This window comes from Ruegeria sp. HKCCA5763, from assembly GCF_013034545.1.
GTDB lineage: Bacteria > Pseudomonadota > Alphaproteobacteria > Rhodobacterales > Rhodobacteraceae > Ruegeria.
This window is the reverse complement of sequence record NZ_WQGF01000004.1, coordinates 229,658-345,000: the sequence shown is the minus strand read 5'-3', so window position 1 is coordinate 345,000 and position 115,343 is coordinate 229,658. Positions and strand designations below refer to the sequence as shown.

Here is a 115,343-nt window from a genome sequence, read left to right as displayed (position 1 = left end):
GTGACCGTTACATAAAGGTCAACCACACCCCTAGGCAGTTCATCGATGAGTTCCTTCAATTCCCACCACGTATCCGCGTAATGCACATGAGCGCAAATGGCATACTTTGCCTCCGTAGTTTCAGGAATCTCAGGTCGCAAGAAAGGTGCCGCGATAGGGTCATAGTTAGCTAGTACTTTCCGAGTGGCATCCAGATATCCGTACCCGTAGCGTTGGTCAGGCTCCAGGTGAGTTCCTTCTGACCAATTATTCCATGCGTTTATGAAAACGATACGTTCATCGTCCGTCAGGTCAGGATTTTTGACAGTGTTTTCAACATTCGCAGATAGCCACTGGCTGTATCTGGTCAGGCTGAAATCAGTGAATATCGATGCCTTCAAACCCCACCGTGCAGTGCTGTCCCAGGACAACATGGCTGTTCGAAAGGTCTTTTTCGCCGAGGGTTTCTTTCGGACCTCCTTGGACACAATATCACCATAGTCATATATACCGCCTTGAAATCCCTCTTCAAGATTGTCGACGAGTTTGGTTACACTCTTTGCGTCAACAGCGTGGGGCGGGAATTGTATGGCCGCATCTAGTCCAAGCTCTTCCGGCGTCCCGCTATCGACAGTTAGCGGGGAAACGACGTACAAGTCTTTAAGGCCCATCTCTTTTGCCTGTTCCCGCCACATCTGAATTGTTTTCTTGAAGTCGGGGATTAGGTGTGCCCGGCAAACGATGAACAGGGGTCTCCCATTGACACGGATGTATCGTGGGTCCTTCATGAAGCTCTCAAGATACTCAAGCATCGCATGTGAGTCTTCCAGCGAATGGTCCTTATCGATTTGAATTTCCTGATCCAATCCGTCCCAGCGGCTGGTCCAGTTTTCGTTGGCCCAGATCATGCAATACGGCATATCTACGTTGGGGTTGTTGCGCATTGCTTCTAGCGGCTTTTCCATAAGCGGCTTGCCCCCAAACCAATATAAATAATATGCGAACCCGGACACGCCATAATTGCGCGCCAACCTCGCCTGCTCCTCCATTACCTCAGAAAAGCTTAGATCATAGTATCCCAAATGGATCGGGTATTGTGGCTGATGGTGTCCTGCAAAAAGGGCATATGCTTTACTTACATTGGCCCACTTATTGGAACGTTTGCCCGACAATTTATCATACTCGGGAAAAGGATGAAATTCCGGGAGATAAAAGGCAATGGCTTTTACAACGGTTTCGAGCGTCTCGTTAGGCATATAGTCGATAAAGTCTTCCCGCACCTGAGAATATTGAACAACGGGCAGATCTGGTCCTTTTCCGTAGCGACCGAAAGGTGGGATAACCCCTTGCGCCGAACTAGCGCGCCGATCTTGCAGGACTAAATTTACATTGGTGTCACCGGCCAGAATACGCTCAACAAGTTTGGGTGTTTCAAATTTTTCCGGCCAGATTTTCCTGGGTCGTCCCCGGCGTTCACGCAAGCTATTTGACAGACGACGACTTAAGCTGGTGTTACGCCAAAATTTGCTTTGCAAAACCTCATTTGCACGACTCGTTGTGCTCAGAAGATTTTCCATGAGATTGGAAATGATCTCATCGCGCTCTGCCAAGGCTCCCTTGAGCTTGCTGAGAGTATCTTCCTCGACTGATCTTTGTTCTTGCTTGCCTGTTGCATGGATCAGCTTTTCATTGGGGTCTGTCGCGCGAATTTGTGCCTCCTCGGCGAAATAGTGCTCCCGCGGAACATCGGAAATCTCAAAGATCGAGTTCGGCAGCTCTGGCAGTTCACCGTCAGAGGCAATAACAAGATCATAACGAGTATTCGAAACGCCATCCTGGGTATGGCCTTGGGCTAATACGCGAAATGGTGCGCTCTGGTCGTTCGCAATGAGCGAGGCCATGCTCAGACGTTGGCCATAGTGGCGTGTGGTTGGAAAGTAGCGGCCTACAAGTTCTACGAATTCGTCTTTAGAAAGCTCTTTTAAATGGAGCAGCCTATCATTCCCGGATTTGTCCGAGTGCTCTAGCATATTTGGGCTTGATATCAGCAACAACCCATCGGGCCGAAGTACACGACGCAATTCTTGCATAATACGGTCGTGCGGTCCTATATGTTCAGAGGTCGCGAAATAAGTGACCATATCTACAGAAGAATCTGAAAGCGGAATATCCGTGGCGCTGCCGACGCGAAAGAACAGACGAGGATCACGGTAAATTGACTTTGCGTGGTAAACAGCCGACGCACTTATGTCGAGCCCGATGGCAGACTTAGCATTTTCGGCAATAGAAAAAGTTCCATGGCCCTCGCCACAGGCTATGTCCAGAACGTCCAATTCATTGGCTAGACTGCGGGCTATTTGATACCGATGCATATGTTCTAGTTCTATAGTACCTTGCAATTCAGGAAGATAACACCTGCCATCAGTTGGTGGCTTCCTAGGTTTATCCTTACCGCCCTTAGTCATTGAAATTCTGTCCTAGCAATTCTTCGTCGTGAAAGTCGCAAGTATTCCACAAAATGTGCCGTACACAGCAGTGCCTGCCGGGGTAACAGCCTCTTGCTACCAGTACTGCGAGCCACTGATTAGGCTTTTGCAGACTGAGTCTCGGCGACCGACATATTTATTTTACTGGAATTCCAAGCGCAGAAAAGGTGCGATTCATTTATTGTACGTATGCCCCGCGCCCCTTTGGCAGAAAGTGTCCTCGCGGGAAAATGGTTTTAAGCTAAATTCATAGAGTGGCGACGACGTGGGAATAATACCGTCTCAGCTCCTGAAGCTATAGCCGTTTGCGCATGACCTAGAAACTGTAAGAACTGAAACTGCACATAGACCACCTCCGAGCCGGAAGAATGTGCGTGAAAGCAGCACTCGAGGCGAAAGGTGAACACCTCAAAAAACTTTGGGTGCAAATGACGTTTCAACGGAACCGCCAGACCGTGGTGACCTCTGCAGTAGTCGACCGGATCACTGGGCTAAAAGAATCCGAACCTTGCGCAACCGCGAAGTAACCTCGAAAGAGCCCGCATAATCTCAACGATCTGGGCGGCAGTAGCATCAGCCTCCAAGCTGATCACAACATCACAATGCGTTGTCTCAACTGCTGCTCTCGATGGAAACTACCCCACCCACTAGGTCAACGACAAAAATATTGGCGCGAGCAAAAGTCCTTTCACTGGCTCAATATCAATCACCCTGGTCGGCAGCAGCAACCTCCTTCCCGGCGTCAAACGTTTTTTGCAGATCAAGATTTCTGTTACGTCCATTCTACATCGCCCAGAAAGATGTAACCAGCGCCGTAAATCGTTTTTATAAGGCGAGGATTCTTTGGGTCTTCGCCAAGTTTGGTACGAAGCCTGGAAATTCGCACGTCCATGGCCCGGTCAAAACTGTCTCCTGCTGCACCGCCCAACGATTCTTGCATTTGCGCTCTGCTGATAAGACGCTTGGGGCTTTCGAGGAATAGCCTCAGAACCTCTCCTTCTGCATGGCTGAAAGGCGTTTCGGCACCGGCGCCATCCTCAAGAACGTAGCGGTCAAAATGTGCAATCCAGCCGTTGAAAATAGCGGTGTCCGAATGCGAAGTCTGACTGCGTGGGTTACGCAACCTGGCCCGGATCCTGGCCACCACTTCCGCCGGATCGAACGGTTTGGTTATGTAGTCATCAGCCCCAAGTTCCAGCCCAGTCACGCGATCCTGCACCTGTGCCCGACCAGATATGATGATCACCGCAGCACCCTGTTCCAAAGCAAGACGATGAACCAGCGCCAACCCATCGGTATCCGGCAGGGAAAGATCCACAAGACAGACATCCGGCGTCACGCGGTTCAGTGCCGCCTCGAACTCTCGGGCGCGAGAGAAACTCTGTGTTCGGAACCCGGCATCCTCCAAGACGTCGGTCAGGATACGTCGTATCTCGGGTTCGTCATCGAGAATGGTCACCAAAGGTTGGGTCATCAGGCGGCCTTAGCTTGAATCAGTGCGGACAATTGAGCCTGTGAAAACGGTTTACGCAACACCGGCGCCAACGCAAGCGCCTGTTGGTACAGCGGATCAGAATTCGGTAGAGAGGTCATAAGGATGCACGGCACTCCAGAGCCTATTTGCCGCAGAAGATCCAGGCCCGAGCCCCCTCCCTCCAAGCGGATGTCGGACAACACCATCGCGATATCCTCTACATTCGAAAGCAGCGTTAGGGCTTCATCCACCGAATTGGCTTCTATGACTGAAAAACCAAGCTCAACCAGCATGTCTCGGAACTGACCTCGCAACTCGTCGCTGTCTTCCACCAACAACACAAGGCCATCCTGAGAGGGTGGAGCGGAACGATATGGCAATCGCAACACGACCGATGCGCCGGATGGAGTGTTTCTGAGGTTCAGATCACCACCGGCAAGTTTCACCGTGTCATAAACCATGGGCAAGCCCAAACCAGACCCGTCACTGCCTTTAGTCGTGAAAAAGGGGTTCAATGCCTTCTCCAACGCCTCGGACGAAAATCCTGGGCCGGTGTCGGACACTGTGATTTCGACCCATATCTTGCCAATCGCATGTGCGCTGATGGTGATCTGACCCGTGCTTCCGCACGCATCTCGCGCGTTCAGGACAAGGTTCAGCAACGCGTCCTGGACCATCCCTGGATCCAACACTAGTGCCTGATCGGGAAGAGTGTTCACAACAGAAAGCCCCATGTCACGCGGCAGGGATGGGGTGGCCAGAATACGCAGATCTTCCAACAAACCGCGCATGTCTGTGGCCTGCGGCTGGGGCGTACGGTTGCCAGTCATATCTGCGATACGATTCAGCAACTGCCCACCCCGACGCGCTGTTTGTTGAGTGGCTGCAACCAGTTCTTGCGCTTCATCCGGCAGGTCCATCTTGTCCAATCTGGACTGCATCCCAAGGATAATCGTTAGCAAGTTGGAAAAGTCATGCGCCAGGCCGCTGGTCATCTGGGCTGCCATCGCCCGGCGACGAGTCTGCTGCAAGGCGACCCGTGCCTGCGTTTCTTCGGTAATGTCCACGGACATCACATAGACACCCCCTGCCCCATCCGGCGTGAACGAAACTCGGATGCGACGAGCATCCTGATCTTCGGTAAACTCAAAAACTGAAGGCGCGCCATCATAAGCCTTTTGCAAATGGCTTTCCACGCGCTCAAAAGCGACCTCACCCAGCGCCTCGGAAATATGCAGGCCAAGAATATCGGACGGACGCCCCGGCATGACCGCACTCAGACGTCGGTTGGAGTAGTCATAAAGCCCGTCACTGTCCAAATGCGCGATATGCGCAGGCATCATTTCGGTCACAAGGCGCGTTCGGGCTTCAATTTCGGTTAGTTCCCTTTTCGCTTCTTCCAAGGCCGCGATCGTGGCTGCAAGCTTGCGGTTGGTCGCTGATAGTTCCTCGGCGTGCCCGAGCAACTGTTCCGACAGTTCCTCTGATCGCGCCCGCAACAGGTTTTCGGCGCGCCGCGTGCCCGTGATGTCAGTATAGACCGCGACCCATCCTCCTTGAGGCAACGGAGCGCCCTCGATTGAGACAACCTGCCCGTTGGGCCGCACCCGCTCCATGTAATGCGGTTCAAACGCCAGGGCCTGCTTGACCCGCAGATTGACCATGTCCTCGACACTCTCGTCATGTCCATATTCTCCACGGCTGGCGAGGAAATGAATTGTATCCCGAAACGGAGCCCCGGGTTGAACCAACTCGTCCGGTAAATCGAACATTTCCTGAAACCGGCGATTGCTGAGCACAAGCTGCAACTTGCTGTCATAAATGGAAAGCGCCTGACCGATAAGGTTCAGCCCTGCCGTGGTCATCGCCTTTATGCGCTTTTCCGTTATGTCCAAGTTTGCCTTTTCCACAGCACCTGCGTAGCACCTGATTACAGGTACGAATAGTGGGTTTCATTCTTGCGGCAATGCTAATTTATGACCCGCCATGCAGCGGCATTTTATTGGCGGCACGATAAGCTTCGACATAACCTCTGGCTACGGACCGTACGGCGCGGCCGATCTGGGCATAGGCTTCGTCCGGCAGGTTGGCAAAAGACACGCGCGCAGACCAACCCGGCGCATCGAAGCCGCTGCCGTTCAATAGAACAATCCCGTGATCTTCGGCCAGTTTGAACGCAATGTCCAGCGGGTGCACGTTCTTCTTGATCCACGCAACAACATCCTCACCGACATATTTTCGCAACCAATACTCGAAATCGATAATCCCGTAATAGGCATCGTAGTTTTCGCCCCCGTCAACCTGGATCCCCATCGCTTCGGTCAACAGCTTGAACCGTCGATGCACAAGCTCCATGCAAGCGGTTTGATAGTCTTTCTTGGTGTCTACAAGTTCAACAAGCGAAAACAGGGTCATCATGACCTGTTGCGGCAAGGAAAGACCAGCGGTGTGGTTCAGGGCAACATCCCGGCTGTCTGCAACCAGACGGTCTATGAACCTGATCTCACGCGGTGTCAGGCTGAGCGTGCCATAGCGCTTGTCCAGCGCCTGTTTGATCTCTTCACTGTGCTCAGCCAGTTTGAGGTCAAAGATATTGTCCTGCGCCACTGCGATGACACCCAAACGCCAGCCGGTGCAGCCGAAATACTTCGAATACGAATACACGCCGATCGTGTTGCGCGGCATGTACCCCATGACCGATGTGAAATCATGCACGAAGGTTCCATAGACATCATCTGTCAGAACGATGAGATCGGGGCGATGGTTCTCGACCACATCTGCCAGCTTCTCCAAAGATGCCTTGTTCAGCGCAACTGACGAAGGATTGCCCGGATTGACCAGAAAGAAGGCTTTTACTTTGGGGTCTTTCAACGTCTCGACCGCTGCATCGGTCAGCTGGAACGCGTCTTCTTCGTCCGTTTCCACATGCACGGATTCGAGGCTGTAATCCTCAAGTTCAGGCATCTCGAGATACGGCGTGAAGATCGGAGTACACAACGCAATCGTATCACCTGGGTTCAGTAATCGGTTGGCTTTGAGCGACTTGAAGATGTAACACATCGCCGCCGTGCCGCCCTCGACTGCAAACAGATCAAATCGCGCATCCGGCTGTCGACCAGAACACATGGCCCACATCAAGTATTCGTGCGCTATGATCTGATTGTGATGCAGAATACGGTCCGGCACCGGGTAATTGTCGCCAATAATCGAGTCCGTCAGTTCGTGAACAAACGCATCTGCATTGAAATCAAACGCAAAAATGGCGTGTTTGACAACGGTAAGCAAAGTGTCCGTGCCGGGCATGTCCGCATTGACCTCAGCCCATTTCAGAAGCCTGTCATGGCATCCCTTGACGGCTGGCATGCCACCCAGACCCGCCGGATGATCCATGACGCGTTTGGCTTCGGTGACGGCAAACTGACCGAGTGCAAAGAACGCTTCACGCGGACGGGTTGCGATCCAGTTGGGATTTCCTCGTCCCGCATTCAGAAACGCGCTGTTGGATTTTCTGGCCTCATCCGAGGCTAGTTTGATCAGCTCATCTTTGATCTGAAAAGGGCTGAGCGCTTCGTAATCGTGCAGTTTCAGACGGTCCATAACACATACCTTTCCAAATCAACTAAGGATCAAAACAACAACCATGCCAAAGATCGTCAACAAAGTGTTCCCAATCGCATAGGGCATCCCATACCCCAGCGCGGGTATTCGACTTTGCGCGGCCTCCTGGATCATCCCAAGCGCAGCGGTTGTTGTTCTCGCGCCAGCGCAGGCGCCAAACAGAATGGCCGGGTGAAACTTGAACACATAGTGGCCAACGTAAACCGAGAAGATCATCGGCAGAGAGGTGGCGACTATTCCCCAAAGCAGCAGCGCAACGCCGGCCTGTTGCAGGCCCGCCACAAAACCGGGACCGGCGCTTATGCCAATCACAGCTATGAAAACGTTTAGGCCAAGGGTGTTCATCAACCACAAAGACGGGCCGGGAATACGCCCGAATGTCGGATGCACAGTTCGCAACCAGCCCAGTAATAAGCCGGCCAAAAGGGCCCCGCCTGTTGTGGATAGGCTAATTGGGAAACCACCCATGGTAATTGCCAGTGTTCCGACCAGACCACCAATGAATATTCCCCAGCCGACAAAAGCCAAGTCTGTTGTCTCGACCGGGCGGTCGGCATACCCAACCCGGGCAATGGCGGCCTCTACATGACGCTTTGATCCAAGAACCGTCAAGATATCGCCGCGATGCACAACAGTTCCCGGCAAAAGTGGCAGTTCGACCATGTTTCGCATTAGTTTCGAAACATAGACACCGCGCGCCAGCGAAAGCTTGCTTAGTTCTTCCAGAGTTTTCCCGTGAACCTCTTTGCTGGTGATCAGCACATCCAGCTTCTCGGTCGGCGTGTTCAGCAATTCAGGGGCATCAGCCTCTTTCAGGTGCCCTTCCAAAAGGCCAACCAAATCCGCGCGTCGCCCAGAGAACATGACGAGGTCGCCCGCCTGAAGTACCGTGCTGTCTTCAACCTCGATCACAGCGTCACCGCGCTTGATCCGTTCGGCATAAATACGCACACCAGGCATCAAATCCTTCACCGGCTGGCCCAGCAAATCGCTGTCATCGGGGATTTCGAACGCCCGAGCTTCGATCATGCGATAGGCCGAAACGATACCTTCGCCAGTCTCAACAGAAGCGCTACCACCAAGCTTGGCCTCATATTCTTTGCAAGCGACAACCAGATTCACACCGATCAGACGTGGCCCGAGTTTGGCCAGAATGATGGCCGACCCAATCGTGCCGTAAATATATGTGACTGCGTAGGCAATCGGTATCTGATTGGCATAGGTCTGCGCCTGTTCTGACGACAGACCCAGTTGACTGATCTGGTCGGTCGCCACACCAATTGCGGCAGAAATGGTCTGTGATCCTGCATACAAGCCAGCCGCGAAGCCCAGTTCCAGCCCTGCGACTTTGGCAGATAAGACTGGCACAATCAGGCACAAAGCCAAAACACTGAGTGCGAACAACACCTCTCGTGCGCCGTCTGCCTTGAGACCGCGGATAAACTGCGGGCCGACACCGTATCCAACTGCGAAGATGAACATGATGAAAAAGGTCGATTTGACCGCCGAGTCGATTTGAATATGCGTTTGCCCGATGATCACAGCCGCAAGCAAAGTTGCTGTAACGGTCCCGAGGCTGAAACCAAAAAATTTCTTGGGACCGATCCAGAACCCTATCCCGATCGACAGAAAAACCGCCAGTTCGGGATAGCTGCGCAGCACATTCACAAACCAATCGCCCATTCCTGTCCTCCCCGGAACCCCTTGTGTGCATAAAGGTGTGTTTGGAACTTTGAAATCGCTGACAAGCCGATCTGCACAAATAATTCAGAACCGAAAAACCGCAGCACAATTACCGCTGGCCGTCAGAGCGTAAAACGATGCGTATTTCACAAGGACGATATCGTAAGATATAAATTTGTCTACAATTTTTCAGGGAAAGTTCTAAGCCACACACAGGGCGATCAGTATCGAGAACGGGATTTTGCACCTTCAGATGTAATCGAATGCAGCGAAAGTGTATGGTCCATGTTCTTCATCCGGTGCCGCAGCATCTGACGGCTTAATCGGGCCAAGTCCGGCGCCAGTTCAGGCTTGTCCGCCACATTCTCAAATTCGCCTTTGCTCTGATGGTCAAACAGGATCGGCGGCAGGTCCGCGGCAAACTCGATCAGAGTAAATCGGTCGTCTCGCAGAATTCCCAGGCACGAGTCGCTGTTGCCCGTTTCAAGTTGCTGTTGCCACAGAGTCGAGTTTTCAGGTTCCGAGAAATCCAGCTCGCTGAACGAATAGCTGCGCCAGTCCTCTGGAACTTCACCGCGCAACAGCGGCATCAAGGATCGACCATCCATCGTGTTCGGAGCCGGTTGCCCAATCCAGTCCAGGATCGTTGGCGCGACATCGACCGATTCAGTTGGAACACTCACTCGTGCACCCGCCTGATCATTGTTCCCGGGCAAACGGATCATCAAAGGGGTATGATAGGCTGCGTCATAGACGGTCATCTTACCCCAGCTGTGGCGATCCCCCAGCATTTCGCCATGATCAGCTGTGATCACAAGAATCGTGTCGTCATATTGCCCGCTGTCCTTGAGGTATTTCACCACACGACCGATGTGGTGATCTACTTCTGTTGCCAGACCAAGGTAGACAGCGCGCAGAGTGCGAATGTTCTCGTCCGTCGGCTCGACTTCATCAAAGCCGTGCACAAAGTCTTTGGCTGTATAGGAATCCTGCGTGGGCCCAAAGAACGGGTGCAGGTTCTTCTCAGCTTCCGTGCTGTGCAACCGTTGTGGCAGAGGGATTTCTGCCGGATTGTACATGTCGTTGTACGGCGCGGGTGCGACCAGAGGCGGATGCGGGCGGATATAGGTCAAATGAGCAAACCAACCCTCGCCACAATGAGGCGCGATGCCTTCAAGAAAAGCATCCGTCAGAAACGCAGTGTCACTGTCTTCGGCCCGATAGAGCGCCGGGTCATTCAATTTGGGGGACTGACCGTCTTTCGAGGTGGGTTTGTAAACATCCCAGTGCTGATCGAACTTATATCCCTTTTTCATCAGATGTGCTTGCCAGGGATATGACTCTTCAAGGCGCATTTCGACCACCTCAAGAAACCCGGTCATGGACTGCTCATATGATTTGAGAACCGGATCATTGGCGTCATGGACACGCGGATCGGCAGATGTATCTGTATAGCCGAACAGCAACGGCATGTATCCCGCTTTGCGCATTTCCGTGGCGATATTGGGGGTATCGTGACGCAGTGGCGTTCCATTTCGCACCGAACGGTGGTTCATCGCATATTGCCCGGTCAAAAGCGAAGCCCGCGAAGGCCCGCAGGGGTTGGTGACCGAGTAATGCCGCGTAAAGGTCACAGCCTCTTGCATGAATGCCCGCAAATTCGGAAGATCCACATAATCTGCCAAAGCGCCGCTCAGGCAATCAGCCCGAAGTTGATCAATGATGATGAACAAGACGTTTTTGGCCTGAGACATCTGAACACTCCGCTTCAACCTCGACTCCCACGCGGACTGTGTCTCGCATTCTGGGCTCAAGCAACTGATTAAATAAGTAGCCAACACTTTCTTGTATACCCGAGCCCGAAAACCTGGCCGCACCAAACAAGGCGTGACGCGAGGGCCATCCTGCACCGCAAAAACCCGATCTTTCAGAACAAAGACTTGAAGGCTCAGAGCGTTTTACTTCACATGGCTTTATGACGAAGGCAATGATCTCATCCGAGCGCGACACCGAAGGCACTCATGTCCGTATTTCGGGTGAATTGCTCACGCAATCTTTGGCATCAGTGGAGCATGATTTTGCAGCTATACAACCCTCGGCTGACAAGGTCGTTTTTGATTTGTCCCAGATCGAGGCCCTCGACACCGGAGGTGCATGGTTGATCGCGGACCTTGGTAAGCGTTTCACCTCGAACGGTGGGGCAGTGGAAATTCTGGGGGCAAAGCCTGCACATGCGACGCTTATTGATACCGTAACCCGCTCGATCCCGGGCAAACCCGGCAAGCTCGAAGATCCCCGCAGTTTCATGGATTGGGTGGCAGATGTGGGTCGCGGCACCTTCGGGGCTTGGAAGGACACGCTTTCAATCCTTGAATTTTTGGGACTTACGCTACACCGGCTGTTCCGCACCATGGTCATGCCATGGCGGCTGCGCAAGGCGGCCCTCGTCACGCATATGGAGGAAACCGGTGTCAAAGCCCTTCCCATCGTGGCTCTGATGGGGTTTCTGATCGGTGTTGTTTTGGCTTTTCAAGGCGCGACGCAGCTCAAGCAGTTTGGCGCAGAGATATTTGTAGTGGAGTTGATCTCAATCTCGGTCTTACGAGAGCTTGGGATTTTGTTGACAGCGATCATTGTTGCGGGTCGCTCAGGCTCGGCGTTCACAGCCTCGATCGGTTCGATGAAAGTGCAGGAAGAGATTGATGCCATGCGAACCTTGGGGCTGGACCCGATTGAAGTGCTGGTAATTCCCCGTGTCCTCGCCCTTTTGATCATGTTGCCCATTCTGGGGTTTATCGCGGACATAGCGGGTTTATTCGGTGGCGCCTTGATGAGCTGGATTGATCTGGGCGTAAGCCCCGGCATGTTTCTGACGCGATTGAAGGAGAATACGGATGTCTGGCAACTAGCCGTTGGTCTGATCAAAGCGCCCTTTTTTGCGTTGGTTATTGGAGTAATCTCCTGTTGGCAGGCCATGCAGGTCAGAGGATCTGCACAAAGCGTGGGTCAGCGGACAACCGCATCGGTTGTGCAATCCATCTTCATGGTCATAGTAATTGACGCCCTGTTTTCGATTTTCTTCTCAGAGGTCGGAATCTGACATGAACAGCAGAATACAAGAGGCAACGAGTTCAACGGCGTCACAACGTGACGCTGTGATCCGTGTGCGCGGCCTCAGAAACCAGTTCGGATCGCAGGTGGTGCATGATAATCTGGACCTCGATGTCTGGCGCGGCGAAGTTCTGGGAATTGTCGGCGGGTCCGGCACTGGTAAATCGGTATTGCTCAGAACAATTGTAGGGCTGAACACGCCGGCGGCGGGCAGAATCGAAGTTCTGGGTGTTGATGTCTTGAACGGCCCCGAGGAAGATCGGCGCAGCATCGAACGCCATTGGGGTGTGGCCTTCCAGGACGGCGCTCTGTTTTCGTCATTGACCGTCCTGCAAAACGTAATGGCCCCGCTGCGCGAGCACACGGGTCTGAGCGAAAAGCTGATGGAGTCGCTGGGCTCGCTGAAGATCAGCCTGGTTGGGTTGCCTCAGCTGAGCTGCGGCAAGTTTCCGTCCGAGCTTTCCGGCGGTATGCGCAAGCGCGCGGCGCTGGCCCGGGCATTGGCCTTGGACCCCGAAATCGTGTTTCTGGATGAACCAACCGCCGGATTGGACCCTATTGGGGCGGCGGCTTATGATGAGTTGATTGGCGAATTGCAGCAGGCTCTTGGGTTGACAGTGTTCATGGTCACCCATGATCTGGATAGCCTTTATGCCATCTGCGACCGGATTGCTGTGCTTGCAGAACAGCGCGTACTGGTCGAAGGTCCGATCGAAGACATGGCCAAGGTCGATCATCCTTGGGTGCAGGAATACTTCACAGGCCCCCGCGCCCGCGCAGCACAACAAAAGGGCCAGGACAGGTAGAGGCAATGGAAACCCGAGCGAATTATATCCTGATCGGCGCGTTTACCCTTGCAGGGCTTCTGGGCGCGTTTGGTTTTTTCCTTTGGCTTGCGAAATTTGAGGTCACACGCCAATACGCTTATTACGACGTCTTGTTCGACAATGTCTCAGGGCTTTCCGCTGCGGGAGGTGTGAGCTTCAACGGCCTTCCTGTTGGCCAGGTTATTTCGTTGAATTTGGATGAAGACGACCCCTCGAAAGTCAGAGTTCGCATCGAAGTGGATGCAGATATTCCAATCACCGAGGAAACGATTGCCCAGTTGCAGTCCCTAGGTGTGACCGGGGTTGGCTATGTCGAGTTGACCGGTGGGTCGGCGAGCGCACAACGACTGGCACAAAACAGCGTGATCAAAAGCAAACGCAGCACAATCCAGTCACTGTTTGAAGGCGCACCGAAAGTGTTGGATGAGGCCGTCACACTTTTGGAAAGCCTCAACAAGGTCGTTGACGACAAGAACAGGGAAGCCGTGAGCGGTATACTAGACAATCTTGCGTCGGCTACAGGACGGTTGGACAACACTTTGACAAGCTTTGAGTCTGTCGCCAGCGATATTGGTAATGCCGCCAAGGACATTGGCGAATTCTCTAAGCGTCTGGATCCATTGATCGAAACAGCTCAGACAACGCTTGAGACAGGAACGGATACGCTGGACTCGGTCAAAACCGCATCAGAATCCGCCAAGGCCGCGTTGGACGAAGCAAAAACAACGATCCAAACGGCGGACCAGATCCTGCAAGAGGACATTCGACCTTTCATTGAACGCGGCGCGCAACTGGCTGAACGTTTGACGTTGTTGTCGGACGAAGGCAGCGTCACCTTGGAAATTGTCAACGAAACCGTTCTGAACGCCAACACGACATTGGGGTCGATTACGTCGGCGATGGACACGGCGAAGGGGGCGCTGTCTTCGGCAGAGACGGCGTTCAACTCAGCCAATCGGGTGATGGAAGAAGAAGTCGCGCCTGTGGCTGCTGACATCCGCAAAGCGGCTAATCAAGTGACCGAGACGGTCTCGAACGTGACCGAAAAGATCGATCAAATCTCGGACGACGTTCTAAGCGCATCGAATTCTGCGTCTGAACTGATGGGCACTATCGACGGCATCGTTCAGAACAATCGTCGCCAAGTTTCGGATTTCCTGCGCGTCGGCCTTCCGCAATTTATCCGCTTCATCGAAGAATCCCAACGACTTGTTATCAGTCTCGACCGACTGGTGGATAAGATTGAACGGGATCCCGCACGATTCCTGTTGGGCACTCAAGCATCGGAGTTCCGCCAATGATCAAGCCTGTTTTCGCATTGCTGGCATTTGCCCTGATCGGCGGCTGCGCTGGCCTGGGTACGTTGCAACAGGCGGCCAAGCCCAACGACCTTTATTTATTGACGCCCAAAAGCACCTTTTCGTCCGCACTGCCCCGAATTCAAAAGCAGATCGTTGTCGAGGAACCAACAGCAACTGCGGCAGTGAACACAGATCAGATCGCTATTCAGCCGACGCCCTTGCAGGTGCAGTACCTTCCGCGCGCGCGTTGGGTAGATCGTGCTCCTTTGATCGTTCAAACGCTGTTGGTGGAAAGCTACGAGAATTCGGGAAAAGTTGCGGCGGTTGGTCGATCTACCGTTGGCCTGCGCGCAGACTATGTGATTGCACCTGACCTGCGCGAATTTCAGGGCATTGTGGTCCAAGAAACAGAGACCAGTAAATCGGTCCGCATTGAAGTGCGTATGAATATTAAGGTCATTGACGAGTACGAAGACAAGATTATTGCATCCAGCTCGTTCCAGGAAAATGTCGTGGCCGCCAGTGAACAAACACCTGATCTGATCGAAGCCTTTGACAAGGCCTTGGGCCGCGCGATGCGAGATGCGGTCGAATGGAGCATTCGCAGGATCAACACACATGTGGTGAATAACCCGAGGTCAATCCCTAACTGATCTGTGACTGTCACTTCACTTGAAATCGTGGGGAAACCTTGTTCCCGATCTGGTACAGTCGGGGAAAAGGTATTTATTGAAGCTTCCGTGGATCAATGCACGTGGACAGCCGTTTGGGTTCCCGGCTTTGGCGCACGACAGAAAAACAATAGCGGAATTGTCGCCAGGGCCAGCAGGCCAAGATTGTTGAAAACGGTCAGGTAAGAGATCAGTTCTGCCTGCTTCGCGATTTCCTGACCCAGGATCGCAGCGCCCTGTGGACTGTCAGGTGTCAAGCCAAGCGGGTTCAGGTAAGCTTGCGCCGCAGGGTTATAGGGCGTCACATTCTGGCTTAGGACAGCTGTGTTGGTCTGAAGTCCACGTACGATCCATGTGCCGACCAGAGAGATGCCAACCGATGAGCCCAACTGGCGAGTGACGTTGAACAGGCCAGAGGCTTCGTCTTGCCGGTTTTGGCTGATGCTTTCGAACGCGAGAATAGACATAGGCACAAAGACCAAACCCATCCCTAACCCACTGATGGCTCCGGGCCACGCCAGCTCCCAAAACCCGGCATTGAGGTTGATGGCACCCATCATGAAGTTCCCAATCGCAGTCAGCAACAATCCGGCGCCCGCCAATAAGCGTGGATCGAAACGATGAACCAGTACGGCGCCGGTCAGAACCATCGACAATCCTGCTGTCAAACCGCGCGGAATAAAAAGGTGGCCTGAAGCGATAACGGGGAAATCCAGAAGGTTTTGTACGAGCGTTGGCAGGACTGCAATACCACCAAACAATGAGACCGCAAATCCGGCGATGATCAGATTGCACAGGGCAAAATTGCGGTCCGCAAACAAACGCAGATCCACGACCGCGTTACGCGCGGTCAATGCGTGAACAATAAATCCGATCGCGCCCAGTACCGACGCGACCACAGCCACTTGAATGACGCGAGACGACATCCAATCCATGGTTTCGCCCTGATCCAGGACAAATTGCAGACACCCGATGCCAAGTGCCAACAAGGCCAGACCCTTCCAGTCGATCTGTACATCCTCGGTCTTGTCTTCGGGCAATTCCCCGGCCAGCAACAGAAGGGCAAGGGTGGCCACAGGCAAGTTGACGAAAAACACCATCCGCCACGAGAAATACTCGGTCAGGATCGCACCAACCGTCGGCCCAAGAACGGGTGCCACTACGACCCCCAAGCCGAAAACCGCCATCGCCTTCCCACGCTCTTCTCTGGGGAAGGCGTCGAACAGGATCGATTGCGATAATGGGATCAGGAAAGCTCCAAACATGCCTTGGGCCAGCCGAAAGGCAACAATGACTTCGAGGCTCCAGGACAGGCCACACATCATCGACATAACTGCAAAGCCAGTCACTGCTGTCAGGATCAACCGTCGCCGCCCAACACGGCGGGCCACAAAGCCGGTCAGTGGCATTATGACCACCGCCGATACGATATAGCTGGTCAGAATCCATGTCGCTTGGTCGGTTGTCGCCCCAAACGCGGCCTGAATATGCGGCAAGGCAACGTTGACAATCGTGCTGTCCAGCACTTCCAATATGGCGCTGAGAACAACAGCAACCACGATCACCCGGTTTACAGGGCCGGACGCCGCCGAAGTCATTTTCCGTCCGCCGGGCCCGTTGTGTCCACGACAACTTTGCTGCTGCCGCCGACCCGCAAGGGGGCATCGGTTGGGTCAAGTGCGATCCGAACCGGAAAACGCCGTGTGACCTTGACCCAGTTTCCACTGGCATTCTCGGACGGCAGCAACGAGAATGTGTCCCCTGAACCGCGTCCGATTGAGGCCACCTTGCCGGTAAGCTTCACCCCCGGCAGCATGTCGACCTGAACTGTTACAGGCTGCCCGGGCCGGATACGAGGCAACGACGTTTCCTTGAAATTGGCGTCTACCCACCAATCCGAGGACTCAACAATCGAGAATTGAGGCGCGTTGGCAGAGACCGAAGATCCGGGGCGCAACGTCAGATTGGCGATCCAGCCATCTGCGACCGCATAGACCTTGGTCCAAGCCAGGTTTGTTTCGGCGATCTCAAGCTGCGCCTGAGATGACAAGATGTCGTCCTGTTTTGCTTCCAACCCGCTTTGCAGCGCCAACAAGCTGGATTGGCTGGTCGTCAGCCGTGCCGAGGCCTGCGCGAATTCTGATGTCGTCTGGTCCAATGAGGCCTGCGCGACATCACCTGCAGCAAACAGGGCTTTCGCGCGCTCTAGGCTCTTATTTGCAGTGTCATAAGCAGATTGGGCGCTTTGAACGGACGCTTCAGCGGCCGTAATTTGTGTCGAGTACGACTTGGCCTGTTGAATGGCACTGTCCAGATCAGCTTTGGCCGCGTCGACGGAGGCTTTGAACTGAGTGTCGTCAATAGTGAACAGGAGATCGCCATTCTTAACCGATTGGTTATCGGAAATCTGGACTTCCGCCACTTGCCCGGTCACCTGGGCTGCCACATAAATGATGTTGGCGCCGATATAAGCATCCTGGGTGGATGGGTACCGTTCCTCGTGCCGCCAAAACAACAGCAAACCCACACCGATTACTGCCAACATAACAGCAATGGCTATGGTTTTGAGAGGTCTCATGCCGTTTACCTTTGTTGTGCGCTGCCTATTACATCACATGCATATGCATTCGGATCGCCAGGTTGCCCAACACCCAAACCGTACCCAGAATCATAATCAACAAAACCATCGTGGAAAACAGCACAAGGTGCAGGTCTTCCCGGCTGCTGCGACGACGGTCGATATGCAGGAAATAAACTAGCTGCAAAACAAGCTGTGCCAGACCAAGCAATCCAATTGTCAGATACACGCCAGTGGTTTCGATCCCGAATAGATGCGCCACGCCAAACATGGCCAGTGTAAGCAACAGCGACCCGCCATATCCGATCACATAACGTCGCCGCTCACGACGGTGCATTTCAGAGCGCTTATCCATAGGTCAGACCTCCGAAATAAACGATGGTGATTATTCCGATCCAGATCAGGTCAAGGAAGTGCCAGAACAACGCCAGACGCACCACGCGTAAGATAATCAGGTCTGTCATTCCTTTCGCGCGCAATTGAATGCCCAGAACGATCAGCCACAGACATCCCGCCGCAACGTGCAAACCATGCAGCGGGACCAGACCGAAGAATGCCGATAGGAAGCCGCTGCGTTGTGGAACACCGCCTTTTTCCGCCATGGCCATGAAGTCACGCAGTTCAAGAACCAGAAAGCTGAGTCCCAACAAAAGCGTAACCCCAAACCAAAGAATGATGCGCCCGCGCGGCAAGTTGTACTTTAAGGCCAGCATGGCAAGACCGACAGTCAGGCTGCTGGTCAACAGGATCAGGGTTTGAGCAAAGACACTTTTCAGATCGAACAGTTCGTGCGGACCGGGTCCACCCACCTGCGCATCAATCATTGTGATGTAGATTGCAAACATCAGGCCGAAATAGACCAGATCGCTCATCAGGAAGACCCAGAAACCAAAGGTGACAACTTCTGTCGCCTTGTCGGCACTCGCGTGGCGTTCCCCAAGGTTGATGCCCGGATAACTATGCGTTGGTGTGCGTTTCATGTGACTGCCTCCAGATCTGGGCGGGCGAGGCCGCGGTTTTCTGGGGAGGTTTCGTAGTCACGATCCACAGCCTTTTCACTGTGAACTAGGGACAACCAGGCTTCATGATCTCTGCGCACTTCTTCAGCAGCGATGGTGAATTCGGTACTGTCGTCAAAGGTCCAGATGATCACGGCCAGGATCATCAGCACAGTCATCAGGGCCGCCAACCACCAGATCCACCACACCAAAGCAAACATCCAGACTCCGCTGAAAACACAGAGGATAAAGCCGATACCGGTATTGCGCGGCAATTCGATATCTTCATATGCGTCCGGCGTTGGATACGCGATGCCTCGTTCTTTGGCGGCAGCGAAGTCATCACGATCCTTTACCTGTGGGATGATTGCAAAATTGTACGGCGGCGGTGGCGATGGAATCGACCACTCCAATGTACGGCCATCCCATGGATCCCCCACCGGGACACGGGTCTTTTCGCTATCCCGGACACTGACCCACAATTGGATGAGAACCGAAAACAAGGCGCACGTAATCACCAGCGCCCCAACGATGGCGACGATCATGAAAGGGTGGAAGGACGGATCGTCATAGCTGAATGAGCGGCGCGGCATTCCCATCAGCCCGACGAAATAGAGCGGCATGAAGGTCAACAAAAACCCTATGGTCCAAAGAGCGACTGTAACGCGGCCCCAGAACTCGTTCAGGCGGAAACCGAACGCCTTGGGGAACCAATAGTTATAAGCTGCCAACAGACCAAACAGCACACCCGGCAACAGCACGTTGTGGAAATGCGCCACCAGAAACAGCGTGTTGTGCACCTGATAGTCGACCGTTGGATTGGCCAGGATCACTCCGCTAAGGCCACCAATCACAAACAGCATCAGAAATGCCAGCCCATACAGCATCGGAACCGAAAACCGGATCCGCCCTCGCCACAAGGTTGCCATCCAGTCATAGACTTTCACACCGGTCGGAATAGCGATCAGCATGGTTGCAATACCAAAAACGGCGTTGATCAATGCGCTCTGACCCATGGTGAAAAAGTGATGCAGCCAGACCGTGAAGGACAGCACCGCAATCGACATTGTCGCAATAACAAGCGAGTTGTAGCCATATAGCCGCTTGGCCGAGAAAGTCGCGAACACTTCGGAATAGATACCATAGGCAGGCAGAACCAGCAGATAGACCTCGGGGTGACCGAACAGCCAGAACAGGTTGGCGTAGTTCATCATGTTGCCGCCGAGGTCGTTGGTGAAAAAGTGGAAATCCAGATAACGGTCTGCGGCCAGCATCAACGCGGCAACCCCCAAGGGCGGCATCGCAAAAACGATCAGGATCGAACTGCAGATAATCGTCCAGCAATACATCGGCAACCGCATGAAGGTCATTCCCGGCGCCCGCATTTTGTAGATCGTTACGGCAAAGTTGATGCCTGTGAGCGTGGTCCCAATACCCGATACAACGATGGCCCATATCCAATAATCCGGTCCCACTCCCGGATTAAACGCGGCGCCCGTATATGGCGGGTAAGCTGTCCAGCCGCCTGTTGAGAACCTCCCCACCACCAGTGAGACCATCAACATCATGCCAGCGGACACAGTCAAACCCAAACTGATCTGGTTCAATCGGGGAAACGCGACATCGCGCGCCCCGATCATCAGCGGCACAACATAATTGGCAATACCAAAGACGAAGGGCACGGCAACAAAGAAAATCATGATCGTGCCGTGGGTGCTGAAAAGCTCGGCAAAGTGCTCGGCCTCAAGAAATCCATCACCCGGCCCTGCGGCTTGCTGAGCGCGCATGACAACGCCCTCCAACACGCCGCGCGCAAGCATTACGATGGCAAAGACGACATACATGATGCCTATCTTCTTGTGATCGACGCTAGTCAGCCAATCGCGCCACAGCGGTGTCCACAGCCGAAACCAGCTGAGCAGGCCCACCACGGCAATAACGCCAACGATCACGACTCCCGCAGCCGCATTTGCCACGATCTCATTGGCGCTGGGGTCTTGAAGCAACCCGGCAATCGGAAGCGCATCCCAACTGAGGCGGCCCAAAAAGCCAGTTTCGGTTGACGTCATTTTTGCGCCTCCTGCCCGAAGGATGCCGTGCCCGGTTGTTGATCGGCAGGCAAGCCCTCGCCGGTGTGATACCGGTGCAGAATGCTTTGGAACACATCCTCTTCTAGCGTGAAATACAGTGCATCATCAGGCATCTGTGCTGTCCCCAAAGCTGCTTGAACCTCATCCCTGTCAGTTCGCATCGCAAGCGTCTGATAGGTGGCCGCATTCAGCGGGATGCCGCCGGTGCGCACTTTGTCGACCCACGTATCAAAGGCATCTTGCTCCATCGCAACAGTGCGGAACTTCTGTTTTGTGAACCCACGTCCGTTATACTGCGTGTTTTCGCCCTGCATGACCTCTGGAGTATCTGCGACCAGATGCAATTGCGTTGTCATGCCCGGCATCGCGTAAATCTGACCGGCCAGAGAGGGGATCATGAAAGACTGCATCACAGTATCGGTGGTTAATGTCATGGCCACCTGTCGTTTGGTTGGGATTCCAAACTCGCCGACGCTGGCAATGCCCAGATCGGGATAGAGAAACAACCACTTCCAATCCAGACCAACCACCTGAACCTGCACGGCCGGTTCCTCACCAAAACTTGCTGAATACGGGTCGAGCCGGTGCGTCGCCTTCCAAAGATAGAAAGACAGGAGCGCTACGATCAAAACAGGCACGCCCCACATGATAATTTCCAGTTTGGCTGAAAAATCCCAGTCCGGCCTATAGGCAGCGGTTCCACCCCTTCGACGCCGGTATCGAAATGCGATCCAGGGGACCAGAACGAGGACGGGTATGACCGCCACCATGATCAGGGCGGTCGCCCGTAACAGATGAGTTTTCTGAATGGCTGCAATCGGGCCTTGCGGATCCAAAAAACTGTCGCTGGCAACAGCCATTTGCGCAGTTACAGCCAAAATGAACACGGCAGCCACCACGAGCGAGGATAGGGTGGACAATCTGCCTGCGGCCATAACACACAACCCTCTCGTGATCCAAATTCCACCCAACTATCAGCAAATGCGAAAGTTTTCTCAAGACCTTTCCATACTGCAGATTGCCAGGTAAGACTTTCATTCAACCTTGGGCATCAATGGAAAACCGCATCAGTCGAGCCCCGGCCAAAACAGGGACGCAACTTGGTTTTGATACACAAAATACTTGCAATCATAGGTCTTATTTTGACTTCGCAAGCTGCGCTGGCTCAGGATCGCGCTGAAGTTGAACGTCAATTCCAAACCTGGTTGCAAGAGGTGGTCTGGCCAAAAGCGCGTTCCAAAGGGGTTTCACGGGATACGATGCAACAGGCGTTTTCTGGCGTGACCCTGAACTGGAAACTGCCAGATCTGGTCCCGCCCGGACGAAAGGCCAAGACACCAAAAAATCAGAAACAGGCCGAATTCGGCTCGCCTGGGCGGTACTTCAACTCAGGATCCGTTCAGGGTGCCACCTCGGTTGGGCGCAAGATGGCAAAACAGCATTCCGCAATACTTGCCTCGGTCGAGCGCGAAACCGGTGTGCCCGGCCGCATAATCCTGGCAATCTGGGGCAGAGAGAGCGGGTACGGACAGGTGCCCATCCGCCACGACGCGTTTCGCGTTCTATCGACCAAAGCATTCATGAGCACGCGTGCCGAGTATTTTACAAACGAGTTGATTGCGGCCCTTCAAATAGCCGAGGCTGGTTATTTACTTGCCCAAGACATGAAAAGTAGCTGGGCGGGTGCATTGGGTCAGCCACAATTCATGCCATCCAATTATTTGACCTATGCAAGAGACGGCGACGGGGACGGCCGGGCTGACATCTGGGGATCGCCCGCTGACACAATTGCGTCCATCGGCCATTATTTAGACCAACATGGATGGCTAAGCAGTCGAGACTGGGGTTTCGAAGTTTCCGTTCCCGCGAATGTGTCCTGCGCTTTGGAAGGGCCCGATCAGGGCCGACCCATTCACGAATGGGAAAAAATGGGGATACGCCGGATTTCAGGCAGGCCCTTTCCGGACCATGAGCGTGACGGCCTCGGCTATCTGATGATGCCAGCTGGACGCCATGGACCGGCCTTTCTGGTTACACCAAATTTCTATGTGCTCAAAGAATACAACAAAAGCGATCTTTACGCTCTGTTCGTTGGCCATGTTGGAGACCGCATTCAATTCGGTGTCGACGATTTTGTGGGGCAATGGGGTCCGGTCGGTGGGCTGTACCGTTCTGACATCGCCGCAATGCAGCGGACCCTCGAGAAAATGGGCCATGACGTTGGCGGTGCCGATGGTTTGCCGGGGTTCAAAACACGCCGCTCGATTGGCCGGTGGCAAATGACTTCAGGCTTTGCGCCAACTTGCTTTCCGGAACCTGCGATGAAGGCACAACTGACCCCCTGAGGGTGTTCTCAAATCTTGAGTTGTCGCTTGGGCCAACACCAAACCTGCCACGCCGGTCAGCCTGCGAAACCCCAGCGCGCACAGGTTTCATACCCGGGTCACGTCCATTGGAGGTCTTTTGAGTGAATTGTTGCTGATTTCAGAACAGAAGTGTGGGAACAGGCGTCCGCTCCTTATAAAAACACTTTTCCTCAAGAACAGTCTCAAAACCCTACCCTTGATTTGTCTTGACCCCTTTTCATCATCCCCGGATGCGTCGGAAAGATGTGGCTCACACAATTTTTATCACCGCATGAACAAACCGGAAAACGTGCACAAAAAAGCATATATTTTTAAATAAGATACACCCCAGTGAGCCTAGCTTTTTCGGATGGCTGAAGCGATACCCAACTGTTGCCAGATAGCCCAAACTCGGGCTTGGACCGGCTGAACTTCAACCGTAACCACTTCACAGCATGCGAATCCGGATCACTGTTATAATTCTTTAAAAGGCGTCAACTATCATGCGGGTACACAGCCAAGATTGCAGAGCGTGCTTTTGACAGCAGCCGGACAAGGTGGCACGATTTGACCAATTGCCACCCAGGCCATCGGGTATAATTGATTGATCGGGTTACGCAGCCTATGAGAACATGTCGGATTAAATCCGTTTTTCCGGCTGAATATTGAAATTGAGAGGCACCATGACACGCAAGGTCACCAAAGCGATTTTTCCAGTTGCAGGTATGGGAACGCGGTTTTTGCCTGCAACCAAGTCGGTCCCAAAAGAGATCATGACTTTGGTGGATCGCCCATTGGTGCAGTACGCAATCGATGAAGCACGTGCGGCAGGCATTAAGGAGTTTATTTTTGTCACCTCGCGCGGCAAATCTGCGCTCGAAGACTATTTCGACCACAACCTGGTGTTGGAGCAGGAACTTAGGGCCAAGAAAAAAGACAAGTTGCTTGAAATCCTGGACAAGACGAACATGGAAAGCGGCGCGATTGCCTATATACGTCAGCACAAGGCCTTGGGTCTTGGGCACGCCGTTTGGTGCGCCCGCCGCCTGATTGGGGATGAACCCTTTGCCGTCATGCTGCCTGACGATGTAATCGCTGCAGACAAGCCGTGCCTTCAACAAATGATTGAAGCCTACGAGGAAACCGGTGGCAACATGGTCGCGGCTATGGAAGTTTCGCCGGAAAAAACCAGCTCTTACGGGGTTTTGGATGTTGGCGACAGCATCGGTCCTGTCATCCCGGCCAGAGGTATGGTCGAAAAACCCGAGCTGAACGAAGCCCCCTCTAACCTGGCAGTTATAGGCCGCTACGTTCTGCGCCCATCTGTGCTGAACAACCTGAATGCGATGAAGACCGGAAGTGGCGGCGAAATCCAGTTGACTGACGCCATAGCCGAGGACATTGCAGATGGGGTCCCTGTATTTGGTTACAAATTTGACGGACAGCGCTTTGATTGCGGTTCAAAATCGGGCTTTTTGCAAGCCACGGTAGCCTTTGCGCTTGCCCGTGCCGATTTGCGCGATGACCTGAGTCAATATCTGAATGATATTGTCGCCACCGGAAAAGCAGCCCAATAGTTAAGAGCTATTTCATTGCGTAAAACTAAAGAAATACCTTCTGTGATTACCAGTTCAAAGGCATACGCATGACGAATACAGTTCATCCTGTCATTCTTTGCGGAGGATCAGGGACACGTTTATGGCCTCTGTCGCGCAAGAGTTATCCCAAGCAGTTTGTTCCGTTGGTGGGAGAAACCACACTTCTACAAGATTGCGCAGAACGCATGCTTGGGCCATCAGAAGCGCCATATGCAAAGCCGCTGGTTCTGACGAATGAAGCCTTCCGCTTTATCGTCCCGGAACAACTGGCCGAAGTTGGCATTGACCCCGGACCAATTCTGATTGAACCAGAAGGGCGCAACACAGCCCCTGCTATTCTGGCTGCTGCCCTCTATCTTTCGTCGCGCAATCCGGACGCGATCATGCTTGTGGCTCCGTCCGATCATGTGATTCCAGACAAGACCGCGTTCCACAAGGCGGTCGCCGAAGGCGCGCGCGCCGTCAGCGAACGTGGTGATCTGGTGACGTTTGGCATTACGCCCACACGTCCGGAAACGGGGTACGGGTACCTCAAACTCAGTCACGCACCGGATTCGAGTGAACGCGCGGTTCCGCTGGATTGTTTTGTCGAAAAACCAGACGCTGACACCGCACGGTCGATATTGGAAGACGGCAGCTATTTGTGGAATTCGGGTATTTTTCTGTTTGCGGTGCGCGACATCGTGGCTGCATTCGAACAAAATGCAGGAAGTTTGATCGCACCTGTGCAAAAAGCCGTTGTCGAGGCAAAAACCGACTTGGGCTTCCTGAGATTAGACCCTGCCGCTTGGGCCGAAAGCGCAGACATCTCAATCGACTACGCGGTCATGGAAAAAGCGGAAAATCTGAGTGTGGTCCCATTCTCCGCCGGATGGTCTGATGTCGGAAGCTGGACCGCTGTACAAGAACTGTCGGATGTGAATAAAGATGGCGTGGTGACAAACGGTGACGTCACCGCGATCGAATGCCGAAACGTTCTGATACGATCAGAATCGCCCACACAGGAAGTGGTGGCGATGGGGCTTGAGAACGTGATAGCGGTTGCGATGCCCGATGCGGTTCTTGTTGCCAGTATGGACAAGGCACAGGATGTAAAACAAGCCGTAACCGTGTTGAAGGAAAAAGGGGCGAAACAGGCAGAGACGCTGCCGGTAGATCACCGCCCGTGGGGATGGTTCGAAAGCCTGGTGGTCGGTGACAGGTTTCAGGTCAAGCGGATCCATGTCCATCCGGGTGCCGCATTGAGCCTTCAGTCCCATCACCATCGATCCGAGCATTGGATTGTGGTCAAAGGCACCGCCAAAGTCACTATCGACGACAAAGAGCAACTGGTGAGTGAAAACCAATCCGTCTACATCCCATTGGGCGCCACACATCGGATGGAAAACCCAGGCAAAGTTCCTATGGTCCTGATCGAAGTGCAGACGGGCGCTTATTTGGGAGAAGACGACATCATTCGCTACGAAGACATTTATTCCCGCGAGTAATTGGCGAAAGCTCCTGATCTAATCTGGCTGGGCTCTCCTGGCTTGACGATCAAAAGTAAACAACAGGTTTTCCGGGCGGTCGGCCCGGTCACAAAGGTTTGACGCGCTTCGCGGCAGTGTAGCGCGCAACCGATGTTTCGGGCCGACAGCTACAGGAGGCCCCTCGTGTCACAAACCTCACCCCGACTGAACCTTCCCTTTCTGCAACCCTCATAAGCGCAAAAACACGTCACTCACAACGAGGCTCTGCGAGGACTTGATCTGATCGTGCAACTAACGGTCCGCTCAACGAACGCAAATACACCGCCAGTGGTGCCCGAACAGGGCGAGGTTCATGCGGTTGGGGCCGCACCAATAGGTGACTGGGTGGGGCACGCCGGGGACCTTGCCGCCTGGTTGGACAATGCGTGGCATTTCGTGACCCCGTCTTCAGGTTGGCGCGCCTGGGACGAAAACACCGGCGAATTTCAGCTTTGGGATAGCACAGCCTGGGCCCCTGTGCCCGTTAACATGCAAAATCTGGATGGCGTCGGCGTATCGGCATCTTCGGACACAACAAACCGCCTCACAGTGCGAAGCCCCGCCACCTTGCTGACCCACGAGGGCAGTGGGCACCAGCTAAAAATTAACAAGGCCAGCTCTGGTGATACTGCATCACTTCTGTTTCAGTCGAACTGGACAAGTCATGCCGAAATGGGTCTGTCCGGCAGCACTGGATTTTCCATCAAGGTGTCCCCCGACGGTGCGAGCTGGACAGATGCGTTGAGCTTTGATCCCAACACCGGAGCAGCCACAGGTGCAGCCGTCCAAAGTGACGCGTCCGAAACCACCGCTGGCCGCCTTATGCGAGCAGATTTCGGTTACGGCCCCGGTAACCTTTTGGGCTCGGTCTCTGAGAACACTGGCACACCTACCGGAGCCGTCATCCAACGTGGCCATAACGCAAACGGAGAGTACGTGCGGTTCGCCGATGGGACCCAGATCTGCACGTTCACACTGCCCGCGGTTGATTGCACCAATACTGAAGGTGCTCTGTTCGCCAGTTCAGCACTGACCTGGGATTTTCCCATGGCCTTTGCTGCGACACCCTGTGTGAGTGGAAGTGGAGGCGCAGTTGATCGGTTTATCGGTTTGGATACTCCCGACACAACACAGGTTAACTGCAAAGTGCTGTCGGTCCTTTCAGATTCCTCGGCACTGTCTGCGACCGTAATCGCGGTCGGGCGTTGGTACTGACTGAATCGGCCGCCCGCCTCTGGTATCGGGCGGCTGTTTTTCGCATCGGTCTAAGTTGGTCTGTTCCCGAAATCACGTGGGAGCCCACGAAGTCCATCTTTGCGCCCCTGGTATTTAACTGAACCGTCGCCTTTCAACGAAACGTCACTTTTGACCTTATTGGTTCGAAAGCGGCCGATTTTCGGAACCATTTCCCGATTGTCAAAGGACCGTCGCAAAACCAAAGGCTTCATAGCTTTTGATAGCTCCGGCAGTGTCATGCTAACCTTGGTTCGGCTCGGCGACTTTGTGGCCAAGATCTTGAGGATTGGAAACCCTAGCGCACGTCTGATCCCATGTAATAAATATTCTTTGTTCGATGAGATCTCAGTGAAATCAGTTCTGTCTGACCCGAATATCCGCGACCACAGGCATATTTGTCTTTGACGCACACTTAAATAATTCAATGCCTTATTGCCTCAAAAACAGCGAGACTCTATGGGATGCAGCCTGAGGCCTCTTTGAACCATTGAATTTGGCGTCCATTTCTTCGATTGTTCACACATTGTCGGCAGATATTGGTAAAAAAGGATTAAATGATGCGTATTGCGATGATCGGAACCGGTTACGTTGGCCTTGTGTCCGGCGTGTGCTTTTCGGATTTCGGTCACGATGTGATTTGCGTCGATAAGGCAAACCAAAAGATCGACATGCTCAAAGCCGGACGGGTTCCAATTTACGAGCCGGGCCTGGATGTTTTGATGGCCAAAAACGTGGCCGCTGGTCGACTGAGTTTTACCACTAATCTGGCAGATGCGGTGGATGGAGCAGATGCCGTCTTTATTGCGGTGGGCACACCAACCCGGCGCGGTGATGGCCATGCAGACCTGACCTATGTCATGGCCGCCGCAGAGGAAATCGCAAATGCCGTCACTGGCTATACAGTGATCGTCACAAAATCGACTGTACCCGTTGGCACCAACAGACAGGTACAAGAGGTGGTTGCCGCAGCCAACCCAAAGGCGGATTTTGATGTTGCGTCCAATCCAGAGTTTCTGCGCGAAGGTGCCGCAATTGACGATTTTATGCGCCCCGACCGCGTTGTCGTGGGCGTTGAAAACGACCGCGCCGCCGAAGTGATGGCCGAAATCTACCGCCCTCTCTATCTACGAGATTTTCCGATCCTGACAACCGATCTGGAAAGTGCCGAGATGATCAAATATGCCGCAAACGCGTTCTTGGCGACCAAGATCACCTTTATCAACGAAATCGCGGGCCTGTGCGAAAAAGTTGGCGCAGATGTCAAAGAGGTATCCCGAGGCATGGGTCTGGACGGGCGGATTGGCAACAAGTTCCTGCACGCCGGACCCGGCTATGGCGGGTCGTGCTTCCCCAAAGACACTGCGGCACTGGCGCGGATTGGCCAGGATCACGCGTATCCGATGCAGATTACGGAAACCGTCATTCGCGTGAATGACGAAGTCAAAAAGCGCATGATCGAGAAGATCCGCGAAGCTTGTGATGATCGCTTCAACGGCAAAATCATTGCAGTTCTGGGTGTTACGTTCAAACCCAACACGGATGACATGCGCGACGCGCCGTCATTGTCCATTGTCCCCGCCCTGATCGGCGGAGGAGCAAAAGTACGCGTTGTAGATCCACAAGGTAAATCTGAGGGTGAAGCCTTGTTGCCTGGTGTTGACTGGTGCGATGACCCTTATGCGGCAGCAAAAGGAGCTGATGTGCTGGTTCTGCTGACCGAATGGAACGAATTCAGGGCTTTGAACCTTAGCGATTTGGCGGCGGCCATGAGCACCCCCAGAATGGTGGATCTGCGCAATATCTACTCAGAAAGCAAAACCCTGAAGGCAGGTTTCGAAACCTATGTCGGGGTCGGGCGCTGAGCTTACCCGATCTTGTCGTAGAACTTTTTGCGACGCCCCTACCAGCTTGGCCAACTTACCCTGATGCTTCGCAGTAGAATGAGCGGTTACGTCTGGATGTAAATCCCAGTCCTTTGCCGGGTCGTTTCGGGCTCGGCAAAGGACTGGTGCGGCTTTACTCGCCCGCCCAGATCTTGCGCCTGCGTTCTTTAACCATTTCGTTGCCCTCGTCCGTGCCGTCGTGGAACGTGTTGAACCACTCATCCCAAGGCGTTTCCCAGGTGCCGTAGTTGCAATCGAAGAACCTGTGGTGCAGCTGGTGAAAGAAATCCCCGACTTGAAACTTGGCTTTGTTACCAAGTTTCACGTGCTCGAATCCGGCATGAGAGGTCGGCGCGCCAATGCCGTGATGAAACAGCAGGAAGATGGCGTGGACCGGATGCGACGGCAGAAGGAAAAAGATCGTCGTGTCGAACATCAAAAAGAAGCTTTCGACGGGGTGCATAGCAAGGCCGGACCACGGGCCAGTATTGATGTTGCGGTGATGCCAAGCGTGCACTTTGGTGTAAAGCTGGCCGACATGCAGCAGACGGTGTAGCCAATAAAAATGAAAACCTGCCCAGATCGGTACAAAGATTATAACCGCGATGAACCATGTCGGATTGCTGTCGAATGTGATCATGGTGATCCAGCCGTTGGCGTAGGAATACAGGATCAGGCATTCCCAGAACGTCCAGAAGGTCAGCGCCGGGCCTAAGGTCCAAAACATATTGTCCCAGACCTGGTTCTTGAAGGTAAAGACCTTTGCGCCCTTCATCATCGGACGCATGTCATAGCGGTATTCGTCCTGTTGCGTACGGAATTTCCACAGTGCCAGGTGCAAGCCACCGGCAACCACCATCAAGATACAAAAATTGCGAAACCAGATTTCGGCCACCCAATCCCAGCTGAAGGTTTCAATCCGGCCCAGCGATGGGGTCAGGTAAGTCCAGGTGATGATGGCAAAGACCAGCAGAAGCGCGCGCAGCGCCAATGGGTTCCAGCTTTGCAGGAGGTAGCGCAGCGCAGCCAAGGGTTTCATCGGCCAATCCCAGTACGGAGACGTCTGAATTGGCAATTGTGGTGTAAAGTTCCAGATTTTGCGCTTGGGACGCGGAGGCAAGGCTGGTTTTGTCATGGTGTGGCTCGTTCATGCTGTTCGCTGCCAGCACGCTAGAGCAACTTGGGCAAGGCTCAGCACGGTTTGTCTTGCAGGTCAGGGCAAGTTTTGCTTAGCCTTTCAAAATGTCGTCACGTATCCCCTCTCTCAACTGGTTACGCGTCTTTGAGGCGGCCGCGCGTACCGAAAGCTTTGCCCGGGCGGCGGTGCAGCTGAACATGTCCGCCGCAGCCGTCAGCCAACAAGTCAAGGCGCTGGAAACCCAGTTGGGCACCCCTCTGTTCCACCGCCACGCCCATGCCGTCACCCTGACCGAGTCCGGGCGGGCCTACTTGCCGTCGGTGCAACAGTCACTGTTGATGCTGGAAACCGCCACCACCGGCCTGTTTGGCGAAACGCGGGGGCAGCGACTTTATGTGCAGTCTGTGTTGCTTTTCGCCCATGGAATCCTGGCCAAGGGCCTTTCAACATTTCAAGCCGGGCATCCTGATATCAACTTGTCACTGGCCACCGGAAACATCGTTTCGGATTTTGCCAATCGATTTACTGATTTGCAGATTGTGTTTGGCAACCCTGCTCTGTTTGGCACCGAAGGTGATGAGCTGGTTCGAGAAGTTCTTTACCCTGTTGCACCACCAGCAATCGCTGCACAGATCAAAACCCCACAAGACTTGCTGGAGCACACATTGATCGAGGTCTCAACGCACCGCGCAAGTTGGCCGCATTGGTTCGAAAGTCTACGCTTGCCTGCAGGACAGGCTCGGTACTTTTTCGCTGACAATTCGATCATGGCAGCAGAATTATCAGCCAGTGGGATGGGTATCGCCCTTGCCCGCGCGCCTGCTTCAGATCGGATCACAGAAAGGACGGGTCTAGTGCCATGCCTACCGGAGGCTTCAGTTGCCGGACAAGAAGCATACCACCTGATCTACCCATCGCTTGCAACCATGCGCAAACCCGCCCGCACCTTTCGTGACTGGCTGCTGGACTACAGCGCCGCAGTCCAGACTCGATAACGCCCTTGCCCCGTGACCTCTCGCACCAAACCTCGGCGGCTAAACAGATCGAAATTGCGCTGAACCGCCGCGCGGGACGCTTCGGTCAAGTCTTCGGCCAACGGAGCGGAGACCATCGGCCACGATGCCAGAACCTCGATCAGACGCGGTGGCGTGCGCCCGCTCAGATCTTGCGTGACGTCCCGGGCTTTGTTCTCCCACGCACTGATCCGGTCGAGATGCAAGAGACCCGCAAGGGCCGCCTGCCCTGCCCCTCGTATCCAGGATCCCAACTTTTCCGTCGGTTCGCCTGCCCCACGCAAGGCACCAGGGCCAGACAAGGCAAGCGGCATAAACAGGGCACCACCACGTCCCATGGACGCAGCGTGCCGCGCCGCAATCACGGCGGCCTCTGTGTCTTGTCCAATACCCTGCGCGATCGCGCGCCATGCATGAAACGCAATTGCCGATTGCGTCACCGGATGCAAACCTTCAGCGCTTTGCATAACTTCCGCCAAATCCACAACAGCCTCGGGCGCGGCATCAGAACCCTTTGCCAGACGGTCCAGAAACGCGGTCAGCCCGCTTTCCCATCCCCCTTCTGCAGGAGCAGCGCCCGAGCTTAATCGGCGCACAGCCCAACCCGCACGGAACAAAGCTTGCACATCGTCGTGGGTCGCGCCAATGCGCAGACCAGTCCACAAGGCCAATCGGTCCACACTGACCCGATCGCCGGTCCACCAGCCCAGATCAGACGTCTCCATCAAAGCCAGACGATGGGTCCATCCTTTAGGTCCAGCACGTAACCGTTCGTCCAGCGCCCCAAAAGTCAGCGCCAGATCCGCAAGCTCTGCCGACAAGTCTGACTGCGCCGCCCGCCAATCACGCGGGTCAAACAACAAACGCCGATCAGATCGGGGGCCGGGCGGGAAATAATCCTCCTCCGCCACCTCATCGGGTGGCAAAAACCACAAATCCTCTTCTTCGGTCGGATCACCGTCAAAAATACTGGCCGGGCCGAGATCTTCGGCCTCATCCTCCGGAAGCGGCATGGGTTTCTTCGAATTCATACCGGTATTCTTCGGGCATTTGCACCGGTTCACAAGAGGCTTTCCAAAAGATTACGATCAGCCTGCAAAGGTCCGGGTCAGAACGTCCAACTCATTCTGCAAATCGGTCTGCGGCGAACTGCCCAACAGCATGTAACCATAACCATCTTGCGTCCACGTGGCCGTCGCCAACCCGCTCAGCACCGCTTGCTTTATCTCAGCTGGTGGGGCATCTGGCCCCTGACGAAGAACACAAAACGCAAAGGGTTGGCCTTGTTCATCCGCAAAAACAACCTGGATCAGAGGCTTACCTTTGAAGGAAAGAACTTGCGCCCGTTTCAGCTCTAACCCCGGCAAGGATTCCAGCGTTTCACGGTTCAAAGACCGCCCAAGCTGTGCCTCAGCCATCTCAAATTGTTTGTCTAGCGATTTGGTTGAACTGTCTAGCCAGGCTATGGTCTCGGGCACGTAAAGCGACTGATAGATCGCAGCTTGCTGTGCCCAGCCCAGGTCTGCCGGTCGAGTGGCCCAAAAGGTCACGGCAATGGCAGCAATCGCCGCACTCGCTGCGACTGCAACAAGGCGCAGACCACTGCCGCGCGCTGCTGGCATCACCGGATCGGGCATCTCGATAGCTGGCGCCTCAGCCGGAAGTTTCTCAAAAACATCACGAACAATTGGCGCAAATGGATCCAGCGCCATCAGTCGTTGTTCCAGCGTGGTGTCGGTCTCGACCGCAGCCTCAATAGCGCGGCTCTGAGCCTCATCCAAGGTGCCTTCCAGATACGCCACCAGCGTTTCGTCGGAAAACGTCATTTACCACTCCGTCGCGCGGTGTCCGCCGCATCAGGCTGCATCACCGCTTTCAGTTTCTGCCGGGCATTCGAAAGCCGGCTCATAATCGTACCGATGGGAACTTCCAGTAAGGCAGCGGCTTCGCGGTAACTGTACCCTTCGACGAACACAAGCAAAACCGTTTCCCGCTGCGCTTCTGGAAGCTGCATCACTTGTGTAAACACTTCAGTGGCGAAAATATTCGTTTCTGTGTCCGACCCTGTCGCCACAAGGTCTGCTTCGGGCGTTACCGACAATGCCTGCGCCCGACGGACCGAGCGTGATCGCACTTCGTTCAGCCAGATTGACCGGCAGATTGTCATCAGCCAGCTGTCCAGACGATTATGCGACGTGACCTGATGATGACGCTCCAAAGCTCGAAGACATGTCGCCTGCAAAAGGTCATCGGCCACGTCAGACGCCCCAGACAATGCCAGCGCAAACCGCCATACGCGTTTCGAGTGCGTCTGCACCGCATCGCGGACGGCCTGTTCGGAAGTCATTTCAGCATTCATCGAATAAATTGCGACCTATGTGTGTTTGGTTTTCACGGACCGGGCCCGCTCGGCAAAATTGTCATAAACCTTGGAGGAATGAAATGAAACTTCTGTTGAAAGCAGTCACGATTGCGTCGGCGATTGTTGCAACACCTGTTCTTGTCGGCACGTGGACTTTGGACAGCGACAACTCGCACTTGGCTTATGGCACCATAAAGAAAAACGCTGTGGGTGAAGTCAACAGCTTTAGCAAACTCAGCGGGCATGTGACCCAAGATGGTCACGCTGAAATCACCATCGACCTGTCATCAGTCAGACCAATATCGATATTCGAAACGAGCGGATGATTGAATTTGTTTTTCGTAAAGCCGGTTCGGCAATGCTGACAGCTGACTTCGACATGGCCGAAGTATCCGGGCTGTCGATTGGCGAAACCACCACATTAGATGCAGCATCCGTTCTGTCTCTGGTCGGCTCGGACGTTTCTTTCGACACAGAACTGTTCGTCGCGCGACTATCCGAAACTTCGGTCCTGGTCTCCACCAATGATATGGTGTTCCTCAGCGCAGAAGATGCCGGTGTGAACGCAGGCGTCGACAAGCTGATGGAATTGGCAAACTTGCCAAGCATCACCCGAACAGTTCCCATCACGGCCCGGCTTATCTTTCACTCTGACGGCAAACAGGTCGCCGCAACACCAGCAGCAGAAACTGCGGCCGTTGCAGCCGCCGCGTCAGGAGACATCAAGGCAGGTAAGAAGGTTTTTCGCAAATGCAGCGCCTGCCATAAACTGAACGAAGGCAGTAACGCTGTCGGCCCTTCCTTGCATGCCGTTATTGGCAAGCCAGCGGGCCAGGTTGAAGGCTTCAAGTATTCCGCTCCTGTGCAGAACTCTGGCATAGTTTGGACACAGGAAAACTTGAATGCATTTCTGGCCGATCCCAAAGGGTTCCTCCCTGGAAATAGGATGCAATATCGTCAACTTGTTGTCATATCTGCAGAGCGAAAGCTAAGTTTTACCGAGCTTCGACCTTGATTCAGTCGCGCGTTCACCCGCGCACTGATGATCAGGTGATCTTGTTTTCCTTTTGAAGCGCAAAAAAACGCGCGCTCCGGTTTACTTGCTTTTGGTTCGTGGCCCGCATTGTACTTGTTTCAACTCTTTAAAGCCCCTATCTAACTCTCCGCACGATCAACAGCTGGCATGAGCCTCACTGACGCAGTCCGGTATATACCCTTTTGGCCCGGCAAAATTTGGGGTATCTGAACGTGCGCACCGTTTCACGATTTGGAGAACGCAATGATAACGCGCGCCTGGAAAAAATGGCGATCAGGCTACATGGGCCGCCTTGTCGGCGAAAGCTTTTATGCTCAAGGCCCCTTATACGGCATTGCGATTTTGGCAATGATCGTAGTCGCCGTCACCACGGCCGGGTCGGCCTATATGATGGAATACATCGTCGATGCCATGACAAGCCCGGAACTGCGGGGATGGTCACATGTTATTGCTTTGGCTGTTGTGCTGCTATTTCTAACGAAAGCGGTTGCCTCATATATTCAGGCGAACTTTCTGGCGCGCGCTGGCAATCGAATCGTCGCACAACAACAAGAAAAAGTTTATCGAAAACTGCTTCGTCACGGCGTTTCTTTCTTTACTGCAAATGAATCGTCAGACCTGCTGATGCGAACAACAAACGGTGCACAAGCCGCCCGGAGTTTGATTGATGTACTTGTTACAGGCTTTGTCCGTGACGCTCTTACCTTGGTTGGCCTTGTCGCGGTCATGGTATACCAGCAGCCCGTTCTGTCCGTGATGTTCTTTGTTTTAGGTCCTGTCGCTTTGTTGGGGGTGCGGCATCTCCTGAAAAGTGTGCGCAAAATAATGCAGGCCGAGTTCAAGTCGCTGGCCGAGATCATTCGCGTCCTTCAGGAGACATCAGCCGGAATCAAAATCATCAAGGTCTTTTCGTTGGAAGATCGCATGATCGACCGGATGGAGACCGCGATCCGCAAGGTAGAGCAGCGCTCGAACGACATTGCTAGGCTGCAAGCAATCGCCAGCCCACTGATGGAGTTTCTGGCAGGCCTTGCCGTTGCTGGTGTGCTCATTGTCAGCACGATGGATATCGCCGGTACGGAACAACCGACAGCCGGGCAGCTGATGTCCTTCATCACCGCTTTGCTGATGGCTTATGAACCGGCGAAACGCCTGTCGCGTATGCGTGTCCAGATCGAAGCCAATATGGTGGGTGTGAGCATGTTGTTTGGCTTGCTAGACCAACAAGACACGATGACCGAAAGCCCCGATGCCCGAGACCTGACCGAAGGGCCGGGTCACATTGTCCTACGCAACGTGACCTTTGGGTATCAAGGCGCGCTTCCTGTGATCGAAGACATGAACGTCTCGTTCGAAGCAGGTAAGACAACGGCCCTTGTTGGCCAGTCAGGCGGTGGCAAATCCACTTTGTTCGGATTGATCATGCGTTTTTATGATCCAGACGAAGGCGTTGTTGAGATTGACGGACAAGACGTGCGGGAGGTGAGCTTTGCCTCCCTACGTCGAAAGATTTCATATGTAGGTCAGGACACCTTCCTGTTTTCCGCATCAGTCCTTGATAACCTGCGTTACGCGGCCCCTGAAGCGACCGAAGAAGAAGTATTCGAAGCAGCGAAAGCAGCGTACGCCCATGATTTCATCATGGAATTGAAGGACGGGTACGACACTCAGGTCGGTGAAAACGGAACCTTCCTGTCAGGAGGTCAAAAACAGAGAATAGCGATTGCGCGTGCCATTCTGCGCAACGCTGAAATCCTGCTGTTGGACGAAGCCACTAGCGCCCTGGATGCTGAATCGGAATCGTTTGTCAAAAAGGCTTTGGATGCCTTGACTCAGAACGTTACCGTCATCGTTATCGCGCACCGCCTGTCCACAGTGCTCGAGGCAGACAAAATTATTGTGGTTCAGGATGGTGCAATTGTTGAGCAAGGCAATCTGGACGAGTTGATGAAGAAAAGCGGTAGTTTCCGCACTTTGTTTGATCAACAATTCAAACAGCACACGCCTGCAAAGGAAGTCGCGGAGTAACCGCGACTTCCACACAAGCGTTGGTACGTTCGCCAAGAATGCGATGTTCGATATCCATGAGTTTAGTTCAACACAGATGAGCTAGGGTACTTGACCTCTAAACCCGAGCGTTAGGCCTATCGGTCTTAACCGTTAGCTAAAATGAACGAACTGCTAATCGGGCCAGGCTGATACTTTAGTTGTCCTACAGATTTTGTGCACGCGAATACCAACGACTTAGCTAAACCAGCTCGAGTTTAACAACTAGCAATTTTATGAAACGACTGAAGGGTCACTTCCCGAACCCTGAAGCGCGAAACCAGGCGAAGCCACCCTCAACCTGGTTTCTTGATACCTTACGCAAGCAGATCGAACCGGTCGTTGTTCATGATCTTGGTCCACGCTGCCACGAAGTCGCGCACGAACTTCTCGGCATTGTCGTCCTGAGCATAAACCTCGGCATAGCCGCGCAGGATCGAGTTCGACCCGAAGACTAGATCCGTGCTGGTGGCGGTGAACTTGACCTCACCAGAAGCGCGGTCGCGCAGCTCGTAAGTGCCGCCTTCAACCGGATGCCAGCTCAGCGACATGTCCGTCAGGCTTACGAAGAAATCGGTGGTCAGCTGACCCACACGGTCGGTAAAGACACCATGCGCCGTTCCGCCATGGTTAGCACCCAGCACTCGCAGGCCGCCCACCAGAACGGTCATCTCAGATGCGGTCAGGCCCAACAACTGCGAGCGGTCCAGCATCATCGCTTCAGGCGACACGGCGTATTCCTTCAGCTGCCAGTTGCGGAACCCGTCAGCCAGTGGTTCAAGCACCGAGAAGCTGTCTGTGTCGGTCTGTTCGTCCGTCGCGTCACCACGACCAGCCGAGAACGGAACCGTCACATTAAAGCCTGCTGCCTTGATCGACTGTTCCAGACCGACATTACCTGCCAGAACGATCACGTCAGCGACCGACGCTCCGGTTTCAGCAGCAATCGGCTCCAGCACACCCAGCACTTTTGCCAGACGCTCAGGCTCGTTGCCCGCCCAGTCTTTCTGTGGTGCCAAACGGATGCGCGCACCATTTGCGCCACCGCGTTTGTCCGAGCCTCGGAAGGTACGTGCACTGTCCCAGGCGGTGTTGATCATCTCGATCGCTGCCAGGCCACTGTCTGCGATCTTTGCCTTGACGGCTTCTACGTCATAATCAGTCGAACCGACCGGGATTGGGTCCTGCCAGATCAGATCCTCTGCAGGGACGTCCGGACCGTAATAGTTGACGCGTGGACCCATGTCGCGGTGGGTCAGTTTGAACCAGGCACGGGCGAAAGTGTCCGCGAAATAGTCCGGAACAGCCATGAATTTCTGACAGATCGCATTGTATGCCGGATCAACCTTCATCGCCATATCCGCATCTGTCATCATCGGCATCCGGCGGACAGACGGGTCGGTCGGATCGACCGGTTTTTCATCTTCCGGCATGTCCACGGGCTGCCACTGATGGGCACCGGCAGGGGATTTGCCCAGCTCCCATTCGTAGCCGAACAGATAATCGAAATAACCCATGTCGAACTTCAGCGGCTCTTTCGTCCACGCGCCCTCAATGCCTGAAGTGAACGCGTTGGTCGCCTTGCCGTTCTGATCCGGGTTGTCCCAACCCAGGCCCTGGCCAGACACAGGGCAGGCTTCGGGCTCGGAACCGATATTGTCGCCCGCCATAGCGCCGTGCGCCTTACCAACCGTGTGACCGCCGCAGGTCAGCGCTGCGGTCTCTTCGTCATCCATAGCCATACGGGCAAAGGTTTCACGGATATGCAAAGCGGTCCGCGCAGGGTCCGGATTGCCGTTTACACCTTCGGGATTCACATAGATCAGACCCATGTGCACAGCGCCCAGGGGGTTTTCCAACGTGCCGGGTGTTTCCAGATCGCCATAGCGGCTCTCGGACGGGGCGAGCCACTGGTTTTCCGAACCCCAGTACACGTCTTTTTCCGGGCCCCAGATATCTTCGCGACCAAATCCAAATCCAAAGGTTTTCAGGCCCATCGATTCATACGCAACAGTGCCCGACAGGACGATCAGGTCAGCCCAGGACAGTGCGTTGCCGTATTTCTTTTTTACCGGCCACAGCAGACGGCGGGCTTTGTCCAGGCTGGCATTGTCCGGCCACGAGTTGAGCGGAGCAAACCGGATGTTGCCCGACCCCGCGCCGCCACGACCGTCGCCCAGGCGATAGGATCCGGCAGAATGCCAGGCCAGACGGATCATCAGGCCACCATAGTGACCCCAGTCCGCCGGCCACCAGTCTTGACTGTCTGTCAGCAGCACCTCGACATCGGCACGGACGGCTTTGAAATCCAGACCTTTGACCGCTTCACGGTGGTTGTAATCCGCATCCATCGGGTTGGTGCGCGTGTCGTGCTGGCTCAGAATGTCCAGGTTCAGCGCATCCGGCCACCATTTGGTGACTGAATTGCCTGTACCTGTGTTCCCGCCATGCATGACAGGGCAGCCGCCGGTTTGATGATTGTGAGGGTTACCGTCCATTGTAAATCTCCTGAGTATTTACCTAGTGGTTCAGATGCCTTGACTCGTACCCGAACCAAGCGATAAATGGAAATTTGTAATTTCTATCATTGTGATTAGTTTTTCAAATGAAATCACTGACGCTCAAGCACCTGCGTTATTTCGAGGCCCTTGCCACCCATGGTCACTTCGGCAAAGCCGCAACTGCCAGTGCAATTTCGCAGCCAGCGCTTTCCATTCAAATCAAAGAGCTAGAGGCCATCATGGGCGGCCCATTGGTCGAACGGGCGGCGCGTGAAACCCGCTTGACCGCCTTGGGTGAAGACGTGTTGAAGCACAGCCGTGAAATTCTGACCCGAGTCGAGGACTTGGGGAAACTGGTGCAATCACCGTCCGGCCCGCTGTCAGGACGATTAAGGATCGGTTTAATTCCCACAGTTGCGCCTTATCTTCTGCCCTCGATTATCAAGGCCATGTCGCAGCGATTTCCGCAGCTAACGATTGAGCCCAAAGAGACCATCACCGAATCCGTAATCCGCGAAATACTGGACTCACGACTGGATGTCGGGGTCGTTGCGCTGCCGGTGTCGGAACCCAGTCTTCGAGAGTTCTCGTTGTTCAACGAAGATTTTTTGCTGGTCCGCCCGGCGCGAGATGCCAGCCTGCCCATGCCAAGTTCATCGCAGCTCCGAACAATGCGGCTATTGCTGCTTGAAGAAGGCCACTGTTTCCGTGACCAGGCTCTGTCTTTTTGTTCAATCCGCAATATCGAACCGCAACAGGTTATGGAGGGCAGCTCGCTTTCGACCCTTGTACAGATGGTTGGGGCAGGAATTGGCGTCACCCTGATCCCCGAGATGGCCGTTGGGTTGGAAACCCGTTCCGCCGATGTCTCTATTGCCCGGTTCCAGGACACCCCGCCGGCGCGAACAATTGGGCTAGTCTGGCGAAAGACCAACCCGCTGAGTGAAAACCTGCTCAAGATCGGCGCGATCATCCGCAAAACCGCAGAAGAGAACATTTTGAACACTGGGCACAGCGATCAGTCGGCAGCCGAGTGAACCACCTTTAAGCGCGATGCGGCAGGTATTGCCGGATCATTACATTTAGATATCATTCGGAAAACACATCATAGGCTTTGAGCGCCTTGGCGCTGTACGCATACGACGGCCCACCTCCCATATAGGTCGCCATGGCCAAAGCCTCGCACATTTCTTCGCGCGTGGCCCCCAGACGAACCAGCGACTTCACATGAAACCCAATGCAGCTGTCGCAACGAGTCGCGACAGCGATGCCCAACGCGATGAATTCCTTGCTCTTCTCGCTCAGCGCGCCATCGGTTTTGGCCGCCTTACCCATAATACCAAAGCCCCGAACGGTTTCAGGAACTTCCTTTGAGAAAGTCCCGATATTGGCCTCTGTCTCGGCCATGAAGGCTTTCCAGTCCATTTTTTAACTCCTTATCCGCGCTCGTCTGCGCCCATGCGGCGTTCCAACCGGCGCACACCAGCACTGATGATCAGTACGAGGATCAAATATTCAAAGATCAGCAGTGTGTAGATTTCCAGCGGGCGGTATTCCGTCACAACCAATTCATTCGCGCGGCGAGTCAATTCCTGCATCCCGATGACGCTGGCGAAGGCACTCATCTTGACGATGTAGATGAACTGGTTGGCCAGCGGCGGTAGAATACGCCGGATCGCCTGAGGCAGGATCACGTGACGCATGGTCTGCACATAGTTCAGACCTATGGTTTGCGCCGCTTCACGCTGACCGCGCGCGATGGATTGAATACCCGCGCGATAGATCTCGGCCGTGAATGCGCTGTCTGAAATCGCAAGGGTAATGATTGCACCCCAGAATGGATCGATTGGGACGTTCATTCCCATCGACTGGAACACGATAGGCAATCCATAAAAGACCCAAAAAAGCATCGGCAGCAGTGGAATGGCGCGGATGAATTCCACATAGACCCGGTTGACCAAACGCCAGCCGCGTTTCTCGGACAGCCCCGGCAATGCCACCATCAGGCCCACGACAATCGACAGAACCGCCGCGATCAGCGATATCTGGATCGTCGCCCACATGCCCGAGACAAGGAATTTCACGTTGGTCCAGCCCGATGCCGTGGTGGGGTCGATCACATACCAGCCCCAAGTCTGGGACGAGGAACAACCCGCAAGCAACAGCAAGGGCGCTATCAGAAGTAGTTTTTTCATAGCCCCTCTCAGTGCTGCAGAATTTGCGACAGGAATTTACGACACCGCTCGGATTGCGGGTTGGTGAAGAAATGTTCGGGCTTGCCTTCTTCGACGATTTCACCCGCGTCCATGAAGATCATCTTGTCGGCCACCTTGCGCGCAAACCCCATCTCATGGGTCACAACCACCATGGTCATGCCCTCGTTCGCCAACTCGACCATGACATCCAACACTTCCGAGATCATCTCGGGGTCCAACGCCGAGGTTGGCTCATCAAACAACAGAACACGCGGCTCCATGCACAGGGACCGCGCAATGGCAACGCGTTGTTGTTGGCCACCGGACAACTGATTGGGTTTTTTGTCCGCCTGATCAGGAATGTGTACGCGCTCCAGATAGAGACGTGCCTTTTCCTCGGCCTCCTTACGGCTCAGACCCCGCGCTTTGATCGGGCCCAGAGTCAGGTTTTCCAACACGGTCAGATGCGGAAACAGGTTAAACTGTTGAAACACCATTCCAACCTCGGACCGGATAGTCGCCGCAGATTTTGCGTCATCCGTCAGTTCGACCCCGTCCACACAGATGATGCCTTTCTGGTGTTTTTCCAACTGGTTGATACACCGAACGACGGTTGACTTACCTGACCCCGAGGGCCCGCATATCACCACCTTCTCGCCGCTGTTGACCGTCAGGTTTATATCCTTGAGTACGTGAAACGTGTCGAACCACTTGTTCACGCCCACAAGTTCAATTGCGGCGTCTGGCATAAGCTGGTCTGCCCCTGTTTTAGTCAAGTTGTAATATTTTCTTGAGGTTATCTTTCTCTTTCGGGTTAAATCAATGATGAACACGGCGGCAAGACATAAACATCACCAACGGGAGAAAGCGATGAACACTTTTTTGAAAGCAGCGGCAGCAGCCGCGCTGGGTCTGGTATTGTCAGGTGCCGCACAGGCGCAATCCGCACTGAACGAGATTCTGGATTCCGGCGTGCTTAAAGTGGGCACGACCGGTGACTGGAACCCCATGTCGCTGCGCGATCCGGCCACCAACAGCTACAAAGGCTACGACATCGACATCATGAACGAACTGGCCGCCGATCTGGGGGTCGAGGTCGAATATGTGCCGACCGATTGGAAAACGCTGGTCAACGGCGTGGTGGCGGGCAAGTACCACCTGACCGGTTCGGCCTCGATCTCTCCGCCTCGCATGAAGGTGGCCGGTTTCTCGGATAGCTACATCGCGGTGGAATTGTTCCCGTACACGACCAAGGATAAGGCGGACAAATTCGACGGCTATGATTCAATCAACCAACCGGGCGTGACGGTCGCCACAACTCTGGGCACCACGTTTGAAAAGCGCGTGCGTGAATGGTTCCCGAACGCTGAGATCAAGGTCGTGGAAGCCCCGGCCCGCGGTTTTCAGGAAGTGATCGCCGGACGCGCGGATGTGTTCATCACGTCAAATATCGAAGGCTCGACACTTGAGGCGAAGTTCCCGGTGGTTCGCGTCAAGAATGCGGGTCCCCGGTCGCCATCGCCCATCGCGATGATCCTGCCGCAAGGCGATCAGGTCTGGATCAACTACGTGAACAACTGGATCGAAGTGAAAAAAGCGCAAGGCTTCTTCGAAGCTAACCGCGAAAAATGGGGTCTCTGATCCATTTTCAGACATAACCAGCACTTTAGCGCCCGGCCTTCAGGATCGGGCGTTTTCTATTTTGACATGACGGAGCAAAGTGCTTGGCGCACCAATTTTCGATCAATATGTCCGCGGAACCAGACCGGCCTGAAACCATTGAATAAAAGAGACGATAGAAAACACGGGCAACCCAGTAGCCCGTTGGATATCGCGTGCATAGGGGCACATATTTGTGCATTCCAGCACGATTGCACCCAAGTCAGGGTTGTCCGCAACCAAGGTATGCGCCGCCTGAACATTATCTTCACGCGCTTTCTGAACATCCAGCCTTAGCTCATTTCCAAGGATCGCACGGGTGAACTCCTGCCCGCCTTCGGTTGTGCCAATCGGGGTATCCAACGGCACGTTGGCCGCCCGCAGATGATCTTTCGTCAGGGTCGAGGCTGAAATGGTCAAAACCCCTGCGCGCTTGCCCGCAGGCAGAATGCGGTTCACCATCTCGACCTGCATCAAGGACGATGTAGCCACCGGAACCGGGACGGCTTGGGCCAGTTCTTTCTGGAACAGGGACAGGAAACCGCAATTGGTGGTTATGCCATCCACACCATCCCTTACCAGATCCTGCGCCGCGTCGATGAACACGTCCAACATCCCCTCGGCCCGGTGCCGAACCACCCGATCCGGCGAGGCATCACGGACGATGCGATAGAGCACCGGGAATGGCCAGGTCAGCGCGTTGCCCATGTCACCTGGGATTCTGGGGAATTGGGCATCCAGCATCAGAATACCAACCGATGCGCCGTAGATGGATTTTCCGCCTTGCGCAATCATCCCTCGACCTCCTCGATTATGCGGGCCGAGATTTCTTCTGACCCTTCCATATAAATGCTGCTAATCCCGTGACGCACAGCGTCCTGCACCTGATCCATGCGCTTGGTGATATGAGCGCCAAGAACACGCGCGGCCTCTTCCGCATCCCGTTCCATCAACGCCTGCATAACTCGCTTATGCTCCTCTTTTGAACGTTGCACCCGGTCCATACTCATGGAAATCCAACGGATATAGCGAATACGCTCATTGATCCGCGTCAGGGTATGCAACAGCTCCATATTGCCTGACAGTTTGGCAATCCCAAGGTGAAACGCCTCATCCCGGCTGACTGCTTCTTCGACGGTCAGACCAGTGATATCGATGCCCGTTGAGTAAAGCTCATCCCGCAGATTCTGCAGGTCTTTGTCAGAGGCCTTGGAACACGCCGCACGCGCGGCGGCAGTTTCGATAATCTGGCGCAGTTCAAACAGGTCAAACACGCTTTGCGCATCCAACGGACGACAAAAAAACCCTTGCCCCGGGCGAAAATCAAACAACCGTTCTGCAACCAACCGGTTCAATGCCTCTCGTAAAGGGGTCCGGCTGACGCCCAGGTCCTTGGACAGGGCAACTTCGTTCAGGCGATCCCCAGGGCGCAGACGGAACGAGACCGCCATCGCCTTAACCTGATCATAGATGTCGTCGACCCTTGGACCCGCCATTAACCTGCCCTTCCTCTTGTTTGCCACAGGTGCCATAGGCAGCGCTTGAAATCAATATACAAAACTGTATACAGTTCTGCGTACAGCGTGGAATCGAGAGGCTCGTAGATCATGACAGGGACGAATTATCTGACCGGGGCAGAGGCTATGGTGCGTATGCTCGAGGCGCACGGCGTGAAGCACATGTTCGGCCTGTGCGGCGATACCACCTTGCCGTTCTATGACGCTCTGGCGCGCATGGATCACGGTATTCAGCACATTCTGACACGGGATGAACGGCACGCGGCCTATATGGCGGACGGTTACGCGCGTGTGACTGGGAAGCCCGGTGTCTGCGAAGGTCCCTCGGGCGGAGGTGCAACTTACATTCTGCCCGGCGTTGTAGAAGCCAATGAAAGTTCTGTTCCGATACTGGCGATCACCTCGGACGTCGCGACAACCAGCCGGGGCAAATACCCATTAACTGAACTGGATCAGCCCGCCCTCTTCAAGCCCTTAGCCAAGTGGAATACCACGCTGGACGACGCCGCGCGGCTTCCGGCCATGGTGCGGGCAGCCTTCCGGGCAATGACAACAGGCACGCCGGGCGCCACGCATCTGGCCCTGCCGTTCGACACGCAAAAAGCGCAGGTGGATGAGGCCGAAATCTGGGCGGATGACAGACATCGCAGCTATCCTGCCGAACGCTCAGCCCCGGACATGGATGCGATCGAAGCGGCGGCGGATATTCTGGCACGGGCCAAATCCTCTGTTGCTGTCTGTGGCGGCGGGCCGGTTCTTTCAGGCGCAACCGAAGCATTGCGACAGGTCGCAAATTTGTTGGACATGCCCGTTGCCACAACCGTTTCCGGCCAGGGTTCCATCGCCGAAACCGACCCTCTGGCTTTGGGCGTTATCGGGTCTAACGGAGGTGTGCCCGCGACACGTGCTGTCGTGGATCAGGCGGATGTTGTCCTGTTCATTGGCTGTCGCGCCGGCTCGGTCACAACCGAACGGTGGAGAAGCCCTGGGCGTGATGCCACGATCATTCACATCGACAGCGATCCCATGGTGATTGGTGCAAACTACCAGACGGAAGTGGCTATTTGCGCCGATGCCCGACTGGCGCTGGAAGCTCTGGCCCGCGCATTAGAAGGTCGCAAGGATCTGAACACACAAGGCGGGGCGGACAAAGCCCGCGCCGCGTGGGATGCCAAGCTGGCCGCTTTCGCGCCACTGGCCGCAAGTCGTGAAATGCCGATCCGACCCGAAGCTGTCATGGCTGCGTTGATGGATATTCTGGATGACGACGCAATTGTTGTGGCTGACCCCGGCACCCCATGCCCCTATTTCAGCGCGCATTACCGGTGGCGGACATCGGGACGGCAGTTCATCACCAACCGAGCCCATGGCGCTTTGGGCTATTCATTAGGTGCAGCGATGGGGGCACATGTCGGGCGTCCGTCGGTAAAGACCCTGGCCGTCATGGGCGATGGCTCGTTCGGCTTCACATGTGGCGAGTTTGAAACGATGGTGCGGCACAAAATGCCCATCACATCGATTGTCTTCTCAAACGCGGTCTTCGGCTGGATCAAAGCAGGTCAAGATGCGGGCTTTGGTCAAAGATTCTACAACGTTGACTTCAACCGCACAGATCATGCCGCAGTGGCGTCAGCCTTTGGTGTGAAATCATGGACGGTCAAAGACCCCGAAGACCTGCCAAAAATCCTGAAGCAAGCTATCGAACATGACGGCCCCACACTGGTCGATATCCATTCCCAACAACTTCACGAAGCTGCTGCGCCAGTATCTGAATGGGTTGCGTAAGAGGCGATTGACGGGATCAGTTGGTCCAGAAACTCCTGAGCGATCCTGGATAAAGGGCGACCTTTGGCTGTGATGATTGCAAGCTCCAACATGACCGCTGGCTTGAAAGGGCGGGTCTGATATCCGCTCTCTTCATCAAATGTAACGGTAAAGGGATCGATCATGGCGACCCCCATGCCTTGCTTCACAAAGCTCAGTAGGTTTTCAGACAAGTGCGTGTGAATCTGTGTGCGCCATATGCGCCCGGCACGCTGAAAGATGTCACGGGTTTTACGATGCGTCTGGTGTTCCGGCCCCATCACAATAAAAGGCTCGTTCTCCAGAGTTTCCGGCGTCAGAACGTCATACGCCACCAACGGGCTGCCTTCCGGGAAGGTTGCTAGAGTTTCGAACTGAAACACCTGATAATTCAACGTGTCGTGCAGGATCGGCATCTCGACAATGCCGATCTCAAACAAGCCAGACGTCACCCATTCTTGAATCTTGGACGAGTATTGCGACTGAAAGCTAACGGACAGGTTCGGGCGGCTTTCGGCAAACCGCGCGATCTCACGCGGCATGAAACCGAAGGACAACAGATGCGGCGCGGCGACCTGTAACTGACCCGGATGCTTGTTCTGCAAATCTGTCACCGCCTGTGCAACGTGATCCAACCCGCGCACAACCGTGTCGACCTCGCGGTACAACAGCTCGGCTTCGGGCGTGGGCAACAGACGCCCCTTGTTGCGTTCGAACAGAGGTAATCGCGCCTCGCGCTCCAATTGCGCCAAAAGGTTGCTGATGCCGGGTTGCGAGATGCCAAGAACTGATGCCGCGCCGGTCACGGTTCCCGTTTCCATGATGGCGTGAAAAGCTTGAAGCTGACGAAAGCGCAATGACATAGGTATAGTATCATTTTTTCTGATGAACTGTTGAAGATATTGTATTTGAAATGATAGTTCGGTCAAGGCAGGCTGCTGCTCATCCACAGGGGGCGGAATGAGCGATCTGTCACAAAAAATCACTGGCTATGACCTATGGCACCTCAAGCTGCCAGTGACCTCGCGGCGGGATCACGGCATTGGATCCGTCGAAGGCGTTTGTGAAATTGTTATCCTACGGCTGACATCCGAGGACGGCTCTCAAGGGTTTGGCGAAGCATCGCCTTGGTCAGTTTTTACCGGCACGCCAGAGGCAACCTTTGCTGCGCTCGATCGGTATCTGCGCCCACTTGTTTTGGGCGCAAAAGTCAGCGATAGATCCGCGATCATGGCGCGTGCCGCTTACGCTGTGGCGCACTGCACTGAAGCCAAGGCCGCACTGGAAACCGCGCTGCTGGATCTTTCAGGCCGGATCAGCAACGTGCCCGTTTGGTCTTTGTTGGGCGGCAAATGTCGGGATGCAATCCCCCTGAGCTGTTCCATCGCCAACCCTGATTTTTCGCAAGACATCGACCTGTTGGCACGGTTGCAGGACGATGATGTCCGTATCGTGAAACTCAAGACCGGGTTCAAGGATCACGCCTTTGACATCATGCGGCTGGAATACCTGGCCCAGAACTGCCCCGAGTTTTCGGTGCGCGTGGATTATAACCAAGGGCTCAAAATCGAGGATGCACCGGCACAGGTGCGTGACGTCGCCCGGTTCGATCCCGATTTCATCGAACAGCCAGTGCGCGCTCATCACTTCGGCATGATGGCCAAGCTGCGCCAAATGACCGATGTCCCATTGCTGGCAGACGAGAGTGTGTTTGGCGCCGAAGACATGGAGCGTGCAGCCCGCGAAGGGATTTGCGACGGTGTTTCCGTCAAAATCATGAAATCCGGCGGCCTGACACGCGGTCAGACTGTTGCGCGTATTGCGGCGGCTCACGGCCTGACAGCCTATGGCGGCGACATGTTCGAGGCCGGCCTGGCCCATTTGGCCGGCACGCACATGATTGCCGCGACACCAGAAATCACTTTGGGCTGTGAGTTCTATCAGGCGTCATATTTCCTGAAAGAGGACATATTGGAAGAACCGTTCCAGATCAGGAACGGGCAAGTCTGCGTGCCGGATGGTCCTGGGCTTGGCGGCAAACCAGACTTGGACAAACTGAACCACTACGCAGTTTCAAAGGCGGTGGCGGCGTGAGCGAGAAGAAGACCATAGCCATCATCGGAGCTGGAATTGTCGGAGTCTCCGCGGCTATCTGGCTGCAGCGCGACGGTCACGATGTGATTTTGATCGATAAGGCCGGGCCTGGCGAAGGAACCTCTCACGGCAATGGCGGCGTGCTTGCGTCATGCTCTATCGTGCCTGTAACAGTTCCCGGACTACTCGGCAAAGCACCAAAGATGCTTTTAAGCCCCTCTCAGCCGCTGTTCCTGAAATGGGGGTACTTACCAAAGCTGTTGCCATGGCTCAGACAATACTTAAGCCACGCAAATGCCGCAGACGTGGAACGGATCGCTGCGGCCCTGACGCCCATCGTGGGCGACAGCCTGAACGACCACAAGGCGCTGGCCGCCGGAACTGGCGCTGAGAAATGGATCGTTCCAAGCGACTATCTGTTCCTCTATGAAAACCGCGCCCATTTCGAAAGTGATGCCTTTGGTTGGGGCATTCGGCGTAAGCATGGCTTTGCGTGGGAAGAGTTGGAAGGCAAGGCATTCCACGATTACGATCCAGTATTCAGTCAGGATATCGGGCTCGCGGCCAAGCTGTCAGATCATGGTCACATCACCGATCCGGGGCGATATGTCAAAGACCTAGCTGCACATGTTGAGGCGCAAGGAGGTCGGATCATCCAAGCCACCGTCGAAGACGTCACGCGCGAAGGCGGAAGCGTCACAGGCGTTCGCACAGGTGGCGAAACCATTGCGTGCGACACAGCCATCGTGACGGCAGGCGTCTGGTCAGGACCTCTAGCGAAGCGATTGGGTGTTTCTGTCCCACTTGAAAGCGAACGCGGGTATCATCTTGAATTGGTGGAACCTTCTGACATGCCGCGCAGCCCGGTCATGGTCGCATCAGGTAAGTTTGTTGCAACACCCATGGATGGGCGCTTACGCTTGGCAGGCATTGTAGAGTTCGGAGGGCTGGATGCACCGCCCTCTCGCGCGCCGTTTGAATTGATGCGCAAGAATGCCCGGGCGGCTTTCCCGGGCATAACATGGAAGGAGGAAGTGGAATGGATGGGGCACAGGCCCGCCCCGGCTGACTCGATCCCGATCATTGGCGACGTACCCGGCATCAAGGGGGCCTATATGGGCTTTGGGCACCATCACATCGGCCTGACAGGCGGGCCAAAAACCGGACGCCTTCTGGCCCAAATGATCGCGGGCAGAACCCCAAACGCGGATGTCAGCGTCTACGCGCCGTCACGCTACTCAACATAAGAACAAGCTGATGAGAAACATCGGCGTTTCAAAATCCAATAGGGAGAAAACGATGAAAAAACTGACAAACCTTCTGGCAGCGACAGCTCTGACTGCAGCTGCAGCCGCACCGGCCATGGCCGAAAAATGGGACATGCCGATGGCTTATTCGGCGTCGAACTTCCACTCGGCCACAGGCGCGGAATTCGCCAAATGCGTGACCACCGGTACAGGTGGTGAGATCGAGATTGTGACGCACCCGTCCGGCTCGCTTTTCAAAGGTGCCGACATCAAACGCGCGATCCAGACCGGGCAGGCCCCGATTGGTGAGCGTCTATTGTCTGGCCACCAGAATGAAAATGCCCTGTTCGGGTTTGACTCAATCCCATTCCTCGCGACCTCTTTCGACGACAGCGCCAAGCTTTGGGAGGCCGCCAAGCCATCTATTGAAAAAGTATTGGCTGAACAGAACCTAACACTGCTTTACGCTGTGCCGTGGCCGCCTCAGGGCTTGTATTTCAAGAACGAGGTAAACTCGGTCGCTGACATGAAAGGCATAAAGTTCCGCTCGTACAACAATGCAACCTCGCGGTTGGCTGAACTGACGGGGATGCTGCCGGTGACAATTGAAGCCGCGGAAATCAGTCAGGCCTTTGCGACGGGTGTGGCGGATTCGATGGTGTCATCGGGATCGACCGGATATGACCGCAAGGTTTGGGAAAGCCTGAACTATTTCTACGAAGTCGATGCCTGGTTGCCGCGCAACTATGTGATGGTCAATTCTGATGTCTGGTCTGGTGTATCTGATGTCAACAAGAACGTCATCAAGGGCTGCGCTGAACTGGCAGAATACGCGGGCAATTGGCGCGCCAAGGAATACACCGGATTCACCCTGCAGGGTTTGCGGGATGGCGGGATGACCGTTGGCCCGGCTTCTGAACAGATGACGAATGAGCTGAAAGAGATCGGCGTGACCATGACCAATGAATGGCTGGAAGCTGCCGGTGACGAAGGCAAAGCCATCGTCGACGCGTTCAACGCGTCACAGTAACCTTTTTGATTTGGGCGGCGGGTCATCCAGCCGCCCTTTTCGCATCCAATCAAAACACAGCGGGGACAGCATGGCGGTTTTGCGAGGGCTTCGGTCCGTACTGGACTTTATATATCTTGCGGCAGGGGTGCTTGCGGCTCTCAGCCTCATTGCGATCCTGCTTTTGATCGTCGTGCAGATGCTGGCCCGCTGGACCGGCGAGGTCTTTCCCGGAGCGCCCGACTATGCTGGCTATGCCATGGCCGCCGCTTCCTTTCTTGCCTTTGCCAATGCGCTGAACAGGGGCAGCCACATTCGCGTGTCAATCCTGTTGAACGCTGTGCCTGATGGTGTCCGCCGCATATTGGAAGTCTGGTGTTTTGCAATCGCCACTGCCGTCATGTGGTATTTCTGCTGGTACGCTTATCGCTTTGTCTACTGGAGCTGGAAATTCAACGATGTCAGTCAGGGGCAGGACCGAACCGCCCTTTGGATCCCACAATCCGCGATGCTGCTAGGCGCGGTCATTCTGGCCATTGCTCTGACTGATCATTTGATCCACGTGCTTTTCAAGGGCGAACACCGCATCGTCCGCGATCTGGCCGATCAGAGTCACGGAGAGTAAATCATGGAAAACCTCTCTGTCATCATTCTCTTTCTTTTTGTTCTCTTCACCTTGCTGGGCACCGGCGTTTGGGTCGGCTTGGCTTTGATGGGCGTTGCCTGGGTCGGAATGGAGCTCTTCACCACCCGCCCCGTCGGGGATGTGATGATCACCACCATCTGGTCGGCGTCGTCTTCGTGGACCCTGACCGCACTGCCCATGTTCATCTGGATGGGTGAAATCCTGTACCGAACGCGATTATCGGAAGACATGTTCAAGGGTCTGTCCCCGTGGATGGCCCCTTTGCCGGGCGGATTGGTGCACACCAATATCGTGGGTTGTACGGTTTTTGCAGCTGTCTCGGGCTCTTCAGCAGCCACGCTGACAACTGTTGGAAAGATGTCGATCCCCGAACTGCGCAAGCGCAACTATCCCGAGCGGATGATCATCGGGACATTGACCGGGGCCGCCACACTTGGGCTGATGATCCCGCCCTCGCTGACCTTGATCGTCTACGGTGTGACGATCAATGAATCCATCACCAAGCTGTTCTTTGCAGGGATTCTTCCCGGTCTGGTACTGGCCGGGATGTTCATGGGCTACGTGGCGATCTATTCCAAACTCGGCAAAGACTGGAGCCCCAATTCCGAAGCCAAACTGAGTTTCTCAGAAAAGATCAAGAACTCTCGTTTCCTGCTGCCTGTAATCCTTTTGATCATGGTCGTGATTGGGTCGATGTATCTTGGATATGCCACCGCAACCGAGGCCGCGGCCTTTGGGGTCATCGGCGGGCTGCTGTTGGCGGCGGGACAAGGGTCGCTAACCTGGAAGACCTTTACCGAAAGCCTGATGGGCGCCACGCGCACCAGCGCGATGATTGCCCTCATTCTTGCGGGCGCTGCGTTCCTATCGCTGTCCATGGGCTTTACCGGCCTGCCGCGCGGTTTGGCCGATCTGATCGCCGGTTGGGAACTGACCCGGTTCGAGCTGCTTATGGTGTTGTTGGTTTTCTACATCATTCTGGGCTGTTTTCTGGATGGTATCTCTTCGGTCGTGCTGACCATGGCCGTGGTCGAACCCATGATCCGCGACGCCGGGATCGATCTGATCTGGTTCGGTATCTTCATCGTTGTTGTTGTCGAGATGGCGCAGATCACGCCCCCGATCGGGTTCAACCTGTTCGTCATGCAGGGCATGACCAACCACGAGATGAGCTATATTGCGCGGGCCGCCATTCCGATGTTCCTGATCATGGTTCTGATGGTCTTCATCCTGATCTGGTTCCCCGACCTTGCAACTTGGTTGCCCGAAAACCTGCGACAAAGTCCGGGCGGATAAGGCGGTTTTGAACCCGCTTCATCTGGCCGGGCGTCATGGCCCTTATGTTCTGATCTGCGGCTTGGCGGCAGGTCTACTTTTACCAGCTCTGGCGGAGCCAATGCGGGATTTGCTTCCGCCTTTGGTGGTGCTTTTACTGTTCGTGACTGTGCTGAGGATGGACCCCAGGACCATTCTGGGATCACTGAGTGACTTGCACAAAGTTGCGTTTACGGTTGTTGGATTTCAGCTGGTGACGCCGATGATCATCGTTGCGCTCGGATACGTGTGCGGATGGATCGGGACTCCCGTGCTTTTGTCCCTTCTTATCATGGCGGCAGCGCCGTCCATCTCGGGCAGTCCGAATATGTGCCTGATGATGGGCCACGCGCCAGAACATGCGTTGCGACTGATGGTTGTCGGTACGGCCCTGTTACCTTTGACCGCCTTACCCATCTTTCTCGTAATGCCGCAGTTGGGCGACGTACAATCTGTCTTATGGGCTGGCGTGCGACTGTTGCTCACGATCTTATGCGCAACTGGCGCAGCCATATTTGTAAGGCGCACGGTTTTGCGCAACCCTTCACAATCCATGCTGATGAACCTTGAGGGGATGGGAACACTCACACTGGCCGTATTTGTCATCGGCCTGATGCCGTCGGTCAGCGCAACGGCGCTGGAGGACCCAGCTTTGGCTGCATTCTGGATCGCCTTTGCCTGTCTGGCCAACTTTGGCGCACAGATTGTCATGTTTCGCTTTACACAGGGCAAGCTACCTGCTGCGCAGGCAACTGCGGTGTCATTGATTGCTGGCAACCGCAACATCGCGATCTTTTTTGTGGCTCTTCCAACAGAGGTCACTGCCCCGATAATGGCCTTCATCGGAGCCTATCAAATTCCGATGTACCTGACCCCAATGATAATGCGCCGCCTCTACCAAAAGAACGCGCCATCGTGATCATTGATTGTGTGTGCCTCTGTTTCGTACTGTGCTCTGCCAATCCCGTTTTTGTAAATCGGAACATTCAGGTGATGATCACGGCTGATGGGACTTTTAACAAAAAGTACTTTGATGGGGCGGCAAAACGAAGTGGTGCGAACCGCCAGAGTTGTAAGTCAGGTACAGGATACCTCCCCTCTCAGAGCAGCTACCGCGCGTGCCAATCATCGCATGCATGTGCCAGGATCAGTTGTTTCGCGGTGATTTGAACAAATCTTTTCGCAGTGTCATCAACGCACCGGTGTCGATTTTGGCTTGAATAACCGTTGTTTCATTTGATGCGATTGCTTGTTCCAGCGCAGGACCAACCCCGCCTGGCCCATCGACCCATATACCTTTCCCACCACACAACTCGGCAAACTTGTCGAAACGGGGCGAGCGAATTTCGGCTCCAAGCAGACGGCCTCCGTAAAATTCCTGCTGATAGGCTTTTTCAGCCCCCCAAGCTTCGTTATCCAGAACGATGATTGTGATCGGCAGATAGTGTTGAATGGCGGTCTGTATCTCGATCATCGTATAGCCGACAGCCCCATCGCCCATAATCGCCACGACAGGGCGATCCGGTGCGGCTGCCTTGGCTCCAATTGCAGCGGCAAGGCCAAACCCGACAAGGCCGAAATCCAATGGCGTGATCAAAGACACCGGCGCGTAATGCGCCAACCGGTCTGCCGCCTGAAGACATGTGTTACCGGTGTCCAATGTCACAATAGCATCTTCCGGCAGCGTCGCGCGGATTTCGGCCAGCGCACGGCGTGGGTGCATGGGCAAGCTCTCAAGCTCTGCCTCTGCTGCGCGCTCGGCTGCCAGGGTGGCCATATCGGACCGAAACGCTTCGCGCCACGGGTCGCAATTAGGACGCATTGTGGCATCGATCAGGGCCTCGGCAGTCAGGCGGGCATCGCCTTGCGCTGCGATCTCGGCCGGGAAGTACCGCCCAACCGCCGCGCCTTCGATGTCCACATGGGCGATACGGGTATCAGCACCCACATATTCATTGGAATGAAAGGTCGAGTTGAACCCAAGCCGAGCACCCAATACCACCATGACATCCGCTTCACGGGTTAGCCCGCTGGCGACCACATTGCCCCGTGGGCCGGCCTGCCCGGCAAACCAACGATGCCCATGAGGCATGACGTCGGCATGGCCGGTAGAGGCGACGACCGGTATTTCAAGCTTTTCGACCAGTACCGTCAACGCATCGCGCCCTGCCCCCCATTTGAATCCCCCTCCGGCAAAAATCACCGGTCTTTCGGCCTCTGACAACAGCTTGGCAATGGCGGCAATATCGGCGGGTGCGGCAGGACCGGGGCGCGCGATATTCACCGGTGCAGGCTCAATCGCCGGAATATCGGCGGCAAGCAGATCACGCGGAACATGCAGAACCACCGGCCCCCGTCGGCCTGTGTTGGCCAACCGGATGGCGTCTTCTAGCATCGGCGCCAACCGCGCTGGGTCTGTCACCATCACCGAGCGTTTGGAAATGGGCGCAAACAGCGCCACCTGATCGATTTCCTGAAACGTGTCTTTGCATTGATCGGCGCGAGTGATGGCACCGGCGATCACTACGAGCGGAGAATAGGCCAATTGCGCTTCGGCTACTGCTGTTACGATGTTGACCACGCCGGGGCCGGCCTGCGCACCCAGAACCACACCCGGCTTGCCCGTCATCCGCGCCCAGGCATCAGCCATGTGGCCCGCGGCACGTTCGTCGCGCGCCCCGACATAAGCGATCTGACCGCCCTGATACATGGCGTCATAAAGTTCGAGCATCGAACCGCCCAACAGGCCAAAAACGGTGTCGATGCCGTTGGCTTTCAGAACGCGATAGACGGCTTCTCCGCCAGTGATGGTGGTCATGTTCAGTCTCCGGAAATTTGACGTTCAATCTGCCGGGCAAAGCGCAGCAGCCGGGCGTCCGATCCTTTCGGACCGGTGATGTGAAGGCCCACGGGCATACCGTCCGAAGAACGGCCCAGTGGAATGGAAATCGATGGAAGCTCCATCGTCGGTGTCAGAGTCACTGTACGCCAATCTTCGGTGATTTCTCCATCACGCAGGTCGGCGCTGAACGGCAGGCCGGTGGCGGTGGGCCAGAGGGCAAAATCGTAGTGATTGAAGAATGTAGCGACAGAGTCCCAGACATGACGGCGGATCGTCTGATAGGCGATCAGATCGGCAAGGCTTTGCTCTTCGCCCTGTGCGCAGGCCGTGCGATAGCTTTCGGTGGCCTGTGTCATGTCGGGATTGAGCGCCGCGCGAATTTGCAGAGCGCATTGACCCCGAATGATATCGCCATATGCAAGCAGCGGAACAAGGTCCGGGGCCGTGTCTTCATCGACATGCCATCCCAAATCTCGGCAAAGATCAGCGATCGGTGCCAAGGCAGCCTGAACCGATGGGTCAACACTTGCACCGAAAGGCGAAAGGCTCAATGCCACGCGTCCGGCAGTCAGCGGAGCATCAAGCTCGACCGGGTCCGGGTAAGCGCCGATGAATGCCAAAGGTTGGTTGGGCGTCGGTCCTTGCATCACACTCAGCATCAAAGCGAGGTCCGAAACCGTACGCGCCATCGGGCATGGCACGGACAAACCGTCGAACGGGGCCGGGTTTGGATCCATGGGCACCAATCCCGATGTTGGCCGCATACCGACAACGCCACACCATGCAGCAGGTGTGCGGGCACTGCCACCAAGATCCGAGCCATCAGCAAGGGCAACCATGTTGGTCGCCAGCGCGGCTGCAGCGCCACCAGAACTGCCCGCAACCGTCTTTTCGGGGTTCAATGGATTGCGCGTCGTCCCCGATACAAAGTTCGTGGTCTGGCCAGAAAACGTGAACTCGGGCGTGTTTGTCTTACCAATTATAATAGCGCCGGCCGCCCTCAGACGCGCAACGTGGAGCGCGTCACTGGATGGGACATGATCAGAAAAGCTTTTTGACCCGTGTGTGGTGCGCAGACCGGCGGTATCAAAGCAATCCTTGATTGCGATGGGCAGCCCGTGCAGTGGCCCGGCAATCTGCCCGCACGCGGCCATCTTGTCCAATTCTTCGGCGCGGGCAGTGGCGGCGTCCCAATCCAGCGTGACAAACGCATTCACCCCAACTTTGTCGTCTTCGATGCGGGCGCGGTGCGCGCCCAGAACTTCGGCACTGCTAAGGGTTCGGGCGCGTAGATCAATCGCAAGTTCGGTCGCCGTTTTCTGAATGATATTGTTTTGTTGCGGCAAGTGTCACTCCTCGGATCGCGGTCGCAAATTCTGCGGATCGAAGAGCGCATCTTGATGTACCGTAACCGGGATGTCACGATTCAGAATCCGAACGCTGAGGCCTGTTTGCAGGGTGCCCTTGCGAACGAACAACCACCCCAGGGACTTGCCGATCGTATAGCCATACCCACCCGATGTGGTTAGGCCCACAGGCTCACCTTTCAGCAACACCGGCTCGCCACCATGAATGTCGATGTTTTCTGAATGCAGTTCCGCATAGAATAGCTGCCATGCCGGATCTCGGCTGAGCAGCGCATCGCGGCCCAGAAAATCGCGTCCTTCGCTCACGACAAAGCGTTCGAGGCCGACGTCAAGCGGGCCGACATCCGTGGTCAGTTCCCCGCTGGCGCGATAGGCCTTTTCCATACGCATCCCGTTGAACGCGTAAGAACCCAGATCGGTCAGACCATGTTTGGACCCGGCTTCGAAAAGCGCGTCGTAGATTGCGCCAATCTGATCCAACGGCGCGTGCAATTCCCAGCCCAATTCACCGACAAACGAAACGCGCAGGGCATAGCAAAGAATGCCTGCCACGCGGATTTCCTGCCCCGACAACCAAGGGAAAGCGCGATTGGACAGATCAACGTCTGTCAGTTCGGACAGGATACGGCGGGTCGCGGGGCCTGACAGCGCCAGCATCCCCCAATCTGCCGAGCGGTTGATCATCGTCACATCCTCGCCGGGTCGGATATGGGACTTGATCCAATCGAAATCCGGTGTGGCGCGGGCAATGGGGGAACCTGTGAAAAACCGGTCTTCGGCCATGCGCCAGATCGTGATTTCTGTCTCGAACCTGCCCTGCGCCGTCAGCAAATGGTTCAGGCTCATCCGCCCGTCTTTCGAAGGTATTCGGTTGGCCGACAGCCGGTCCAGCAAAGCGCCCGCATCCTTGCCCGAGATCTCGAACTGGGCAAAAGCGCAGAGATCTATGACACCCGCGGCATCGCGCGTCGCTTTAGCCTCGGCCGTCGCGTTTGCGTGCCAAGGCTGATGTCCCCAGCCGATCTGTTCAGCCTCGCCTGCTTCTCCGAAATAGCGTGGGCGCTCCCAACCGGCGACTTCTCCGAAAACTGCACCCTTGGCGGCAAGGCGGTCATACAGCGGGTGCTTTTTCAGCGGTCGAAGGCTTTGGAACTGCTTACCCGGGCAAGGCGTATCATGACGGCGCATGAACTCGTCTTTGGTGCGCTCAACTATGAAATTGTCCGACGCAAAGTCCCCATAGCGGCGGGGGTCGAAACCACGCGTATTGATCTCGGCCTCTCCGTGCACCATCCAATCGGCCAATACCTTGCCCGCGCCGCCGCCCCAGGCCAACCCAATAGACGAGCCGCAGGACAGCCAGACATTCGGCGCGCCCGATGGCCCGACCAGCATTCCGCCATCAGGTGTGTGCGTGATGGCCCCGCGCACGACCCGCTTGATACCAAGCTCGGCCAGGATCGGCATCTTGTCGAAAGCAACCATCAGGAAATCGCCAATCGAGTCGTAGTCGGCCTGAAATAGCTCATTCTCCGCTGCCCAAGGCGCACCTTCGGGCATTTCCCAGACCGTCGGACAGACATGGCCTTCGTAAATACCGATCAAGCCGGATTTCTGCTCCTGCCGGATGTACCCGCCATAAGCATTGTCTCGCATCACTGGCAACTCGGGCCTGTCGGCGAACTGAGGGACGGTATCGGTCACAAGGTAATGATGCAAACAGGACACCGAAGGGATTTTCAACCCGAACCACTCTCCCACCTGATTGGCGTAGGACCCAGCGGCAATCACCACATGTTCGGCCAGCACATCGCCTTTTTCGGTGCGCAACAGCCACATATCGCCTTTGCGGGACGCCCCCAGTACCCGGTTGTGCCGTTCAACCCGGGCGCCGCGCGACCGGGATGCAGCAGCCAGCGCCATGGTCACGCTTGAGGGGTCAATGTGACCATCCTCGTAGGTGCGCACCGCAGCTCTAACGTCGTCGACCTTGTAGAAGGGATTAACCTGCGCCACCTCTTCCGGGCCTATCAGATCCATCGGCAGATCCAACAGCTTGCCCACGCCCATGATAGACTTCATCCAATCGACTTCATCGTCGGTGGTCGCAATCCGGATGCCACCGACTTCGTGCCAACCGATGCTTTGCCCGGTTTCGGCCTCGACCCGTTTATAGGTTTCGATCGAGGTTTTGTTGATCCATCCCATAAGGCGGCTGCCCACCGCATGGGCGATCTGACCGGCCGCGTGCCATGTGGACCCGCTGGTCAATTCGGCCTTCTCGAACAGGATCGTGTCAGTCCAGCCGTTTTCCGCCAGCTGAAACTGCGCGGCCACGCCCATGATGCCGCCCCCAATGATCGCCACACGTGTCGTTTGGATCGTATCGCTCATGCAAAAGCTACCTTTGCGGGTTTGAGAGAAGCTTTGGCCGTGTAACGGGCGCACGCGATTTCGACTTCGAACCCGTCCAAAACGTCTTGCGTTTCAAGCAGGTCCAAAGGCGCTTTGATCAAGCCAAGCGCCACGGAACGACCAAACCGGTAGCTCCATCCGGCTGAGGTGATCTGCCCCACGACCTTGCCGTCAAAGTAAATGGGTTCATCGTGCAGCGGGATCGCTGCGGGATCGTCGAACAGAATCGAAACGATGCGCCGTTCAGGCTTGTGGTCCCGCAAGGCGTCTGCGCCCACAAAACCCGTGCCCATAGCGCAAAACGCACCTAATCCGGCTTCAAGCGGCGTGGTGCCCGGTGTGAGTTCGTGCCCGAACGCCCGAAAACCGCTTTCGATGCGCAACGATCCACTTGCGTAAAGACCTGCATGGCTTGCACCTGCCGCGACCAGCGCCTCATAGGCGGCCATGGCCATATCGGCAGGGATGTAAAGCTCAAAGCCTTCTTCTCCGGTAAAGCTCAGCCGACCTGCCCAACCTCGGGCCAAACCAATCTCGACGGGTGCAAAACAGAACCGCTTGAGGTCCGGGACAGCTGCGTTTGTCGTGGCCTGAAGCACGTCTCGAGCCCGCGCACCAGCAAGGCCCAGAATGGCATACCCGCTGGTAACATCCGTGAACTCAGCGTGGAAGCTGCCCTTCATGCCTCGCATTCGCTGCATCACACGGACGGTCTCATTGGCACCGACAACCAACAGGTAAGCTTCGGACCCATGCCGCTGAACGGTCAAATCGCTTTCTACACCACCGCGCGCATTCAGAATCTGAGTGTAGGCGATACGGCCCTCGGGCACATCCATCTGCGCGGCGCAAAGCCGGTTTAGAAAAGCGCAGGCATCCGGCCCCTGCACCATGATCTTGCCGAAGGCGCTTTGATCCAGAATGGCCGCACCGGTGCGACAAGCTTCAACCTCATGCCCGACCTGTTCGCGCCACGAGGGAACGCCAAAGGTCAGCGGCAGATGGGCGGCCTCACCGCCAAAGTGCACGGCGCGCTCCCAACCTCCGCGGGCTTCGAATTGCGCGCCGGCGGCCACCAACCCAGCATGAATGGGCGAGCGGCGTTGACATCGCGCTGACTGCATCGAGCGTCCGGGAAAAGGGTTGTCATAGTGCCGACCCAGCACTTCAGGTATGCGGGCTTCCAATGCCCCCAAAACGTTCAGTTCGGGGCTGAACCGCCGAATGTCGGCCTCGTTCAACTCCATCGTGGGTTCTCCAGCGATGATCCATTCCGCCATAGCCTTGCCCGCGCCACCTGCCAAAGCGATGCCGGTTGAATTCATCCCACCCATCAGGAACAACCCCGGCACTTCTGGGCTTTCGCCCAGCATGAATTGACTGTCGAGCGTGAAGCTTTCCGGGCCGTTCAGCAACATCCGAACCTCGGCCTGCTCCAATGCAGGAATGCGGCGTAGGGCGTTTTCCATCATCGGCATGAAATGGTCCCAGTCCTCGTCCAACAGATCGAACGAGAATTCGGCCGGCAACCGATCTAGCGGCAAGCCTTTGGCATGGGGTTCGAACGAGCCAACCAACAGCCCTTCGACATCGTCCCGGGCATAAAGGAACGCATCCTGATCGTTCAGCGTTGGCAAGTGCGCGCCCTTGCCCAGGGCCTGAACCTCGGGCAAAGGCTTGGTCAGAATGTAGAAATGTTCACAGGCATAAAGCGGCATATGCGCCCCGGCCATGGCCGCCACCTCGCGCGACCAAAGCCCACACGCAATCACAACCTCGTCGGCTTCAATAACGTGATCGCTGACCTCAACGCCCGATATCCGTCCACCTTTCTTTTGCAGGCCAGTCACGCGCGTGTCTTCAAAGATCTGAACCCCACGCGCCCGCGCGCCCTTTGACAACGCCAGGGCCACATCGGAGGGGTTGACCCGTCCATCCGACGGCGACCAGACCGCGCCGATCACATCATTAACGTTGATCAGCGGCCAAAGTTCCTTAGCGCGGGCCGCATCCACAACCTCGGCCTCAAGCCCAAAGGCACGGCCAAGCGAGACCTGGCGCTTGATATTGGTCAGCCGGTCCTGGTTGGTGGCCAGCGTCAGCGAGCCGGTTTGGGCCCAACCCGTGGCTTGCCCGGTTTCACGCTCCAGTTCGCCATAAAGGTCAATGGAATAGTTGATCAGCTTGGTAAGGGTAGCCGACGGGCGCAAGCGCCGCACCAAGCCAGCCGCGTGCCATGTGGTGCCGCTGGTCAGTTTCGAGCGTTCCAGAACAACGATGTCCTTCCGCCCTTCGCGGGCCAGGTGGTATGCTATCGAGCAGCCGATGACGCCGCCGCCAATGATGACGGTGCGGGCATGGGTGGGCAATGTCATGACAGTACTCCGTCGCGGACCAATTCTGAAACAGTGTCGCTGAAAAGTGCGACCGCCTCGTCGATCAGATCAGGCGTATGCGGCAGGCCAGTGACGCAGGAAGTGAAGGACATGAAATCCACGCCTCTCTCCAGCAACCCGTCACGCAAGCCCTTGACGACGGCAGGCGGCGTTTTTCGAATTGCCGCGGCATCGAGCCCTTCAATGGATCGTCCACCAAAATAGAGGTGACAGGTCGAGCTGTCGCCATAGGCCAGTGCCTGCACGTCAAGCGCCCGGAAGGCTGCGTTGAAGCCATCCCGCAGACGCACGGCCATTGCGTCGGCATGGGCCTGCACGTCACCGGTCGACAAGATCTCCATAGCCTTGACCGCCCCCGCAGCCACCAAGGGGGCCGCGTTGAAAGTTCCCTTGTGGCTGACAGGAGGTGAAAGCCCGTCTCGGGTTTTTCCGGGGCTGAGCAGATCCATGACGTCAGCCCGACCAACAACGGCCCCGCCCGGCAAACCGCCAGTGACGATCTTGGCCAATGTTGTCAGATCCGGCGTCACCCCATCACGCGCCTGACGGCCACCCGGCGACCAGCGCAGACCCGTGATCACCTCATCAAAAACAAGCACATGACCTGTTCTTTCGGTCAGGGCCCGCACCCCCTGCAAAAACCCGTCCGGCAGCGGGACCGAGCCGTAATTTGCGCCGGATGCCTCGACAAAAACCGTTCCGATCTGGAGGTCGCTGTCCAGCAGTTCGGCGACAGTATCCAGATTTGGGGGGGATATCACTGTTAGGTCGGTGACGGCGTGGGATATGCCCAAACTCGGCACTGTGTTGGTGCCTGGTTTGGCCCCCTTGATCAGCATGTCATGCCAGCCGTGGAAATGGCCGTCGATGCGTAGCACTTTGTCCCGACCCGAATGCGCACGGCCCAGCCGCAGGGCCAGCATCGTCGACTCTGTACCGGACCCAGTGAAACGTACCCGCTCAGCTGACGGAAACAAACGATTCAGCCATTCGGCCCATTCGACCTCAAGCGGATGGCAGTCGGCGGTATAGGGCATCCGCGCCATTTGTTGGGCGACAACTTGCGCGATTTCGGGATGGGCGTGACCTAGTATCTGACTGGCCGCGCCCAGTTTGAAATCGATATAGCGCTTGCCGTCCACATCCCATTTCTCGGCCCCTTCGGCCCGTTCGAAATAGATCGGATGCGGAGTTTTATAGCGCAACTCGTGGCTGACACCGCCGGGCATCACGGCTTGCGCGCGAGCGCTGAGGTTTTGACTTTTCATGAGAACCTGCCGGTTTGCTTTCGAGTCAAACGGATATCGAAGCGCGCGCGCAACGCCCGGTCAACGTCATCAGGAATGTGCTGTGGGAACTGGCTGGACAAAATCTCGCGCGCTTTGTCCCGCGCGATGTCGCCCACTGGTCGACTGCCGTCTTCGTGCCATTCCCGCGGAGTTCTGCGATCTCCGATTTCAGGGTAAAAGTAATCGGATTTCATCCGGTTGAATGTATGCTGTTCGCCCAGATAATGCCCTTCGCCCCGACAAACCTCGGCGATCAGATCTGCGGCGATATTCTCTGGCGTGGCCTCGACCCCGCGCAGGGTCCGCAGGATGTTACCCAGCATGTCATTGTCGCTGACATAGGCCGCGTGGCTAACGCCCAATAAACTGGCCTGCATTCCCGCAGCTTGTGTGACGATGTTCGAGCCCGCATGGGCGGCCATGGTCACAGCCAGCGATTTCTCGGCCCCATATTGCGCATCCAGACACTTGGCATCGGTAATGCCCGCGATGGAAGAGGTCGGCAGGTCAAAGTGCCGCCCCATCTGTGCCGCACCGGCCATCAGGATCGCCTGCTCCCCTCCGCCGCCGCACATCGATCCGGTGCGCAGATCTGCCACCAGCGGTTTTGGGGCAAAGATTGCCTTGACCTCTGGATCGACGAGGCGGGCGAACACAAGCCCAGCCAGCGTTTCGGCCACAGCTTGCACCAACGATCCGGCAATGGTGGCAGGACTGGTTGCCCCGGCTTGTCCAGCGCTTATCAATTGAACCGGGAAGCCTGCCAAAATTGCGGCCTCGAGCACTTCACACGCCTCTTCGGCAAAGCGCATGGGTGGAACGACATGGCACACCATCACGGTCAGGAAAGGTCGGGCGCGAAAGGCCTCTTCACTTCCGGCGACGGCATAACACAGCTGGGCAATTGCGGGCACATTTTCAGGCTCGCTGATCGAGATCGACACATGTTTGGACGTGCCCGCCAGACAGGCATAAGCGGTGTTGAGATCCATCACCGCATTGTCTTCGATATCCCGGGCGACAACCGAACGGCTGAAATGGTGGATGTTGTCCATCTGGTCGACAATGCGGGCTGCATCGTACAGGTCGGCCAGGGTTGAATCCCGGTAGTTGCCCGTTTCCAGATCAAACACGCCGGGGGCCGCACCGCCACTGGACATGTGCACGCGGGCTTGGCTGATGTCCAAGTCATGTTCAGGGGTTTGACCGCAAAGGGAAAAGTTTCGCTTTGCTTCAGTGATGGATTGTTGCACCAGCGCGCGGGGGAACAGCAAACGATTGTCGCTGGACAACGAGCCGCCCGCTACAAGTACCTTGTCGATCATCGACGGAATAGCCTGGCTCAGACCAAGCGTTTCCAGCAGCGTCAGCGCCGTTTCTTCAACCAGCGCCGCCTCCTCGGGCGAAAGCGGCTTGAAACGCCCACCGTAGACACCCGGCCAAACGGGCGGGTTCGATACGGGTTCGGTTGTTTGGCTCAGACGCTGCTTGCGGCCGCGCCTGCGGGCGGTAGAGGTCATTTTCCATGAGTCCAGATTAACTACCTACAATGATTGCAGCCATAGTGGCCTATTTACAAATGGTCTTTCCTCAGCAACTAGTGAGTTGAACTCATCATTGAGGCTTCCATGCTTCCATCTCTATCCGCGCTGCGCGCATTCGATGCTGCGGCCAAGACTGGCAGTTTTCGTGCTGCGGCCGAGCGCCTTTCTGTGACACCAACAGCCATCAGCCACCACATCCGAGGATTGGAAGAACAACTGGGCACGTTGCTGTTTGAACGCGTAGGGCGCGAAGTCAAACTGACCGAAGACGGAAAGCGTCTAGCCGAGACAACAGCGCGCGCCTTTGGAATGCTGGAGGACACGGTCGGGCGCTTGCGCAGAACGTCACGCAAGGTTGTCCGTTTAGCAGCCGGACCCATTTTGACGGCCCGATGGTTAATGCCGCGCATCAGCGATCTTTGGCAGAGTTTCCCCGGGATCGAACTTGAGGTTGTTCCCTCATACCGCCCGCGCATGGGGGATCAAACGCATGCCGATATCGTCCTGAGCTGGCATCGCCTAGCGGACATGCCACGAGGAGCGCTCAAGTTGCTGGAGCTGCGACCTGTCGCCATCGCCAGCGCGCAATATTTGGACCAATATGGACCAATTAACACTCCCGCAGATCTGCTGGACAAGCCTATTCTGCACCAGCGCAATCACTGGGGTTGGCTGGACTGGTTCGCCGCGATGAACGTGCAGCCCGCATCGCCCCTGATAGGCGTTGTGTTTGAAGATGCAAATATTCTGTTGCGAGGTGCGGCCGAGGGACAAGGCGCGGTGGTGGGCTGGCTGCCGTTGATTGATCAGGACTTAAGAGAGGGGCGTGTGCTGCGCCTGTTCGACCAAGACATCAAACCAACGCATGGCTATTTTGTCGAGGCGCAGGACGGAAGCCGCGACAGACGAGAAGTCCAGAACGTCATCGATTGGTTGGTGTCTCAGAGTTGAAGCTCTGATCAGATGTGCTTCGCAATTCGGTTTGAATGCGCGCTGCCTTTCGCAGTGCGCTGTTTTTGAGTTCAAATATTGACATGCCTCGGGGGTTAGGCGGGCCCATTAGGACTGTGCCTGCGCCAGGACTAGTTGCGAAGCCTGCCACCATTGGGATCGAACGGGGCTTCGGCCAGTACCCGCCCGGTATGCGGTTTACCAATGACCTGAATGATCACCTCATCCCCGGGTTTCGTCACCTCGGGGTTGCGGAACCCAATAGCCAATGATTTCCCGACTGAATAGCCAAACGCCCCAGACGTGACCCGGCCCACTGGCCTACCGTCAGGTGTAAAGATCGGCTCACTACCGGTCGCGTCCGCGTCCTCGGCCACGTCCAGTTCGAAGACGGACAAAACCTCGCGCGGGGCATTGTCCTTGATCGCCAAATAGGCATCCTTGTGCAGGAAGTCCTTGTCCAGTTTGATCAACCCCGCCAATCCAACTTCTTGCGGCCAATATTCCTGAGAATACTCCCGCCCCCAGGACCCATAGCCCTTTTCGATACGCAATGATCCCAGAGCACGCCCACCGACCGGGCCACCACCGCAGTCATTGGCAGCTTCCAGCAACGCGGTGTAAAGTGCGACCTGATCAGCCTCGGCGCAGTGCAGTTCCCAGCCCAGATCGCCGGTAAAACTAACACGGATGGCCAGGCAATCTATTCCTGCAACCGTGATTTTCTGGGATCGCATGAAACGGAATGCTTCATTGGACAAGTCCGCATTGGTCAGACGCGCCAGTGTCTCGCGTGATTTCGGGCCTGCTATGTTGAACCCGACGATACGATCAGTCGCGACCTCCAGTGTAGTTCCCTCGGGCATTTCGACCATTTGAAAGAAGCGTTGATGGTAACGTTCGGCCATTCCTGACCCGATCATCATGTATTCGTCTTCAGCTAGCTTGGTGATGGTAAAATCACCTGCCACGCCACCGCGAACCGAGATCAGAGGCGTCAGGCAACTGCGCCCAACTTTGGTTGGCACACGGTTGGCCACCAGACGGTCCAGCCAGTCATAAGCACCTGGCCCCTTGATCACGTAATTTGCAAAGTTCGAGATATCGATGATACCCACGCTGTTGCGCAGCATCTTTACCTCGCGCCCAACCGGATCGAACCAGTTTTGGCGGGTAAAGCCGATAGTCTCTTCAGTGTCGGGTTCGTCGGCAAACCATAGCGGGTGTTCCCAGCCGCAGTTCAGACCAAAGACGCAACCCATCTGCTTCTGCATCTCGTATGCGGGGCGCACGCGGGCCGGACGGCCGGCGCTGCGCTCTTCGTTGGGAAAGTGAATCTTGAAGCGATGGATGTAGGAATCCTGCACGCGCGCTTTGGTGAACTTCTTATCGGCCCAGTCGCCAAAACGGGCTAAATCCCAAGCAAACATGTCATATTGCGGCTCGCCCTCGATCATCCATTGCGCCGCCAAAAGGCCCAAACCGCCGGACTGCGAAAAACCGGGGATCAGACCGCCAATCAGGAAATAGTTCTTCAGCTCGGGCACCGGCCCCCACAACATGTTCGAGTCAGGCGACCAGATCATCGGCCCGTTGATGACTCGTTTTACACCGGCGGTTGCTGCGACCGGCACACGCTCTGTCGCGCGGATGACGTTTTCCATGATCCGGTCCAGATCGTCGGGAAACAGGTCATGCGCAAAGTCCAGAGGCGTGCCGTCTTCGGCCCAGAACTTCATGTCTCTTTCATAAGCACCAATCAGCAGCCCGTTGCCCTCCTGTCGGAAGTAATATTCGCCATCCCGGTCCGCGATCGAAGGCAAACGGCGGCCCAGATTGGCAACCTCATCAATGGCTTCGGTCACGAAATACTGGTGCTCGGTGGGTTGTAGCGGCAGGGTTAACCCCGCCAGTGCTGCCACTTCACGACCCCAAAGGCCCGCCGCGTTGACCACCCATTGCGTGTGAATGTCGCCTTTGGGCGTGTGCACGATCCAGCTGCCGTCCGCTTGTTGTTCGGTCCCCGTCACAGGGCAAAACCGTTCAATGGTAGCCCCCATGGCACGCGCTCCGGCGGCATAGGCATGGGGTACACCAGAAGGATCCACGTTGCCGCCATCGGGTTCATACATGATGCAGCGGATGTCATCGAACTGCGCCAGCGGATGCAGCTCTTTTGCTTTTTCACGGCTGACTTCGTGGAAGTTCAAACCGTAAAACCGCGCTTTCGCCTCTTGAAGGCGCAACTGCTGCTCGCGTTCTTCAGTTTGGGCCAGATATAGTGACCCGGGCTGGAACACACCGCAACTTTGACCGGTTTCCTTTTCCAGCTCTTTGTACAGGTTCATCGTGTAATGCTGGATACGGGTGATGTTGTTGTTGTCGTGCAGACCGTGAATGTTGGCCGCCGCATGCCAGGTTGAACCACTGGTCAATTCGTCCCGTTCCAGCAGGATGACATCGGTCCAACCAAGCTTGGCGAGGTGGTACAGAATCGAGGTGCCGGCAAGACCACCACCAATGATTACAGCTTGTGCGTGGGTTTTCATGAAAGGGTTTCCCTGGATGCGGCGCGGCTCAGGCGGCGAATTCTTTCCTGGCGGCGAGGAATTTGGCAACCTCGACTGTTGAGTTGTGTCGGCACATCGAAACCCGCACGCAGGAGACGTAGCCCGACGGAGTAAGAATATTTCCTGAAAAATGATCTTTCCTGCGCAAACGGATGCGGATTTGATCTGGCCGGTCTTCGGATATCTGGCTCATGACAGATGGTGCTTTGTGTTGACTGCGCAGGGTATCGCACAGACCCTAAGACGGTTGTCCCCTCAAGACATGCAAAAAAAACGGGCCCATTGTGGTCGAATTTTCTGCGCCAACCATAAGCCCCGGCTGGCATGGAAACGTGCAGGCGGCAAAGACAACACAGGCCCAAGAGTGAGCCAATCAATCCATCGGGCTCTCTGTTTCGGTTGCCACTTTCAATAACCAGTTCTGGAACAGTCGAACCGCAGGCGTGGCATTGACCTCTCGGAGATTGACATAATAAGCCCAAGGGCTTTCCAGATTCAGATCAAAGGGCTCAATCAGAAGCCCCCGCTCTACATAAGGTTGCGCCAACGACTTCGGGATCGCTACACACCCCAAGGATTTTGATGCAAGCTCAAGCGCTAGGTTCGAGACGTTGGTTCTTGGACCTTCATTCTGGCCAAGATTTTCAAGCCCGAACTCAGCGGCCACCTTGTCCCAATATGCCGAGCGACCCAGAATGTGGATCAGTTGCGCATCGTGTAATTGTTGGGGATCGTTCAATGGTTGATTGCCCACGGTATAGCCCGGAGAGCAGACCACCGTCAGCTTTTCCACCCATAATCGTTCCAGACCTTCAGACGCGTCATCTATGTGATTGATCGTAATCGAGATATCCGAAACATTTGGGTCCACATCCGTCCAGATGGTACCGTGTACAGTCACGGAAATATCCGGATGGCTTTCTGAAAATCCCTGAATGACGTTGGGCAGCCAATTTCCCGCCAGGCTAACAGGGCACGAGACGACCACGGTTTTGGTATGGGGCCGCAGCACAAGCGACTGGGTGGCAACGTCAATTTCCTGCAACGCGTGGCGCACTGAGGGCAAGTACGCTTTGCCAACATCCGTAAGGGACAGAGACCGGGGGTGGCGCACAAAGAGCGGGCGCTTCAGAAATTCTTCAAGCGACCGGACATGATTGCTGACGGCTGATTGCGTGCAGTTCAACTCTTCCGCAGCACTTGTAAAACTAAGATGGCGGGCAGCGGCCTCGAAAGAACGCAGAAACGACAGGTGCGGTAGATTCATCATATGCAAATGTCCCGGGCGATCCACCTGTCGAGTATGGCGTAACTGACCCGGCCTCTTGTTCTTTTGCGACACAAAGACTGTTACGTAAGCGACATGTTTGACTTTGGACCCACAAAAATTCCTGTACCATTGCCCAAAGATTGTTTTCGTGCCGCACAAGTGAATTGCGCCTACCATTCCCACTAAGACCGGTAACAGACTTCAATTGCAAGCAGGCGAACCGTGGCGGACCGATTTCAGAAAATTGCTCACTTTACCCTTGAAACACGCGCCGAGGATATACCGGATAGCACACTAAGGGCCGCGGCCCGGATGACGCTGGACACATTGGGTATCACAATCGGTTCCGGGCCCATGTCAGCCGGAGTAATTGCGCGCGAAACTGCGATGGCATTGTACGGTGCGGGTGACACGGCGTACAGCGCGCGCATGATGTTTGATGGTCGTCGGGTCAGCGCTGCAGGTGCGGCTTATGCCGCTGCAACTCAGACAGACAATTTGGACGGCCATGACGGGTACAACCCAACAAAGGGCCATATTGGTGTCGTGGTCATTCCCGCACTGGCCGCAGTGGCGGAAACGATAGGAGATTTTACGGGACCCGAGGCGCTGGCAGCTATTACCGTCGGCTATGAGATCGCCGGACGGGCCGGGGTTTCGCTGCACAACACCGTCAGCGACTACCATACCTCGGGCGCGTGGAACGCCTTGGGCGTTGTGGCCGTCGCTGCACGTTTGCGTGGGCTGAGTGAGGACCAGATGCGGCAAGCCATGGGGATCGCAGAATATCACGGCCCCCGCAGCCAGATGATGCGCGAAATCGCCAATCCTACTATGTTGCATGACGGTTCTGGCTGGGGGGCATTGGTCGGGATCTCTTCGGCGGTATTAGCCGAAAAAGGCTTTACCGGCGCACCCGCCATCACCATCGAAGCGGACGATGTCGAGCCATATTGGACGGATCTGGGCCAGTTCTGGCAGATGGAGCATCAATATGTGAAGCCCTATCCGATCTGCCGATGGGCGCACGCCCCCATCGACGCCACCCGCGCCTTGATGCGGGATCATAGTCTGTCGCACAATGATATTGCGTCGATCCGGGTCAATACCTTCCATGAAAGCGCCTGCTTGTTTCAGGGGATGCCAGGCGACACATCAAAAGCGCAGTATTCTCTGCCTTTTGCCGTCGCCACCATTGCCGCCTATGGGCGGATAGGCGTCGAACACATCACCGGGGCCGGGTTGTCGGACCCTCTCGTCGCGTCGATTGTGGATCGTATTTCCGTTTGTGAAACCGAACGACACTCCAACCGTTTCCCGAAAAACCGAATGGCAGATGTATCCATCACACTAAAAGACGGGCGGATTCTTGAATCGGGCGATGTTCACGCCCGAGGGGGGCCTGAGTCGCCCATGGAGGATGCTGAAGTGGACGAAAAGTTCATGGACTTTGCTGCCCCCTCGCTGGGCAGCGCCCGCGCATCGACCATCCGCGATGCCGTGTGGGGGCTGTGCCAGCCGGGGTCCAAGTTCTCGCACCTTGCCGAGCTGCTCTATGATGCACCGAAAACATAGTCGAGGCTTTTGTATGCTGTTGATGGTGGAATGCGCACGACGTTTGGATGTTGATTTGTTGAACTTCGCCTTTGCGGTTTCGAGATTTAGCATCGCCGAACCGAAAGCCCGTCAAGTGGTCTAGGAATTGAAGAAAGAGACTGCACTGTGAAATCTCCCATTTCCGTTTTGCATGCCGACAATCCCGTTGCTTCGAAGGCCCTGCTGGCTGCCCGTCACCCCGAACGAGGATCCTGACATGGCACGAGAAAGACGCAGCGCGCGGGGAGGCGGTCGACGCGGCAAAAGTGATCGCAGCAGCGCGGCAATTCAGCAGCTGCCCTGGCAGGCTGTAGTCAACACCTCGCCCAAGATGGAATTGCTGAGCGAAGATCAACTGGATCAGCTGCACGCCACTTCGATGCGTATCCTCTCTGAAGCAGGCATTCGTGTCATGGGTGAAAACGTCTTGGCCCTTTTTGAACAGGCCGGAGCGTTGGTAGACCGAGACACCAAAACCATTCGGATTGACGAAAGCATCGTTAACGAGGCGCTGAAAACCGTCCCGAAGACTTTTACCCTAACCGGACGCAACCCGGACAAGCGGATCACTTTGGGTGGGAACAACGTCAATTTTGGCCTCGTCGCCGGTCCGCCGAACGTACACGATTGCATCAACGGGCGACGTCCGGGCAACTATGAAGACTATTGCAACTTCATCAAGTTGGCCCATCACTTCAACGCAATACACCTGATCGGCAATCAAGTTACGGCTCCGCAGGAAATGCCGGCCAATAATCGACATCTGGACACCTACAACGCAAACCTCAGCTATTGCGACCTCAGTTTTCACGCCACAGCGATTGGCCGAGGGCGGGCGATAGATGGCATCAACATGATGGCCATCGCTCGGGGTATCTCTTTGGATCAGATGCGCGCCGACCCGGGACTGATCACCATCATTTCCGTGAACTCGCCCCGCCTGTTTGACGACGCGATGGGCGACGGCCTGATCGCAATGGCCGAGCACGGCCAGCCGGTGACGATCACACCCTTCACTTTGATGGGCGCGATGACCCCCGTCACCCTTCCCGCCGCTTTGGCCCAGCAGAATGCCGAGGCCCTGTTCGGGGTGACGCTAACCCAACTGGTCAATCCGGGAACCCCGGTGATGTATGGTGCGTTCACGTCGAACGTCGACATGCGCTCGGGTGCGCCTGCCTTTGGAACACCAGAAAACACCAAGGCCAATATGATCAGCGGTCAGCTGACCCGCCGTTATGGCATTCCCTATCGAACTTCGAACGCCAACGCCTCGAACGTGGTCGATTTGCAGGCGGTCTATGAGACGATGATGGCCACCTGGGGCGCGGTGTTAGGTGGGGCCAATCTGGTCTATCACGCAGCCGGTTGGCTCGAAGGTGGGCTGACGGCATCTTATGAGAAGCTCGTCATGGATGTGGAAATCCTGCAAAACATGATGGAGTATCTGAAGCCTCTGAAATTTGACGAAGGCGAACTCGCGCTGGACGCGATCAAAGATGTGCCCACTGGTGGCCATTTCTTTGGCACTGAGCACACGATGGAACGCTATGAAACAGCGTTTTATTCCCCCATGCTGTCAGACTGGCAAAATCATGGCGCGTGGGAAGCAGCGGGGTCCAAGACCGCGCTGACCCGGGCGACCGAAATCTGGCAGCAGACTTTGCGCGAATACGAAGAACCGGTAATGGACCCGGCGATCCGCGAGGAGTTGGACGCTTATATTGCCAAGCGCAAAGAAGAAATCGGTTCCGACGAGCCTTAAAGAAAAGGCAGGGTTATCAGGCCCGACCTTTGTTTACAACAGATCGAACAAGCGTCCCGGCACACTGCCTTGTCGGGGCAAGCACAAAGCCCGCATTAGCGCAAACATCATGGCCTGATTGGACGTCACCACAGGTTTGCCCAGCGTGGCTTCGATCCGGTCAACGGCCTCGACCGCGCGCATGTCGGTACAGCTGAGCACGATGGCTTCGGCTTCTGGATGATCGGCCTGACAGGCCAGATCGAACACTTCATCCGGGGTTAGTTCACCCTGCCCGTAATTCCCAAGTTCACGACCAATATCAGCGCATTTGACTGTTGTGATCTGGTTTTTCGCCAGAAAATCAACTGCCTGCGAGTTAATCTCGCCCAGATAGGGTGACGAGAACCCCACTTTGGTTACGCCCAAAGCCTTGATTGCATGGATCAATGATCCGGCGGCGGTAAAAGACAGTGCGCCTGACCCTGCCTTAATGTCCTGTGCCAATTGCTCATCAAATGACGGGCCGTGTGTCAGAGTGGCAGACGTGCAGCCATAGAGCACCACATCAGGCCGCACACCTGCTATCATCTTCAGATCATGGCTGATGTCCGAAGCCCCAAGACCCGCCATTTGATCCGAGCCCGGAATTTCATCGACGTCATACCTGCCCATGCGCTGGAAATGCACGGTCGTGTCCGGGCAACGCATCAGCATCATGTCTGCCTCAAGGTTGGTGTTGGTGAACGGCACCAGCACACCGATCTTGGCCCGTGTTCGGGTCTCATGGGTCATGACGTCACCTCTTTCAAAACGGTCAGGCACCGATCCATTACGGGTTCTTCACAAATGGTGGCGCGCAGACAATCGCCCAGACCATAGCCCCCCATGCCGCGCATCAGTAACCCTTGGGCACGCAGGGCAGCATCTGCCTTTTGCGCCATCTCCACGTCGGCAAAACGGATCAACACGAAATTCGTATGGCTCAGCGCAACCGCCAGCCCCAGAGCGCAGCACCCATTGGCAAACTGATCCCGAATGGCAGCGGTTTTGGAAACCGTATCCAGCATATGATCCTGATCCCGCATCGCTGCGGTCGCCATGGCCTGCGAAGGGATCGAGACATTGTTCGGGTTCAACAGCTTCCGCACCTCACCGGCGATAGAGTCGGGGAACAGACCCCAACCCACGCGCGCGCCCGCCAATCCGTAGGCCTTGGAAAAGGTTCGCATGACCACAGTGTCGCCGCGATCTACCAGCGCGAAGACTTCGTCCGGGTTTTGATCCTGATCGGCGAACTCGGCATAGGCCTGGTCGACCACCAACAACACGTCCGCCGGCAACGCGTTGCGCAGGCGCAGAATTTCGGCATTCGGGATCAGAGTCCCGGTGGGGTTGCCCGGGTTACAGACAAAAGCAATCCGCGTTTGAGGCGTGACAGCGGCCAATATGTCATCAACCGAAACGGTCAAATCCACCTCGCGCGCTTTCACGTAATCGGCCTGCACTTGCGCCGTTGCAGAAGCAACGTAAGCATAGCCATAATCCGTGCCCAGCACCCGATCGCCCGGCCCGGCGAATGCCCGGATCAGGCATCCGATCAACTCCATCGATCCCGCGCCGCACAGGATGTTCCCGGCCTCAACACCATGGGTTTCAGAAATTGCACTGCGCAGCTCTGGCCAGTCTGGGTCGGGGTAAAGTGGCATTTGATCCAACGCCGCCTGCCCTGCCGCAACAGCCGCGGGACTGGCGGGAAAGGCACTTTCGTTTTGGGCCAGAGACACGGTCTCGGGCCCACCCAAATCCGCCAGCGCGTAAGCTGCCATCTGGCGGACATGCTCGACTGCGCGGATCATGATGACGTGTCTCCATAGGCTTTCGCGCCTGCTTCGGTCACAAGGCCGCGTTTGAGATCCAGCGCCAAGGCCTTTGGATCCCGTTCTGACGGATCGCCAAAGCCTCCACCGCCCGGCGTGTCGAAGATCAGGTAATCATCGCCCTCCACCCGCAGTTCTCCTTTGCCGGGTATATCGTCGTTGCCATCGCGGAACCGGATGCGCCCCGGGGCACCGGGCTGGCCGCCCATTCGGCCCAAGGCTGGGAACTTCAGACGCTCGACCGAGAGGAAAACGATGAAAGGCGCGTTATTGGACGAGGTCATCTCAATCCTTTGTCCGAGACCTCCGCGATATTTACCCGCTCCACCTGAATCCGGCAGCAGTTCCCGCCGCCACATCACGACTGGTGCGACGCTTTCAGTGATCTCGACTTGCGAACCGAACACACCAGAAGGATATGCAGTTGCAGACAATCCGTCTGCGTGGGGTCGCGCGCCGGTGCCACCATTGTGGACTGGTTCGATCGCAAATTCCCGCCCTCCATTGGCCGCCACTTCGGGCGCATGACGCATGGGCAGATCGAACATGCACGATGCACCCTCGGCGGGAACCTGATCCGGCAGTGCCTGGTGCAAGCACCCCAGGACCAAATCCGGTGTCACCTGTCCCAGCGTATGGCGCATCGCAACCGGCACCGGGCGTTGCGCATTCAGGATGCAGCCCTTTGGTCCATCGACTGTGAAGGGCTCCAGCGAGCCAGCATTGTTCGGAGTGTCCGGGCCAACGATGCAGCGCAAGGCAAACACCGTGTAAGCCGTTGCATAGTTCAAAGGAACGTTGATACCTTTTTTCGAACAGCCCGATGTGCCGGTGAAATCCACGTGCATCCCGTCCTTGGTAACGGTCAGCGTGGCGTGCAACTCCAACTCATTCTCGTAGCCATCCATCCGCAGAACGTTCTTATAGACGCCTTCGGGCACCTCGGCGATGGCCTCCAGCGCGCCTTTACGCGAAGTGTCGATGATATAGCAGCCCAAAGTGTCCAGATCGTCGATCACGAACTCGTCCATCATTGCAACCAACCGGTTCACCCCGGCCTCACAACAAGCGATCAGGGCATAAATGTCGCCCTCGTTGGCAATGGGTTCGCGCGAGTTGGCACGGATGATGTCCATCAACAGCGCGTTGGGCGTGCCTTCTTCAACCAGTTTGCAGGGCGGGATCAACAGGCCCTCGTCATAGATGTCCGACCCCTCGGGGCCCATACCCAAACCGCCCAGATCCACCAGATGCGAGGTGCAGGAGGTAAAACCAACAACCTTGCCATCCTTGAACGCTGGCATCATCAGCAGGAAGTCGTTCAGGTGCCCCGAAGCCAGCCAGGGGTCATTGGTCATATAGATGTCGCCGGGTTTCATGTCCTGCACCGCAAATCGCTCGCGCAGGTGAAGAACGGCTTCGGCCATAGTGTTGATATGGCCAGGCGTACCGGTCACGGCCTGCGCCAGCATACGGCCATTGACGTCAAAGATACCGGCGGAAATGTCGCCACATTCGCGTACAATGGGCGAGAAGGCGGCACGGATCAGAGTCTGACCCTGTTCCTCGACCACCGCAAGCAGGCGGTTCCACATCACTTGCAAGCGGGCAGGAGAGAGTTTTGGGGAAAGCTCAGCGCTCATTTTGCGCCTCCTTTCTGATCCTGAATCAAGACAAGATTACCAATGGCGTCCAAATGGGCCGAGAAATCGGCAGAGACCAGCGTCGTCGTTTGCGGTTCATGAATCAGCGCTGGTCCCCGAACGCGGTCACCGGGTTTCAAATCAGCGCGGGCGACAAAAGCTGCGTCCTTCGCAGTTCCATCTACGTCGCACGTGACGGGTCGCGTTTCAGAGACTTTAAACACAGAAGGTTCAGGCGTTTCCGGAACTGGTGGAACGGAACGTTCCGGGGTGGCGACACGAACAGCCCAATTGAGAATCTCGATCTGCATACCCGGGACGGGGCGCGAGAATTGCTTGCGGTATTCTTCCTCAAACGCGGCGGTCAAAGGCGCGATATCCTCGGGCGACAGCGCGCGATCCGGTAATGAGATTTCGATCTCGTGCCCTTGTCCGTTGTAACGCATAAAGGCAGTGCGTAGGACTTCGGTCGGCGCATCACCTGCGCCTTGGGCGACAACCTCTTTTGCCTCGGCAATCATTGTGTCGAACAGAGCATTCACATCGTCCATATCCAAGCTGTCCAGCAAAGAATAGCGAGAGCGGACGATCTCAAACGACACAGACGCAAACAGGAAACCAACTGCGGATCCGACCCCCGGATTGGGTGGGATCACGATACGCGACACACCGGCAGATCGCGCAACCCGGCTGGCGTGCAGCGGCCCATTGCCACCAAAGGCAATCATCGTGCGCGGACCCAGATCTTTGCCACTTTCTACGGCATGCATTCGCCCCGCGCTGGCCATGCTCTCATCCACGATCCGACTGACCCCATCTGCGGACCCAATCGCATCCAGGTTCAACCTCTCACCAATCACGCTTTTCAGAGCCGCCTTTGAGCCCTTGGGGTCGAGCTTGATATGTCCCTCGGCAAATGTGTCCGGGACAATGTAGCCGAGTGTGATGTCGCTGTCGGTGACTGTCGGTTCTGTGCCACCGCGCATGAAGGCAACCGGCCCGGGTTCCGATCCGGCCGACTTCGGGCCAACGGTCAGGCGCCCCAGCCGATCGACGCCTGCAATCGAACCGCCGCCCGCACCGATTTCAATCATCTCGATCACCGGAATACGCACAGGCATACCCGAACCTTTGATGAACCGCGCGGCGCGCGCGATTTCAAAGGATCTGGAGGTCTGAGGGCGCGCCTTGTCGATCAGACAAAGCTTGGCTGTGGTACCGCCTACGTCAAACGACAACACCTGGTCCAGCCCGGAGCGCGCCGCAATCCTAGCAGCCAGAATGGCTCCACCCGCCGGCCCGGATTCAACCAGCCGGATGGGGAAGCGTGCCGCAGTTTCCACTGTGCACATCCCTCCGCCCGCAGTCATCATCAGGATCGGGCAATTCACACCCTGAGCTGCAAACTGCTTAATAAACCGGCTCAGGTATGACTCCATCAGCGGCTGAATATACGCGTTCGCGACTGTGGTGCAGAGCCTGTCGAATTCTCGCGCTTCGGGGCTGACGTCGGACGAAATCGAGATTGTAAGATCAGGACGATGCTCGGCCAGAATATCGCGCAAGCGTTGTTCATGCGTGGGGTTGGCGTAAGAGTGTATAAGGCAGATCGCCACCGCCTCTGCCCCGCTGGCGTCAAGTTCAGCCAGCAAGCGTTTTACTTGTGTCTCATCCAAAGCGACCAGGACCTCTCCTTCAGCCGACATACGTTCGCGGATTACAAAAGACCGTTCCCGCGGGACCAGAAGAGCAGGTTTCTCCAAATTGATGTCGTACTGGGAATAGCGTCGCTCGTACCCGATATCGAGGATATCTCGGAACCCTTCGGTGCAAATCGTGGCCACAACCGCCCCACGCCGTTCAATCAGCGCGTTGGTCGCAAGTGTGGTTCCGTGGATAAACCCGGTGACCTCCATCAGTGACCGACCCGCCTGCGCCATGACGCGTTCAGCGCCTTCCATGGCACCTTCGGCGGGATTTTGATGCGTGGTCAGGGTTTTCGTTGACGCAAGTACCGTCTCATCCCCAGAGACCAGAACTGTGTCAGTAAAAGTGCCACCAATATCGATGGCCAGGCGTAACGCGGTTGTCATTTAGTATTCCGTTGTCGTCTGAAATCATGCCGTCAGTACGCCCCACAGGGCGATTACTGGCGCGGCGTTACCAGATCACACCCGGTCGCACGGCGATCCAGTCGATTAGGAATACAAAACCGAGTCATAGTGTTTTTTCTCGCATCATCGAGGAACATGCTAGCAAGTTTGCGACATGCGCGACCGCCAGCGACACAAACGATTTTGAGCCAAAGGCGTCAGCTTACATCCATCTCGCGCGCTTGGTGAGTTGGAGTCGCAACCAGGTTGTCGGCAAGCAAGTCATCAACAAAAAGGCTCAAAAGTTGAAGGCGGCCTGATACTCCGGCCTTTCGATAAATTGATGCACATTGTGCCTTGATCGTACCTTGTTTCGTGTCCCGGATTTCGGCGATTTCCGCAATCGCAAATCCCTTGATTGCCAGAATAGCGACATCCCGCTCTGCCTGCGTCAATGACCATGACTGAAACCGCGCCTCAAGCACCTCACCGAACGCGCCCGAGGCGACTTTCATTTGATCCTCGAGCTTGGACTGACGGTTCAGCATGCTGCGCAGCTCGATAGTAGTGAAGGCCAAACCACCAATCAGTGCAACCGTGACCAAAAGTTCAACAAGATCACTTTCCGCCAGAAAGAACGAGGAATTGGGCCAGAAATCCAACACGATATCCAAAAGAAAATAAACGCTGCAAAGAGCTTGCACCGCGAATAAGGACCATAAGAGTGTGGCACGTGTCATAGTTTGGCTTTCGGATTATGCGGGGCGCGTCCAAAGCCGGACACGCCCGTTCATGTCAGCTGTCGTCTTCGTCGTCGGCTAGTTCGATTTCAATAACCGCACCGGTTTCGGGAGAAACTTCGATCTCGTATTTCTTGCCGTTAAGGAAGGCATAGATCTCGATCTCGTCCTGTTCGGTTTCCACCTCGGAAATGGTATATCCTTGGGCCTCCAACGCCGAACGAATGTCAGCTTCTGAGGACCCAAGCACATGGCCTATATTGATCTGCGCCATCGCCAAGCCAGGAGTTACACAAGCCGCCAACACTGCCAGTTTACCAAATTTATTCATTTGCATTCCTTTCATGGATATCAGCCACCGCGAGACTGCGGTTGCCCTGATCTGTGAGGCTTGCAGGAACAACAAAATTGGACTTTTGGCAGAATTCAACCGGCTTAGGCCAAAGGTTTATGCGAAAAATGCCCGGCCTAAGGTTACAAAAACCGTTGAGAAACTTCGAAAAAAAATAAAAAAGCTATGAATATCAAGAAAAAAAGCCCCCGTTTGAAACAGGGGCCGAATTCAGGTTCGTCAAGTCTTACGCTGGGGTGGACAGACCCAGTTGTTCAACGACCGCGCTTGCGGATTTGATCCAGCGCTCGCGTAGGGCACTGTTTTGGGTGTGGCGCAAACCGATCGATGTCAGAAACGCGAACCGTTTCGGATCATCGCCACCGAAAGACAGTGCAACACGCGGCCACCAATAATCCACAGCGCTTTGCATCTGCCTGGCCTCTCCACCTTCTGCCAGCTTCATGGCACCTTCTAGCGCCAGGGTGCCGTGATGCGCTTCGACAGGGGCGATTTGACGAAAGACTTCTGCGAGAGGCTGATAAGAAACAGTCGAAAATTCGTCCAGCTGCTCGGCCACAGCGCGGCTCATCAAAAGGTTCATGATCACAGCGTCGGTCCAACCCGAGATCGGATAGTTGAACACAGCAAGCCGCATGTCATGCGCGCTGCGCGTTGCGCCGATATCGTCATCGCGATCCAGTCGCGCGGTCCATGGATGGTGCGTGGCGTATCGTTCGGTATCTGCGCCAAACTCGCCCATTATTTTAAGAACGCGATCTGCATGATCGGTTTTCTCAAGCACTATTTTTGCTGCCGCGATCCGTTCCTTGATGCCCGGCCCATGATTGATGATATCCGCAAAACCCGCGGCGCCTGCCAATTCGCTGTCCACAAAGGTAGCCATCAGCTTCATCAGTTCGGCGCGGTAGCGTGGCGGCACATTGGTCGGGTTGGTTAGTACCCCGCCTGCGGCCAGGTAGCTGTCGAGTGTCATGGCTTCGGTCATTGATCCTCTCCCTTTACTGGTCGTAGTCCACGGCCACACGGTCGGTCACCGGATAAGCCTGACAGCTCAGCACATAGCCCTTTTCGACCTCGTAGTCTTCGAGCGCATGATTGGCGAGCATCTCGACCTCCCCCTCGATCACGCGGCAACGGCAGGTAGAACAAACCCCGGCCTTACACGCGTATGGCGCGTCCATGGCGTTTTCCAAGGCTGCGTCCAAAATGGATTGATCCTTGGGCAGGGTCACGGTTTGGGTAGAGCCGTCAAGCGTGATCGAAGCGCTGGTCTGGTTCGCCTGCGTGCCCGTCTCTGCCATGTTTGCCGTGCGCTTTGCCCGGCCAGGTTGGGCGCTGGCAAAAAGCTCGAACTTGATCTGGCTGTCCTCAATCCCATGCTCGCGCAGCGCGGCGGCTATCCCCAGCATCATCGGCTCTGGTCCACAGATAAAAGCCGTATCCACGTTCTTGATGTCGATCCAGTGCTTAAACAGTTCGCCGCATTTTTCCTGCGTCACAAGCCCCGTGAACAAGTCGATCTCCTGCGCGTCGGTCTCAAGAATATGGATCACGTTCAGGCGACCCATATAGAGGTTTTTCAGGTCCTCCAGCTCCTCTCGGAACATGATCGAGTTGATGCCCTTGTTGGCGTAGATCAGCGTGAAGCGGGACTTGGGTTCGCGCGCCAGCGTTGTTTTCAGGATCGAAAGGACGGGTGTAATCCCCGATCCACCTGCAAAGCCGAGGTATTGTTTTTCCGCGCCCGCTTCGATTGGCACGTGAAAGCTGCCCATAGGCGGCATCGCTTGAACAACGTCACCAACGCTCAACTCTGCGTTGGCCCAGCTTGAGAAAGCACCACCTTCGACGCGTTTAATGCCAACTTTAAGAACGCCGTCATCCTTTCCCGCGCAGATCGAATACGAGCGGCGCAGTTCTTCGCCGTCAAAATCACGCCGGAAGGTCAGGTATTGACCCGCGGTGAAATCGAACTGTTCCGCTGCGCCATTCACAGGCTCAAGCGTCACAACAACCGCATCGCGGATGGTTTTGTGGATGTCGGTGACTTTCAGGTCATGAAAACGTGCCATCCGGTGCTCCTCCTCAGATGCACTTGAAATAGTCAAAAGGTTCCAGGCAGTCAGTGCAGCGCCAGTGAGCCTTGCATGGGGTCGAGCCGAACTGGCTGACTTTTTCAACAGCCTTGCTGCCGCAATGCGGACACCGTTCTGGCCCGCCCGCCGGTTGCGGTGGCGCAATGCCATAGTCTTCCAGCTTGGCGCGGCCTTTTTCACTTAGCCAATCGGTGGTCCAGGCGGGCGAAATGCTGGTTTCGATCCTCACTTCGCTGATCCCATGGTCTCGCAGCGCGGTTTCGATATCCATGCTGATGACGGAAGTCGCCGGACAGCCTGAGTACGTTGGTGTGACGGTCACAACCAACGTTCCGGCGTCCCAACGCACACCGCGAACGATTCCCAGATCCACGACCGAGATCACCGGTATCTCGGGATCGGGAACAGCATCCAACCAACTCCAGATCTGATCAGTCGAGGATTGCATCCGCTCTCACCACTTGGCTCCGGGATAGGCGCGTTGCAGCCATTGCATCTGCGTCAGCAGATGACCCAGATGCTCGGTATGCATGCGCCCGTCACGCCCGCCCTTATGGGCAAACTGGCTTTCTGGAATGCTCAGTGTTGCCTGGGTCAGTATCCTTCCGACCAAAGCGTCATATTCTTCTCGCAAGTCAGTCGGATTGGGTGCGATACCTGCGGCGACCATCTGGGCGTCGACTTCATCGCTTGCGAACATCTCACCGACATAGGGCCACAGATAATCGAGAGCTTCCTGCATACGGGCATGGCTTTCCTCTGTCCCGTCGCCCAGCCCCACTACGGTGTCGCCCGAGCGTTCGAGGTGATAGGCAACCTCTTTGCTGGCTTTGGCGGCAATGGCAGCGACACGATCATCCGCGGATGTCATCAAGCGCCCCAGCATAATCGAATGCCATGCGTCGAACAGAAACTGACGCATCAGTGTACGACCGAAATCGCCGTTGGGAACCTCGACAAGCAGTACATTGCGGAAATCCCAAGCGTCGCGCAGAAAGGCCAGATCGTCAGCGCTTTTGCCACCATCAATCTCGCCCGCAAGACCAAGCCACATCTGGGTCTGTCCGATCAGATCCAACGCAGTGTTGGCCAGCGCGATGTCTTCCTCCAGAACCGGCGCGTGCCCGCACCACTCGCTGACCCGGTGGCCAAGGATCAGCGTATTGTCCCCCATCCGCAGCAGGAATTGATGCAAAGCGTCGTTGGAAACAGAAACACTCATTACATCGCCCCCACTTCTTCGGGGATATCGAAGAAAGTTGGATGGCGGTACACTTTGCTTTCGCTGGGTTCGTACAGCGGGCCTTTATCACTGGGCGATGAGGCCGAGATGTTGTTTGCCTCGACAACCCAAATCGAAACACCTTCGTTGCGGCGTGTGTAAACATCGCGCGCGTTCTTGATTGCCATTTCGGCGTCCGGGGCGTGCAGCGATCCAACATGTCGGTGGCTCATACCGTGTTGGCCGCGGATAAAGATTTCCCACAGGGGCCATTCGTTGTTCATCGGGTTTCCTCCTTGGGTTTACTCTGCTGCCAGATTGCCGGATTGCTTCTTGCGGGCGTGCGCCAAAAGACCGTCACGCACCCATTTCCCGTCATCCCAGGCCTTGTTGCGGGCTGCCAGACGATCCACGTTGCACGGCCCGTTGCCTTTGATCACGTCGAAGAATTCCGACCAGTCAGGTTCTGAGAAATCGTAGTGCCCGCGTTCTTCGTTCCATTTCAGGTCTGAGTCGGGAATGGTCAGGCCCAGATACTCGGCCTGCGGCACGGTCTGGTCGACAAACTTTTGACGCAGCTCATCATTTGTATTGATCTTGATTTTCCACGCCATCGACTGGGCAGAATGAACCGAGTCCTTGTCGGACGGGCCGAACATCATCAGGGACGGATACCAGAAGCGGTTCATCGCATCCTGAGCCATCTTGCGCTGCTCGGGCGTACCTTCGGCCATTTTGCGGATCGCGTCGTAACCTTGCCGCTGATGGAAGCTCTCTTCCTTGCAGATACGGATCATGGCGCGCGAGTATGGTCCGAAAGATGTCCGCTGCAGCGGAACTTGGTTCATGATAGCCGCCCCATCCACCAGCCATCCAACAGCACCAATATCGGCCCAGTTCAACGTCGGATAGTTGAAGATCGACGAGTATTTCATACGCCCATCAAGCAGCATCTCGGTGATCTCGTCCCGGCTGACACCCAGCGTCTCAGCTGCACAGTAGAGGTAAAGTCCATGCCCGGCTTCATCCTGCACCTTGGCCAGCAGGATCGCCTTGCGCTCCAACGTCGGTGCGCGGGTGATCCAGTTGCCTTCGGGCAGTTGACCTACGATTTCAGAATGCGCGTGCTGACCGATCTGACGGATCAGGGTCTTGCGATAAGCCTGAGGCATCCAATCTTTTGGTTCGATCTTGATATCGGCATCAATCCGCGCCTGGAACTCTGCCAGTTTCTCCGGATCTTCGTTTGATGCTTCGGATTTAACCATCTGAGCATACATGTCCCGTCTCCTCCGTTACACGCGTTCAAGAATGAGGGCCGCGCCCTGCCCGACGCCCACACACATGGTGCAGAGCGCATAGCGACCCCCGGTTCGCTTCAATTGATAGGCCGCGGTCAGCACCAGACGCGCACCGCTCATGCCCAGTGGGTGGCCCAAAGCGATGGCCCCTCCATTGGGGTTCACGTGGGACGCATCGTCCGGCAGGCCCAACTCGCGCAGGGTGGCAAGGCCCTGAGAGGCAAACGCCTCATTCAACTCGATCACGTCCATCTGTTCGATGCTCAACCCTGCTCGGGCCAGAACCTTGCGGCTGGCGGGCACCGGGCCGATGCCCATGACACGCGGCGCAACACCCGCAACCGACATGCCCACCACACGGGCCATCGGGGTCAGACCATTCTTGACCGCCGCCGTCTCATTCGCCATCAGAATGGCTGCCGCGCCATCATTTACACCTGAAGCATTGCCCGCTGTGACGGTCTTTTCCGGTCCGTTCACCCCTTTGAGACCCGACAGCTTTTCTGCTGTGGTTCCCGGACGCGGGTGTTCATCCGTATCCACAATGATCGGGTCGCCTTTTCGCTGTGGCACCGAAACCGGAGTGATTTCATCGCCGAAAACACCCGCCGCATGAGCGGCCGCCCACCGGGCCTGGCTGCGTGCAGCAAAGGCATCCTGATCTTCACGACTGATGCCATAGTCCTCAGCCACGTTGTCGGCAGTCTGCGGCATGGAATCCACGCCGTAGTCCTGCTTCATCTTCGGGTTCACGAAACGCCATCCGATCGTGGTGTCGTGCACCGCGTTGTTGCGAGTGAACGCCGAAGTTGCCTTGGGCATCACAAACGGTGCGCGGGACATGCTTTCCACGCCCCCCGCAATGGCCAGATCGTAATCGCCTGCCTTGATGCCACGGGCTGCCATTCCAACGGCATCCATACCGCTGGCGCAAAGACGGTTTACCGTTGTTCCCGGAACGTCGATTGGCAACCCGGCCAACAAGGCCGCCATTCGCGCAACGTTCCTGTTGCTCTCTCCGGCCTGATTGGCATCACCATAGATCACATCGTCGACACTGGCCCAATCGACCTGAGGGTTGCGTTCTTTCAACGCCGCCAGTGGCAAAGCCGCAAGATCATCCGTGCGAACCGAAGACAGCGCTCCGCCATACCGCCCAATCGGTGTACGCGTCGCGTCGCAAATGAATGCGTCCATGTCCGAGGTCTCCTGTTCGCGTCAGTATTCATTAACCGTCTGGTCGGTTTTTATTAAAGTAACCGATTCGAGGCAAGCTTTATGTTACCTTTCTTTGACCACGTTCACCATTTTTGTAACATATAAAGTCAGAACTTTATCGTTGCGATATTCGGGGCCGCCTAAGGCGGTGATCCAAACAATACTTAGCTGACCGGGCGACGCTCACGTCCCGCTCGGAATCAATCGTCTAAAACGGCTTCCAGCGACGCAAGGTTCGGGCGAGGCAACCTGTCTAACAGCTGCACCACGGACTGTCGGCACTCCGCACCTTTCCAGTCTTCTGGCAGAAAGGCAGGTGGCAAAGGGGGATGGCGTAGGATAAGCCGCCGCCACCCATGAACGATCAGAACACGCAGAACGGCAGTTTGCAGGGGGTCTTCCATCCCCTTGGTGGGCAAATGATGCTCGACGAACTGAAGAGTGGTCCAGAACTGACTGTAAGCGTCTTTCAGAGGTTCAGGCCCACACAAATCTCGCATCCAATCGGGCACTGATATGGCACTGCTTTCAATCCCCAGCAGGTCTTCCAGCCCATCAGGGGCCGGGCCCGGTGCCATGGCCGTAGAGGCATTGACTGAGATATAGTCACCAATGAGCATCAGATCTGACAGTTCTTTGCGGGAACTTTCAGAACCGCTGGCGATCAGCACATGCCAGATGTCCGGCTTGTCGGTCTCACGGGAATAGATACGCGGCGCGGCGGCGGCACTTTGGCTGCGACCAAAATCCGTCAAGCGGTGCACGCTGGTGCGCCCCACCCGCGTACTTTCGATCCAACCTTCTTTCCGCAGCCGATGTAGTGCAACACGCGTCGCCTCAGACTTGATTCCGGCCAGACTGGTGAGCGCCGTGATCAAGCTGCCACTGACCCGGTCCGATCCGCTGGGCGCCAAATCTCCAAATATCGTAACCAGCACTGACCACACCCGCTGTGTGCCGGTGTTGGTCAGTTGACTGACACAGGTTTCGAACCAATCAGGGCTGATGTCTTTCATACACGAAGTATAATCGGGCCGAAGGGAATTACCATCCGGCCCATCGCAAGCATCCAAGTGGCTAGTAAGCAACCATCGTCAATAGCTCATATTCTGCGACCTGTTCGTCATCTTGCTGAGTCAGCGTGACGTGCCAACGAACTTCGCCATATTCGTCATTGCGCTTAGTTTTGGCCTTGACCGTCAGGCGCACTTTGATGCTGTCACCGGCTTCAACCGGCTTCATAAAACGCAACCCATCCAGACCGGTATTGGCCAGCACCGGCCCTTCATTTGGTTCGACAAACAATCCAGCGGCAAATGACAGCAACAAATAGCCATGGGCGACGCGACCCGGAAAGAACGGGTTCCGCTCCGCCGCCGCCTGATCCATATGGGCATAGAAGGTATCGCCTGTGAAAGTGGCGAAGTGTTCAATGTCTTCCATTGTTATGGTGCGCGGTTCCGTGTGGATGGTCTCGCCAATCGCAAGGTCATGAAACCTGCGCGTGAACGGATGGGCGGGGCCTTTGACCTCGGTCGCGCCGGGCACCCATCTGTTTCCAATCGCGGTCAACAGATCAGGTGAGCCCTGAATGGCGGTCCGTTGCATATAGTGTTTAACACCACGCACGCCGCCCATCTCTTCGCCGCCGCCAGCGCGTCCGGGGCCGCCATGCACCATATGAGGCAAAGGTGAACCGTGACCGGTGGATTCTTTCATCGAGTCACGGTTGTTGAAGTACAAACGCCCATGATACGCCCCTGCCCCAATGGCGACCTGACGCGCCACGTCAGGATCATGCGTGATGACCGACGCCACCAAAGATCCTTGCCCCCGGTTTGCCAGTTCAATCGCATGGTCGAGATCGCGATAGCCCATGACCGTGCTAACCGGCCCAAAAGCTTCGGTATCGTGTACACGCTGCGCCGCGTCAGGGTTGGCACAATGGTAAAGCATTGGCGGCAGGAAGGCCCCTTTTTCAGGATCTGCTCCATCGACCGCAAAATCATCCGGGTTGCCAAAGACACGCTCGGCCTCTTGGCCAATGATCGTCGCCTTTTCCAGAACGTCACGTTTCTGACCATTCGAGACCAATGCGCCCATGCGGGTGGTTTCAAGCCTTGGGTCGCCGATAACGGTTTTGGCCAGCCGCGCGGACAACGCCTCGATCACGGCTTGCACCTGCACCTCTGGCGCGATGATCCGACGGATTGCGGTACATTTCTGACCAGCCTTCGCCGTCATCTCGCGCTGGACCTCTTTGACGAAAAGGTCGAACTCAGGCGTACCCGGCTTGGCATCTGGACCAAGTATCGAGCAATTAAGGCTATCCTGTTCCGCCACAAACCGCACAGAGTTTTCAAGGATCACGGGGTTGGATCGCAATTTCAACGCCGTATCTGCCGAGCCGGTAAAGCTGACCACATCCTGCAGGGTCAAACGGTCCAGCATGTCGCCCAAACCGCCCGACACCAACTGAAGCGCCCCGGCGGGCAAAATACCGGAGTCCAACATCAACCGCACACACAGCTCGGTCACGTAGCAAGAATTCGTCGCCGGTTTAACGATGGCCGGAACACCGGCCAACAGAGTTGGCGCCAGTTTCTCCAACATACCCCAGACCGGAAAGTTAAACGCATTTATGTGAACCGCCACGCCGTGCAACGGGGTGCAGATGTGCTGGCCCAGAAACGTCCCGTTGCGCGATAGTTGCTCAACATCACCGTCCAGATAGACATGCCCGTCCGGCATTTCCCGGCGTCCCTTCGAGGCAAAGACAAACATCGTGCCAATGCCGCCATCGATGTCGATCATATGGTCCGACTGCGTCGCGCCTGTGTTGAAAGACAGATCATAGAGCGCCTGCTTGTGCTGGCCCAGATGCAGCGACACCGCCTTGAGCATCTTGGCCCGCTCATGAAAGGTCATCTTGCGCAGGGCCGGCCCACCGACGTCGCGCGCATAGTCCAGCATTCCTTGCACGTCCAGTTCCGCGTTGCCCGCAGTTGCAATCACCTCGCCCGTTACGGCGCTGGCAATATTGCGCGCCCCGGCACCAGGCGGCACCCATGCACCGGCGGCAAAGCTGGATATCTGTTGGATGGTCATGAGCGTCTCCTCATCAGTGTCTGGATCCTCACATCACCTAGCCGAACGTGTGAGGTCATATCTTTAACCGTACGGTCGGTCGTTATTTTTGCACAGCAACAACATAAACCGTACCCTTCAAAACTGCGCGGGAAGTCGCGCGAAACCCCGAAACCGGATACGGCCACCGCGTTCAGCACCATCGGTGATGCAATAATTCGGGAAGCGAGCCAGAAAACGCCCGACCGCCACGCGGCCCTCCATACGGGCCAAGGTCAGGCCAACGCAGGTGTGGGGTCCACCAGCAAAGGCGTGATGTTTATTGCGGCGTCGGTCCAACTTCATTTCATCGGGCCGCTCAAACTGTCGCGGGTCGCGGTTGGCGGCTCCGATGCAAAGATGGATATCTGTTCCGGCGGGAATGGTTTGGCCGTGGAAGATGACATCCTCGGTGGTCAAACGGTTGCCGAATTGGTTGGGGCTTTCCAACCTCAGAAACTCGTCCACGGCTGTGTTTATGAACTCTGGGTCGGCCAGCAACTCGGCCCGCTTGTCACGGTGCCGGTCCAGCAACTCCAGCGCGTTGCCGATCAGATTGGTCGTGGTCTCATGCCCAGCATTCAGGATGAAGATGCAGTTTTGGTACAACTCGACCTCGGTCAACCCGCCATCGGTGTCATCCTGCATCAATCGTGTCAGCACGTCCGTTGACGGGTCACCTGGATTGGCGCGACGATCATCTATGATGTGGCGCAGGAATGCTTTGAAGTCAGACACCGCACGGTTGCCCCAGTCTTCTTGGTCCGGAGTTAACTGAGGCTCCAGCGCGCCCAAAATGGCCAGAGACCAATCCCGCAGGGGCCCGCGCTCGGATCGGGGAATGCCTAGTAAGTTGCCGATAATCTCAATCGGGATGGCCCCGGCAAAATCCCCAATCAACTCAACGGTGCCCTTGGCCTGCATCTGGTCCAGCAAGCCGTCGACAAGCTGCACAAGGCCAGGCTCCATCTGCGCCAGTGCCCGCGGGTTCATCGCACCGACCATCACCTTACGAACACGGGTGTGCAAAGGCGGATCATTGAACACCAAACTGGTCGTGTGATGTTCGTATAAAGGGCTGTCGACCCCGTATTTCGGCCCGAAAACCGCCTTCTTGTCCGAAATGAACCGTGTCGTGTCCCGATACACCAGATCCAGATCGTCATAGCGCGAAAGGATGACAGACCCATCGGCTTGAAAGCAGACAGGCGTGTCTTCGCGCAGCGCGGCATAGGCCGGGTAAGGGTCCGCGTGAAAACCGGTTGGAAGTTCGGTCAGAGAGAACATCAGTGACCCATCGCTCCCATATGTTCCGGCAGAACCAGCACCAGCCATGGCACCAGAACGATCAGCGCCAGGCGGAAGATATCCGCCACCCAAAACGGCGTGACGCCCTTAAAGATGGTCCCGGTTGAGACATCCCCCACCACACCTTTCAGAATGAACACGTTCAAACCGACCGGGGGAGTGATCAAGCTGATCTCAGTCACGACAACGACAACGATGCCAAACCAGATCGGATCATAACCCAGCGATGTCACCAGCGGGAAAAAGATAGGCACTGTCAGCAGCAGCATCGACAGCGATTCAAAGACACAGCCCAGAATGATGTAGATCCCGAGGATCATCAGGATCACCATAAACGGCTCAACCTCATAGGCCGTCACCAAAGCGATCAGTGCCTCGGGAAGGCCAGCCAAGTTGATGAAATTCGAAAAGATCTGAGCTCCGATCAGAACCGAGAACAGCGCCGCAGCAGTGAAACTAGTCTCTTTCAACACTTCAAAGATGGAACCAAGGGTTAGCCCACCCCGAGACAGCGCAATCAGGAAGGCACCCATTGCGCCCATGCCAGCTGCCTCGGTCGGGCTGAAGGTCAGGTTCAGCGGATAGAAGTCAAACACCCCGTACAACCCGCCGATCACAAGGAAGAACAGCAGCAGCACGGCCCAGACCGAGCGCAGAGCCGAAAGGCGTTCGCCCCAGCCATGCCGCTCTCCTGCTGGTCCGGCGTCGGGTCTGCGCCAAACGGTCCAACGCACCGCCAGCAGATAGAACAGGATGCCCAACACGCCGGGAATTATTCCCGCAACGAAAAGCTTGCCAATCGAGGTTTCGGTCAAAAGGCCATAGATCACCAGTATAACCGATGGCGGGATCAGAATGCCCAGTGTTCCACCCGCAGCAATCGACGCCGTCGACAACTCATCCGAGTAACCGTAGCGGCGCATTTCCGGCATCGCGACTTTCGACATCGTTGCCGCTGTGGCCAGCGACGAGCCACAAATGGCAGAAAACCCACCACAGGCTGCAACCGTGGCCATGGCGATGCCGCCGCGGAAATGGCCCAGGAAGGCATTCGATACCGCATAAAGTTCACGCGCAAGGCCACCCTTGTTGACGAACAGGCCCATCAGGATGAACAGCGGCACAACAGACAGCCCGTAATCCTGCGCCGTATCGGTGATCTGGCGGCCTACCATGGACATCGCAGCCTTCAACCCACGTTCGGACAGGATGCTGCCGCCGCGTTCATATGCAAAGCCAAGCGTCCCAACTAGCCCCATCGCAAACACAATGGGCAGGCGCAGCAGCACAAGAACAAGGACAAGGGCGAAACCGATCAAAGCTGCAGTCATCAGGAGTGCTCCGACAAGGCTTGGGGGGCAAAAATGTGCAAAATCCCGGTGATTATCATCGCGATAGCAGTGATCGCGGTGAAGGCAGCGATGAACCAACCCACGTAGAAGACAGGAATCGACAGGTATTCGGTGACATCGCCGTAGTCCCGCGCCCGCTCTGCCAACACCCAGACACGCTGAATTGGCCAGATCAGCATGATGCCGGATACCAGATACACAATCGCGTCCCGCACCCGGCTCAGCCGCAGACGTGCGAAAATCCCGTCTGTCAGGTCCACGGCGATCTGTCCGCGTCCGGCCGATATTATGGGCAGGACCGAAAAGACAAGGATCGCCATCAGAATACGTGTCAGCTCAGTCGCAGCCTCGATTGGCGCGTTGAAGACAGAACGCAAGATAACGTCGAAAAAGGTCATCACCATCAGGATGAACAGCGCCACACAGGCCAGCAGCGTCGGAACGACACTGATGCGTCGCGCAAAGGTCACGAGTGAGTGCATGATTGGTCCCCGTCGGGTGAAAAGGGCTGGCGGGTCATGCCCGCCAGCCGGGCTGCATTACTGCGAAGCCATTTCATTTACGATCATGTCATAAGCGGCTTGAGCGTCGATGCCCGCGTCGTTGACTTCGTCAATGACCTTGGCGCGCACGTCGACGGCAATCGTGTTGAATTTCTCAAGATCTTCAGCAGATGCCGCGTTGATCGCGTTGCCCTCGGTGGTTTCGGTTGCTTCGCGACCGATGGCGTCGATCTCGTCCCAGATTTTGCCAATCTCGCGGCTCAGCGGTTCACCAAAGACGTTCTCTTCCAAAGCAGCCTGCAGATCTTCGGGCAGATCGGCAAAAGTGTCTTCGTTCATGATGAAGGCAAACGATCCGCGATAGAGACCACCTGGAACTTCGTAAACATTCTGTGCCACTTCCGTGAGCTTGAAGCCCTTGCGGGATTCAAAGGGCATCACAACCCCATCAGCAGCTTTCGAGGCCAGGGTTTCATAGACTTTCGGCGCAGGGACCTGAATGCCGGTCGCACCCAGAGCCGTGCCAACGTCCCCCCCAACGCCACCCGGGATACGCACCTTGAGGCCCGACACCTCATCCAGCGTGGTCACAGGGCTGCTGGAATGTAACTGGGCAGGGCCATGCGTGTGCAGAGCGATCACCTTCACACCGCGATGTTCGTCTGCCTCTTTGAGGAACTTGTCATATGTGCGCCAATAAGCGACCGAGGCGTCCTCGGCCGAACCCTCGTATCCGGGCAGTTCGATCATCTTGGTGGTGACAAAACGACCGGGTTGATAACCATGGAAGATGATCGACGCATCAGCTGCACCATCCATGATCAAGTCCATCTGCGCCGGTGGCGGCGCAATGCCCAGCTTGAGTTCTGCCGTAACCTTACCGTCTGTCGCCTCTTCAACCATCTCCACGAATTTCGGCCACATCTTGGCGTTGATGCCATGGGTCGGCGGCGCCCAGCTTGAAATGGTCAGCGTATAATCCGCAGCCAGTGCCACTGTGCCCGAAACGGCCAACGCGGCCGACGCCAATAATGTGCTTAGCTTGGTGAATTTCATGGTTCTGTCTCCTCCCTGTGAAACATGACTCGAGAATGCGTTAATGGTCGCTTTTGTAACCATCAACATATTAAAGATCCCCCGAATGGTCCGCGATCCTCCAAGAGCCGGGGTTTTCGTTCGCAACTGTCAACATCGTTGCACGCGAAATTGCGATGCCGATTTCCTTGCTGTAGTTCATTGGCCCGCCACGCCACCGCGGGAATCCATATCCATGGATTTGCACCATATCGACAGATTCCGCGTTTTCCGCGATGCGTTCCTGAACGATTAAAGCGCCCTCGTTGGCCAGAACCGCTAGAATACGCGAGGAAATGTCCTGCTCTGTAAAGCTTCGGCGGGTTATGCCCTGTTCGGCCGAGTAGGTTTCGATCAACGCCTCAACTTCCGGGTCGCGGACCGGTTTACGGTTGCCATCTTCGTACCGGTACCATCCTTTGCCCGTACGTTGGCCAAGCCGCCCCATCTCACACAATTGGTCGGCGATGGTGACATAGCGTTCATCAGGGTTTCGTGTTTCGGCGTTGCGCTTGCGGTTGGCCCAGGCGATCTGAAGACCGGTCAGATCGTGCAGCTCATAAGGTCCCATGGGCATCCCAAACGCGCGCATCGCTTGATCCACCTGATAAGGCAGCGCCCCATCGGCCAGAAGATAATCAGCCTCGCGCCGATACGCCGCCAGCATGCGGTTGCCTATGAATCCATCGCAGATACCCGAAAGAACCGACACTTTCCGCAGCTTTCTGCCCAAGGCGAAACCTGTGGCCAAAACTTCGGGCGACGTATCAGGCGTATGTACGATCTCAAGCAGCTTCATCACATGGGCCGGGCTGAAGAAATGCAGGCCAATGCAGCGAGCCTTGTTTTCTACGTCCTCAAAGATGTCTACCGGATCTAGGTAGGACGTATTCGTGGCCAGGATTGCATCCCGGTGCATATGGCTGGCAAGCTCCGCAAACACCGATTGCTTGACGGACAAATCCTCAAATACAGCCTCGATTGCCAACTCGGCATCTGCAGCAACGGCATAGCTCTCGGCAGCCTGAAAACTTGTCAGACGATTACGCAACTGCGCTTCAGAAATCTTGCCCCGTTTGACGGCCCCGTTCAGCAGAGATTCAACCCGCTGCTGAGCGGCCGATGCAGCCTCAGCGTTTTGCTCAATCAAAGTGACCGACAGCCCGCCATTCAGCGCGGCCGTCGCAATGCCTGCACCCATCAGCCCACCGCCGACAACAGCTATCCGAGTGATGTCACGGGCTGTAGAACCCTTGATCAAAGCAGGCTTGGATACGGTGCGTTCAGCAAAGAATGCGTGACGTAGCGCCCTGCTTTCAGCGCTTTGGCGCAAAGCCAAGTGGCGGGCGCGTTCTTTCGGTTGCCCCTCGGCGAATGGCTCAACGGACCAACCGAGAGCGCTCAGGTTTTCCAGCGGCGATGGCTGCCCTTTGGCGCGTTTCCGCAACGCCAGACGGCTTGTTTCAAACAGATCGGGCGCAAAGTCCGGTACAGTGCGCTGACTGACAGGCAGTGGACGTTCAGGCAAGTCGGCAACAAATCCCGAAACTGCATCCAATAGGTCGTCGGCGATCAAATCAATGCCCCCGATTTCCGCCAGCGCTTCAGCTTTCATGATCTTGCCGGAACACGCCATGTCAATTGCAGCTTGCATCCCCACAAGACGCGGCAAGCGTTGCGTGCCACCTGCCCCGGGGATCAGTCCCACATTGACCTCGGGCAAACCAAAACCGGTATCCCGCGCTGCGATCCGCCACGCACAGGCCATCGCTATCTCAAATCCGCCGCCCAGCACGTTGCCGTGCATACAGGCGACAAATGGCACTTTGCTGTCTTCGATCTTCTGAACAACATCCGGTAAATGCGGCTCAATCGGCGGCACATCAAACTCGGACATGTCACCACCAGCGATGAAGGTCCTGCCAGCGCAACACAACACCGCCACGCGCGCGCCCTGAACCGCATCAACAGCGTCGGACAGCCCCTGTCGAACACCGGTCGAGGTCGCGTTCACTGGCGGGTTGTTGACCGTGACCCAAGCCACGTCACCCTTTAATTCAACACTTACCAGCGACGACTGCAACATCGACAACCCTTTTGATCGATCCAGATTCGGTACTGGTTTATATATTGACCAACCGTTCGGTTAATGCAATGATTAAGTTGGAACGAGGCCGGAAGAGAACGTCATGAGCGATACAATACTTGTAGAAAACAACGGGAACTGGGTTGAAATTACCCTGAACCGCCCAGACAAGTTGAACGCGTTCAATGAAGACATGCACGCGGCCCTGCAAGACGCATTGAAGACCGCACGCGACAACGGGGCCCGCGCAATACTGCTGACCGGTGCCGGGCGCGGGTTCTGCGCAGGTCAAGACCTGGGCGATCGCGATCCATCCAAAATGGATGGCCCTCCGGATCTGAGCAAAACGGTACGAACGTTTTATGCGCCTCTGGTCCGGTTGATCCGGTCCTTGGAGTTCCCGGTCATCTGTGCCGTAAACGGAGTCGCCGCAGGCGCAGGTGCAAATCTTGCGTTGGCCTGTGACATGGTTGTGGCTGGGGAAAGTGCCAAATTCATTCAGAGCTTTTCCAAGGTCGGCCTGATACCGGATACGGGTGGCAGTTGGCATTTGCCGCGCCTGTTAGGTGAAGCACGCGCTAAGGGGTTGGCTCTGACCGCCCAACCCCTTTCAGCCAAACAGGCAGAGGATTGGGGACTGATCTGGAAAACACTGCCCGACGATCAACTGATGAGTGAGGCACGCACGCTTACCGCGCAGTTGGCGAACGGCCCAACACTTGGGCTGGGCCTGACAAAGCAATGCATTCAATCTGCGGCCACCACATCGCTTTCGGATCAGCTTGAGATTGAGGCGGACGCGATGAAAACCTGCGGGGAAAGCGTGGATTATGCCGAAGGCGTATCCAGTTTCCTTGAAAAACGCGCGCCAAACTTTCAGGGGCGGTGACGATGACACCAAAGGAACGCGCCGAAAAATCCGCCGCTGCAATGTGGGCAAATGACGAGGCAAGCAAATGGTTCGGCATGGAGCTTGTCGAGATTGACGAAGGCCACGCAGTTCTGGCACTGACCGTCGCCAGCCATCACTGCAATGGTCATGGCACATGCCATGGGGGCGTCACCCACGCTCTGGCCGACAGCGCCTTTGCCTTTGCCTGCAATAGCCGAAACAAGGCAACCGTCGCGCAACACACAATGATCAGCTTCCTCGCCCCCGGAAGCAAAGGCGACCGCCTGACAGCCACCGCGACAGAGGTCACTGTGTCCGGACGCAGCGGTATCTATGACGTTCGCGTCACAAACCAAGACAACACTCTGATCGCCGAGTTTCGCGGCATGTCCCGCGCAGTGGGCGGTCAGAATTTTCAAGAATAGCTTCGCGACTGGAGGAGTGACGCGATGGAAGACCTTTCCCCAAACAAAGCGGATCTTGACCCGATCGAGATCGCCTCGATCGACGAAATTCGCGCCACACAGCTTGAACGGCTCAAGTGGTCCGTACGCCACGCATACGAAAACGTTGCGATGTACAAACAGCGGTTTGACGAAGCCGGTGTGCATCCCGACGATCTGCAGCAACTGACCGACCTTTCGAAGTTTCCGTTCACATACAAAAACGATCTGCGCGACAATTACCCTTTTGGCTTGTTTGCAGTTCCGCGCAGCGAGATCATTCGTCTTCACGCGTCCTCGGGCACGACTGGTAAACCGACCGTGGTGGGTTACACTAGGAATGACATCGACAACTGGGCGGATTTGGGCGCGCGTTCTCTGCGTGCTTCGGGACTGCGCAAAGGCGACATGGTCCACAATGCCTATGGTTATGGGCTGTTCACCGGCGGGTTGGGCGCCCATTATGGGATTGAACGCCTTGGCGCGACCGTTGTTCCCATGTCCGGGGGGCAAACCGAGAAACAGGTTAACCTGATCAACGATTTCCAGCCTGACGGGATCATGGTGACGCCGTCCTATATGCTCAATATCCTAGAGCAGTTCCACAAGGCCGGTCTCGACCCCCGAGAAAGCTCTTTGAAAGTTGGTGTGTTTGGTGCTGAACCCTGGACTGATGCGATGCGGGCCGAGGTCGAAGCCGCGTTTGATATGCATGCGGTCGATATCTATGGCCTGTCCGAGATCATGGGTCCTGGGGTGGCCAATGAATGCGTTGAAACCAAAGACGGTCCGGTGATCTGGGAGGATCACTTCCTGCCGGAAATCATCGACCCCGTGTCCGGTGAGGTCCTGCCCGATGGCGAAACTGGTGAATTGGTGTTCACAACCCTGACCAAGGAAGGGCTGCCAATGATCCGTTATCGCACGCGCGACCTGACATGCCTGCTGCCGGGAACTGCACGTTCCATGCGCCGGATGGCAAAGATTACAGGTCGCAGCGACGACATGATGATCCTGCGTGGCGTAAACGTCTTCCCCAGCCAGATCGAAGAACAGGTCATGGCGACGGGCGGGCTTGCCCCGTATTATCAGATCGAATTGTATAAGTCGGGCCGCATGGATGCGATGCGTGTATTTGTTGAATCCTCAACCGATTCCACCGACGAACTCTCCAAAACTGCGGCGGCGCGAATGCTGACCAAGCGGATCAAGGACGTTGTTGGCGTTTCAACGGAAATTGTTGTAGGTGACCCCGGCGACGTCGAACGCTCTCAGGGCAAGGCGAAGCGCGTCGTCGACAATCGCGATAAGGAATAGACCGTGGCCCGAACAATCGCCAAAGACCACGACCAAAAGCGGGAGCAGATCCTGAAAATGGCGGCCAAAGTGTTTGCCGATCAGGGGTTTGATCGCGCATCGATGACATTGCTGGCCAAAGAATGCGGGATCTCGAAGGCCAACATCTATCACTACTACGACAGCAAGGATGCCATCCTGTATGACATCCTTGAAACATACCTGCGCGAGTTAAGGGATCGGATCTGTAACGTGGATCTTAGCGGTTTGAACCCCGAGCAGAAGCTGCGCACAGCGGTGCGCGAAATCCTGTTTGCTTATCAGGGCGCAGATGACGAGCACCGCGTACAGATCAGCGGCATGAGCGCGCTGACAGACGAGCAGCAGAAACTCCTGCGGGGCTATCAGCTTGATTTGGTGAATTTTGTGCGCGACATCCTCAAAGAGTTGTCTCCCGAAGCTTTCGACGATGCCAAAGACAAGTTGCGCGGTGCCACGATGTCGGTCTTCGGGATGCTGAACTGGTATTATATGTGGAATACCGGCGCGGGCCCCAAAGCCCGCGAAGACTATGCCGATCTGGTCAGCACGCTGACAGTGCATGGCGTGCAAAAGCTTTAGGCGCACAACGCTGCACACAAAACGTTATGTCGCGGCTTTAGACCTATCCAGATAGGCTTGCTTTGCGATCATGACATCCTCGTCCGTCATGTCTGATCGGTTCAGTTCTAAGAAATGTTCTGAGGCCCCAACCGGTTGAACATTCAGGTTGCGGACGGGTGTCAGATCATCCGACCGTACATTCAAAATCGAAAGCACCTTGGTGACGGGAAACAAACGATCGCTCAGACCCGAGGTGTTCAGAGAGATAACGTCAGCTCGTGAAGACATATGCTCGGCGACCCGAGCCACCACGCCATCAAGGTCCGCGCCCGGGTTCAGCAGTTCAGTGTATTCGCACAGGTCTTCTTGTATTCTGTTTCCGCGAATGTTCTGCCAATACACGCTTTTGATCCAATCAGTAGTATCTCTGGTCGTGTAAAAGAATGTGATCCGCGCCTTGTTGTCTGTGAGTCTGTTGATTTCCTCACAGATAACTTCGGCAAGGATGTGCGTTTGGGCATAGGACCACACACCCTTGCGTCCCGGGATCATGCCTGCAAACTCTTCGCTGCTGATCAGCAACGGCAAGTCAGAGTGGCCATCCAACGACAGCAGAACCTGACGGAATTTCATGCGAAATTTTTCAAGCGTTCTTTCTTCCGATACCACTGAAAAACGGCGCGCGGCAACGCCAGCGTCTTTCAAATTCCGTGGCACTAAAGCATTGACTCGGGTCTTTAACCGGAAACGGTTCCTGTACAGCATCGTTTGCAGGGTTCTGGTTCCGGTTTTGTGAAACCCCTGATGGACAACAACCTTCAGCATCGAACCTACGACTCAATCAACGTGCAACTTCGGAAGTTAGAGCCACCGCATCGAAAACTTCAAGCGGTCCAATCGATGCTCAGTTCTTCTCGAAAGGCAAAGCGGGTCAAATGCGCCTCGATCACCTTTTGCCAACGACGCAAATCGCCACGCGGGCCGGTTGTGGCGGTCACCGTCAAAGTGGTTGCATCTGCTGTCAATGTCACCCGATCGCCGTCAGGGAAAGACGCGCTGCCCTGCGTTCCATCAAAGGAGACCTCGGCCTTGTGCGACCAATGTTTGCAGAGCTGCTGCAGGTATTTTGAGGCCGCGCTCGTTTGCGCAATGCCTGTTGCGGTCTGATCAGGCAACAGGCTCAGACCCGCGACAGCGGCAGACCGGATTGATTTGGCAAACAAGGTCACGTCAATGTTGGTGGCCACAAACGTCGCGCCGAGATCCAGACACTTACGTTGAAGGTCTGGATCCAGCGTCAAAATCCCGGCCGCTTTACCTGCTGCCACGATGCGGCGGATTGCATCCAGCACTGCGGCAACCACCTCAGGGTGGTTCGCATCCCCTAGATGGCCCATGTCAGCGGCGAGGTCGGCGGGACCGATAAACACACCGTCCACATCAGTCGCCAGAACATCGTCCAGCGCGTCCATGCCCTTGTTGCTCTCGACCTGCACAAGCAGGCAAATCTGTTCGTCGGCGGATTTCAAATAATCGGGTATCGCAGCGAAGCGTGACGCCCGCGCCAGCGATGATCCAACCCCACGAACGCCATGCGGCGGATATTGCACGGCCCGGACCAGTTCGCGCGCCTGATCGCCGCTTTCGACCATCGGCACCAGAATATTCTGCACTCCTGCGTCGAGATATTGCTTGATCATCCAGGTTTCGCCAATCGGCAGGCGTGCGACCGGCACACTGCCGGACCCCTCAATCACGCGCACCTGCTCCAGGATCGATTGCAGATCGTTAGGCGCGTGTTCGCCATCGACCAGCAACCAATCGAACTGCGCTGTGGCAGCGATCTCGGCCGCATAGGCATTGGCCAAACCAACCCAACATCCGATCTGCGGAGAGCCGGCCGTCAGCGCAGCCTTGAATGCATTTTGTGGCGCAGGCATTAGTTTTCCTTTCAGGCGAAATTGATATCGACTGAGCCAAACGGCCCGAAATCCGCGTGAATTTTGGTGCCCGAGGGGCATTCGACGGGGCGGATGAAACTGCCGGACAAAATGATCTGCCCCGGCTCGATGCTCTGACCGTATTGCGCCATCCGACGTGCCAACCAAACCACACTTTCGACAGGGTCGTTCAACACACCAGCACCTAATCCGGTTTCCTCAATCTCGCTATTGCGGAAAGCAATCGCCCCAACCCAGCGCAGATCAAGAGCATCCATAGAATGACGCTCTGCACCCAAAACGATGCCTGCATTGGCGGCATTGTCGCTGATCGTGTCAAAGACCGTGCGCGCTTTGCCGGTTTCAGGGTCCACTCTTTGAATACGAGTATCCAGAATTTCCAGTGCAGGGGCGACATAGTCCGTAGCGGCGATAATATCGTCGCGAGATACGTTTTCGCCGCCAACGGCGGACTTCATAACAAAGGCGATCTCGGCCTCAATCCGGGGCTGAATGAAACGGCCTGCCGGAACGGTCGCGCCATTGTCGAACGCCATGTCGTCAAACAAAATTCCACTGTCGGGAATGTCGATGTTCAAGGCATATTGCATCGCCTTCGAAGTCAGCCCGATCTTCCACCCGATCACCTTGCGCCCTTCGGCCAGTTTCTGGCGATAGATGGCGTTCTGAATCTCATAGGCATCATCCATACCCATCTCGGGGTGGCACAGACTAAGCAGGCCGATCTGTTTGCGCCGGCGTTCGGCCTGCAGCAGTTCGGCGGCGGCTCGGGCGTGGTCTTCGGGCGTCATACCTGTTCGTCCTCCACCGTGTTGCGCAGGGTTCCGATACCTTCGACGGACACCTCGACAACATCTCCGGGCATCAGGTACTTCGGCGGGTCGAACCGTGCCCCTGCCCCGGTTGGTGTACCAGTGACAACAATGTCGCCCGGCTGAAGCGTCATAAAGGTCGAGATGTATTCAATCTCGCGCCGGATCGGGAACATCATGCGGTTCAGCGTGTCGTCCTGCCGAAGCTCACCGTTCACGCGAGTTTGGATGCGGGCATCATCCAGTTGGGCCGCGTCCGTAAACGGCACCAGCCATGGGCCAATGGCCCCCGACTTGTCCCAGTTCTTGCCTTGCGTGACATTGAACTTTGCGTGCCGCACCCAGTCGCGAATGGTGCCTTCATTGCACAAGGTCAGCGCGGCGATGTGATCATAAGCGTCCTCCTGCGAAATGCGGCGACCAGCCTTTCCTATCACGATGGCCACCTCGCCTTCGTAGTCCAACGTATGGTTTTCAGGCGGTCGGATCAGCGGGCGGTCATGGCCGGTGAACCCACTGGCAAAGCGCGGAAAAAGCGACATGTACTTGGGCTGTTCGCTGCCGTCCTTGTATTCTGCATTCCGGTCAGGGAAGTTCACGCCGACACACAGGATACGGCGCGCATCCGGCATTACCATGTCATAGGTGAACTCAGTGTGGGTGACAGGTTTGCCCTCGGCAGCTTTTGCCAGTCGATCGAACGCCCCGTCGGCGATCACCTCGTACAGGCTGTCATGGTCCGGGAACACTTGGTTCAGTGCTATTGCACCGTCGTCAGTGATTGCTCCGAAAAACCGTTCCTCACCCGCTAAGAAAGTTCCAAACTTCATTCAAGTGTCTCCCACACGTCACGAATCACGTCGGCTGCTAACATCACGTCGTCCCGAGAGGTATCGAACTGCCCAACCTGAAAGCGGATGATCTTGCGGCCTTTGAACATGCCTTGGGTGAGATAAATCCGCCCATCATCGTTCAACGCGTCGACTAAACGCTGCTGCATTGCATCGTCTCCCGGACACCGGAACGAAAACAGGCTTAAGATCGGGCCGGTCGTGATTTCGAACCCTTCCATCGCTCCGATCCGATCAGCGAGCTCCTGTGCCCAAGTCACATGATTGCGGATGCGTTCGCGCAGTCCTTCCAATCCGTATGAGCGCAACAGAAACCAGATCTTTAACGCCCGGAACCTGCGCCCCAGAGGGATCGTCCACTCCGAGTAATTCGTCACCTCTGCTCCGGTTGTCTTGAGGTATTCCGGCTCGATCTTCAGCGTGTTGAGCTGTGGTGCTGCATCCCGCAAGAACTGGATGGCGCAATCGAATTGCGCGCCCATCCATTTATGCGGGTTGAAGACAATGCTGTCATAGCGGTCAGCACCCCTCCAAAGGGCTTCGCGAAATTCGGGGCAGATCATGGCTGATCCGGCCCAAGCTGCGTCGAGATGGGTGTAAAGGTCGTGTTTTTGCGCGATATCCGCCACGGCCACCAAGTCATCACAGGCCCCAACACCGGTTCCACCTGTGATCGCAATAATACCGGCCGGAACATGACCGGCTGCGATATCGCTTTGAATGGCGGCTTCAAGTGCAGAGGCATCAATCGCAAAGTTGGAACCCAAGGTCGGCAGCTTGACCAGATTGTCCTGTCCAATCCCCGCGACCCAGCAGGCCCTGTCGATGGACGAATGCACTTGATCCGAGCAATAGATCCGCAGCGCGCCCTTGGTGTTCAAACCTTCGCGGTTGCCGGTAAAGCCCGTGGCCCGTTCCCGCATGGTCAGAACCGCCGATAACGTGGCGGATGAGGCGCTGTCCTGAATAACTCCGGTCATACCTTCGGGCAGTCCAAGTGACTGCCGCAACCAGTCAACCATGACGCCCTCGACTTCGGTCGCGGCGGGCGAGGTTTGCCACAACATGCATTGCGCCGCGATTGTTGTCACCAGCATCTCGGCCAGCATCGACGGAGGAGCAGCATTGGCTGGAAAATAGGCAAAGAAGCGTGGGTGTTGCCAATGGGTGATACCTGGCATCACGATCCGTTCAAAATCGGCCATGATGGCATCCATCGGTTCACCCGCCTCGGGTGGGGTTGCCACAAGCTGGGCTGCAATTTCCCCCGGTGCGGTCTGCGCGCGCACGGGGCGTTCCGCAAGTGTCTTATGGTAATCGGCCGCCCATTTTGAAATGTACTGACCCCAATGCGAAAACGTGTCCCAATCCATGCGTTAACCTTTTGTTGTCGCTGAAAGATCAGCCCGCCCGGTCCCCGCAAGATGCAGCACCACAACGAACGAATTTTCTATGTTATAAAACAGTTCCGATTGTCCGATGTCAGACCGAGAAACTGACATTCGCCTGACCGGTGCCGGAACTGCCGAAATATGGGGTATAGATGTCGATTTTGCCCTTGTAGCTACCCCAACCCAGCGCTCCGAACAGCAGGGCGGTGTCGTTCATGGCACATTCTCCGGTGCATTTCTTGGCGTAGTCAGGCAGCATTTCAAGGAACTCTTCAAAACGGCCCTGTTCCCATAATTCCAACACGCGCATGTCCATCTGGCGGTTGAACTCGCCATTCACCGCGTTCAGCCCCTCGACCGATCGTTCATTCGGGGTGAAATCATGGCTGAGAGACCCTGATGCCAGAACAGACACATTGCGGTCAGAACGCCGGATGCCTTCGGCAATGGCCTCACCCCAAACCCGGTTTTCCGCAATCGATGAGAATTGATTGACAGCCACAGGCAAGACCCGCGCATTCACCCCTTCGTTGATGAAATGCATGGGCAACAGGGTTCCGTATTCCATACCCATATCCGGGTGCGAATGACCCAGAGCACGCTCTCCACGCTCGCGCAGCACATCAAGGATCGTTTCCCCCAACTCATGATCGCCGCGATAGTCGAACTCCATATCAGCCAACATATGCGGCAGCTCGTGGCTGATGAAGCGACCTGTGTGATGCTCTTTTGTGTTCAGGTGAAAGCCCTGATTGGTGATCCAATGGGTATCGAACACAATGAAGGTCTCGACTTCGCGGTCTATCGCGTCCTGACGCAGGCGGGCATACCCATCAATGGCAGATTGCCGGATACCTTTGTATTTCGGCATCGTGTGGGACATCCAGATGCTGGGTACATGCGTTATTTTCGCGGCCTGTACGATCTTTCCCATGACGGTTCCTCCTAATGCGTTCTGGTGGTCCCAGTTCGGGGGAACCACCTGAGGCGATTATTTCCCCAATTGCATGATCTTGTGCTGACCGGTTGCGAAACCGATGTGCTTTTGTTCCATATAGAACTCAAAGCTCCAATCCCCGCCGTCGCGCCCGATTCCAGACGCTTTGACCCCGCCAAAGGGCGTAGGCAGGTGACGCACGTTTTCTGAATTCACCCAAATCATCCCAGCCTCCAGCTTGTCTGTAAAGCGCAAGGCACGGGTCAGGTCATTGGTCCAGACATAACCCGTCAAACCATAGGGCGTGTCGTTGGCAATCTGAAGCGCCTCGTCCTCGGTTGCGAAGGGGATCGAGGTCAGAACAGGGCCAAAGATCTCCTCGCGCGCGATGCGCATCTGGTTGGTGGCGTTGGTGAACAAGGTCGGACGGATAAAGTAGCCTTCATTGCCCACCTTGACCCCACCGGCAGCGACGGTTGCACCGTCCTTTTTGGCGATGTCGAAGTAGCTGGTGACTTTGTTGTAATGCTCCTCGGTCACCAATGGCCCAATCTCGGTCGCCGGGTCCAACGGGTGGCCCACCTTGATGTTGTTCACACGTTGGACCAGCTTTGCCTCGAACTCTTCTTTGATCGTATCCTGCACCAGCAACCGCGAAGATGAGGTGCAGCGCTCGCCATTGATCGAATAGATCATGAAGATCACCGCATCCAGCGCGCGATCCAGATCGGCGTCATCGAACACGATCACAGGGTTTTTTCCGCCCAACTCCAGATGGTTGCGCTTGTGCGTGTCCGCGCCTTGCTTGACGATCAGACTGCCGGTGCGGCTTTCGCCGACAAACGCAATCGCCTTGATCAGCTTATGTTCGCACAAAGCTTTGCCTGCATCAGGGCCAAACCCATTTACCGTGTTCAGCACGCCTTTGGGCAGCCCGGCCTCTTCGGCGATCTCCACCAGCAGGCGGGCCGTCAGCGGAGAGTCTTCAGCAGGCTTGTGAACCACCGTGCAGCCCGCAGCCAATGCTGGTGCGATTTTCCAGGTCGACAGCATGAACGGTGTGTTCCATGGGGTAATCACACCGACCGGGCCAATTGGAACGCGCGTGGTGACGTTCATCAGCGTCGGGGATTTCAGATGTTGCCCGTCGCGCGCCTGAACCACCTGATCTGCAAAATACCGAAAATTCTCTGCCCCGCGCAACGCGGCCTTGGACATGAAGCGAAGAGTCTGGCCCGTGTCCCAGCATTCACACAGCGCGATTTCCTCGGCCCGCGCTTCGATGGCATCAGCAACGCGCAACAAGATGCGGCGGCGTTCGGTGGCAGACATGTCGCGCCATTCAGCAAACGCGGCATGGGCGGCCTTGGCCGCCGCATCAATATCATCAGCCGTGCCATGTGCAACGTCGCAGATCACAGATTTGTCGACAGGCGAAGTGGATTGGAACACACCGCCAGACCCGTCCCGGTCTTCGCCAGCGATACGATTGAGAATGCCGGCTTCCTTGAACCGGGCCAGAAAGCTCGTCAGTTTTTCAATATTCGTATCCAGCGCACTCATATTTCAGGTCTCCTGCGAAGTCACGGCCAGATGGTCGCGGATCGTGCCGGTCTTGGGCGAAAGCTTTGGGTCAATGTCGCGCATCTCAAGCGACAGAGCGATGGAATGCTGCGAAAGAGCCGGCGCCAGATAGGCTTTGACCGCGTCAAATATACGCCGCGTCGCGTCCTGCTTGACGTCTTCCGACCTCCCTGCACGCAGGCGGATCGAGATATCAACAAACCCATGGCCCGGATTTCCATCCGCAATGGCATAGTGGTCCACGCGCGTTGCGCGCACGCGAATGCCCGGCATCGGAAAGGTGTCGATCTCGGCAGCTGTTGCCCTTATGCATTCGCACAGGCCACCCATGTCGATCTTGCCTTCCAGGTTCCCGGAATATTCGACGTGGAAATGTGGCATGATTCCTCCTCTATTACTTAACATGTTTAGTTTTTTGCCAGCCTCACGTCAAGAGATTGCTTTGTTAATCTTTGCAATTTCCGAACCACCGCTCTAGAAGACCGCATGACCACTCAAAGCCATACCAAAAGCACCGCCCGATCCCTTCCTATCGCGCTGCTGCGTGCCCGTGAAACCGTCATGGCCCCGATCCGGGATATGCTGCAAGGCATCCAGATAACCGAACAGAAATGGCGCATCTTGCGCGTCCTGGATGAGCTGGGCGAAGTGGAGCAAAGCACTATTGCGCACGAGGCTTGTCTGCTGCTTCCAAGCGTGACCCGCATCTTGCGCACAATGGAGGCTGATGCCCAGATCACCCGCCGCCAGGACAGTGACGACAAGCGCCGTACCATGGTCACGATCACGGATGCAGGCCGGTCGATCCTTAGGGAAAACCTGGCCACGTCACTTGCGATTTCCAGCAATATCGAGGCTCAGATGGGTCGTGAAAAGCTGGACCAATTGCTGGACCTGCTAGAGGAATTGCAGGCGGTTAAAGTCTGACCCTGCCTTCAGTCGACAGGGCAGACCTAAAGCTCAAAGAGTCGACAGACCAGTATCCAACGCTGACAAAATCTTGGACACATCGTCTGAGGTGATAACCAGCGGGGGCGACAGAATGATGTTGTTTCCGGATACTCGTACCATCACGCCATCTTCGTAAGCCGCTTTTTGAACCTGCAACGGCAGGTGCTTAGCGATGGGAGCTTTGGTCGCCCGATCGGAAACCAGTTCCAACGCGCACATTAATCCCTCGCCACCGCGTACGTCGCCGATCGCGTCGTGTTTCTCGGCCAGCTTCCGCAACCCGGCGAATAATTCACCCCCTCGCGCTGCGGCGTTTTCCCAAACCCGCAGCCGGTTGATCTCGGACAGAGCAGCCAGTGCCGCCGCTGCCCCAACCGGATGACCGGAGTAGGTGTAGCCCTGATCGACCGATGCCAGCCCCGTAGTGTCCTTTTCGAAGACTTCAGCGACAGAGCCCGAAATCATTGCCGCGCCGAACGGAAAGTACCCGTTGGTGATCGCTTTTGCTGTTGTCATGATGTCCGGCTGAACGCCCCAATGTCGCGCGCCGCTTTCGCTGCCAGTTCGACCAAATGCGGTAATGATTTCGTCAGAGATCAAAAGAATACCGTGTTTGGCACACACCTCACGCACCATGGGCATGAAGCTTTTGTGCGGTGGGATCACACCCCCTGCCCCCAGAACCGGCTCCATGATAAACGCCGCAACCGTGTTCGCCCCTTGAAAGGCGATCTCGGCCTCCAACGCATTGACGCAAAGTTGCGCCAGACGCTCGGGGTCCGCCTCATCAAACGGGTTGCGATAGGTCCAGGGTGCGGGCACGTGGAAACAACCCGGCATCATCGGCTCATAGACCGCGCGAAACTTTTGATTGCCGTTGACGGATGCAGCCGCGAAATGTGTGCCGTGATAGCCCTGCTTAAGGCTGATGAACTTGGTGCGACCGGCATCGCCCCTCACCTTGTGATATTGCCGTGCAAGCTTCAGCGCAATTTCGACAGAGTCCGATCCACCCGACGTAAAGAACGCGCGGGTCAAACCGTCAGGTGCGAAAAACTGCGCCAGCTCATAAGACAGCTCAATGGCTTTGTCATTGCTGGTTCCGCGAAAGGTCGAGTAATAGGGCAACGCGTTCAATTGATCGGCAATGGCCTGTTTCACCGGTTCGCAGGAATAGCCCAAATTGACGTTCCACAGCCCCCCCACGGCATCCAGCGCTTTGTGACCATCAACATCGATAATGCTTACACCTTCACCGCCATTCAAAATGGTCGGCGGGTTCTTTTGACTGTCGGCAGGATGTGCCATCGGGTGCCAGAAATAACGGGCGTTGTTTTCCTTCAGAAAGTTCGAGTCTTTCATGGTGCGGGCCTCCGGAAGTATCGCTTACCCTGGGTCACGGGTGGAATTCGGTTGGAAAGGTGTCGGGCAACTGACCGCCAAAATCTGCGGTCAGGTCCGTCGAAAGATTGTGCAATGCAGACAGAATGGATGGCAGGCGGTCGTCGGTGGCGCGACCTTCAGGCACAGCAATTGCAATGGTCCCCAGAGCGACTTGATCAATGCCAAAAATCGGCGCGGCGTACCCAAAGACGCCCTCTTCATAGCTGCCGTTGCTGTTGGCCCAGCCTAAGGCGCTGATCCGCGCAACCCGTTCTTTGATGATTTCAGGATCAATGAGCGTGGCGTCCGTGAAGCGCGCCTGCTCTTTGTGATCCAAATCTTCCATCAGACTGGGTGGGCCAAAACTGAGCATACAAAGACCCGAGGCCGTTGCATTGATCGGCAGGATCTCACTGGGGTCAAGGCTGACGCGCACGCTGTGCCGCGTTGTTTCAACCACCAATGCGGTTTGCAGCCCGGTCTTTTCCAACAGTGACAGATGCAGACTTTCCCCAACGCGTTGCATCGCCATTTGCATTTTCTGGCGCGCACTTTCGATGCCTGGCCGCGCGATTTCACGCAGCGCTGCCAGGCGCAAGGCCGCCGGTCCGATAGCATAGGACTTGGTCATAGGATTCTGTTCGATCAGACCGTATTCCTCAAGCGCACGCAGGTGGCGCAGCGCGGTTGCCTTGTTCAATCCGGACAGTCGCGCAAAGTGACTCAGCCCGATTTCCGGTCGCGCGCTTGAAAAGTAATCCAGCATTTTTAAGGCATTAAGGGCTGTGCCCATTTGTTTCACTTCCTCTTACTCAGGGAATACTTGACAGAACTAACTTAACAAAGCAACATAATTATTGTTAACGCGGATCAAATAATGAACCATGTATGGGAGGAGTCAATGAAGAAATTTCTTACTGCTGCGGCTTTAGTGGCATCAGCTACCGCTGCACTGGCCGAGTACCCCGAAAAGCCGGTCAGCTTTGTGGTGCCGTGGCCTCCGGGCGATCTGGAAGATGTTCTGACGCGAATGATCGCCGATGAATTTCAAGCCATGTACGGCGTTCCAGCCGCTGTCGTGAACAAACCCGGTGGTGGCGGTGGTCCGTTCCCGGGTGCCGTCGAGGTGGCAACCGCCCCTGCGGACGGCTACACCATCGGGTCTTTTGTCATCGGCGTGCCGGTCATTGGTCCCGAAATCGGCATCCCCGAACTCAACCCCAACCCGTTTGATCCCATCGGGATCTTCCTGACCTATCCCTTCGTGATCGCAGCCAGCAAGGATGCGCCTTTCTCAAGCTGGGAGGAGTTGGCGGAACACGGCAAGGAAAACGACGTCGCACTTGGCCATTTCGGTTCCGTTTTACCACCGACCCAGGTGACCTTTGCCGCAGCCGTCAGCAGCGGGTTCGATTTTGCCAGCGAAGCGGCGTTTGATGCGCTGGACTGCAACACTTTGGCATCGGGCGACGTCGACGTGATCAACACCACCCTTCAGCTTATCCTGCCCTGTCTGGATCAGGTGAACGTCCTTGCCAGCATCGGCGGCGAGCGGATTTCGCTGGTGCCCGATACACCAACAGTCGTGGAACTAAACCCGGATCTGCCTTTGGCCCTGTGGAACGGATTGTTTGTCCACAAGGACACCCCAGCGGACGCCCGCGAAAAGATTTCGGCGGCGGCTCAAAAGGCGCTGAGTTCTGACAAGGCAAAACAATTGGCCGAGGAAACCGGTGCCCTGATTTATTGGCAGGATCCGGATGCCTCCAACGCTCAGATCGAGCAGGACAAAGCCTCGTTCGCCAAGATCGAAGAGATCCTGGGCGAATAAACCGGAACGGGCCCGGCACATTTAACACTGCCGGGCCTATTTCCATCCAACAGGAGGCCACGATGATTGCAAAGACCTTGCAAGACATGTTCCGGCGCTATCGACGCCCCGGGGACATCGTGTTTGCCACTATGTTCTTTGTGTTCTCGCTGTTCCTTCTCAGCCAGCTTGGAAGCGAAACTCAGGTCGTCAAACGGACAAAGTGGTTTGCGCAGCCTGCTTTGTGGCCAACTTTCGCGATCTGGGGCATGGTTGTGTTCAGCGGTCTGCATTTGCTGAGCTCATTCCTGTCACCACGTATTCCAGGCCGTTTGCGAGAGATCACGTTTTGGCTGAAATCGCTCGAATATGTTGTCTATTTTCTGATTTACGTTGTTGCTGTTCCATGGCTTGGGTACCTGCCCTCCACCATGCTGTTCGCCGCCCTTTTGACGGTCCGCCTAGGGTTTCGCTTGCCCGGGGCCTTTTGCATTGCACTCATCTTCGGCGCGGTGGTCGCAATCGTCTTTCGGGCGCTGCTGCAGGTGAACATCCCCGCGGGTCGCGTTTATGAATACCTGCCCGACGGGCTGCGCGCCTTTGCGCTGACCTATCTATGAGGCCGCAATGGACGATCTGATTTCCGGCTTTGCAATTCTTGCCCAGTGGCAAGTCATGGTGGCGCTGATTATCGGCTCTGTCGGGGGCGTTATCATTGGCGCCTTGCCCGGCGTGGGCGCCGCCGTGGCCATCGCGATCCTTCTGCCTGCTACATTTGCTTTCGAACCCATCGTAGGTCTAACCCTTCTGCTGGGCATCTACGGGTCGTCCATGTATGGCGGCGCAATCCCGGCCATTCTGATCAACACCCCAGGCACGGCCGTGAACGCCCTGACCACCTATGACGGCTATCCCATGACCAAACGCGGCGAAGGCCATCGGGCCTTGTCGCTGGCCTATTCAGCGTCGTTCTTTGGTGGCATTTTCTCGATCCTTTGCCTGATCGTCCTTTCGCCCGTTCTGGCCTGGGTTGCCCCGCATTTCGGCAGTCGCGAGATTTTTCTGGCCGCTTTCATGGGTATTTTACTCGTGATCCTGGCCCATCGCGGGCAGACTTTTTCCGCCGCCATGCTGGCGTTTTTCGGAATTTTTCTGAACACGGTGGGGCTTGAGCCTGTCAAATACACGCGACGTTTCACCTTTGACCAAACCTGGTTATCGTCGGGCGTCGATCTGATCGTTGTTGTATTGGGCCTGTTTGCCATCAGCCAGGCGCTGCTTTTGCTGGTCGACAAGGAACACGCCCCCGGCGAAGCACATGTTCGCGGCAATATATTTACCGGCCTGAAAGAGCTTCTGGGCCTGAAGCGCATCGCCACCGTGTCGTCATCACTGGGCGTTCTCATGGGTATGGTGCCGGGCACCGGCGAATTCACGTCCCAGTTCCTGTCTTACACCTACGCTCAGAAGACTTCGAAAAATCCCGATGCGTTTGGCAAAGGATCACCCGAAGGCCTGGTGGCATCTGAGGCCGCCAACAACGCCGTTCCGGGGGCTGCAATGATCCCGCTTTTGGCTCTGGGTATTCCAGGTGAGGCACTGACGGCGATGATGCTATCGGTTTTCTACGTTCACAACGTGATCCCAGGCCCTCAACTGTTTGCAGAACAGATGGATTTTGTCATGGCGCTGTATATGGCGTTGATCCTTCTGAACGTGGTCGTTCTGATCTTTTTACTGTTTTCAACCAATCTGCTGCTGAAAATTATCCAGATCCCTACCCGATTTCTGGGCATTATGATCCTGACCCTTTCATTTGTGGGCGTGTACAGCCTGCGAAACTCGATCACGGACTGCGCGATTGCTGCCGGGTTCGGTGTTTTCGGCCTGATCCTGAAACGCCTGAACCTGCCGATCGTGCCCATCATTTTGGGTATGGTTCTGGGTGGGATCATGGAGGTCAAACTGCGCAGCGCCATGGCTCGGGTGAAATCACCGCTTGATTTCATCGACCGGCCCATAGCGGCAATCCTGTTTGTGATGATCCTGGGGATCATTCTTTTGCACATCCGCTCTCTGATCCAGGAACACAAAGACCGCGTCAAACCGCAACCGGTTCTCGACGAAGACACTACTCAGCAAGGATAACGCCTCATGGATCAGTTCTCGATTGACGCGCTGCGCACTCAGGAAATCACTCCGCGCGGACATTTCATAAACGGCCGCTTTCAGCAAAGCGAAACCAGCGCCCAGCATCAAGTTCATTCACCGATCAACGGTCAGCCACTGGCACTGATCGCCGAAGGCAGTGCCGCAGATGTCGACGCCGCCGTACGTGCGGCGCGGGTATCGTTTGAAGATGGGCGTTGGTCACGAATGGCCCCTGCGGGCCGTAAGAAAGTGCTGCTGAAGCTTGCTGATCTAATCGAATCCCAAGCGCTGGAGATTGCTGTTCTGGGTGTTCGCGACAACGGGACCGAGATCAACATGGCCTATAAGGCCGAGGCGCTCTCGGCTGCGGCAACGTTCCGGTATTATGCCGAAGCCATCGACAAACTGTACGGCCAGATCGCCCCCACGGGCGACGACGTTCTGGGTCTGATACATCACGCACCCGTCGGCGTTGTCGGCGCGATTGTGCCGTGGAATTTCCCTTTGATGATCGGTAGCTGGAAAATTGCCCCGGCGTTGGCGGCAGGCAACTCCGTGGTCTTGAAACCCGCAGAAAGCGCTTCGCTCAGCCTGTTGAAAATCGCCGAACTGGCAGCTGAGGCCGGGGTGCCAGACGGCGTGTTCAACGTGGTGACGGGGCGCGGGCCAATTGTGGGCGAAGCGTTGGCGCTGTCGATGGATATCGACATAATTGTCTTCACCGGGTCCGGCGCGACAGGAAGGCGGCTTTTGGAATATTCCGCACGCTCCAACCTAAAGCGTTGTTATTTGGAACTGGGGGGCAAATCGCCGAACATCGTCTTTGCCGATGCCCCGGACCTTGCCGAAGCGGCCAAGGTTTCAGCCGCTGGTATATTCCGCAATTCGGGCCAGGTCTGCGTCGCCGGATCGCGCCTGTTGGTCCAACAGGAAATTTACGAGGACTTCGTCTCCGAAATCACCCACCACGCCTCAGCCTTTCGCGTTGGCGATCCGTTGGACCTGAACAGCCAGATCGGCGCGGTTCACAGCCTGTCCGAGTTGCAGGCCAATCTGGATTTCGTGACCAAAGCCGAAGCGGAAGGCGCTGAGCGCCGCACAGGTGGCGCCCGTATTCTGACCGAGACTGGTGGTTATTACATGGCGCCGACCGTCATGGCCGGGGTGAAAGAAACTGACACGCTGTTCCAAAACGAAGTCTTTGGCCCTGTTCTGGCCGTCACGCCCTTCAAGGACGAAGAAGACGCGATCCGTCTGGCAAACGCGACCGTTTACGGGTTGGCTGGTGGGGTCTGGACCTCGAACTTGGGCCGCGCACATCGCATGGTCGCAGGCATTCGTGCCGGGGTTGTCCATGTGAACACCTATGGTAGCGCAGACCTGACTGTTCCCCTTGGTGGCGTGCGCCAATCCGGCAACGGACACGACAAGTCGCTGCACGCGATCGAAAAATACTTCGACCTGAAAACCGCCTGGATCAAACTCTGATCGCTGAGGGGTAAGGGAGGCACAAATGACAAATAAGACTATCCTGTTGATCGGCACCTATGACACCAAAGAACCCGAAATGCGGTTCATCGAAGAGGCAATTCAAACGCAGGGTGCCGATGTGTTGACGATGGATGTGTCCGTTCTGGGAGACCCCTCTGCGCCAGTTGACATCTCAAAACATGACGTGGCCGCGGCTGGTGGCATGACAATTGATGAGGTCATCGCCCAGGGAGACGAAAACAAAGCCTTCCGCATCATGTCTGCCGGGGCCGCTAAAGTGGTTGCGCGGGCCTATGCCGACGGACGGTTTGACGGGATGCTGGCCACCGGTGGCACAATGGGCACCGACCTTGCGCTGGATTGTGCGCAGGCGCTGCCGATGGGTATGCCGAAATACATCGTCTCAACCGTCAGCTTCTCACCGCTTATCCCACCACATCGGCTGGCACCCGATATTCAGATGATCCTTTGGGCGGGCGGCCTCTACGGCATGAATTCAATCTGTCAATCTTCGCTCAGTCAGGCGGCTGGAGCCGTGGTCGGCGCGGCAAAGGCTGCGATCGTACCGGACCGCAGCAAGCCGCTGGTTGGCATGACCAGCCTGGGATCATCCTGTCTTCGGTACATGAAGACCCTCAAACCAGCACTGGAAGAGCGCGGTTTTGAAGTGGCCGTGTTCCATTCCACAGGAATGGGCGGCATGGCCTTTGAAAAACTGGCCAGCGAAGGCGCGTTCGCCTGTGTGATGGATTTCTGCATGCAGGAATTCGGAAACCTGATGGCGGGTTCTGTCGTGTCCAGCGGTGAGGACCGGGTTACCAATGCCGGGCGCATGGGTATCCCGCAGATGGTCGCCCCCGGCGCGTTGGACTTGCTGGATTTTGCGGGCTGGCAGGACATCCCCGAACACTATGCCGATCGCCCTTTTCATGAACACAACCGGTTGATCAAAAGCTCGGTCTTCAACGGGGCCGAACGGCGTGCCTGGATTCGGGAACTTGCCAATCGATTGGGCGCGGCCAAGGGGCCTGTGCATTTCTTTTTGCCGCTGCAAGGCATCGAGGCCTGGGACAAGAAAGGCGAAGAGGCGCATGACCCACAGGCCCTGGCGGAAATGATCGACGAAGCTCGCCAAGTGATGCCGGATCAGGTGCCAATGACTGAACTGGAAGCCCATATCAACGATACGGCGTTCTGCGACGCCGTTTTGGCGCTTTTCGATGAGTGGGTCGAACGTGGCATCGTGACATCCTCGCCTTAGCCTTCACGACCAACGCAAGTGCCTAGACCACTGGTTTGATGCAGTTTCGCTGGCGATCAGGCCCTTAAAGCACACGCCCACTTTGCATGAAATTCATTCACAAAAATCGGCTAATAATGGAATTGAGCTAAAACTTGACCCTTTCTAAGATGCGCGGGAAAACACCTTATCTAGGACGCGCTTATGCGGCGAACACGATCAAGAAGGGCCCCCGGTTCCGAAACTCCAAAGCTGACAACGCCGCCCGTCGGAGGGCGGTTCATGCCACTGGACAACAGCAAACTGGCCCATATCACCGATACGGCGTTTGATATTCTGGAACGGATTGGTGTGTCCGGTGCGCCGGAGGACATTCGCGTATTGGCGTTGGAGCATGGCGCAACGGAACGGGACGACGGGCGCATCACCTTTTCGCGCTCTTTGGTTGAAGACATAATCGCGGGGGCGTGTAAACGCGTAGAACTGCCCGGATTCATTCGGGATCGCGGGATCGAGATTGGAGGCGGCCGCGTCCATATCGGTACCGGCGGTGCAGCGGTGCAGGTGCTGGACGCCGCTACAAATTCGTTTCGCGACAGC

97 protein-coding genes (2 of these 97 running past the window's edge) are annotated in these 115,343 nt (G+C 56.0%); 36 read left to right on the top strand and 61 right to left on the bottom strand.

Annotation, left to right across the window (positions count from 1 at the left end; translation table 11 throughout):
* From GOV89_RS09990 to GOV89_RS09965, 6 genes are all read right to left on the bottom strand, one after another.
* Window positions 1-2,444, bottom strand: partial view of a glycoside hydrolase family 99-like domain-containing protein gene (locus GOV89_RS09990; protein ID WP_171238071.1) — the 5' portion only. The gene continues 550 nt to the left of window position 1, outside the view; 2,444 of the gene's 2,994 nt are visible here — the first part of the coding sequence; it begins with the start codon at window positions 2,442-2,444; its stop codon lies beyond the left edge, outside the window.
* Between the two features lie 793 nt (window positions 2,445-3,237).
* Entirely contained in the window at window positions 3,238-3,939 is a 702-nt protein-coding gene (locus GOV89_RS09985; protein WP_171238070.1) for a response regulator transcription factor, read from the bottom strand.
* The gene (locus GOV89_RS09980; protein ID WP_371810634.1) at window positions 3,939-5,804 is read right to left on the bottom strand and encodes a PAS-domain containing protein; all 1,866 of its coding nucleotides are present in this window, start codon (window positions 5,802-5,804) and stop codon (window positions 3,939-3,941) included. The genes GOV89_RS09985 and GOV89_RS09980 overlap by 1 nt, the downstream gene beginning before the upstream one ends.
* A gap of 109 nt (window positions 5,805-5,913) precedes the next feature.
* Window positions 5,914-7,536 (bottom strand): bifunctional aspartate transaminase/aspartate 4-decarboxylase, encoded by a 1,623-nt coding sequence (locus GOV89_RS09975; RefSeq protein ID WP_171238069.1) that lies wholly within the window; start codon window positions 7,534-7,536, stop codon window positions 5,914-5,916.
* An 18-nt stretch (window positions 7,537-7,554) separates the two neighbouring features.
* On the bottom strand, window positions 7,555-9,240 hold the full coding sequence (aspT, locus tag GOV89_RS09970; protein WP_171235874.1) for an aspartate-alanine antiporter: 1,686 nt from the start codon (window positions 9,238-9,240) through the stop codon (window positions 7,555-7,557).
* 221 nt (window positions 9,241-9,461) lie between these two features.
* Entirely contained in the window at window positions 9,462-10,994 is a 1,533-nt protein-coding gene (locus tag GOV89_RS09965; RefSeq protein ID WP_171238068.1) for an alkaline phosphatase family protein, read from the bottom strand.
* Window positions 10,995-11,227: 233 nt separating this feature from the next.
* Here GOV89_RS09965 and GOV89_RS09960 point away from each other — a divergent pair, with 233 nt between their 5' ends.
* The 4 genes from GOV89_RS09960 to GOV89_RS09945 are packed head-to-tail and all read left to right on the top strand — an operon-like array spanning window position 11,228 to window position 15,132.
* Window positions 11,228-12,340, top strand: coding sequence for an MlaE family lipid ABC transporter permease subunit (locus GOV89_RS09960; RefSeq protein WP_245224429.1), 1,113 nt, complete (start codon window positions 11,228-11,230; stop codon window positions 12,338-12,340).
* Between the two features lies 1 nt (window position 12,341).
* Window positions 12,342-13,157: an ABC transporter ATP-binding protein gene (locus GOV89_RS09955; RefSeq protein WP_171238066.1), complete on the top strand. Its 816-nt coding sequence runs from the start codon at window positions 12,342-12,344 to the stop codon at window positions 13,155-13,157.
* A 5-nt stretch (window positions 13,158-13,162) separates the two neighbouring features.
* A complete protein-coding gene (locus tag GOV89_RS09950; RefSeq protein ID WP_171238065.1) occupies window positions 13,163-14,479 on the top strand; it encodes an MlaD family protein in 1,317 nt (438 codons plus the stop codon).
* Window positions 14,476-15,132 (top strand): ABC-type transport auxiliary lipoprotein family protein, encoded by a 657-nt coding sequence (locus tag GOV89_RS09945; RefSeq protein ID WP_171238064.1) that lies wholly within the window; start codon window positions 14,476-14,478, stop codon window positions 15,130-15,132. The genes GOV89_RS09950 and GOV89_RS09945 overlap by 4 nt, the downstream gene beginning before the upstream one ends.
* 92 nt (window positions 15,133-15,224) lie before the next feature.
* Here the strand turns inward: GOV89_RS09945 and GOV89_RS09940 are convergent, their stop codons facing one another.
* The 6 genes from GOV89_RS09940 to GOV89_RS09915 are packed head-to-tail and all read right to left on the bottom strand — an operon-like array spanning window position 15,225 to window position 21,751.
* Window positions 15,225-16,748, bottom strand: coding sequence for a DHA2 family efflux MFS transporter permease subunit (locus tag GOV89_RS09940; RefSeq protein WP_171238063.1), 1,524 nt, complete (start codon window positions 16,746-16,748; stop codon window positions 15,225-15,227).
* A complete protein-coding gene (locus GOV89_RS09935) occupies window positions 16,745-17,728 on the bottom strand; it encodes an HlyD family secretion protein (protein ID WP_171238062.1) in 984 nt (327 codons plus the stop codon). Before GOV89_RS09935 ends, GOV89_RS09940 begins: the two co-directional genes overlap by 4 nt.
* A 28-nt stretch (window positions 17,729-17,756) precedes the next feature.
* A complete protein-coding gene (locus tag GOV89_RS09930; RefSeq protein WP_245223157.1) occupies window positions 17,757-18,083 on the bottom strand; it encodes a cytochrome o ubiquinol/quinol oxidase subunit IV in 327 nt (108 codons plus the stop codon).
* The gene (locus GOV89_RS09925) at window positions 18,076-18,708 is read right to left on the bottom strand and encodes a cytochrome c oxidase subunit 3 (RefSeq protein WP_171238061.1); all 633 of its coding nucleotides are present in this window, start codon (window positions 18,706-18,708) and stop codon (window positions 18,076-18,078) included. Before GOV89_RS09925 ends, GOV89_RS09930 begins: the two co-directional genes overlap by 8 nt.
* Window positions 18,705-20,795: a cbb3-type cytochrome c oxidase subunit I gene (locus GOV89_RS09920; RefSeq protein WP_171238060.1), complete on the bottom strand. Its 2,091-nt coding sequence runs from the start codon at window positions 20,793-20,795 to the stop codon at window positions 18,705-18,707. The genes GOV89_RS09925 and GOV89_RS09920 overlap by 4 nt, the downstream gene beginning before the upstream one ends.
* Window positions 20,792-21,751, bottom strand: coding sequence for a cytochrome ubiquinol oxidase subunit II (locus GOV89_RS09915; RefSeq protein ID WP_171238059.1), 960 nt, complete (start codon window positions 21,749-21,751; stop codon window positions 20,792-20,794). The genes GOV89_RS09920 and GOV89_RS09915 overlap by 4 nt, the downstream gene beginning before the upstream one ends.
* A gap of 207 nt (window positions 21,752-21,958) precedes the next feature.
* Between GOV89_RS09915 and GOV89_RS09910 the strand changes: the two genes are divergently transcribed.
* From GOV89_RS09910 to GOV89_RS09890, 5 genes are all read left to right on the top strand, one after another.
* A complete protein-coding gene (locus tag GOV89_RS09910; protein WP_254451512.1) occupies window positions 21,959-23,161 on the top strand; it encodes a lytic murein transglycosylase in 1,203 nt (400 codons plus the stop codon).
* A 683-nt stretch (window positions 23,162-23,844) separates the two neighbouring features.
* Window positions 23,845-24,738, top strand: a complete 894-nt coding sequence (galU, locus tag GOV89_RS09905) for a UTP--glucose-1-phosphate uridylyltransferase GalU (protein ID WP_171238057.1) — start codon at window positions 23,845-23,847, stop codon at window positions 24,736-24,738.
* Window positions 24,739-24,806: 68 nt separating this feature from the next.
* Window positions 24,807-26,246, top strand: coding sequence for a mannose-1-phosphate guanylyltransferase/mannose-6-phosphate isomerase (locus tag GOV89_RS09900; RefSeq protein ID WP_171238056.1), 1,440 nt, complete (start codon window positions 24,807-24,809; stop codon window positions 26,244-26,246).
* A gap of 246 nt (window positions 26,247-26,492) precedes the next feature.
* A complete protein-coding gene (locus tag GOV89_RS09895; RefSeq protein ID WP_256368545.1) occupies window positions 26,493-27,482 on the top strand; it encodes a DUF2793 domain-containing protein in 990 nt (329 codons plus the stop codon).
* A gap of 578 nt (window positions 27,483-28,060) precedes the next feature.
* Window positions 28,061-29,365 (top strand): UDP-glucose/GDP-mannose dehydrogenase family protein, encoded by a 1,305-nt coding sequence (locus GOV89_RS09890; protein WP_171238093.1) that lies wholly within the window; start codon window positions 28,061-28,063, stop codon window positions 29,363-29,365.
* A 154-nt stretch (window positions 29,366-29,519) separates the two neighbouring features.
* On the opposite strand, the gene GOV89_RS09885 is transcribed toward GOV89_RS09890, so the two are convergent.
* Window positions 29,520-30,521: a sterol desaturase family protein gene (locus GOV89_RS09885; RefSeq protein ID WP_171176726.1), complete on the bottom strand. Its 1,002-nt coding sequence runs from the start codon at window positions 30,519-30,521 to the stop codon at window positions 29,520-29,522.
* 107 nt (window positions 30,522-30,628) lie between these two features.
* On the opposite strand from GOV89_RS09885, the gene GOV89_RS09880 reads away from it, so the two are divergent.
* Window positions 30,629-31,519 carry a LysR family transcriptional regulator gene (locus GOV89_RS09880; protein WP_171238055.1) on the top strand — a complete coding sequence of 297 codons (891 nt, stop codon included), beginning with the start codon at window positions 30,629-30,631 and terminating at the stop codon, window positions 31,517-31,519.
* Here GOV89_RS09880 and GOV89_RS09875 read toward each other — a convergent pair.
* Genes GOV89_RS09875 through GOV89_RS09865 form a run of 3 tightly spaced genes read right to left on the bottom strand, consistent with a single transcriptional unit; the run spans window position 31,492 to window position 33,884 of the window.
* Entirely contained in the window at window positions 31,492-32,568 is a 1,077-nt protein-coding gene (locus GOV89_RS09875) for a helix-turn-helix domain-containing protein (RefSeq protein WP_171238054.1), read from the bottom strand. The two genes, GOV89_RS09880 and GOV89_RS09875, sit on opposite strands and share 28 nt — an antisense overlap.
* Before the next feature lie 57 nt (window positions 32,569-32,625).
* Window positions 32,626-33,363, bottom strand: a complete 738-nt coding sequence (locus GOV89_RS09870) for a hypothetical protein (RefSeq protein ID WP_171238053.1) — start codon at window positions 33,361-33,363, stop codon at window positions 32,626-32,628.
* On the bottom strand, window positions 33,360-33,884 hold the full coding sequence (locus tag GOV89_RS09865) for an RNA polymerase sigma factor (RefSeq protein WP_245223159.1): 525 nt from the start codon (window positions 33,882-33,884) through the stop codon (window positions 33,360-33,362). The genes GOV89_RS09870 and GOV89_RS09865 overlap by 4 nt, the downstream gene beginning before the upstream one ends.
* 95 nt (window positions 33,885-33,979) lie before the next feature.
* Between GOV89_RS09865 and GOV89_RS22660 the strand changes: the two genes are divergently transcribed.
* The 3 genes from GOV89_RS22660 (at window position 33,980) to GOV89_RS09855 (ending at window position 36,963) form a co-directional block, all read left to right on the top strand.
* On the top strand, window positions 33,980-34,225 hold the full coding sequence (locus GOV89_RS22660) for a hypothetical protein (protein WP_174827341.1): 246 nt from the start codon (window positions 33,980-33,982) through the stop codon (window positions 34,223-34,225).
* Complete coding sequence (locus GOV89_RS22820) at window positions 34,222-34,914, top strand: cytochrome c family protein (protein WP_174827340.1); 693 nt, start codon at window positions 34,222-34,224, stop codon at window positions 34,912-34,914. The genes GOV89_RS22660 and GOV89_RS22820 overlap by 4 nt, the downstream gene beginning before the upstream one ends.
* 264 nt (window positions 34,915-35,178) lie before the next feature.
* Entirely contained in the window at window positions 35,179-36,963 is a 1,785-nt protein-coding gene (locus GOV89_RS09855) for an ABC transporter ATP-binding protein (RefSeq protein ID WP_171238051.1), read from the top strand.
* A gap of 335 nt (window positions 36,964-37,298) precedes the next feature.
* Here the strand turns inward: GOV89_RS09855 and katG are convergent, their stop codons facing one another.
* Window positions 37,299-39,479, bottom strand: a complete 2,181-nt coding sequence (gene katG, locus GOV89_RS09850; protein ID WP_171238050.1) for a catalase/peroxidase HPI — start codon at window positions 39,477-39,479, stop codon at window positions 37,299-37,301.
* 107 nt (window positions 39,480-39,586) lie between these two features.
* Between katG and GOV89_RS09845 the strand changes: the two genes are divergently transcribed.
* Complete coding sequence (locus tag GOV89_RS09845) at window positions 39,587-40,519, top strand: hydrogen peroxide-inducible genes activator (RefSeq protein ID WP_171238049.1); 933 nt, start codon at window positions 39,587-39,589, stop codon at window positions 40,517-40,519.
* Window positions 40,520-40,571: 52 nt separating this feature from the next.
* On the opposite strand, the gene GOV89_RS09840 is transcribed toward GOV89_RS09845, so the two are convergent.
* The 3 genes from GOV89_RS09840 to GOV89_RS09830 are packed head-to-tail and all read right to left on the bottom strand — an operon-like array spanning window position 40,572 to window position 42,426.
* Window positions 40,572-40,907 (bottom strand): carboxymuconolactone decarboxylase family protein, encoded by a 336-nt coding sequence (locus GOV89_RS09840; RefSeq protein WP_171238048.1) that lies wholly within the window; start codon window positions 40,905-40,907, stop codon window positions 40,572-40,574.
* An 11-nt stretch (window positions 40,908-40,918) separates the two neighbouring features.
* On the bottom strand, window positions 40,919-41,677 hold the full coding sequence (locus GOV89_RS09835) for an amino acid ABC transporter permease (protein WP_171238047.1): 759 nt from the start codon (window positions 41,675-41,677) through the stop codon (window positions 40,919-40,921).
* Window positions 41,678-41,685: 8 nt separating this feature from the next.
* Window positions 41,686-42,426: an amino acid ABC transporter ATP-binding protein gene (locus tag GOV89_RS09830; RefSeq protein ID WP_171238046.1), complete on the bottom strand. Its 741-nt coding sequence runs from the start codon at window positions 42,424-42,426 to the stop codon at window positions 41,686-41,688.
* Window positions 42,427-42,547: 121 nt separating this feature from the next.
* Here GOV89_RS09830 and GOV89_RS09825 point away from each other — a divergent pair, with 121 nt between their 5' ends.
* Window positions 42,548-43,318, top strand: a complete 771-nt coding sequence (locus tag GOV89_RS09825; RefSeq protein WP_171235848.1) for a transporter substrate-binding domain-containing protein — start codon at window positions 42,548-42,550, stop codon at window positions 43,316-43,318.
* A 102-nt stretch (window positions 43,319-43,420) separates the two neighbouring features.
* On the opposite strand, the gene GOV89_RS09820 is transcribed toward GOV89_RS09825, so the two are convergent.
* Window positions 43,421-44,131 carry an aspartate/glutamate racemase family protein gene (locus GOV89_RS09820; protein ID WP_171238045.1) on the bottom strand — a complete coding sequence of 237 codons (711 nt, stop codon included), beginning with the start codon at window positions 44,129-44,131 and terminating at the stop codon, window positions 43,421-43,423.
* Window positions 44,128-44,832 carry a GntR family transcriptional regulator gene (locus GOV89_RS09815; protein ID WP_171238044.1) on the bottom strand — a complete coding sequence of 235 codons (705 nt, stop codon included), beginning with the start codon at window positions 44,830-44,832 and terminating at the stop codon, window positions 44,128-44,130. The genes GOV89_RS09820 and GOV89_RS09815 overlap by 4 nt, the downstream gene beginning before the upstream one ends.
* A 111-nt stretch (window positions 44,833-44,943) precedes the next feature.
* Between GOV89_RS09815 and GOV89_RS09810 the strand changes: the two genes are divergently transcribed.
* Entirely contained in the window at window positions 44,944-46,638 is a 1,695-nt protein-coding gene (locus tag GOV89_RS09810; RefSeq protein ID WP_171238043.1) for a thiamine pyrophosphate-binding protein, read from the top strand.
* Here the strand turns inward: GOV89_RS09810 and GOV89_RS09805 are convergent.
* Window positions 46,599-47,519, bottom strand: coding sequence for a LysR family transcriptional regulator (locus GOV89_RS09805; protein WP_171238042.1), 921 nt, complete (start codon window positions 47,517-47,519; stop codon window positions 46,599-46,601). The genes GOV89_RS09810 and GOV89_RS09805 overlap by 40 nt on opposite strands.
* A gap of 97 nt (window positions 47,520-47,616) precedes the next feature.
* On the opposite strand from GOV89_RS09805, the gene GOV89_RS09800 reads away from it, so the two are divergent.
* From GOV89_RS09800 to GOV89_RS09775, 6 genes are all read left to right on the top strand, one after another.
* Window positions 47,617-48,750 carry an enolase C-terminal domain-like protein gene (locus tag GOV89_RS09800; RefSeq protein WP_171238041.1) on the top strand — a complete coding sequence of 378 codons (1,134 nt, stop codon included), beginning with the start codon at window positions 47,617-47,619 and terminating at the stop codon, window positions 48,748-48,750.
* Complete coding sequence (locus tag GOV89_RS09795) at window positions 48,747-49,997, top strand: FAD-binding oxidoreductase (RefSeq protein ID WP_171238040.1); 1,251 nt, start codon at window positions 48,747-48,749, stop codon at window positions 49,995-49,997. Before GOV89_RS09800 ends, GOV89_RS09795 begins: the two co-directional genes overlap by 4 nt.
* 52 nt (window positions 49,998-50,049) lie before the next feature.
* Window positions 50,050-51,027 carry a TRAP transporter substrate-binding protein gene (locus tag GOV89_RS09790; RefSeq protein WP_171238039.1) on the top strand — a complete coding sequence of 326 codons (978 nt, stop codon included), beginning with the start codon at window positions 50,050-50,052 and terminating at the stop codon, window positions 51,025-51,027.
* Window positions 51,028-51,097: 70 nt separating this feature from the next.
* On the top strand, window positions 51,098-51,631 hold the full coding sequence (locus GOV89_RS09785) for a TRAP transporter small permease (protein ID WP_171176690.1): 534 nt from the start codon (window positions 51,098-51,100) through the stop codon (window positions 51,629-51,631).
* Window positions 51,632-51,634: 3 nt separating this feature from the next.
* Window positions 51,635-52,948 carry a TRAP transporter large permease gene (locus GOV89_RS09780; protein WP_171238038.1) on the top strand — a complete coding sequence of 438 codons (1,314 nt, stop codon included), beginning with the start codon at window positions 51,635-51,637 and terminating at the stop codon, window positions 52,946-52,948.
* 7 nt (window positions 52,949-52,955) lie between these two features.
* Window positions 52,956-53,885 carry a hypothetical protein gene (locus tag GOV89_RS09775; RefSeq protein ID WP_171238037.1) on the top strand — a complete coding sequence of 310 codons (930 nt, stop codon included), beginning with the start codon at window positions 52,956-52,958 and terminating at the stop codon, window positions 53,883-53,885.
* Between the two features lie 228 nt (window positions 53,886-54,113).
* Here GOV89_RS09775 and GOV89_RS09770 read toward each other — a convergent pair whose 3' ends face one another.
* The 6 genes from GOV89_RS09770 to GOV89_RS09745 are packed head-to-tail and all read right to left on the bottom strand — an operon-like array spanning window position 54,114 to window position 64,795.
* Window positions 54,114-55,784, bottom strand: a complete 1,671-nt coding sequence (locus GOV89_RS09770) for a thiamine pyrophosphate-binding protein (protein WP_171238036.1) — start codon at window positions 55,782-55,784, stop codon at window positions 54,114-54,116.
* 2 nt (window positions 55,785-55,786) lie between these two features.
* Complete coding sequence (locus GOV89_RS09765) at window positions 55,787-57,154, bottom strand: amidase (RefSeq protein ID WP_171238035.1); 1,368 nt, start codon at window positions 57,152-57,154, stop codon at window positions 55,787-55,789.
* Window positions 57,155-57,157: 3 nt separating this feature from the next.
* Window positions 57,158-59,569: an FAD-dependent oxidoreductase gene (locus tag GOV89_RS09760; RefSeq protein ID WP_171238034.1), complete on the bottom strand. Its 2,412-nt coding sequence runs from the start codon at window positions 59,567-59,569 to the stop codon at window positions 57,158-57,160.
* On the bottom strand, window positions 59,566-61,965 hold the full coding sequence (locus GOV89_RS09755; RefSeq protein WP_171238033.1) for an FAD-dependent oxidoreductase: 2,400 nt from the start codon (window positions 61,963-61,965) through the stop codon (window positions 59,566-59,568). Before GOV89_RS09755 ends, GOV89_RS09760 begins: the two co-directional genes overlap by 4 nt.
* Complete coding sequence (locus GOV89_RS09750; RefSeq protein ID WP_171238032.1) at window positions 61,962-63,254, bottom strand: aspartate aminotransferase family protein; 1,293 nt, start codon at window positions 63,252-63,254, stop codon at window positions 61,962-61,964. Before GOV89_RS09750 ends, GOV89_RS09755 begins: the two co-directional genes overlap by 4 nt.
* On the bottom strand, window positions 63,251-64,795 hold the full coding sequence (locus tag GOV89_RS09745) for a trimethylamine methyltransferase family protein (RefSeq protein WP_171238031.1): 1,545 nt from the start codon (window positions 64,793-64,795) through the stop codon (window positions 63,251-63,253). The genes GOV89_RS09750 and GOV89_RS09745 overlap by 4 nt, the downstream gene beginning before the upstream one ends.
* 108 nt (window positions 64,796-64,903) lie before the next feature.
* On the opposite strand from GOV89_RS09745, the gene GOV89_RS09740 reads away from it, so the two are divergent.
* Complete coding sequence (locus GOV89_RS09740) at window positions 64,904-65,770, top strand: LysR family transcriptional regulator (RefSeq protein ID WP_171238030.1); 867 nt, start codon at window positions 64,904-64,906, stop codon at window positions 65,768-65,770.
* 131 nt (window positions 65,771-65,901) lie between these two features.
* On the opposite strand, the gene GOV89_RS09735 is transcribed toward GOV89_RS09740, so the two are convergent.
* Both GOV89_RS09735 and GOV89_RS09730 read right to left on the bottom strand, forming a co-directional pair.
* Complete coding sequence (locus GOV89_RS09735; RefSeq protein ID WP_171238029.1) at window positions 65,902-68,319, bottom strand: FAD-dependent oxidoreductase; 2,418 nt, start codon at window positions 68,317-68,319, stop codon at window positions 65,902-65,904.
* Window positions 68,320-68,713: 394 nt separating this feature from the next.
* Window positions 68,714-69,610: a LysR substrate-binding domain-containing protein gene (locus GOV89_RS09730; protein ID WP_171176678.1), complete on the bottom strand. Its 897-nt coding sequence runs from the start codon at window positions 69,608-69,610 to the stop codon at window positions 68,714-68,716.
* A 222-nt stretch (window positions 69,611-69,832) separates the two neighbouring features.
* Between GOV89_RS09730 and GOV89_RS09725 the strand changes: the two genes are divergently transcribed.
* On the top strand, window positions 69,833-71,185 hold the full coding sequence (locus tag GOV89_RS09725; protein WP_171238028.1) for an MmgE/PrpD family protein: 1,353 nt from the start codon (window positions 69,833-69,835) through the stop codon (window positions 71,183-71,185).
* Between the two features lie 238 nt (window positions 71,186-71,423).
* Window positions 71,424-72,971, top strand: a complete 1,548-nt coding sequence (locus GOV89_RS09720) for a trimethylamine methyltransferase family protein (protein ID WP_171238027.1) — start codon at window positions 71,424-71,426, stop codon at window positions 72,969-72,971.
* Between the two features lie 33 nt (window positions 72,972-73,004).
* Here the strand turns inward: GOV89_RS09720 and GOV89_RS09715 are convergent, their stop codons facing one another.
* The 20 genes from GOV89_RS09715 to GOV89_RS09620 form a co-directional block, all read right to left on the bottom strand.
* Entirely contained in the window at window positions 73,005-73,745 is a 741-nt protein-coding gene (locus GOV89_RS09715) for an Asp/Glu racemase (RefSeq protein ID WP_254451511.1), read from the bottom strand.
* Window positions 73,742-74,809, bottom strand: coding sequence for a histidinol-phosphate transaminase (locus GOV89_RS09710; RefSeq protein ID WP_171235816.1), 1,068 nt, complete (start codon window positions 74,807-74,809; stop codon window positions 73,742-73,744). Before GOV89_RS09710 ends, GOV89_RS09715 begins: the two co-directional genes overlap by 4 nt.
* On the bottom strand, window positions 74,806-76,473 hold the full coding sequence (locus tag GOV89_RS09705; protein WP_171235815.1) for a hydantoinase B/oxoprolinase family protein: 1,668 nt from the start codon (window positions 76,471-76,473) through the stop codon (window positions 74,806-74,808). Before GOV89_RS09705 ends, GOV89_RS09710 begins: the two co-directional genes overlap by 4 nt.
* Complete coding sequence (locus tag GOV89_RS09700) at window positions 76,470-78,566, bottom strand: hydantoinase/oxoprolinase family protein (protein ID WP_171238026.1); 2,097 nt, start codon at window positions 78,564-78,566, stop codon at window positions 76,470-76,472. Before GOV89_RS09700 ends, GOV89_RS09705 begins: the two co-directional genes overlap by 4 nt.
* Before the next feature lie 218 nt (window positions 78,567-78,784).
* Window positions 78,785-79,306: a LuxR C-terminal-related transcriptional regulator gene (locus GOV89_RS09695; protein ID WP_171176664.1), complete on the bottom strand. Its 522-nt coding sequence runs from the start codon at window positions 79,304-79,306 to the stop codon at window positions 78,785-78,787.
* Between the two features lie 55 nt (window positions 79,307-79,361).
* Entirely contained in the window at window positions 79,362-79,637 is a 276-nt protein-coding gene (locus GOV89_RS09690) for a PepSY domain-containing protein (RefSeq protein ID WP_171176662.1), read from the bottom strand.
* 247 nt (window positions 79,638-79,884) lie between these two features.
* Entirely contained in the window at window positions 79,885-80,646 is a 762-nt protein-coding gene (locus GOV89_RS09685; protein WP_171176660.1) for a Phenylacetic acid catabolic protein, read from the bottom strand.
* Between the two features lie 13 nt (window positions 80,647-80,659).
* Complete coding sequence (locus tag GOV89_RS09680) at window positions 80,660-81,733, bottom strand: 2Fe-2S iron-sulfur cluster-binding protein (RefSeq protein ID WP_171238025.1); 1,074 nt, start codon at window positions 81,731-81,733, stop codon at window positions 80,660-80,662.
* A gap of 13 nt (window positions 81,734-81,746) precedes the next feature.
* The gene (paaD, locus tag GOV89_RS09675; protein WP_171176656.1) at window positions 81,747-82,205 is read right to left on the bottom strand and encodes a 1,2-phenylacetyl-CoA epoxidase subunit PaaD; all 459 of its coding nucleotides are present in this window, start codon (window positions 82,203-82,205) and stop codon (window positions 81,747-81,749) included.
* 6 nt (window positions 82,206-82,211) lie between these two features.
* Window positions 82,212-82,979, bottom strand: coding sequence for a 1,2-phenylacetyl-CoA epoxidase subunit PaaC (gene paaC, locus GOV89_RS09670; protein WP_171176654.1), 768 nt, complete (start codon window positions 82,977-82,979; stop codon window positions 82,212-82,214).
* Complete coding sequence (gene paaB, locus GOV89_RS09665) at window positions 82,979-83,263, bottom strand: 1,2-phenylacetyl-CoA epoxidase subunit PaaB (protein ID WP_170404692.1); 285 nt, start codon at window positions 83,261-83,263, stop codon at window positions 82,979-82,981. The genes paaC and paaB overlap by 1 nt, the downstream gene beginning before the upstream one ends.
* A gap of 18 nt (window positions 83,264-83,281) precedes the next feature.
* Window positions 83,282-84,259, bottom strand: a complete 978-nt coding sequence (gene paaA / locus GOV89_RS09660; RefSeq protein WP_171176652.1) for a 1,2-phenylacetyl-CoA epoxidase subunit PaaA — start codon at window positions 84,257-84,259, stop codon at window positions 83,282-83,284.
* Between the two features lie 15 nt (window positions 84,260-84,274).
* Window positions 84,275-85,477: a 3-oxoadipyl-CoA thiolase gene (gene pcaF, locus GOV89_RS09655; protein ID WP_171176650.1), complete on the bottom strand. Its 1,203-nt coding sequence runs from the start codon at window positions 85,475-85,477 to the stop codon at window positions 84,275-84,277.
* Window positions 85,478-85,698: 221 nt separating this feature from the next.
* Window positions 85,699-86,514, bottom strand: coding sequence for a PaaX family transcriptional regulator C-terminal domain-containing protein (locus GOV89_RS09650; protein WP_171176648.1), 816 nt, complete (start codon window positions 86,512-86,514; stop codon window positions 85,699-85,701).
* Between the two features lie 61 nt (window positions 86,515-86,575).
* Complete coding sequence (gene paaZ, locus GOV89_RS09645) at window positions 86,576-88,606, bottom strand: phenylacetic acid degradation bifunctional protein PaaZ (RefSeq protein WP_171176646.1); 2,031 nt, start codon at window positions 88,604-88,606, stop codon at window positions 86,576-86,578.
* Window positions 88,607-88,723: 117 nt separating this feature from the next.
* Complete coding sequence (locus GOV89_RS09640) at window positions 88,724-89,911, bottom strand: cytochrome P450 (protein WP_171176644.1); 1,188 nt, start codon at window positions 89,909-89,911, stop codon at window positions 88,724-88,726.
* A complete protein-coding gene (locus GOV89_RS09635; protein ID WP_171176642.1) occupies window positions 89,911-91,263 on the bottom strand; it encodes a TRAP transporter large permease in 1,353 nt (450 codons plus the stop codon). Before GOV89_RS09635 ends, GOV89_RS09640 begins: the two co-directional genes overlap by 1 nt.
* A complete protein-coding gene (locus GOV89_RS09630; protein WP_171176640.1) occupies window positions 91,263-91,766 on the bottom strand; it encodes a TRAP transporter small permease in 504 nt (167 codons plus the stop codon). The genes GOV89_RS09635 and GOV89_RS09630 overlap by 1 nt, the downstream gene beginning before the upstream one ends.
* Window positions 91,767-91,823: 57 nt before the next feature.
* Window positions 91,824-92,843, bottom strand: coding sequence for a TRAP transporter substrate-binding protein (locus tag GOV89_RS09625; protein WP_171176638.1), 1,020 nt, complete (start codon window positions 92,841-92,843; stop codon window positions 91,824-91,826).
* A 70-nt stretch (window positions 92,844-92,913) separates the two neighbouring features.
* On the bottom strand, window positions 92,914-94,947 hold the full coding sequence (locus tag GOV89_RS09620) for an FAD-dependent oxidoreductase (protein WP_171238024.1): 2,034 nt from the start codon (window positions 94,945-94,947) through the stop codon (window positions 92,914-92,916).
* Between the two features lie 103 nt (window positions 94,948-95,050).
* Between GOV89_RS09620 and paaG the strand changes: the two genes are divergently transcribed.
* Genes paaG through GOV89_RS09600 form a run of 4 tightly spaced genes read left to right on the top strand, consistent with a single transcriptional unit; the run spans window position 95,051 to window position 98,199 of the window.
* Window positions 95,051-95,836, top strand: coding sequence for a 2-(1,2-epoxy-1,2-dihydrophenyl)acetyl-CoA isomerase PaaG (gene paaG, locus GOV89_RS09615; protein WP_171176634.1), 786 nt, complete (start codon window positions 95,051-95,053; stop codon window positions 95,834-95,836).
* 2 nt (window positions 95,837-95,838) lie between these two features.
* Window positions 95,839-96,264 carry a hydroxyphenylacetyl-CoA thioesterase PaaI gene (gene paaI / locus GOV89_RS09610; protein WP_171176632.1) on the top strand — a complete coding sequence of 142 codons (426 nt, stop codon included), beginning with the start codon at window positions 95,839-95,841 and terminating at the stop codon, window positions 96,262-96,264.
* Between the two features lie 24 nt (window positions 96,265-96,288).
* A complete protein-coding gene (gene paaK / locus GOV89_RS09605) occupies window positions 96,289-97,599 on the top strand; it encodes a phenylacetate--CoA ligase PaaK (RefSeq protein ID WP_171176630.1) in 1,311 nt (436 codons plus the stop codon).
* Between the two features lie 3 nt (window positions 97,600-97,602).
* Window positions 97,603-98,199 (top strand): TetR/AcrR family transcriptional regulator, encoded by a 597-nt coding sequence (locus GOV89_RS09600; protein WP_171176628.1) that lies wholly within the window; start codon window positions 97,603-97,605, stop codon window positions 98,197-98,199.
* 24 nt (window positions 98,200-98,223) lie between these two features.
* Here GOV89_RS09600 and GOV89_RS09595 read toward each other — a convergent pair whose 3' ends face one another.
* The 8 genes from GOV89_RS09595 to GOV89_RS09560 all read right to left on the bottom strand — a co-directional run bounded on the left by GOV89_RS09595 (window position 98,224) and on the right by GOV89_RS09560 (window position 106,098).
* On the bottom strand, window positions 98,224-98,814 hold the full coding sequence (locus tag GOV89_RS09595; RefSeq protein ID WP_171176626.1) for a hypothetical protein: 591 nt from the start codon (window positions 98,812-98,814) through the stop codon (window positions 98,224-98,226).
* 251 nt (window positions 98,815-99,065) lie between these two features.
* A complete protein-coding gene (locus GOV89_RS09590) occupies window positions 99,066-100,121 on the bottom strand; it encodes an aldolase/citrate lyase family protein (protein ID WP_171176625.1) in 1,056 nt (351 codons plus the stop codon).
* Window positions 100,122-100,132: 11 nt separating this feature from the next.
* Window positions 100,133-100,933 (bottom strand): 2-oxo-hept-4-ene-1,7-dioate hydratase, encoded by an 801-nt coding sequence (gene hpaH / locus GOV89_RS09585; RefSeq protein ID WP_171176623.1) that lies wholly within the window; start codon window positions 100,931-100,933, stop codon window positions 100,133-100,135.
* Window positions 100,930-101,784: a fumarylacetoacetate hydrolase family protein gene (locus GOV89_RS09580; protein WP_171176621.1), complete on the bottom strand. Its 855-nt coding sequence runs from the start codon at window positions 101,782-101,784 to the stop codon at window positions 100,930-100,932. The genes hpaH and GOV89_RS09580 overlap by 4 nt, the downstream gene beginning before the upstream one ends.
* A complete protein-coding gene (locus tag GOV89_RS09575) occupies window positions 101,781-103,178 on the bottom strand; it encodes a pyridoxal-dependent decarboxylase (protein WP_171176619.1) in 1,398 nt (465 codons plus the stop codon). Before GOV89_RS09575 ends, GOV89_RS09580 begins: the two co-directional genes overlap by 4 nt.
* A gap of 109 nt (window positions 103,179-103,287) precedes the next feature.
* Entirely contained in the window at window positions 103,288-104,130 is an 843-nt protein-coding gene (gene hpaD / locus GOV89_RS09570; RefSeq protein ID WP_171238023.1) for a 3,4-dihydroxyphenylacetate 2,3-dioxygenase, read from the bottom strand.
* Between the two features lie 57 nt (window positions 104,131-104,187).
* The gene (hpaE, locus tag GOV89_RS09565) at window positions 104,188-105,696 is read right to left on the bottom strand and encodes a 5-carboxymethyl-2-hydroxymuconate semialdehyde dehydrogenase (RefSeq protein ID WP_171176615.1); all 1,509 of its coding nucleotides are present in this window, start codon (window positions 105,694-105,696) and stop codon (window positions 104,188-104,190) included.
* A 3-nt stretch (window positions 105,697-105,699) separates the two neighbouring features.
* Complete coding sequence (locus GOV89_RS09560; RefSeq protein WP_171238022.1) at window positions 105,700-106,098, bottom strand: 5-carboxymethyl-2-hydroxymuconate Delta-isomerase; 399 nt, start codon at window positions 106,096-106,098, stop codon at window positions 105,700-105,702.
* Window positions 106,099-106,203: 105 nt separating this feature from the next.
* Here GOV89_RS09560 and hpaR point away from each other — a divergent pair, with 105 nt between their 5' ends.
* Window positions 106,204-106,644, top strand: coding sequence for a homoprotocatechuate degradation operon regulator HpaR (gene hpaR / locus GOV89_RS09555; RefSeq protein WP_171176611.1), 441 nt, complete (start codon window positions 106,204-106,206; stop codon window positions 106,642-106,644).
* A 33-nt stretch (window positions 106,645-106,677) separates the two neighbouring features.
* On the opposite strand, the gene GOV89_RS09550 is transcribed toward hpaR, so the two are convergent.
* Together GOV89_RS09550 and GOV89_RS09545 are read right to left on the bottom strand one after the other, a co-directional pair.
* Complete coding sequence (locus tag GOV89_RS09550; RefSeq protein WP_171176609.1) at window positions 106,678-108,030, bottom strand: aminotransferase class III-fold pyridoxal phosphate-dependent enzyme; 1,353 nt, start codon at window positions 108,028-108,030, stop codon at window positions 106,678-106,680.
* Window positions 108,031-108,064: 34 nt separating this feature from the next.
* Window positions 108,065-108,844, bottom strand: a complete 780-nt coding sequence (locus tag GOV89_RS09545) for an IclR family transcriptional regulator (protein ID WP_171176607.1) — start codon at window positions 108,842-108,844, stop codon at window positions 108,065-108,067.
* Between the two features lie 108 nt (window positions 108,845-108,952).
* Between GOV89_RS09545 and GOV89_RS09540 the strand changes: the two genes are divergently transcribed.
* The 6 genes from GOV89_RS09540 to GOV89_RS09515 all read left to right on the top strand — a co-directional run.
* The gene (locus GOV89_RS09540) at window positions 108,953-109,882 is read left to right on the top strand and encodes a tripartite tricarboxylate transporter substrate binding protein (protein WP_171176605.1); all 930 of its coding nucleotides are present in this window, start codon (window positions 108,953-108,955) and stop codon (window positions 109,880-109,882) included.
* A gap of 62 nt (window positions 109,883-109,944) precedes the next feature.
* A complete protein-coding gene (locus GOV89_RS09535) occupies window positions 109,945-110,481 on the top strand; it encodes a tripartite tricarboxylate transporter TctB family protein (RefSeq protein ID WP_171238021.1) in 537 nt (178 codons plus the stop codon).
* 7 nt (window positions 110,482-110,488) lie between these two features.
* Window positions 110,489-112,009: a tripartite tricarboxylate transporter permease gene (locus GOV89_RS09530; protein WP_171176601.1), complete on the top strand. Its 1,521-nt coding sequence runs from the start codon at window positions 110,489-110,491 to the stop codon at window positions 112,007-112,009.
* Between the two features lie 6 nt (window positions 112,010-112,015).
* Complete coding sequence (locus tag GOV89_RS09525) at window positions 112,016-113,500, top strand: aldehyde dehydrogenase family protein (RefSeq protein ID WP_171176599.1); 1,485 nt, start codon at window positions 112,016-112,018, stop codon at window positions 113,498-113,500.
* 25 nt (window positions 113,501-113,525) lie between these two features.
* Entirely contained in the window at window positions 113,526-114,764 is a 1,239-nt protein-coding gene (locus GOV89_RS09520; RefSeq protein ID WP_171176597.1) for a Tm-1-like ATP-binding domain-containing protein, read from the top strand.
* 261 nt (window positions 114,765-115,025) lie between these two features.
* A protein-coding gene (locus tag GOV89_RS09515; protein ID WP_171238020.1) for a trimethylamine methyltransferase family protein crosses the window boundary here: on the top strand, window positions 115,026-115,343 show its beginning. The gene runs 1,101 nt beyond the window's last position; 318 of the gene's 1,419 nt are visible here — the first part of the coding sequence; it begins with the start codon at window positions 115,026-115,028; its stop codon lies beyond the right edge, outside the window.

Excerpts from the sequence above, each read along its gene's own strand:
- GOV89_RS09985 (WP_171238070.1), bottom strand. The coding sequence starts at position 3,939 with ATGACCCAACCTTTGGTGACCATTCTCGATGACGAACCCGAGATACGA.
- GOV89_RS09980 (WP_371810634.1), bottom strand. The coding sequence starts at position 5,804 with ATGACCACGGCAGGGCTGAACCTTATCGGTCAGGCGCTTTCCATTTAT.
- GOV89_RS09975 (WP_171238069.1), bottom strand. The coding sequence starts at position 7,536 with ATGGACCGTCTGAAACTGCACGATTACGAAGCGCTCAGCCCTTTTCAG.
- aspT (WP_171235874.1), bottom strand. The coding sequence starts at position 9,240 with ATGGGCGATTGGTTTGTGAATGTGCTGCGCAGCTATCCCGAACTGGCG.
- GOV89_RS09965 (WP_171238068.1), bottom strand. The coding sequence starts at position 10,994 with ATGTCTCAGGCCAAAAACGTCTTGTTCATCATCATTGATCAACTTCGG.
- GOV89_RS09960 (WP_245224429.1), top strand. The coding sequence starts at position 11,228 with ATGATCTCATCCGAGCGCGACACCGAAGGCACTCATGTCCGTATTTCG.
- GOV89_RS09955 (WP_171238066.1), top strand. The coding sequence starts at position 12,342 with ATGAACAGCAGAATACAAGAGGCAACGAGTTCAACGGCGTCACAACGT.
- GOV89_RS09950 (WP_171238065.1), top strand. The coding sequence starts at position 13,163 with ATGGAAACCCGAGCGAATTATATCCTGATCGGCGCGTTTACCCTTGCA.
- GOV89_RS09945 (WP_171238064.1), top strand. The coding sequence starts at position 14,476 with ATGATCAAGCCTGTTTTCGCATTGCTGGCATTTGCCCTGATCGGCGGC.
- GOV89_RS09940 (WP_171238063.1), bottom strand. The coding sequence starts at position 16,748 with ATGACTTCGGCGGCGTCCGGCCCTGTAAACCGGGTGATCGTGGTTGCT.
- GOV89_RS09935 (WP_171238062.1), bottom strand. The coding sequence starts at position 17,728 with ATGAGACCTCTCAAAACCATAGCCATTGCTGTTATGTTGGCAGTAATC.
- GOV89_RS09930 (WP_245223157.1), bottom strand. The coding sequence starts at position 18,083 with ATGGATAAGCGCTCTGAAATGCACCGTCGTGAGCGGCGACGTTATGTG.
- GOV89_RS09925 (WP_171238061.1), bottom strand. The coding sequence starts at position 18,708 with ATGAAACGCACACCAACGCATAGTTATCCGGGCATCAACCTTGGGGAA.
- GOV89_RS09920 (WP_171238060.1), bottom strand. The coding sequence starts at position 20,795 with ATGACGTCAACCGAAACTGGCTTTTTGGGCCGCCTCAGTTGGGATGCG.
- GOV89_RS09915 (WP_171238059.1), bottom strand. The coding sequence starts at position 21,751 with ATGGCCGCAGGCAGATTGTCCACCCTATCCTCGCTCGTGGTGGCTGCC.
- galU (WP_171238057.1), top strand. The coding sequence starts at position 23,845 with ATGACACGCAAGGTCACCAAAGCGATTTTTCCAGTTGCAGGTATGGGA.
- GOV89_RS09900 (WP_171238056.1), top strand. The coding sequence starts at position 24,807 with ATGACGAATACAGTTCATCCTGTCATTCTTTGCGGAGGATCAGGGACA.
- GOV89_RS09890 (WP_171238093.1), top strand. The coding sequence starts at position 28,061 with ATGCGTATTGCGATGATCGGAACCGGTTACGTTGGCCTTGTGTCCGGC.
- GOV89_RS09885 (WP_171176726.1), bottom strand. The coding sequence starts at position 30,521 with ATGACAAAACCAGCCTTGCCTCCGCGTCCCAAGCGCAAAATCTGGAAC.
- GOV89_RS09880 (WP_171238055.1), top strand. The coding sequence starts at position 30,629 with ATGTCGTCACGTATCCCCTCTCTCAACTGGTTACGCGTCTTTGAGGCG.
- GOV89_RS09875 (WP_171238054.1), bottom strand. The coding sequence starts at position 32,568 with ATGAATTCGAAGAAACCCATGCCGCTTCCGGAGGATGAGGCCGAAGAT.
- GOV89_RS09870 (WP_171238053.1), bottom strand. The coding sequence starts at position 33,363 with ATGACGTTTTCCGACGAAACGCTGGTGGCGTATCTGGAAGGCACCTTG.
- GOV89_RS09865 (WP_245223159.1), bottom strand. The coding sequence starts at position 33,884 with ATGACTTCCGAACAGGCCGTCCGCGATGCGGTGCAGACGCACTCGAAA.
- GOV89_RS22660 (WP_174827341.1), top strand. The coding sequence starts at position 33,980 with ATGAAACTTCTGTTGAAAGCAGTCACGATTGCGTCGGCGATTGTTGCA.
- GOV89_RS22820 (WP_174827340.1), top strand. The coding sequence starts at position 34,222 with ATGATTGAATTTGTTTTTCGTAAAGCCGGTTCGGCAATGCTGACAGCT.
- GOV89_RS09855 (WP_171238051.1), top strand. The coding sequence starts at position 35,179 with ATGATAACGCGCGCCTGGAAAAAATGGCGATCAGGCTACATGGGCCGC.
- katG (WP_171238050.1), bottom strand. The coding sequence starts at position 39,479 with ATGGACGGTAACCCTCACAATCATCAAACCGGCGGCTGCCCTGTCATG.
- GOV89_RS09845 (WP_171238049.1), top strand. The coding sequence starts at position 39,587 with ATGAAATCACTGACGCTCAAGCACCTGCGTTATTTCGAGGCCCTTGCC.
- GOV89_RS09840 (WP_171238048.1), bottom strand. The coding sequence starts at position 40,907 with ATGGACTGGAAAGCCTTCATGGCCGAGACAGAGGCCAATATCGGGACT.
- GOV89_RS09835 (WP_171238047.1), bottom strand. The coding sequence starts at position 41,677 with ATGAAAAAACTACTTCTGATAGCGCCCTTGCTGTTGCTTGCGGGTTGT.
- GOV89_RS09830 (WP_171238046.1), bottom strand. The coding sequence starts at position 42,426 with ATGCCAGACGCCGCAATTGAACTTGTGGGCGTGAACAAGTGGTTCGAC.
- GOV89_RS09825 (WP_171235848.1), top strand. The coding sequence starts at position 42,548 with ATGAACACTTTTTTGAAAGCAGCGGCAGCAGCCGCGCTGGGTCTGGTA.
- GOV89_RS09820 (WP_171238045.1), bottom strand. The coding sequence starts at position 44,131 with ATGATTGCGCAAGGCGGAAAATCCATCTACGGCGCATCGGTTGGTATT.
- GOV89_RS09815 (WP_171238044.1), bottom strand. The coding sequence starts at position 44,832 with ATGGCGGGTCCAAGGGTCGACGACATCTATGATCAGGTTAAGGCGATG.
- GOV89_RS09810 (WP_171238043.1), top strand. The coding sequence starts at position 44,944 with ATGACAGGGACGAATTATCTGACCGGGGCAGAGGCTATGGTGCGTATG.
- GOV89_RS09805 (WP_171238042.1), bottom strand. The coding sequence starts at position 47,519 with ATGTCATTGCGCTTTCGTCAGCTTCAAGCTTTTCACGCCATCATGGAA.
- GOV89_RS09800 (WP_171238041.1), top strand. The coding sequence starts at position 47,617 with ATGAGCGATCTGTCACAAAAAATCACTGGCTATGACCTATGGCACCTC.
- GOV89_RS09790 (WP_171238039.1), top strand. The coding sequence starts at position 50,050 with ATGAAAAAACTGACAAACCTTCTGGCAGCGACAGCTCTGACTGCAGCT.
- GOV89_RS09785 (WP_171176690.1), top strand. The coding sequence starts at position 51,098 with ATGGCGGTTTTGCGAGGGCTTCGGTCCGTACTGGACTTTATATATCTT.
- GOV89_RS09780 (WP_171238038.1), top strand. The coding sequence starts at position 51,635 with ATGGAAAACCTCTCTGTCATCATTCTCTTTCTTTTTGTTCTCTTCACC.
- GOV89_RS09770 (WP_171238036.1), bottom strand. The coding sequence starts at position 55,784 with ATGACCACCATCACTGGCGGAGAAGCCGTCTATCGCGTTCTGAAAGCC.
- GOV89_RS09760 (WP_171238034.1), bottom strand. The coding sequence starts at position 59,569 with ATGAGCGATACGATCCAAACGACACGTGTGGCGATCATTGGGGGCGGC.
- GOV89_RS09755 (WP_171238033.1), bottom strand. The coding sequence starts at position 61,965 with ATGACATTGCCCACCCATGCCCGCACCGTCATCATTGGCGGCGGCGTC.
- GOV89_RS09750 (WP_171238032.1), bottom strand. The coding sequence starts at position 63,254 with ATGAAAAGTCAAAACCTCAGCGCTCGCGCGCAAGCCGTGATGCCCGGC.
- GOV89_RS09745 (WP_171238031.1), bottom strand. The coding sequence starts at position 64,795 with ATGACCTCTACCGCCCGCAGGCGCGGCCGCAAGCAGCGTCTGAGCCAA.
- GOV89_RS09740 (WP_171238030.1), top strand. The coding sequence starts at position 64,904 with ATGCTTCCATCTCTATCCGCGCTGCGCGCATTCGATGCTGCGGCCAAG.
- GOV89_RS09735 (WP_171238029.1), bottom strand. The coding sequence starts at position 68,319 with ATGAAAACCCACGCACAAGCTGTAATCATTGGTGGTGGTCTTGCCGGC.
- GOV89_RS09730 (WP_171176678.1), bottom strand. The coding sequence starts at position 69,610 with ATGATGAATCTACCGCACCTGTCGTTTCTGCGTTCTTTCGAGGCCGCT.
- GOV89_RS09720 (WP_171238027.1), top strand. The coding sequence starts at position 71,424 with ATGGCACGAGAAAGACGCAGCGCGCGGGGAGGCGGTCGACGCGGCAAA.
- GOV89_RS09715 (WP_254451511.1), bottom strand. The coding sequence starts at position 73,745 with ATGACCCATGAGACCCGAACACGGGCCAAGATCGGTGTGCTGGTGCCG.
- GOV89_RS09710 (WP_171235816.1), bottom strand. The coding sequence starts at position 74,809 with ATGATCCGCGCAGTCGAGCATGTCCGCCAGATGGCAGCTTACGCGCTG.
- GOV89_RS09705 (WP_171235815.1), bottom strand. The coding sequence starts at position 76,473 with ATGAGCGCTGAGCTTTCCCCAAAACTCTCTCCTGCCCGCTTGCAAGTG.
- GOV89_RS09700 (WP_171238026.1), bottom strand. The coding sequence starts at position 78,566 with ATGACAACCGCGTTACGCCTGGCCATCGATATTGGTGGCACTTTTACT.
- GOV89_RS09695 (WP_171176664.1), bottom strand. The coding sequence starts at position 79,306 with ATGACACGTGCCACACTCTTATGGTCCTTATTCGCGGTGCAAGCTCTT.
- GOV89_RS09690 (WP_171176662.1), bottom strand. The coding sequence starts at position 79,637 with ATGAATAAATTTGGTAAACTGGCAGTGTTGGCGGCTTGTGTAACTCCT.
- GOV89_RS09685 (WP_171176660.1), bottom strand. The coding sequence starts at position 80,646 with ATGACCGAAGCCATGACACTCGACAGCTACCTGGCCGCAGGCGGGGTA.
- GOV89_RS09680 (WP_171238025.1), bottom strand. The coding sequence starts at position 81,733 with ATGGCACGTTTTCATGACCTGAAAGTCACCGACATCCACAAAACCATC.
- paaD (WP_171176656.1), bottom strand. The coding sequence starts at position 82,205 with ATGCAATCCTCGACTGATCAGATCTGGAGTTGGTTGGATGCTGTTCCC.
- paaC (WP_171176654.1), bottom strand. The coding sequence starts at position 82,979 with ATGAGTGTTTCTGTTTCCAACGACGCTTTGCATCAATTCCTGCTGCGG.
- paaB (WP_170404692.1), bottom strand. The coding sequence starts at position 83,263 with ATGAACAACGAATGGCCCCTGTGGGAAATCTTTATCCGCGGCCAACAC.
- paaA (WP_171176652.1), bottom strand. The coding sequence starts at position 84,259 with ATGTATGCTCAGATGGTTAAATCCGAAGCATCAAACGAAGATCCGGAG.
- pcaF (WP_171176650.1), bottom strand. The coding sequence starts at position 85,477 with ATGGACGCATTCATTTGCGACGCGACGCGTACACCGATTGGGCGGTAT.
- GOV89_RS09650 (WP_171176648.1), bottom strand. The coding sequence starts at position 86,514 with ATGAAAGACATCAGCCCTGATTGGTTCGAAACCTGTGTCAGTCAACTG.
- paaZ (WP_171176646.1), bottom strand. The coding sequence starts at position 88,606 with ATGACCATCCAACAGATATCCAGCTTTGCCGCCGGTGCATGGGTGCCG.
- GOV89_RS09640 (WP_171176644.1), bottom strand. The coding sequence starts at position 89,911 with ATGTTCTCTCTGACCGAACTTCCAACCGGTTTTCACGCGGACCCTTAC.
- GOV89_RS09635 (WP_171176642.1), bottom strand. The coding sequence starts at position 91,263 with ATGACTGCAGCTTTGATCGGTTTCGCCCTTGTCCTTGTTCTTGTGCTG.
- GOV89_RS09630 (WP_171176640.1), bottom strand. The coding sequence starts at position 91,766 with ATGCACTCACTCGTGACCTTTGCGCGACGCATCAGTGTCGTTCCGACG.
- GOV89_RS09625 (WP_171176638.1), bottom strand. The coding sequence starts at position 92,843 with ATGAAATTCACCAAGCTAAGCACATTATTGGCGTCGGCCGCGTTGGCC.
- GOV89_RS09620 (WP_171238024.1), bottom strand. The coding sequence starts at position 94,947 with ATGTTGCAGTCGTCGCTGGTAAGTGTTGAATTAAAGGGTGACGTGGCT.
- paaG (WP_171176634.1), top strand. The coding sequence starts at position 95,051 with ATGAGCGATACAATACTTGTAGAAAACAACGGGAACTGGGTTGAAATT.
- paaI (WP_171176632.1), top strand. The coding sequence starts at position 95,839 with ATGACACCAAAGGAACGCGCCGAAAAATCCGCCGCTGCAATGTGGGCA.
- paaK (WP_171176630.1), top strand. The coding sequence starts at position 96,289 with ATGGAAGACCTTTCCCCAAACAAAGCGGATCTTGACCCGATCGAGATC.
- GOV89_RS09595 (WP_171176626.1), bottom strand. The coding sequence starts at position 98,814 with ATGAAATTCCGTCAGGTTCTGCTGTCGTTGGATGGCCACTCTGACTTG.
- GOV89_RS09590 (WP_171176625.1), bottom strand. The coding sequence starts at position 100,121 with ATGCCTGCGCCACAAAATGCATTCAAGGCTGCGCTGACGGCCGGCTCT.
- hpaH (WP_171176623.1), bottom strand. The coding sequence starts at position 100,933 with ATGACGCCCGAAGACCACGCCCGAGCCGCCGCCGAACTGCTGCAGGCC.
- GOV89_RS09580 (WP_171176621.1), bottom strand. The coding sequence starts at position 101,784 with ATGAAGTTTGGAACTTTCTTAGCGGGTGAGGAACGGTTTTTCGGAGCA.
- GOV89_RS09575 (WP_171176619.1), bottom strand. The coding sequence starts at position 103,178 with ATGGATTGGGACACGTTTTCGCATTGGGGTCAGTACATTTCAAAATGG.
- hpaD (WP_171238023.1), bottom strand. The coding sequence starts at position 104,130 with ATGGGAAAGATCGTACAGGCCGCGAAAATAACGCATGTACCCAGCATC.
- hpaE (WP_171176615.1), bottom strand. The coding sequence starts at position 105,696 with ATGAGTGCGCTGGATACGAATATTGAAAAACTGACGAGCTTTCTGGCC.
- GOV89_RS09560 (WP_171238022.1), bottom strand. The coding sequence starts at position 106,098 with ATGCCACATTTCCACGTCGAATATTCCGGGAACCTGGAAGGCAAGATC.
- hpaR (WP_171176611.1), top strand. The coding sequence starts at position 106,204 with ATGACCACTCAAAGCCATACCAAAAGCACCGCCCGATCCCTTCCTATC.
- GOV89_RS09550 (WP_171176609.1), bottom strand. The coding sequence starts at position 108,030 with ATGAAAGACTCGAACTTTCTGAAGGAAAACAACGCCCGTTATTTCTGG.
- GOV89_RS09545 (WP_171176607.1), bottom strand. The coding sequence starts at position 108,844 with ATGGGCACAGCCCTTAATGCCTTAAAAATGCTGGATTACTTTTCAAGC.
- GOV89_RS09540 (WP_171176605.1), top strand. The coding sequence starts at position 108,953 with ATGAAGAAATTTCTTACTGCTGCGGCTTTAGTGGCATCAGCTACCGCT.
- GOV89_RS09535 (WP_171238021.1), top strand. The coding sequence starts at position 109,945 with ATGATTGCAAAGACCTTGCAAGACATGTTCCGGCGCTATCGACGCCCC.
- GOV89_RS09530 (WP_171176601.1), top strand. The coding sequence starts at position 110,489 with ATGGACGATCTGATTTCCGGCTTTGCAATTCTTGCCCAGTGGCAAGTC.
- GOV89_RS09525 (WP_171176599.1), top strand. The coding sequence starts at position 112,016 with ATGGATCAGTTCTCGATTGACGCGCTGCGCACTCAGGAAATCACTCCG.
- GOV89_RS09520 (WP_171176597.1), top strand. The coding sequence starts at position 113,526 with ATGACAAATAAGACTATCCTGTTGATCGGCACCTATGACACCAAAGAA.